We start from the raw sequence: 115,343 nt of genomic DNA on the forward strand, positions 1-115,343 counted from the left end.
ATGGGAAGTTAGCAAAAACAGGAGATAAGAGTATGTTGTCTCTACAAGGAATAGGTGCAGGATTATTAGCGTACCTATCCGGAGTATGGTTATGGGCAAGAAGAAAAAAGAAAGCGTAACGAAGTAATATAATAACAGAGAATCAGCAGGGAACTATTCAGAGATGAAGGTGGGACTTGTTGATTCTTCTGTTTATTTTTAAAGAGTAGAAAACAGATGAGAGAAAAGAATATAGTTATTAGTAGAGGAATGAATTTGTAAATATACTTAAAATATTTAAACCAGACGGCTATGTGCTAGTAAAGTCTTCTATTATCAAAGAATAGAATGAATGATCTAGATGCTCATGAATCTGGCACTTTAGTTTGCTTAAATTATACTGTAATCTTGACCTCTTGGGTTTGGAAAAGTATACAACAAATATTTATGCTAGTTCCTATTGCTCAATAGATGTAATGATAATTTGTAAATATACAGAAAAGTTTATCATTTAGGATTAAGAGAGCTAATAAAGGGAATAATAAGCTATAAAAAAGAAGTTATTAAATCGATTTAGGTTGTTAATGCAATAGAATATAATATATAGAATAGAGGAGGGTTTAGAGAATGAAAAAGTATGGATATAAAACTATACTTTGTCTGGTAAGTATCCTATTGATTTTTTTTAGCGTAAATAACAAAGTATTAGCAGATGTGAATGTGATGTCAGTGTATGTGGGGGATTCAATTGTTTGGAATGGTAGTAATACAGGTAATGTTTCCGGGATTTCTGTTAGTGGTAGTGGAGATAACCTTACTATTAATGTTCAAGGAGGGCAAAATTATGTTGGGTTAACCATTAATGGTGGAGACGGCTCTGATAACGTACATATAAATATTTTATCAGGAATCGCTGTTTTTCAAGGTAATAATAACAATATTCCTCCTGGAGTACCTACTAACGGAAGTGGTGGGAGAGCTGGTATTTATGTTAATTCTAACGCGTCTTTAACCATTTCAGGAGGGGGATTGAAAGCGATAGCGACCACGGGAAATGATGGAACCGGTCATGCTGGTATTACATCTAATGGGTCAGTTACAATTAATAACACTAATATTACAGCTACAGGCTCGAATTCCACGAATAATAGTCCTGGTGGAAATGGAATAGAGACCTTAGGTGATTTTATAGTTGCTCAAAATGGACAACCTACTATCAATGCTACAGGCGGTTCCTCTCAACAAAATGATGGTGGAAACGGTATTTTTAGCTTAGGTAAGATAAATGTAAAATTAGGGATAGTAACTGCTCGAGGTAATACAGGTGTTAATGGTGGAGCAGGAGTAGTTGCAGCAGATTATCCTTCGGGAAGTGCTTCTTCACCTCAAGATACAATCATTGTAGAAAATAGCGCACATCTAAATGGTATCGGAGGTACAGGGTTAACGGGAATAGGTGGCGCAGGAGTATTAACTTCGAAATCTATTGATATCACGAGTGGAGGGAATATAGCTGGTACAGGTGGAAATGGGGCTACAGAAGGTGGCACAGGTTTAGCTGCAGCTAGATCGCTCGGTTCAGGGTATCCAGCAAATACTAATGCTAATGATAGTATCCATTCAGATAATGGTGGTACGATTCTTGGTACAGGTGGAGACGCAACTACCTCTGGTACAGGTGGAGTAGGAATAGAAACAAATTTAATTGCGAATACTGGTGGAGCTGAGATTTTAGGAGAAGGCGGTAATGGCGCCGGCGCTGGGAGTGGGGGAGATGGAATACAAACAACATCAGGGAATTCCAACGTTATTACTGGCGCAAATCTGAGTGGTACAGGTGGAGATGGTGGGACAACTGGTTCTGGTGGAAATGGTATTCAAACCGATCAATCGTTGAGCGTATCCAATGGTGCACGAGTAACTGGTGCTGGTGGACAGGGAAATGGACCAGGAGAAGGTGGAATAGGTATTCTCGTTGGGAAAGATATTACTGCAACTGGAGGCGCAGCTGTAATAGGTTCTGGCGGAAACAATCAAGGCAGTGGAGTATCAGGGACGGGAATAAAAGTTGGTGGAATTATTCAATCTAATAATTCTCAAATAGTTGGAACAGGTGGATTGGGTAGTACTACCAATGCAGGAGATGGTCTTAGTATAGATAATACACAAGGAAATTCTACGGCATTATCTTCGCAGAATGGATCGGTTATTAAAGGGATTGGTGGGAAAGGCGGAGCTCCTTCAGGTTCTGGCGGAAATGGGATTACAATAGGGACTGGATTGATTACTAATAATGATTGCACTGTAGCAGGTACAGGTGGAGATGGAGGCACTAGTTCTAGTAATACTACTCCGAATGGAAGTGGTGGTTCGGGAATAGATGTAGGACCTATTGATAATACTGGTAATGGGACTATTACTGGTAATGGTGGGGATGCAGGAAATCCAGATAACACTAACAGTAGTGATGGTGGAGACGGCATTCATTCAAGTGGAGATATAACTAATTCGGATGGATCTACAATCACTGGTACTGGTGGTAGTGGAAAAGATGCAGGAGACGGTATTCACTCTGATGGGGATATTGAAAATGGTGGGAATTCCACGAATGATTCCAGTATTATAACAGGTCAAGGGGGAGAGTCGCCAAATGCAGGAGGGAATGGTATTGATTCTGACGGGGATATCACTTTAGGAACTGGGAATGCTTCAGGAATTGGTGGGAATGATGGTGGAACAGGTATCCATGTAGATGGTAATGGAACAATTACAGGTGGAAATAACACGGCATCAGGTTCTCCAGCGATTGATTCTGGTCAAGGCATCCATGTTATTGATGGGACAACTTCTACAAAAGGAGATACCAAAACACCTTCGTTAGTAATTGAGGGAGGAAGTTATGGAGAAGTTCCTTCTGGAAGTAATGTATTTAATTTACCCCCTAAAAATGCAGATGGGGATGGGTTAAAACAAATCACTGTTATTTTAGAAGGTAATTCAACTCCTGGGAAAAAAGTTTCAGTGACCTTTACCAAAGGAAACGGTTCGGCCTATTCGTATAATACCTCCCACTTAGTCACAGGAAAAGATGGAAGAATGCATGTTTGGTTGCCAAAAGGAGCCGTTATTAAAAATATAAGTTCTAATGGAATCAAATATCCAGGTAAATATGTTGTGACAAATAAAAATAATCAAGTAGCCTATTTTAAAATTAAGAGAGAAGAAAGTAAAGTCACCCCAAGTAAACCGTCCAAGGAAAAAGCAAACGGACATCAAGTATCTTCTATTATAAGTGGTAAAGATGGGCGTTTACCGAGCACGGGGGATAAAAATAATGTAGTTAATCCAGTGATTGGGAGCTTATTAGTTATTTTAGGAAGTTATTATATATGGCGGAAAAAGTGAGAAGAAATAGAGTGATTCTTGTTTTAAAAGAGAGAAGCTTTTGGAACAACATGTATTTTTATCCTAATTTTAGAGATTAGATATAGGAAAGCTATTTGTTATAAGTAAAGAAGTTAAAAATAAAAGAAAAACACTTTTCCAGTAGTAAACGGAAAGGTGTTTTTCTTTTATTAGACATGAGGTACGCCTATTTGACGCTCTTATTGTTATAATTCTCTTGATAATAAAAACGGAAAAACAATCTCCACATGAGCTGATACTGCCGCGAGAAAATCATTCATGTACACTTAAGATACCACCACTACATGGTGAATTTGCAAAGGGAGCCATGTTCGCGGAGGTCTTTCTTTTTTATTATACCATGTTACAAAAAGCAAACTCTTCTATTTTTTCGTGAATAAATGATAATATCTTAACAGCCTCATACCTAACGATGTACCCCAAAAAAACACATGAACCGGAGCAAGGCTATAAAATATAAACAACACATAAAAATGAGAAATCATTAACAGCATCTATCTTTTTGAGTGAAAAGCATCCTTTTTCCGGCAAGTTCTCAACACAATATAAACCGATGACTTTCTCATATAGCTGGAGCTGGCATAATCACGTAAAAGTTTTGAATTCAATGGAACTCGTTTAGTAATTTGCCAATAGACCGGCAAAATGAATACAGTTTGCGTATTTTCTTCTCTACACAGATGGAGAAGCCAGCTGAGCAATCAACTTTAAGAACAATGAAAAAAGAAGTCAAAAGGAAGGGATTTCGGCTTGTATGTTGAAATCTTTCTATATAGAAGTCAGTTTATATTTCCTCAAAGTCATCTTTGGTTGAATTTTCCATTAAGCTAGAAATGTAATTTAGTGTGCCAGTTCTTTGTAAATAAAGTTCTTCTTGCATAGAAGTCCACTCTCGTTTAGAGACAAGAATAACGTCATCATGTAACCCTTGTTTATTGTTCATAGTTATTTCTATTACTTTGTTAGAACTGGCTACTTCTTCTAGAAACTTAAACATGTCTTTTTTAAAATTTACTGATGTTACTACATTCATTTTATCACCATCCTTACTCTCATTATAACCCTCACATAGAGAATGTGTTGCAATTTAATAACAGGCTGATGACAGGTTGTGGATTTTTTATTAGAACTTTATAAATTAATCTTAGACAAGCTTTTTTACAGGACTTACATATAGTATTTATTTTTCTACAAGTCAAGTTAATGGAGCAAAGAGACTACTTACTATTAGTTATGTTGATAGTAGTTTTTATTATGAAATATATTTTGTTTTAGATAGTTTCAAAAGTCCGGAATGCTACATAAAAAGTACATTTCTAGAGGTGGAATACAAGATAATTTATAGGACATAGAAGTTTTAAGGAGGAACAGTAAATTTGAATTTAAAAAAAAGATATAAATCGAAAAACAGAAAATATATCCATAGCTTTCCGTGAATCTGCATTATTTAGTGTACTAGAAGAGAAGGGACTATCCGAATTTATGACAACATGAACAAGTGAATTGGAAATAGATTCTGCTATTGTAGAAGGGAGTAAGTAGGGATAATCAAATACTGGATAGAAATAGGATGCAATAAATTGAATGAAAATGGATTTTAATCAGATTCTTATGATGGGAGAGCACTATACTATTACAAAATATATTATACGAAAAAAGAGGAAAATTATCATTGAAAAGAGAGGTAAATTTAGATTTACTACGATGATTAAGTATTTTTATAATTACTTATCTGTTTTTGTAGCGATAAGTTCATTTTCGATCTTTATGTTCTTTTATAAAGTCAAGATACAAACTAATTGGTTAGATGTAGTGGTAGATAAGATAACACCCAATGTTTTCTTTATATATTTTATTCATAATGCTGTTTTACTTATACTAATTGATTGGTTGAGTAAGTTAATATTGATCCAAAACCATTTACTTATTATGCTACCAGGTATTGCGGTAATTACATTTTGTATATCTTTTATATTAGCAGAAATTCATCGTGCAGTTGCCTTGAAGTTAAGACGTGTATTTAATCTTAAAGGTGTTAGCTGAGTAACAAACAATTAATGTTGGAAATGTGTATGTCAAAATATCTAAAAAAATGTAGAGCTCTTAATTAAGGAGTATTTACTGTTTTTAGCGTTTATCCTAAGACGGGAAATAGATAATAATATAGACAAAGGTATATTACGGAAATCCTAAAGATGGGAGTTAAATGAGTATGAAAATAGAATTGTTTCATGTCGGGATAGCAACTTGCGTACTACGTATAAATAGTCAGTTGAAAATCGCCATTGATCCAGCGCTTTTTGAAAAGGGAACGAAATTAAAATTTAAAACATTTGAATCAGAACGGTTGAAAAGTCCGCGTTTTGATAAAGAAACTTTTGAGGATGTAGATGTATGGTTAATAAGTCATTTTCATGAGGATCATATAGATAAACTTGGAAAAGAAAAAATTGCTCAAAAGTCCGTAGTTCTTAGTAATAAAGATTCCAGCGCTTTTTTAGCAGATATTAATAGTAAAGAAATAAGTTGGAAAGAAACGTATGTTTTTGCTAAAGGGAATATAGTTGTTGAGATTCAAGCTATTCCTGCTTATCATGCAAGTTCTTTTTTTATGCGAAAATGGATTGGAAAAGTCAATGGGTATTATTTGACAGTTATCGAGGGGGCTGAGGTGAAAAAAATTTATTTTACATCAGATACAGTTTTTCATAGAAATATTATCCAAACACTTCCAGAAAAAGTGGACCTATTGATTGCGAATTTAGGGAATGTACAAGCTAATAAAAGAGGTGGTCCGTTGACAATGGATATTCCAATGCTTCATAAATTTGTGGAAATTCTTACTCCTTCTGTTGTTGTTCCTGTTCACATAAATGATTTATCTCATTACGAAACACAAGAAGAAAGTATTATAGAAGCTGGCTATACCATCGTTGAAACTGGGAAATGGCACGAGTTGTTCAACCACCAGTAATTCTAGGGATGAAAAGAGATAAACACTATGTAATACCACTATTTTAAATTATTTAGATTATACAGCAAAATTTTTTCAGCCGTTTTTAATGCAATATTAGGAAAAATATCTTGAAATGAAAGGTTTTCAAATTCAGAAGAATTTAAAAAAATCAAAGAAAAAGTGATATCTAGAATAGTAAAAGTTAATATGATATGTTAACTATTGAAGCTATGATTTTAAAGGCGAGCAGAAATACTTTTATTCAGGAGTTATAGTGCATGGTTAAATATAGTGTTAGAAACAGGCTATGATTGAGAAAAATGGATTAAACATGAGGACTCTCTTTTCTATAATAATTGAAACATTGGATTTTGTTGAATCTAAATTACGTGAGAATATTAATAGTTTAGAGCTGGATGCCCTGAAGATAAAGAAAAGTATCTTTTTAAATGTTTTTATCATCTGGATCAGAAAGAAGAAACTTGTTTTCGAATGGCGTTTAAAACAGGTTTTTTTGGAATATTATTTCAGAATGGATAGAAGCTCTCTGTTATAGCTACTCAGGCAATAGAAGATGAAATTGTTTATTTGCTTTGGATCCAGTGGAATGTCTCCCTTTTGTTAAAAGAAGGTTTATTATATGAAGGAACAAAGTTTAGAAATAACGAAATAAAAACCAGTCATGATACAATTACAGTTGTTATCAGATGATATCTGAATAAATTAATTAGGAAAGGTGAAGTTGATATGGCAACAATAATGTGGGTGTTCTTATTTCCGTCATTATTTATAATCCATGATTTTGAGGAAATTATTTATGGGCATAGTTGGTTCAATAAAAATAAAGAAATTATCGGAGCTAAGGTTCCAGAAAAACTTATGTCTAGACTGGGGGATTCTTTAGGAGGTTCTGTTTCTCAATTTGCGTTTGCTGTGTTGGAAGAATTCATTATTTTAGTTTTCCTTGCAGTTTTAACTAGTATATATCAATGGTATTCATTTTATGTATGCCTAATGTTTGGATACTGTGTCCATGCAGTTATGCATTTATTTCAATCTATTTATATCAGAAAGTATATTCCAGCTACTGGAACCGGGATAGTAACAAGTATTTTTATTATCTACGGAGCTATAATTATTGTAAGAGAACAAAATTTACAATGGGGATTTATTTTAATGGGGCTGCCACTAATGATGTTTGCTATTTTTTTGAATGTGGTATTTGCGCATTGGATATCCAAACGCTTAGTAAAATAATGTTGAAGCTAAAAAAATTTGCTAATAAGAGACTTATAACAAATTTCACTTACATCTTCTGAACTTTCTAGGAAATCATGCTCAAACTAAGCTTTAATAGATACTATGTGAAGAAATGAAATAGTCCTCTGGAAAGTCTAATGGAAGTAGTTTGGAACATTTTGTCTATCAATAAGTTGGAAGATTTTAGGGATGAATTGTTCATTGAAATCGAAACCAAGTTGATTGATAAGAATTGTGATACAAATGACTCTATTTTGATAAAGAAAACGATAAATATTAATAGGTTACAATGGTCTTATGAATCTAACGAATAGTTATTTATGAATTCACTGTTTTGTCACTGTATGTTTATATATACTAGTTTGAATTTTTTAGAATTCAAAACATTAAAATGATCTCTAGTAAAAGGTTTTTTCTGTTACTTTTTATAGCTAGAAATTAAAAAGTTATTTTAATTGGTTGGAATAGAGTCCTTCTATAATTTTGAGAGGAGTAGTGATTGTATGAATGAATTGGTTTTTGTTAAAGAGAATTATAATGTAATTCATATATCATTTCTACAAAGAGGGAATATCCAAGAAAAAGTGTATAAGTGGTACCTGCTTTATAGAGATATGGAAAGAGTACATGTTGATACGTTTACAATGATTAAAATAGATGATCAAAGAAAAAAAGTATTTGTTGTAGCTCTTTCATATGATACAAAAGCGGAACAATTATATAAGATATTTCCTTTGGTCAGCTCTCAGCCAAGTTGGCAGGTTCAGCTCATCTGTCAGCATTTAACAAATAATGGTATTAAGTTTTATCGAGAGCGCTGTTTCAAAGGCCTAAAGAATGGTTATAGTAGAGGATTACAAGTAGACGTGTCGTTTCAAAATGACAACCAATGGTGCTTTATTGAATATCACGGAACACATCATTATTATAAAAGAGGTGCATCCATTCAAAGATTTAAAAACATTCTCAAAAATATGGAACTTAAACGAATATGGTGTGAAGAACATCAAGTCCCATATCTAGAAATACCTTTTTTTAGACAAAAGGAAATCATTCATATGGTGGATGCCTTTTTATCAAAAACAATGAAAAAGTAAGAATTAATGATATGCTGTTGCTTTTTTTAGAAAAAATTTTACTCTTATATAGAGAGAAAAAAGTAATAACTTATCTTTGTTTTATCACATGAAAACATTGCTGAAAGGAGACCATAAGGAGACCATAGAGCTGCAACTTTCAGCTGTTTTTGATTACTTTATGTTGTGTGAATAAAAATAAAAACGTTGATATATAGCGATTTCTAACGTTTTTGATTCATTGTTTATTATTGGGGAAGAAAACTCTTAATCAGCGGGTCGGGGGTTCGAACCCCTCACAACCCATATTGGAAAACCGCCTAAACAAAGAGTTTAAGCGGTTTTTTATTTGTGAAATTATAGTGTGAATTCGCCTATAATTATAAATTGAGTTTAAGAAAGGCAAAAGCTATAAAAAACAATAAAGTTCGCTTTGTAGAGAACTTCAATTGTAGAAAGTAAGGAGGAATAAATTATGGGAATATTTGAGGATAGAAGTATTGTATTAGATGAAAATATTGTTAATGTAAAAGAATGGCTTACACCAGAGGAAGCCATTACCATTTTCATCTCGGCTGGTTATCAATTAGAACTTAAAGAGGAATACCAATATATAAATAATAGTATGAGTATTAGCTCAAGGGAACTTTCCAGTGATTCTGAAAATTATATAAACCATGAAGACTCTTATATCCTAACGCAACTTAATCTTAAAAATGTAGATTTTGCCAAAGCAGTACTAGAAGGTGATAAAAGTGAAGATGTGTATAAACGTAGTAAAGTAAATAAAGTTGATCTGAAAACTTTACAAGGCGCAGCATAACAGAGAGGTGAAACAATGAAACTAAAAAATAGTATTTTTCGATTTGAAAATCCTGTTTTAACTGATATGTACTTTAAAGTTAATGATGATTTTATAAAAGAAAAAATGGACACAGATATGGAATCTGCAAACGGTAGTATAATGGTAAAACGTGAAGATGACAAATTGAATGAAGCTTTAGTGCGTCTTACTATAATTATAGGTGAAAAAGGAGATTCGTTTCCATTCGAGCTTAAATTAATAATGGAAAGTAAATTTTTATGGCAGGAAGGTATTGATGAAGAAACCATAAATACTTTGTTAACAGTAAATGCTCCTGCGTTGTTACTTGCTTATATAAGACCGATGGTTTCTAGTATAACTGATTCATCGGAGTACCCAACTTATCATATTCCGTTTATTGATTTTGCAAGCACAGAAATGACACCTACTGAGTATAATGACTAAACCACCCTAACCTCGCCGTTAGGGCTTTTTTATGCAAAAAAACACCCTGAACAAAGAGTTCAAGGTTGCAGTAATATAAAACCGCTAATAGTTGAATGAAATTACTAGGTACAAAAAGCACCTATTAGATTATTATTACACAGATTTATTAAGAGTCAATAATTTTTAGACTTATTGAATAATTATACTGTTTTTATTCACTAGGATATTATGAAATATGATAAATATTTAAATAAATAAGGTGTTTTTATATAAAAACAAGCTTGTATTATAAGTGGATATGTATTTTTTGTGTCAAAAAGAAATTGAAATGCATAAATAATGAATAATAACTCATCTTGAGCAATATTTTGTGATTAGATACACAATATTACACAAATTGTGTAAGAATAAATCTAAATAAGTCTCGTTTTTAGTCGTTCATGACAAGAATCGGACATTTCATTACATTTTTGGTTATACATTGGCTTGTTATGTTATATTGTCAAAGCATAGTTTTGCGATAAATATAAAAGGGAGGAATAGCATGAAAAAAATACAATGGGTAGTTAATCGAATGTTTGTTTCTGGTATTTTATTAATTGTTATGTTATTTATAGTTCCCCCAAGATTTGGGGTAGCAGATGGCGACAAGGTAAGCTTTTATGAGTACTTTTATGGTGCCCCTTTAAGATGGCTAAATGTAACTAGTATGACAGATGAGAAAAGTAGTTTTACAGGAACGTTTTTTATGGGAAACGAAGGTATAAGTATTAATTGGTTTAATTTACTAGGAAGCTTTTTGTTAATTTTCGTAGTAGTAAGTATTGTTTTTTTTCTTATCAAAAAATATTACAGCAAAGAGAGGTAGAAAAATTGAAGAAAACTTGTTTATTCTTTTTAATATGTGTTTGTTTGAGTGTAATAGTAATTCCAGACATAAAAGTACATGCTGCAGCTAAAATTAATAGTTGGGATTTAGTTGATTCTGGGAAACATTTGGACTACGATGGTAATTCTAAATATATGTCTTATATTAAGTCTGGCGCAGCTACATGGAATAGTTACAAAAAAGGTGTCATAAGACCAGATTCTCCTAAAGTTTTGGAGGATGTATTTTGTAACGATACTTCTGCAAATAACTATGTGAATGCTACTACATATAGTAGTGGGAAAATTACTTTTAATAAGAAAAATATGGATAAAAAAAATGCTGCGGGGAAAAAGAATGTGGCAACACATGAATTAGGTCATTGTTTGCGATTGGCTCATAATACTTCATCAGACATAATGTATATGTACAGCACATCAAAAACCACGCTTTCAACAAATGATAAAAAATCTTATGATGCAGCATATAAAAAATATTAGAGGAGTACATAAATGAAAAAAACAACAGCTGGGATAATCATTTTAGTAATCAGTATTTTGGGTTTTGCTTGTTTTTTAGCATTGAACACAAAGTTAGATAACAAAGAAGCGAAGGAGAAAGAAGTTCCAGTATATGCAATTCATGCAGATTATAATCTAGATGTCGATAATCCTAATGCAGTAGTCGGTGGTTCTGATTATGTGTTTGTCGGTAAAGTAACAGAAAATACTGGAACAACATATAAAGATAAAGCACCATTAGAGCAAGAAGATGGTTCGGTTAAATATGTAGGAGAAGCATTTACAAATTATAAAATTAAGGTTCTATACAATTTGAAAAATGAATTAGTAACCAATAACGAAATTACTTTAGCAAAACAAGGTGGTATTCGAGAAGATGGTTCTGCGTATGATATTTTTGAAGATGATCTACTTCCGGAAATTGGAAAAGTATATATATTCAATGCATATACACAAGATGATGGTTCATTGCTAGTATCTGGCGCCAACTCGACTATTTCTTTTGATGAAAAAACGCAAAATATTGATACCCAAAAAGAGCTTGCTAAAACAGAAGAAGTCCAACAATATAAAAATGCGGTAGATAATCAAATTTTGACAGAAGACAATAATTTGAATTCTGATTTTGATGCGAGTCAAGAGTAATGATAATTAAATTTTCCGTGAAAAATTACGTTTGAACAGTAAGGTGGAATTTGTAAGAGTAAATGGAGCGTGAATCGGTAGGATACTATTTTAAAATGAAAAATTCATTTTTATAGAATCTATTCATTTTCTAGTAATATTCTCTGTTTTACTGGTTCAAACTACAGTAATAAATATACAAATGCATATTAGAGTACTACTTATGACATTTGTAATAAATAGTTTTATTCTATCTATACCTTGGGTTATTAAGATGATACGAGCAGGAAAACAGACTATATTTTAGTACTACTTGATTTTAAGAACGTTTGTTCGTGTAATGTTTTTAAGAGGTGAAGAACATGTATAATTTAATTGATGATATTTTAGAACACTCAATAGTGTTAGCAGATGCGTTAAAAAGAAATTGGTCAATAGAAGTACTGTTTTTAAAGAACAATCATCATGTACGCTATAAGTATGTAGTTCCTGTTTATTTGGACCACGAAAGAAATATAGTTCAACTACAGCGATTTGACGAACGAATAATTGACATTAATATAGAAAGTATTTATAAAGATTATTTGCGGGGCATAAATGGGGCAGACCAAAACAACATATAAATACTTGTAGCTTCTTGTAACAGCTTTCTAAAAGATATAAACCGCGTAACATAGCCGTTTTTATCTCATAAATGCGTGTAACTGCTTAACACAAAACCAACTCTTAATCAGCGGGTCGGGGGTTCGAAACCCTCACAACCCATATTGGAAAACCTCAACAGTTCAATAATTGTTGGGGTTTTTATTATGTCAAGATTATTCATCAGACAATAAGTCTTCGGGAGATATGTGGTATTTATTTTGCTTTGTGACATCAGCTCCATTTTCCAGTAAAATAGCTATTGATTTAGCTTCTTTAGGTAACTCCATTGCTGCACGCCATAATGCTGTATTTCCATTATTATCTTTAGCATCAATAATTGCTCCCTTTGAAATCAAGTACTCAACTATTTCCGCATGGTCATTTATTGAAGCTAAATGTAAAGCAGTCAATCCATTTTTATCATGTAAATTCAAATCGCTACCTTTTTCAATCAAATATGCGATAATACTCATTTTTCCTTCTACGACTGCTGACATTAATAACGACCGGCTGTCTCGATCCACACCATTTAGGCCATATTTATTTAGAAAATCGTCAATCTTAGAAAAGTTATTACTTAGTAGCAATGGATATAGTTCATTTTCATTAAACATGTTTTGCACCTCTTCAAATTATTTTTTCTCCGCTTTTGGTTTCCTTATATGAGGTTTTATGGCCAATTTGTATGCGGTGAAAGCGCTTAAATTCCACTGATTATTGTGTAGGTATACTATACCAATTATTTTATAATTTTAATAGGTTTTCTATTTTTTCAATCAAACGTCATTTTAGTTGTACACTTCGTCCGCATGTTATATCCTTTATTTATAAAAACATAAAAAATACAACATAGAAAAGAGAGCTTTAAATGAAGATAAAAAAATGGTTGATAGTAATATTGTCAGTAATAGTTATTTGTGCAGTGGTTTTCGGAATAAAGTGGTTGTTATATAGAGATAATCTTGTAGAAATGATGCAAGTGGACGGGATTCTATATATAGTGACGTATGAACCTGCAAAGCAAGAAGATGCTTTAGAGAAAATTGGCGAGATAGAGCATAGAATTCGCCATTACCAAATACCAGATGAAGATTTCACCTCTAATTATTTAAGTGAAGGAACAGAAATTTATAAAGCAAAAAATGGAGATGAATTCCCAATGACTATTTTGTTTAAAGAGCATGGCGAATATTTTATTGCATCGAAAACTACGGAGCAACCTAATCAGCAACAATAATTTTTTATCTATATGTATTGTAAAAAATCTAGCACCAATGACTGGTAAAGTCATTGGTGTTTTTTATGAGCAAATAAGTGATTTATTTTTGACATAATTTAAACAAATTAATAGATAATAAAAAGCTAGACATTTATATAAATGTACATAAACTGGCTATTTTTGTTTTGTATTAATAAAAATAACCTTAAAAATGCTCTTTAATGAAGCAGTGAATTTTCGTTAATTTGAAGTAGAAATTAAAAAAGTATTTTTTTGAAAACCTTATCAAATGTTCATAAATAGCTATTCATGTTTTTTTTTAGTACTAATCAAGCAGAAAATGTTACGAAAAAATGGCGAGAAATAGTATAAATCACGTAAATCAGTTGTAAATGAGTGTACGAATTAAATTACTTTTGCTAGATAATAAGAAATGTGATGGAAATTCAGAAAGGATGGTAGCAACTATGAAGTATATCGATTACCACGATTATATGCAGAGAGATGCAATCATATATGCATATCTGTTAAATAATTTTTCTTATGTTCGTAAAAAGTTAAAGGCATGGGAAAGTACCACTGTTGATAGGGAACATATTTTGTTGGTGAAAAGTGGAGTGGTATTTGAGGAAATCAATGGAAATAAAAAAGGAATAGCACGATGTTTTTTTCCAAAAAGTTTAATTTTCCCTACTAGAAATCCAGTGGTATTAAAGGCTTTCGAAGCTTCTGAAATTTGTTTTATTGATGCTGAAACTGCTTTCGGGAAATTGGAAAAAGATCAAATTTTATCAAATTTTTTCTTGCAAATTGCAGAAAAAAACGAGGAAGACATGCGAAGACAAGCATTACTTGGCACAGAAAAATCAAAAAATAAAATTATATCGACACTTAATTTTTTACTTGAAAACCATAAATCCAATAGTAAGGTTCCGGTTTTTCCCGAATGGCTACAAATAAATATTTTAGCAAAATTAGCGAATTGTTCCATCTCTACTATTTCTTCAACTGTAAATGAATTGCATATGGAAGGGATACTAGATATTAAATCCTCCCCTTGGAAACTGAAAAGCAAGGAAGGTAAGATAGAAATTTTTGATAATGAGCCACAGAAAATTAATACTAATAAAAGAAAACAAATAAGCAATGCTTTTTAATGGTACAAGGCTTGAAGAAATGACTCAAGTACTTTTCCAGGCACAAAAAATCAACTAAAAGAGGTGGAAGTAAGACTTGAAGAAGAATATTTTAGTCGTAGTTATTGTTTCGGTACTTGCAGTTAGTGCTATTGTGTCAGCCTTTTTTCTAATGAGAGACGATGCTTATGCTATTGAAACAGAAGGCTTTACTTATAGTCCTAAAGGAAAAATAGTTAATTTTTCGTCAGAGGCAAAGTATAATGACACATGGATAAATAACGAAAAAACAATTACTGACAAGAAAGAAATGAAGCCAATAAATTTGGCAAGAACATTATTTTTAAAAGATGGGCGAATCCAGTTTCTAGGTAAAAGTGTAGCTGTTAAAAGCGCTTCAGACCTGATTGAACTACCATCCAAAACTTCTGTCACAGAAAATAAAGGAACTTATAAAGCAAAAAGTGACGATGGTAAAACATTGGCACAACTTCCAAAAGGTACCGTGGTAAAACTTGCGGAAGGAAGATATATCATTTTGGACAATGCTTACCTAAAAAATAAGCAAGGCCTTAACAAAAAGTTACCTAAAAACGTACTTGTTTCTATAGATGAAAATAAAAAAGTTATGTTAATGGGAGATAAAACCATTGAAGAATTAGGTAGCGATGATGCTTATATTGAAATGGAAAATAACCATTACCGTTTTGATTTAAAAAATGAAATGTTAGTTAGCCAATCAGATAAAGAAGCAGATATTGATATTCAATCTATCAAGGTTGAAATAGATGATAATGCAGAAAAAAGAAAGTTGAAAACAACTAAAGAAACTGCAGAAGAAGCAACGAAAGACACAACAAAAGATACAACAAAAGACAATACAGAGAAAGAAACAGAAAAACAAACTACTAAAGATTCTGGGCAACAAGCAAACCAAAATGCTGGTCAAGCCGAGAATGGAAACAATGAAACGCAAGGAACTTCAGGAAACAGCGGTAATGGAGAAACAAACAATACAGCTGGTAGTAGTGGTGCTAATGGAAATAATTCTAGTAAAAATGGAACTAAATCCGGCGGCACAGATAGTAGTAAGCCAAGCGAAGGCGATGTTAGTAAAACTAATGAAATCATCAAAAGATTAAACGAAGCGGAGAGTATCAATACTTTCCAAGTGCCGATTGTGGATGTTGATTTAACAGTCAAAGGTCAAGAAGCTTCTGCAAAACTAAAACTAACAGATTCTTCGAAACGACTACAATCTTTGGAGGCAGTTCTTTACGACAGTAAAAATAATGTGGTGAAAAAAGAGAAACTTGATTCCATTCAAGCAAATCAAAATTTCATTTTCAATAACTTGAAATATGGAGAAACATATCAAGTAGTCGTTCAAGGAGCTTATAAATCAGCAAGTAATACTAATCAGGAAACAATTTTCTTCCGCCAAACAGTCGAAGCAAAACCAGTTGTGATTACACCTAAAGTGACTGAACGTGGCGAAGACTATATGAAAGCAGAATTAACTGCAACTGAACTATACGGTCATATAGATAAGTTAGTATTAAAAATCAAAGAAAATAACAGTAATGTCACTACTTCACAAAAAGTTACAGTAGATGCAAACAAACTAACTAAAAATGGTCAAGTAGAAGTAACTTTCAATTCATTAAGCAGTGATAAAGAATACATTGTCGAAATGGAAGAATTGATTGTTGATGGTAAAAATGTAACGGATGAAAGCTGGTACTTTATTTCTTCCACATTAAAAGCTAAACCAACGATGGAAGGATTAAACCTTGAATACAGTACTGAAAAAGGCGAATTTGTCGCATCACCAGTTAATCTGGTAGATAAAGACGATTCTATAACAAGTATTCGTTATGTAGCTTATTTAGAAGATGATTACAAAGCAAATGGTGAAAATGCGAAAGAATATGCATATTCAGTAGTAGATGCTAGTCAGAAGAAAACAGCTGTGAAAGTTGGACGAACTGTAGATATGAGTGATGGGAATTATATTTTCGTTGCCTATATTTCAGGTAATAACGGTCAATCAGACTTTACTTTCGCTTCTCCGGCATCAAATAGTGTAGTTGTTGGTAAAAAAACTAAACCGACAGTAGAGTTCTCCCTTAAAAAAGCTGAACAAGATAAGCTGACAATCAATTATGAAGTTTTTGATGCAGATAGTACACTTCTTTTTGATAACCTAACGCATCCAACGTTAAAAATTTATAAGTCAGATGCACAAGGAATGTATAGTGGTAATCCTATCTCGACCGTAGATTTAATGAAGAAAAGTGACATCACGAACTTACTAGAATTCGACGGTTTAGAAAGTGAATCATACTATGTGGTAGTAATGACAGGTTCATATAATTTGGACGATGGTGCGGGCATTATGGTTGACCAACTCATTGGGCAGTCTTCTGTGTTCCGAACAACTGAAATTACTAATGTTAATGCAACATTCTCACTGGAATCTGTTGATACAAATAAAGCAAAAATTAATGTTAAACTCTCAGATGCTGCTGTGAATTTAAATGAAGCTAATTTAAAAATTTATGAAAACAAAACCAATACACTTGTTAAAACAATTGCGTTGCAAGGTGATTTTGAGAAATTAATGAGTGAAGAAGGAAAGAGCTATCTCTTTGAAGATTTAAGTATCAATAAAGAGTATATCGTGAAGGTAGAAGATGGCTATGATAGTGGAATGAATAATGTTCCGATTATCGGTCAGTTTATTTTCAAAACGAAGAAAGAAACTCCAGAAGCTGACAAAGTATTACTAGATTATCAAGCGGATCAAATGAAAGTAGGCGGATTAGCTGGGATTGAAGCAACAGAAGGACCACTAGTTGATAAGTACAATGCCGTTAGTTCTATCACCTACAGTATTTATAAAGCAGATGATTTAGATACAGCTCTTGTAGAACAAGAAGTTTCAACTGCTGCAGATTTTGAAAAATATGCATACTTTGATTTAACGAATAAGCTTTTAGGTCGCGGGTATTCTTATGTAATAAAAGCAGATGTTGTTTGGAACGATAACTACGAAGATCATCATATTCAAATTAGTTCCGATACCATCCAAATCAAAAAAGAAAAACCAAATGTTGAGTACGAGATTTTAAGTCGTACAGCAAGCGACGTGAAATTAAATGTCTATGTAGAAGATGCGGAAGAATCCATTGTGTTAGGGACACTTAAAATTACTAGTTCGACTGGTGGAGAGGCGCAACTTCAAAGAGGTAAAAATACCGTGACATTACCACTTTCTAGCACTGGTGCCACAACCCTTAAAACATCAGGTGATTATATTATCACAAGTGGAAGCTCAGCAATTTCAGATGACTTTATGACGAAGAAATTGACAGCATTAAATACTAGTGCACCACAAGTTGGAGCTCAAATTGCTATGGATGCAACTGGAAGAACAATGATTCTTACACCTGAACCAGATTCCGTTGCAACAAATACAGTAATGAGAACCAGCTATGATTTAAAAGATGCTTCAAGCTCTAAACCAGATTATTCCGTAACAAAATCTGGCACTAATCAGTTTGAGCCTCAAACTTTAGAACTGCCATTAGGTAATATCTGGTTTGACAATTCCTATCAATTAACTCTTGATATGAAGATGAATTATGCTGAAAATCAAATGGATAACGAAAGTTTAAGTAATAACTATTATGTATCCATTGGAAATGGTTCTTCATTTGTTAGTTCATCAAGTGGAACAGTCTCAACAACAAAAACTGTTAACGGGGCAGATGTTTTCGAAATAACAAAAGAAGGTACTGATTCATCTGGTAACATTACTGGAGTTAAATTTAAAAACATTTGGACAGACCAGTATATAGCATATCGAAATGGTATTTTGATTAGTAATAGCGAAAGCCCGGATTCATTTAAACTAATCCGTCAAGCTGATGGTAGCTATGTGCCAGAATTAAACGGCCGCTATGTTGATTTTGCAGTAGGACTTGTACCTGATGAAGAAGCAGGTTCAAAAATTGATTTATATTCTACACAAGCAAAAACAGCACAGATTGCGAAGTCTGTTTCTATAAAAACACTGGAAGTACCAAATATTTCAGCAGAAAATATCGGCGTCTATGATAAACGCGTCAAATTAGATGTTATTGGTGAAGATAAAGACAATACAACTGTTAAAACAGATAACAGAAATGAACTGTATGTAAATGTGTACGAAGCTGATGGAGAAACACTAGTCAAATCAGTGCGAGTAGACGGTTTGCCAACACGTGACGTTTCCGTTACAGACCTTTCGCCAGATACAGATTACGTCGTTAAAGTAGAAGGTAAATATGATCTGCTAGATGGAACTGGTGAAAAAGATAAAGTCTACTATTCAGAAAATATTAAGACAGAAAAGAGCTTACCAAGCATGAAGTCAACAAGTTATCTTTGGGATCCTTCATTTGGTCAGCGTAGCATTAAGGGTAATGTTGATTTTGTCGATGAGAGTAGCGTTTTAACAAATATTGAATATCGTTTATATGATGCTTCAACTATTTCTTCTAGTTTGTCTAATTTAGTAGCCTTAGAACAAGAATTGGGAAGTAAAACGCCTGTCGTTACATTTGATAATACGACGAAAAAACCAGAATTCTCCATATATAATGGTTCTGGTGGTCAAAACTTTGTTTCTGGTAAAACGTATGTTATTGCTGCATACATGAAAACAAGTTTAGCGAAGGCACCTAGTTTCTTGAGTGATGCAAAATCTCTTTATATTGCACCACCAAGTAGCTTTGCAACTCCAATTACACTAGAAAACGTTTCGACAAGAGAAGCAACTCTTAAATTCTCTTATAATGATCCACAAAGTTATTTAGTTGGTGGACCGAATAAAAACTTCCAATATGTCTTAACAAAAACAACAGACAAATCAGAAGTTAAGAAAGGTACTTTTAATGGTGGTAATACAGCCAGCTGGATGAATACTTTTACAGATTTAGAGCCAGCGACAGGATATACGCTGACAATTTCTACACAGTATGACAATTTAGATGGTGGATTAGTACGAGGATGGAGCAGAAGTTTCAGCTTCACAACAGATGATGAATATGTCACATCGAACTCTCTAACGATTCAACTTGATGCTGGAGCAAAAGCAGTTAAATTACAAGCTAAAGAAGTAAGACCAGGATCAACTACTATCGAAAATATCAAGATGGAGTTCTATGAGTTACTTGACTATGGTGGTAATAATGAGCGTACGCAATTATTAGAAACTAAAAATATTGTGTTACCAAGTTCTTACCCAGCAACAATTAGTGCAGATTTCAGTGTGGCAGGGAAGAAACAAAATCAAAGCTTCTTAGGTAAAATGATTATCACTTATCGTACACCAACTAATGAAGTTAAAACGTATGAGAAAACATCTAACTTTATTACGCTACAAGAAGATATTGCCGCTGGATTAAAATCATTTAAGAGCGTACGTGCAACAAATAAATCCGTAGCAGTCCAATTAGACACAGAAAAAGCGGATACAACAATAAAAGGAAACTACACGTATGAGTTGAAGGATGATAACGGCAAAGTGGTAGATACCGAAGAAGTTCCAGCAAAAGATTTAACAGAAACGGTATCATTAGCCATGGACCCAACTACTAATTATACAGTAACAGTGTTAAACCCAGAGAAAGAGCCAATCGCGCTATACCAAGGGGATAACGAAGAAAATAATGTCAAAGCCGTTGTGGAAGATAATAACTTTACATTAATGAGCAATAACACTGCTGATGCAAAGACAGACTTAACTGTTACTGTAGAACCAAAAGAATTAACTGCATGGGAAACAATTCAAACATGGTTAGGTAAGGACTTCACAGAGACGTATACCGTGAAAAAAGAAGAGTTAGACAATGGTAAGCAAATAGATGCAAATTATGAAGACTCTAAAGTAACTGTGGAAGAAACAAAATCAGGGAAGACTTTTGGAATTATTGAATTGGAGGAAAGCAAATGAAACCTACATGGAAAATAGGGATAATCGTTGCAGCTGTTCCGCTAATTATTATTGCTGTAGTCTTATGGGGATCTTTTAAGGAGGCAAGATCTAATCTTGTCTCCCTCCCTGATGATGGAGTGGTTCTAAATAACGAACAAGAGACTTTGCAATTTCAAAAAGGCAATACACTTTATCGCAGTTGGAATAGTGATGAATTAATCGCAAAAAACGATAAAGAAGATACTCGAAGTGAAATTATGGAGAGTACGATTCTTTATCTAAATAAAGACTCTTTAATGTTTACAAAAAGTGTTCCGGTCATTGATACAAATGGCGTTAGCAATAAGCTGAAAGGAAGACAAGTATATCAACCGGCAAACGATTCTTATCAATATAAGAACTCGAAAATTGCTGAAAATAGTGTAGTTAAATTAGCAAATCGCCAATATTTTTTAAACGCGGATGCGACCCTTTATCTTGGAGGGGAAGAAATTAAAAAAGTTTCGAAACCCTTACTTTTAATTGATAAAACAGGTAGTGTGACAATTTACGAAAATAAAAAGAAAAGTCGCTATCTAGGTCATATGACTTTGAAAATCGATGATAAAACTGTCTTAGATGCTAGTAATGAAACGTACACCATTGATGAACGGAAAATAGATTTAGCTAGTTTCGGTGGTACAGATAATGAAAAAATCGTCGTAAAAGAAGACCAGAAAAAAGAAGACCAGAAAAAAGAAGACCAGAAAAAAGAAGACCAGAAAAAAGAAGACCAGAAAAAAGAAGACCAGGAAAAAGAAGAACAGAAAAAAATTGCTGCGGCTGAAAAAGAAGAAGCCAATAAAACGGCAAGTAATACTACGAAAGCAGAAAATGGAAATAACGAGTCATCCAAAAATGCTGGGAATCAGTTGAATGCAACTAGAAAATACGGCAATGACTTAAATGTTGGAAAAGGTAGCTCAGAATCACAATCAAGCGCTGGGAATGAAACAAAAGATAATGGTTCAAGTAATTCAGGAAATAATACGAACACCGGAACCAATCAACCAGGCTTGGATGAGATAGACGACTATGAAGCAGTTTTACGCAAAATAGAAGACTTGAATAAGAAATTAGAACGAAACATTCCGGTGCTAAGAATTGGTTATATTGCACCTGGAGTGACAAGTGCGAAGGTCAGCTATAGCTACGCCGATCCGAATAACACCTTGATTGGTGTGACTAAAATCAGTGCAGTAGATGAAAAAACCGGAAAAACTGTAAGTACAGAATATGTATCGGCAGTAGATACGGAAGCAACACTTAAAGGTCTCTCACCAAATGGGAAGTATCACCTTGAATTTACGTATCAGTATGATTTAGGGACGGATAAAGGAATTCAAGAAGTCAAAATGCAAAGTGACTCCTTTACAACACAAACAGTTGCAGCGATTTATCAAATGCAAAGTGTTACAAGTACTACGATGAAAGTAAATATTGCACTTGATGCCCAAATTGATGATGTGAAGCGAGCACGTGTGAAAGTAACAAAAGCAGATGGAGATTCTTTCTACATGAATGTTAGTGCAAATTTCTTAAATGGCAACGGTGAAACGCTTAATGTCACCGGGCTAACTCCTAAAACGGCTTACCAGTTCCAAACGATTATTGAAATGAAAAATGGTGAAACAATTGAACTAAACAGCTCCGAGAAATATTACACCATGCAAGCTACAGTCTTAAAAAATCTACGAGCTAGCCAATCTGTTAATAAAACGTTACAAGTACAGTATGACTGGAGTTCTGCGGATTACACTTTAAATCAAGCGAAAATTGAACTAGTAAACGAAGAAGATAAAACAGAGGTAGATTACCAAATTGTTAATCAAGAAAAAGGCAACATTCATCTTGTCCCAGTGACAGAGAATGACTCTGTCCACTTAAAAGCGAAACTAGTGCTTGAAACAACTAACAAAGAAACCAAAGAAAACAAAACGTTTGAATATCCAATTAAACAAGAAATTGAATACACCAAACAAGCTAAATTAACAATCGCTCTTACACCATTTCAAACAGAAGAAATGAACGCAGTGGATACAGAAGAGCAATCAAAAGAGGTCGTGGCAGAGAAAGACACTAATAAAAATGATTTAACCGCGAAAGTGGAAGATGTTTTAGCACCACAAAATGCCACATATGATATGACCTTTTCTATGCAACGCGAAGCTGGAGAAAATTACCAGTTAGCCTTAGAAAGAAAAGCTGTTGGAGTAGATAGTGATGACTGGACTACTTGGAACACGAAGCAAATTACAGCGGATGAAACTGGGCTAGTGGAATATACTGAAACTATTTCGAAGTTAGCGAAAGAAAGCTTTGATTACCGCGTGGCAGTATATGATGCAGAAGGTGCGTTACAACTTTATGTTTATCCAGAATAAAACAAATGAACCACAAAGAATACAACAAACTTATACAGAAGGTAGGAAATAAATATGGATTTAGTAGTTGCATGTAGCGTAATTGGTGCAGCACTGGCAATTGGGCTTGCGACTTTAGGAGCAGCAATTGGACAAGGAATTGCAGTTAGTAGAGCAACAGAAATTATCGGAAAAAACCCGAATGCAAAGAAAGAAGTCATGGGAGGTCTCTTCTTGGGACTTCTTATGATTGTTGCATTAATGCTATTTGCACTGGCAATCGCAGTCATCTTGCTTTGGGTTAATCCGTTTATATGATGGGTGAGAGCATGGAAAAAATGATTCAAACAATAATTCTATATAGTGTTTTCGCAGTAGGCTTCTTATATTTACTGCATTTCACCTTACGAAAATTAGAAAATATCTTGACGAGTTTCTTTTATGAAGTGAGCCAAGATCAGTCCCTTGAAAAGGAAAGCCTTTTGCGTCGTTTAAAGCGACAAAAGGTGGCTACTACCCTAGAAGAACAAAAAAATCGACAATTAGCTTTAGAATCAGAGCAAAAAGAAGTAATGTTTTTAGAAGAAATTGATCAGCTAATTGCTCAAAATAAGCAATATGAACAAAAATTGCATGAATGGGAAAATACACAACCTAAACAAATAGTGGAAGTTCCACTTGTTGAGACAACGCCACATGCGCCGTATAAATCGCTAAGTAGCTACATGAATGAAATTTTTCAACAAGTTTTTATTCAGTCAGAAGAAGATGAAGCAAAATTATTTACGGAAGCTATTCGCGAATTTGATGCGTTAGTTCGAACAGAAAAGATTCGTTGTGCGCTACCGTATAAAATAATCTTACAATTATTTGAAATGTATACCCCTGAGCAATTACATTTATTTACTCAATCATTTCAGAAATACAATGATCGTGCGAGTAAACTGCATGTAAAACAAATTTATCAAAGTAGTTACCTCTCTCCAGAACAAAAGCTAAAAGTAATGAAAGAAGAGGGTACCTTAGATGAGTTAGATGCGGAATTTATTCAATTTCTTTTTTACATGATGACGCATTACTCTTATCGCCAAACGCGAAGCCTGTATCGAAACTTTTTGGAAGTGTACAATATTCAATTTTACACAGGTCTTATTAGTATTAGAGTTGCTAGTCAAGAGTCAGCCAATCATTTTGAGAAGCTATGGCAACCAGCACACAAAACTTATAAGACAAAGTATCAGGTAGAAAAAGAATTAATTGGCGGAGTTATTGTTCAGTACGGTTCGAAAGCGATTGATATGAGCTATCAGGAACTAATTAAGCGATCAACAGAAAAAATGGAAGCGGAAGTGAAACTTTGAAAACAATTCATTTTGATATGAACAAATACGAAACCCATGTAGACTTGGAATATTTGAAAGAGAATGGCCGAGTGGAAAAAATTTCTGATGGAGTTATTTTCAGCTCAGGGTTAGAAAACGCATCACTGCATCAAGCAGTTATGATTGATAACAAACATCGAGGTGTCATTCTTGAACTAAACGAAGAATTTGTTGGTATAGGTTTAATTGATAAAACGAACGATATTTTGGAAGGGATGAGCGTTTCAGTCTCTGGTAATTTTATCGAAGTGGCTCTTTTTGAGGATATGACTGGTCGTATTATTGATACAACTGGGAAAATGCTTTATGAAGAAAGTGAAGAAAAACCAACCGCTAGCTCGCCACTTTTTTGTGTAACACCAGCGATTATGACGATTGATAGTGTGACTCGTCCGCTTAATACAGGATTAGCAGTTATTGATTCCATCACACCCATCGGTCGAGGACAACGACAATTAATCCTCGGTAACCGCCAATCAGGAAAAACCCAAATTGCAGTAGATACCATTATTAATCAACATGATCAAAACGTTCATTGTATCTACGTAGCTATTGGTTTAAAAGCAGCATATATTGCAGAAGTCATTGAAACGCTACGAAATCACGGAGCGATGGAATATACTACTGTAGTAGCCACAGCAGCTAGTGACTCACTTACAGCGCAATATCTAACCCCGTATGCAGGAATGGCAGTTGCAGAAGCATTACGTGACCAAGGAAAAGATGTTTTAATTATTCTAGATGATTTAACAAAACATGCGGATGCTTATCGAGCAATTACATTACTTTTTAACCGTCCCCCAGGAAGAGAAGCTTATCCAGGAGATAGTTTTTATATCCACTCCAGTCTTTTAGAAAGAGCTGTTCAAATGAATGAGGAACATGGTGGCGGCTCTATTACCGCTCTACCAATGATTGAAACATTATCCGATGATGTGACAGCGTATATCCCTACAAACGTTATCTCGATTACTGATGGGCAGCTGTTTTTGAAATCTGACTTATTTAATCGTGGTCAAAAGCCGGCAGTAGATGTTGGTGTATCGGTTTCAAGAATCGGTGGCGACGCGCAACATCCCGTCATCCGTAAGCTTAGTAAAAATTTAACTCTTATTCTTTCTCAATATGAGGAATTAAAAGAATTACTTGATTTTGGTAATGCACTGGATGATGGTAGTATGAAAATGGTCTCGGATGGTCGTATACTAACAGAATTATTTAAGCAACAAATTCTTAGTCCATTATCCGTTACTGAGCTAATTGTTCTTTTATATGCTTTCCAAAATGATTACCTTAGCAAAGTGGCACCTAATAAAATTGCTTCTTTCAAAGGTTTACTATTAGAAAAAGCTCATGCGCATCAAGATTTTACCGCGTTTTCTAGTGATATTAATTCCATTAGCGAGTTAAATGAAGCGCACACTAAAATGTTAGAAGAGATTATTCAGGAAGTGGGGAGGCTTTTTAGTTGAGTAGTATAGACCAAGCCCGAAAAACCATTAAAGCACTAAACTCAACATACAAAATAGTCCACGTCACAGAATTGGCAACGCTCGGTAAACTATCCACTTTACGAGAAAAAGCCGAAGCAGCAGTTAGTTATTACGAAACAATTTTAAAAAGTTTGCGATGGGTGCGAAAAACGATGCATCCTGGCAATAATAACGTAAAAGAAGAGAAAAAGATTACTGCAATTGCCATAACTTCAGAGCGTGGCCTTTGTGGTGCTTATAATAGTGAGGTTTTTGCTGAGATTGATCAGCTAATAGCTACACTTGGAGATCAAGTAACGATAAATTGGGTAGTTGTGGGGGAACAAGGCCATCGCTACTTAACGAGACTTGGTCAAAACATCACAGCATATTTACAGTTTTCCCTTGAAAATATTGATTTAGAAACAACCACTGCTGTTACCGCTGATTTTGTTGATCAGATTAACTCGGAAGAAATAGATGCATTGTATGTAATTTTTACCAAATACTTTAATGCCGTCCATTCAGAAGCAATGTGTGAAAAAATTTATCCTGAAATTCCGGAAGAGTCGGATAATCTACCAATTGAAGTAGATTATGTACTAGATTTTGAAACGGAAGAGGAACAGGTTGAGCAGTTATTATTAGAAAACTATTTATGTGGTCTGCTATATAGTATGTTCCGTTATTCGGTCGCTAGTGAGTATTGTATGCGCCGAATTGCCATGAAGCAAGCAAAAGACAATATTCAAAAACAGTTAGAAGAAGCCATTTTTAATGCCAGAAAGCGGACGCTACAACAGAAAACGGGCGAGCTACTAGACATCATCAGCGGTGCGCAGACAATCAGGAAGGAAGAAGAGTAAATGAAAAAACACACAGGGACCATTATTAGTATTAGTGGTTTTGTTTTAAAAATCGAATTTAATGAGAGTGAACTGCCTGAAATTGGCTTTGCACTTGAGTACCATACCCACCAAGGAACCTATCTTGCTGAAGTTGTTCAACACACAGGAATTAATACAATTTCTGCTATCGCTATCGGAGAAGTGAGCGGGCTGGCTAGAGGAACAGAAGTGGTTAATCTAGGTCATCCAATCGAAGTCCCCGTAGGCGAAACCGTGCAAGGTAGAATGCTAAATGTATACGGAAAAGCAATCGATGGGAAACCAGAACCAGAAGCTGAAGTGAAGTGGCCCATTTTCCGGGAACAGCCATTACTTCGTGATTTAGATACGAGTAAAGAAATTCTCTATACTGGAGTCAAAGTAATAGACCTTATTTGCCCAATTTTAAAAGGAGGCAAAACAGGACTATTTGGTGGAGCCGGGGTTGGGAAATCGGTGTTAATGCAAGAACTGATTAATAATATCAGTATGCAAGGCGGAAACTCTGTGTTTACTGGTGTTGGGGAACGTGTGCGAGAAGGTATCGGGTTATATAAAGAATTAGAAGCAAGCGGCGTTTTACCACAAACTACTGTAGTACTTGGTCAAATGAACGAATCTCCAGGTGTACGGATGCGCGTAGCATTAACGGGCCTAACGATTGCAGAATATTTACGTGACGAAGAGAAAAAAGATGTACTTTTGTTTATTGATAACGTCTTTCGTTTTATTCAAGCAGGTTCTGAAGTATCTTCCTTGCAAGGGAAAATTCCTATTACTGGTGGGTATCAATCCACGCTTTCGAAAGAGGTTGGCGATTTTCAAGACCGCATCGCGTCTACAAAAAATGGCTCTATCACTTCGATTCAATGTGTATTCTTGCCAGCAGATGATATCGATGATCCTTCAGCTGTAGCTACATTCAGTCATTTGGATTCAACGATTGTATTAGAACGTTCGATTGCCGCTTTGGGTATTTTCCCAGCAGTAAATCCACTGCAATCTTTTTCTAGAGCACTGAATCCAACTTTTGTTGGGGAACGACACTATGAATTAGCGGTACAAGTGAAATTTATTTTGCAACGCTATATGGAATTACAAGAAATTATTAATGTATTAGGAATGGCGGAGTTAAGTGAGGACGATAGGAAGCTTGTACATCGTGCTAGGAAAATCCGTAATTTCTTATCACAACCATTCTATGTTTCGGAAAAATTCACTGGAACAGAAGGCATCTTTGTAGAAATAGAAGATCTGTTAGAAAGTGTAGAACGTATTTTAAATGGTGATTATGATGAACGTTCAGAACGAGACTTCTTGTTTATCGGATCTTACAAAGACTTGAAATAGGAGGAGAAGAATATGAAACTTAAAATCGTCTCGCCTATGGGGCAGTTTTTTGAAGGAGAAGTAGAGGGTTTTGTTATCAATACAAAAGAAGGGCAGCAAACTGTATTGGAAGAACATATTGATTGCTTAAGTTTTTTCGACTATAGTGAAATCAGCATTTTGGATACTTCGGCATCCGAACCAATCTTTGTGGCACTTGGTTATTTGCACTTAGTACAAAATGAAGCAAATATAATGGCACAATTTGCCTCAGCCGATGCTACGCAAGCTGAGCGGATTTTTGAAAGGCTTCAGAAACGAAAACAAACAGAGAGCAGGCGGACTGATGACAAGCGAGTTCTTTAATACCCTTCTGTTAATTATTAGTTTTTTGATTGGATTTTTCCTGTTGGTTCTAGTGCTGTTAGGCGGAATTCGTCATTTCCTCTCACAAGAAAAAGTTCCACTAAAACGAATTAGACGGTATCAATTATGGCATACTCGTTATCAGTTGAATGCTGAGGTGACGTCATTGCTCGTGGTTATTGTGGCGAGTCTTTTAATCAGTCTTATAATCGTTCAAATACCTGCGATTCCTTTCCAATTTACTGTATTTATTTTCTGGAGTAGTTGGTTATTCCAACTGGTTGCTTATTGGAAAAAAATACGCATACCCAAAAAGCAGAAACAGGAATTGCGACAACTTCTAGGATTCTTATGTATCACGGCAATTTATTTTCTAGGCTATTTTGGACTGAAGTATATGCATCTATCTATTTTCCATATAGCCGATTTTCCTTTTGGGCTAGCGTTTGTTGCAAGAATGTATTTGGCTATTATTAGTCTATTTGTAGCAAGTGGTTTAGTAGTTATTTGGCAACGAGTGTATGTAAAATTATTAAAGTAACAAAAAAACTTTGCTAAATGAGCATTTTGATAGAATTCCTTTAACAGTTTCTCATAAAGTTGTACTATACTTTAAGTTATTAAGTAACTAACAAGTATATTGGCCGAAAGGAAGTAAATTAAAAATGACTTTTTTAGAATTCCATCAATTAGTCAAAGAAGATTCGTTGATTTATTCATGGATTGTAAAAAACTTTAGCCTTAAACGTCAAAAATTAGATGTAGGCGGGGAAATAATAATGAACCATGAACAAGTAATCATTATGGAAGAAGGTTTATTAGTTCAAGAAAGCGAAGAAGGACGATCTGACTTTAATCGTGTTTTTATTGATAAACGAATAATTTTTACTACAAAAGGTGGTTTTTCCCTCACTGCATTAGAAAATACTTCTTATAGTACCATTCCAAGAGAAGAACTTTTTGAAAAATTAGAGGACCAAAATTTGCTTCCTACTTTCTTCTTACAAATAGCTGAAGATCTCGAAAAAGGTTTAGATTGGCAAAGGAAACTAATTTCAGTCACTGCCGAAGAACGTGTAGAAATGATTTTGGCAAAAATTATTGAGCACTATCAACTAGATTCAGAAAAAAATCCTGAATTTCCAAAATGGTTAAAAATATATATATTAGCACGATTCGCAAAATGTTCTATCTCCACCGTATCAATGATTGTGAATGATTTAGTCTCTAGAGGAAACCTCGATACTAAAGGGACTCCTTGGCGATTAACACAAACATATCAATCAAATTGTGCTTAAATAATATTCCAGAAAACCCGCGAAAACTTAAATTTTCGTGGGTTTTTTACATTACTTTTAAAGAAGAATAAAATTATTATGCATTTTTTAATATACATAATATAAATTTGAATACACTTCATTTTTAAAATAAATTTTCTGTATCAATCAGTGATACACTATAAAAAGTATTTTTTAAAAACGTTGCGGCTGAGAGCTTTTTTTGCGATACAACAAATTGGCACAAAACTTGCAAATAATAGAGCGGGTAGCAAAATAAATGAAATTATATTAGGAGGGAAAAAGATGGTAGGAATTATCCTCGCAACTCACGGTGAATTTGCTGAAGGTATTTTGCAGTCCGGAACAATGATTTTCGGCGAGCAAGAAAACGTTAAAGCAATCACTTTGATGCCAAGCGAAGGTCCTGAAGATATCAAAGCTAAAATGGAAGCTGCAATAGCAACTTTCGATAGCCAAGATGAAGTTTTATTCTTAGTGGATCTTTGGGGAGGCACACCATTCAATCAAGCAAACGGTCTTTATGAATTACATAAAGATAAGTGGGCTATCGTAGCAGGACTTAATCTGCCAATGTTGATTGAAGCTTTCTCATCACGTTTTACAATGGAAAGCGCACACGAAATCGCAGCAAATATTCTTGCGCCAGCTCAAGAAGGTGTTCGTGTTAAACCGGAAGAACTACAGCCGCAAGTAATAGCTACTGAACAGCCACAAGCAGAAATCGCTGCAGTTGGTAACGGCAAAATCGAATTCGTTTTAACTCGTGTTGATTCTCGTCTATTGCATGGTCAAGTAGCCACTGCATGGACTAAAGCAACACACCCAACAAGAATTATTGTTGTTTCGGATGCAGTTGCAAAAGACGAACTTCGTAAAAAATTAATCGAACAAGCAGCACCACCAGGAGTAAAAGCTAACGTTATCCCAGTCCAAAAAATGATTGAGATTTCAAAAGATCCACGTTTCGGCAATACAAAAGCACTTTTATTATTCGAAAATCCTCAAGATGTTTTACGCGCAATTGAAGGTGGCGTAGAAATCGAACAAGTAAACGTTGGTTCCATGGCTCACTCTGTAGGTAAAGTTGTTGTTAGTAAAGTACTTTCCATGGGGAAAGATGATGTTGCAACCTTTGAAAAATTAAAAGAAAAAGGTGTTAAATTCGATGTGCGTAAAGTCCCTAATGACTCAAGCGCTAACATGGAAGAAATCATCAAAAAAGCAAAAAATGAACTAAAGACACAATAAAAAATTAAAATAGGAGGTTTATTATGTCTGTCATATCAATAATTTTAGTAGTACTTATTGCATTTTTAGCAGGTATCGAAGGAATTCTAGATGAATTTCAGTTCCATCAGCCATTAATCGCATGTACATTAATTGGTCTCGTAACAGGTAACTTAACAGCATGTATCATCCTTGGCGGAACTCTACAAATGATCGCACTTGGATGGGCAAACATCGGAGCAGCCGTAGCACCAGATGCCGCGCTTGCCTCAGTAGCTTCAGCAATTATATTAGTATTAGGTGGACAAGGAGTAGCAGGTATTCCGTCCGCAATCGCGATTGCAATTCCACTTGCAGTAGCAGGTCTTTTCTTAACAATGATCGTTCGTACATTGGCAGTTCCAATCGTTCACTTGATGGACAGAGCCGCTGAAAAAGGGAATATACGCACCGTAGAGTGGTTACATATTTCAGCAATTTGTATGCAAGGTATTCGTATCGCAATCCCTGCAGCAGCACTTTTATTCATTCCAGCAGACAGCGTTCAATCTTTCTTAGAAGCAATGCCAGCTTGGTTAACAGATGGTATGGCTATCGGCGGAGGAATGGTAGTTGCCGTTGGTTATGCGCTTGTTATTAACATGATGGCTACTAAAGAAGTATGGCCGTTCTTCGTAATCGGTTTCGTAGTTGCCGCAATTTCTCAATTAACACTTATCGCAATTGGTGCTCTAGGTGTTGCACTTGCTCTTATTTACCTTAACCTATCTAAAATGGGTGGCGGTAATTCAAATGGCGGTGGAGGCGGAAACTCACGCGATCCACTCGGCGATATATTAAACGACTATTAATAAAAAAAGGAGGAGAATAGAATGGCAGAAAAAATCGAATTATCAAAGAGAGACCGTCTACGCGTAGCATGGCGCTCTACGTTCATTCAAGGTTCATGGAACTACGAACGTATGCAAAATGGTGGCTGGGCATTCTCTATGATTCCCGCTATTAAAAAATTATATAAAACAAAAGAAGACCGTTCATCTGCGTTAAAACGTCATTTAGAATTCTTTAATACACATCCATATATTGCATCTCCAATTCTTGGGGTAACACTTGCACTTGAAGAAGAACGTGCAAATGGTGCAGAAGTTGATGATGTAGCAATTCAAGGGGTTAAAGTTGGTATGATGGGACCTCTAGCTGGTGTTGGTGACCCAGTATTCTGGTTTACAATTCGTCCAATGTTAGGAGCATTAGGTGCTTCTCTTGCCTTGAGTGGAAACATTCTTGGACCTATCTTATTCTTTGTTGCTTGGAACGTAATTCGTTGGGGCTTCATGTGGTATACACAAGAATTCGGCTATAAAGCTGGTTCTAAAATTACTGATGACCTTTCTGGTGGCTTGCTGCAAGACATTACAAAAGGTGCTTCGATACTCGGGATGTTCGTCCTCGCCGCCTTGGTGCAGAGATGGGTAAATATCCAGTTTGCGCCAATTATCTCGAAAGTTAAACTTGATGAAGGTGCGTATATTGATTGGAGTCATCTTCCACAAGGCGCTCAAGGTATTAAAACGGCTTTAGAACAGCAACAAGCAGGTTTAGCTCTTTCCGAAATTAAAGTAACAACTTTGCAAAACAACTTGGATAATTTAATCCCAGGACTTGCAGCAGTAGCTCTTACATTCTTATGTATGTGGTTACTTAAGAAAAAAATCAGCCCAATTATCATCATTCTAGGTCTATTCGTAGTCGGTATAGTTGGTCATTTAATCGGGCTTCTGTAAAAATAAGCTGATCAAAAAGAGGCTGGCGAAGCAATCACTGGCCTCTTTTGATTTTAAGTGTATGACATGAGTAAACGAATGCGTTATAATAAACAAAACAAGCGAAAAGAAATGGAGCGAAAACAGTTGGTTCAATCGATTAATACAAAGGTAGACTTAACAATAGATGCCACCGCGTATACTGGACTTACAGATTACGGTAAAATTATGATTGGCGACAAAGGTTTTGAATTTTTTAACTCACGCGATGTGCGTAAATTCGTCCAAATTCCTTGGGAAGAAGTAGATCAAGTTATTGTATCTGTTATGTTAAAAGGCAAGTGGATTCCTCGCTACGCCATTAAAACAAAGCGTAACGGCACATACACATTTGCTTCTAAAAAGCCTAAAGAAGTTTTACGTAAAATAAGAGTTTATGTCGACCCAGCCAATATGGTGAGCTCGCTAAGTTTCTTTGATGTTATGAAGCGCTCGTTTCGGTCGATATTTAGCAAGAAGAAAAACAAGCAAGCTAAATAATTAATACTATAAGCTTTAGTGGACAAATTTTTGTCTATTAAGGCTTTTTTTTTGAACAAAAATTGTATTTTGTTACAATAGGTAATGAAAGTAAAATTGAATTGGAGGAGGATACAAAATGAAAAAACCAAGAATCTACACAATGTCATTCGCTAGTGTATACCCTCTTTACATACAAAAAGTGGAGAAAAAAGATCGCACAAAAGAAGAAGTGGACGAAATTATTTTTTGGCTAACAGGATACGATCAAGCTTCTTTAAAACAAGCCATTGACCAAGAAATTGACTTTGAGACATTTTTTGAACAAGCACCAAAAATGAATCCTAATGCCTCTTTAATTACTGGTGTTATATGTGGCTACCGAGTGGAAGAAATTGAAGATAAACTTATGCAACAAATTCGTTATTTAGACAAATTGGTCGATGAACTTGCTAAAGGAAAGAAAATGGAGAAAATACTTAGAAAATAATATCTTCTAAAAGCCTGCTCTTAACATGAGCAGACTTTTTTGTTTGCTTTTTTTTTGGTAAATTCAACTAAATAAAATACTTAAAAGCAAATAAATAGCAGTTATATCCTTTTTTTAAAATGTGAAAAATGAAGTGTTAAAATTATATAAGTTAGCGAAGTATGAATCATTTTTACTATAAAATATTACAGAAGGAGTAAAGTAAATGTTTAAAAAATTATTTGGAAAAAAAGAAGTAAGAGATGTACAAGAAGATACAGTTAAGGTTTTCATCAGTCCAAAGAAAACAGGAGAAGCATTAGAAATAGAGGAACTTGGACAATTAGTGAGGAATAATACAGGAGACGAAAAGACAGAAATTCCGTATTTTAACCGTGAACAAGTAAAAGTATTTGAAAATATTTTAGAAAGACGCGTACAGGCGTACTTGAATGACCCAGAAAACGAAGGTGACATAGAAACAGAGGAAGATTTAATTTCACTAAAACAAGATTTTGGTCAACGTTTGCTGAACGAGATTTTACCAGAATTAACTAATGCAGAACGAGAATATTTTACAACAGAGTATTCGGCGAAGTTACAAGGAGTGAAAACGTATCGTACAGTAACTGAAGACAATAACTATGAAAGTATTCACGGGATTGATATGAAAGCTTTTGCAGAAGGATCCTTCCGTATGGCGTCTGGAGAAGATGGCGATAAAGTTATTAAGTCTTATGGTGTTAGTAACGAGCAGTGGGGAGAAATAACACTCGCTTGGACAGAGCGAATGAAACATGATAACAATTTGGTAATATTATACAGTCAGTATATGAAACCAACTGAAGTAGAGATAAATAATTTTTCAGAAGCAGGTCAACGATTAGTACAAGATCGTCGCTATTTCCAAGATGTATTTGCTTATTATCAAGCTGCTTATTCTTTAGGTCTTGATGGTGAAGCATTAACAAAAGAAAAATTTGGTCATGCTAGTTTTGATTTACAACAAGCAAACCAGTTTTGGGCAAAAGAAGATGCTGCGAGTTATGATCATACTGTATTTTTTGATCCTTACTTTAAGGAACGTCAAAAAGCTTATGAGCGAGAATTGACCAAAATGGAAAGTTTAGCCGACAATCCTTTAAGCGGGGTGAAGTTTGATTTACAAGATTTCGGGCAGCAGGCTAAGTTACTAGATTTGGAAGCTTGTATCACTAAACTCGGCACGAATCATCCAGCGCTTAAATTCTTAAATTCAAAAGATGAAGAGGAAATTGAAGAACTTGGAAAAGTGTTGTTTCATCAAGGAGATGTTAATATTGTAGGCGACTTTTCTTCATATCCAGATGATATTTTTGCAGGTGATGAAGAGCTTTCCGAAGAAGAAATTGGACTGATTATTATTTTAGGGAATCTTACTGTATCAAAAGATGCTCATATTAATACACATTTTTATGTAGAAGGTAACGTTATAGCAAAAAGTGTAGATATATTAAATGATGATGAAGAACAAAATATAATAATTACCGGAGATTGTACAGTAACAACAGGGTTCTTTATTAGTAATTCTATTATTAATTTGGGGATTACCGGGGAATTAAAAACGCCTTGTGTTTTAACAGCAGTTCGCGAGGGCCAATTAAAAATAAATAAAGTTAATGCAAATGCTATTGGTATAAATGGTTATGTGGATGACGAAGAGTTAGGAACGGATAAACTAATAAAAAGTTTAGGGTTAGCACAGACGATTTCCGCAGATAATTTAGCTAAAGTATCCAATTTTGATGAAGATGCAATGATGACAGAGGATATAATAAAAGACATTATTGATGGGGATATTAAGTTCAATTAGGCGGAGGTAATTAGGATGTTTAATTCTAAAGGAAGAAAGAAATTTGAAGAAGGCTTATATTATTTAAGTAACAATAGGCCGAGAAAAGCTTTAGAAGCATTTAATGAAGTTCCCAAAAAATCTAAATATTATAATGAAACACTAGCTAATATCATGTGTGCACTTAACGATGTGAATGATTATGAGGCTTCAAAAGAAATCTTCCCAAAGATTAAAGAAGTCTATCCAACGTACTATATTGCAGCAACAAATCAAATGCAAGCACTTCTCGAAACAGGATATGCGAGTCAATCAGTACGGCTTTTTCGCAGTTTGAAACAACCAGAAGTTATTGATGATAATGTATTGTTATTTTGGAATGCAGCTGTAGCTGCGAATCGCTCTGATGAAAATGAACTAGTCATTGAACTGTGTAAAATACTAGAACAATTAATGCCTGACCATGAGTTTTTGGATGTATGGCGTGGTATAGCGTATTATAATTTGGAAGACTATGATAAAGCGGAAAAATTACTACTACGATTTGCCAATTTTACTGGCACAAAGTATCGTGTCCAACTAAGCAAGGATAAATGGATGCAAAAAGCTTTATACACACTGATGCTTCTTTATAATCGAAATGGTAACAATTTACTTGCGAAAAAATTTGAAGCGGAATACGAAGCGCAAAAAGAATATGAAATCGCAGTAAGCTATTTTCAACAAGGTGATTTTTCTAAAGCAATGATTAGTTTAGAAAAAGTACCGCCGAGTGTAGCAATCTCAGAAAACGTTCTTAATGATAGTATAATGTGTTATGTTCATTTAAAAAAATATGAGAAGGCCTTAGAGTTGTTCAAACAGATAAATAAAGATTCTAATATTTATTATTTAGCTGTAATTAATTACGTAGCTGCATTAAATGGATTAGAGAGATACGAAGAAGTGTTAGCGATGGAAAGTGTCATTCCCCAAACTTTTAAACAATATAATATTTTTCTACACAATTTGGTAAATGCGGCGGAAGGTGCTAAAGATTATAATACGGCTATTAATTATTGTGAAAGAATCCTAGAAATTGAAGAAGAAGAAAAATATCGTTATAAAAAAGGACTCTTTCAGTTTTATTTAGAACAATACGATACAGCTATTGAAACATTAAACGAGATTAATAGCTGGCACTATCAAGATGATTACGTTGATGTAGTATATCTTTTCGGCTGTTGTTATGAACGACTAGAAGAACAGGAGAAGGCAGAAGAATTTTTTAATGAGGCTTATTCGTTAGAACATTCTAGTGCGACTGCTATGTTTGTTAATGATAATGGAGAAAGACAACAAATACATGTTAGCGGTCGAAAGCCATTTAAACCAGAAATTAAGTAGAGAAGACAAACTATTAATTAAGTCATGTATAAAAAACAAACAACAATCGATATTACTCATCGGTTGTTGTTTGTTTTTTTATAAAGAAATCGCCTATTTGATTGACAATTTCTTCCCTCACCGAATAAATATGTGTTGTCCCTTCTTTCCTTAAGTTAATCAGTCCCGCTTCTTTAAGTAGTTTGATGTGATGTGACATGGTGGATTTGGAAATATTGTAAGTAGTTCCAGAGAAGCGTTTCTCTTTGTTTTTAAGTAAACATAAGAAAATATCAAGTCGAATTGGGTCACTTAAGGCTTGAAAAATTAATAATAAATCTGATTTTGATAGCTCATTTAACTTTTTCATATGATTATCATATCATAACTTACATTTTAATTGCGCGTAACTTGCTGATATGTTATATTATGATAGTTCGAAAAAAATCGAACTATAAAATCCGAAAGAAGTTGTTGGCAAATGTTGCATATTGAAGCAAAAATGACGATAAAAAAAGAACAAATAGAAGCTTTTTTGCAGGCAGCCAAGGAAGTTATTGTCGCATCACAAGCAGAAACAGGAAATCATGGCTATGAATTAGTGCAATCTACGGAGAATGAGACAGTTTTTTATATGCTGGAAAAATGGGCAGATATGGATGCTATTCAACAACACAATGAAAGCGAGCATTTCAAAAAATTTCAGAGTGCCGCTGCTAATTTTGTTGCAAGACCACTTGAAGTTTCGGTGTTAACGCCACTTGCGCGCTAAGGAGGAGAAAGAGATGACTTATTTAAATAATGATTTTGAAGATTTAATGAAAAATCGTCGTTCGATTCGAGAATATGATGAAACGGTGAAAATTAGCCAAGAAGAAATGAAAGCTATTTTAGAGGATGCGGTAACGGCTCCATCATCTGTAAATATGCAGCCGTGGCGCTTTGTAGTTGTAGAAAGTGATACTGGTAAAGAAAAATTAAGTTCGTTAGTGCGCTTTAACACACGCCAAAACGAAACTTCTTCCGCGATGATCTTAATTTTCGGTGACTTACAAAACTTTGAAAATGGCGAAAAAATTTATGGAGAAGCTGTGAATCGTGGTTTAATGCCAGCCGAAGTAAAAGAACAGCAAATGGCAAAATTAAGCCAGTATTTTGAAACGATTCCTCGTTCAGAAGCAGAAAGGGTTGTATTAATTGATGGTGGTCTAGTGGCGATGCAATTAATGTTGGTTGCACGTGCGCATGGTTATGATACAAACCCAATTGGTGGTTTTGAGCGTAAAGAAGTGGCAGAAGCGTTTAACATGGATCCAGAACGCTACGTCCCAGTTATGCTCGTTTCTATCGGAAAAGCTAAAAATTCCGGCTACGAGTCTTATCGTTTACCAATTACGGATGTAACGACTTTCGCATAAAGAGGGGAACAAGGAATAGCCGATATTTCCTTGTTCCTTTTTGTTCTTCTTGGTATAATAAAAGCAACATAAAGCCAAGGAGGAGAAGCAACTATGACGATCAAAATAACTCGTAAAACAGGTATTGGCGGCGGTATTACTCCAGTAAACATTAGAATTGAAAATGAAGAAATTGTAAAACTCGATAACCACCAGTCCCATTTTTTTATGCCTAAGATGGAAAAAACAAAGGTTAGAGCGACTGATTGGTTATATGGGAGTAAGGAAGAGATCTTGGAAAATAGTAATGACGTAATTGTGCGAATTAATCGTAAAGCACTAATATTAAATTATTCCATGTTCCCGTTTCTTTTTTACGGTTTAGTTATGACTAGTTTTGCTTCTACATTAATAGGACTCGGTCTTTTCTTGGTATCCATTTTTTATTCACGAAAGCATTGGTTTGAATTTGTGAAAATCAAAAAATAATTATTCGATAGTATAAGCTATGTGCTTGTACTATTTTTTATCTGTGTAAGTTTTTATTCTATCTGTGTATTTAATAAACAACCCTAAAGCGTTGAATGATAACGCTTTCTTTTGGCATGATTATTGCATGTTATATAACTGCTCAGGATGAATCTTTAATTAAAGGAGGGAAATTAGAGAAAAGTAACATTCTGACAACCACACAAAAAGGGGTACAGAGAGACAAACTTAGAACTGCCGAAATGAGGTTTATAAATCAAAAGTCGGGGTGAAGAGATGAATAAGAAGATGAAAAAGCTTTTTAGTATTACTTCTGTTGTGTTGTTAGTTTTATCATTAGTGGTTGTATCAATTGGTGCACAGCCAAAACGGGCGAAAGCGGCTGAAAATGTACCACAGTATCGAAATGTTATGTATTACGGTGATTGGTCGATTTGGGGAGGAGAAGGGAATTTTTATCCGAAAGATATTCCAGCTGATCAATTAACACATTTAAATTTTGCTTTTCTGGATTTTAATAGTAATGGGGATTTAGTTTTCACAGATAAAGATGCTGCTGTTGGAGCACCTGTTGGACAAGAGGGAGTTCAGTGGGGCGGAGCGAATGCTGGTGTTTTGAATGCGATTCAAGATCTACGCGCTCAAAATCCAAATTTGAAAATAGGAGTTTCGGTTGGAGGCTGGTCTAAGTCGGGAGATTTTTCGACAGTGGCAGCGGATCCGACAAAACGAGCTAACTTTGTGAAAAATGTGATGAAGTTTGTGAAATATACTAATATGGATTTTGTTGATTTGGACTGGGAATATCCTGCTTCGGTACGGGATGCTGACCTTGTTGATAATAAAAACGATGAAGGTACACCAAATGCAAAACCTGCGGATAAGCAAAACTTTATTACACTTTTACAAGATTTAAGAACTGCTTTGGATAAACAAGGCGTTGATATCAATAAGAAATACGAATTATCAGTTGCTTTACCAGCTGCAAAATCTTCGTTAGAAAATGGAGTAGATGTAGCGAATTTATTTAAAGTAGTTGATTTTGCCAATGTGATGACTTATGACTTAAACGGTGCTTGGACACCGAATAGTGCGCATCATACAGCACTTTACGGTAATCCGAAAGATCCAAATTACGATAGTGGTTTTTCTGTCGACCAAACCGTTAAATACTTAAAAGAAAAGGGAGCAGTTTCAAATAAAATTGTTGTTGGGGCAGCATTTTATACTAGGGGCTGGAATAAAGTAGCTGAAGGAACGGATACAGCATTACCTGGACTTTTCCAAGCTGCTGAAAAAACGAATAAAGATGCGGATGGCTCGCTTACTTATGGGGCAAACAACGAAAACCCAATTAAAACTGGCGACGGGGGCCGGGCTGGCGGGGTTTGGGCATACAGAAGTATTGATGCACTAAAAGCCAAGACACCAACTTTGAAAGAATATTGGGATGATACTGCCAAAGCGCCGTATCTTTATAGTAAGGAAACTGGGGAGTTTTACACATACGACAATCCACGTTCGATTAGCTATAAGGCACAGTATGTAAAAGATAATAATCTTGGTGGGATGATTTCTTGGATGCAGTCACAAGATAAAACAACGACTTCAACCAAGCGCGATGAACTTACGAAGGCTATTAAAACCGGATTGTTCGGTACAAGTGCCATCCCGCAAAACGCGATCACATATGCAAATATAAATGTGGTAGCAACCGTAAAACCTTATAGTGAAAATGGCGTCGGGTACGAAATTACAATTACGAATAATGAAAAAGCGGATGAAACAAATGAGGTCCTGAAATCAACTGAGCTATCTTTTGAAACGGTAAAATTACCCAAGTTTTATATTCCAGTAAAAGCGGGCGAAACGCTAACGGCTGGAGATTATAAAGCAGGGACAGTTACTACTTCAGGTGGCAATACAGTAGTTGATTTAGCTTCTGTATATGATGCACAGCAAATTCCACAAGGCGCATCTTATACTTTCCGCTTAAAATCGAGTGTATCTAGTGTGGATGTAAATAATATTTCTAAAATTGATTTAACACAACGAATGGTAAAATCGAGTGTCGAATTTGGGAAACAAACTATTTTTGGCGGGGGAACTGTTGTACCTGATCCAAGTGATACAGAAGCGCCAACAGTGCCAAAATCACTCACATCTTCTAATGTAACAGACACAACTGCTACTCTAACGTGGACAGCTTCAACAGATAATAAAGCGGTGGCTGGATATAAAGTGTACCGGAATGGAACCGAAGTTGGCTCTGTTTCAGGAACTACTTTTACAGATAGTGGCTTAACTGCAAAAACAGCGTACAATTATACAGTAAAAGCATATGATGCGGCGGGGAACTTCTTGGCAGCAAGCTCTGCCTTAACAGTGACAACGCTTGACGCGGCAACACCACCAGCAACTCCAGCATGGGACGCTGCAAAAACTTATAATAAGGGAGATAGGGTTTCTTACAAAGGGAAAACATACGAAGCACAGTGGTGGACTCAAGGAAATGAGCCAGGAGCTGAGCAGTGGGGCCCTTGGTTGTTAATAAATTAATAGACAAAAACAGAGATTCTTTTTGGAGAATCTCTGTTTTTATTTGAATAACTAGCCAAACGTATTACAATTAATTAAAGCGAATCGGTTTATAAAATTTACTCAATGTGAAACTGCATATGATTTTACGGATAATGTCGAAGAAACGGTTTCTTGTAAAGAAATTTGGTCAACGTAGATTATATAATTGAACTGCAGTTTTCATATTGAAATAGTATATAGCATAAAATCTATTGAACATGAAATGTTAAATTTTCCACTTAAAAAGCTGGTTTAAAGCTATTTTTCAATGAATTGTTTCACAAAATGCTCACAAAAGAAACACGCTACCGGTGCTATAATGAGGGGGAGGGATTATACATAGAAAGGAAGCAAACAGATGAGAGAAATAAAAGTCAATGAAAGGACCTTCCAACAACACGCAAGCAAATTGGCAAGTAAAAGTTCGGGGAGTTATTTACCCTTAAAAAACGGGAACATGGCATACTCCAGAGCCAATTCGATAGATCAATTGCGATCGGCATTGATTGAGTTGGTGGATGTAGTGGAAGATTTTCAACGCGTGACCAAGCAAGATGCGAGTCGCTTAAAGAAAATGGGTATTGCTTACGCTAAACAAGACCAATTGATGGGACAAAAAATCAATCAGTTGGAGGTGCGATAATTGGATAGCGCCCACAGTCAGCTAGAACAACAACTCCTACAAATTAAAAAAGCGAAAATAACGGCAGAAACGAATGTCGACCAAACGAGAAGAAAACAAAACGAACAAGACTGGCTTGAAGAGGACAGTAACCGCTTAGAACAAGAAAAACTGGCTTTACTCGACCTTTTACGCAGTGGCTGGCAAGGAGAAGAAGCCAGTGGTTTTCATCGTTATTTAGAAGAGCAGCAGCAGGAAGAATCCGGGGCTTGGAGGAAGGATCTCCAAGATAAAAGAACCGATTTAGACACGGAATTACAAGAAAATAAGGCCAGGCTCCACACACTAGAAACAAAACAAGCTACTTTGCAAAAGGAGTGGAGCAAGTGAGCCGGATTGATATTGCCGAATTGAATGACTTTCTCCACGGTTTGCGAAGTAGTAATGCGGAAGCCAAAGCGATGATTAGAAAGATTAAAGAAGCAGCGATGGATTACGCCCAGGACAATAGTTTAAAAGGAGAAGCGGTTAGTACCTCTAAACGGTATTTTACGAGTACCTATACAAGTATTTGCCAGAGCATCATCGAAGCATTGGATGAAAGCGAAGAGCGACTAGCGCAATATATTCGCGAGTTCGGGAGCCAAGTGGATAGTTCGCCTTCTGCCAGAATTGATGCCGAAATCTTACAAGAAGCGATGGCCAAGGTTAGCCAGTTACAGCGAAAAGAAGAAGGTTTACACCGGCAATTGACGGCGCCGAACACCAAACCAGATATGCAACAAGTCTATGCAGTGAAAGCAAGAAGCGTTCATACCCAATTGCTGAAAGCCATCGAACAAGAGAACATCCTAGAAAGATATTTAGCTTTTGAACAAAGCCATGGTCAGTTTTTTAGTGCATTAGCCGAACTCATTCAAGCAACCGGGCGCGCGGTGCAAGAATTGCTGCATCACGTGACTTTTAACGACAAAACAGGCACTTATGCTGTGCCGAAAAGTACGGCAAACAGCTTGTTACTCATGAAAAAAGCACTGGATAACGCACGAAAAGAAAATGACAATGATCCATTTCCGGATGGTTTGGAAGGTTACACCGTGTTAGCCTTTACATATGTGAATGGCCAAGGTGAAACCGTGACGATGTGGTTACTTGAAAAAGATGGAAAACGGGTAGAGAACAAGGAATTACAAGCGTTCTTAGACAAACATGGTCAGGAATTACCGGCTATTTCTTACACAGAACTTTCCGGGGAAGAACTCGAACGGAGAGTAAATGACAGTTGGAAAGATGGTGTCAATTACTTAAGTGGTCAAAAAATATCCGGTGCCAGTGCTGGCATCTTAAAATCGTCTGCGTATGTTGCCAGCATGAAAGATGCGATGGATGATGCTGGATTAACGGACATGGCATTAAGTTTAGGATTTGGGATTGCGGCGGCTAGGAATAAAACAATAATAACAAAGAAAGTAAAAGAACCAGAAGTTGGAAAAATTTCTGAGCGCATAGCTGGAAGTTCTAAGCTAACACAAGAAAGTATTAATTCTAAATTAGATGGTTACCTTTTAAACAAAAAACACCCTATCGGCGGATCAAAAGCAAAATGGTTTGAAAAAGCACTTGGCTTCAATAAAAATAATAGTCAGCAATTAAGTAGCCAAATTATCTTTGATAAATCAAAAGCAGTTCAAACGGCAGTAACAGAATATGGGACAAAATATAGTCAGATTATTCCAATCAAAGGCGTCAATGGAAAAATTATTGATGTGGAATTTGTATGGATAAAAAATAATGACGGAATTGTTAGGTTAGTGACATCAATTCCGACTAAAAAGTAGGTGAATATGGATGTTTAAAGAATATGACATTATATGTAGTTCTGTAGACTTAAATGAAAAAGTTAGCATAGGAACCAAAGGTGTAATCTTGATGATATTAGATTCAGAAAATGAAATCTATGAAGTAGAATTTGTAAATAAAAATAATGAAACAATTGAAGTTACAGAAGTTAAAGGAACACAACTAAAAAAATAAAAAAGGCACTTTACTATCCGATTGGCATCGAATAGTAAAGCTTTGACAGTCACAATGAACCTAAAGTTAATTCATACTATCCTGGCTTTCCTGAAAAATCACAACAAAATGAAGTTTTGTATGATAGTTTTGGGGAATTTCTTTTAGATATGATAAATGAAGTTCATATCCCAATAAAGAAGGAATGAAGAATGAAAATATAAGATATTAAAGAATTACCTGAAAGAATAGCTGAAGAGAAAGTTTACAGTCTGACAGATTCAACTATTTCAGATTTTAAAAATGGGGCTATGAGTAAAAATGTTTTTTTAGAGATTATGACTGAACTTATGGAACGTCAAATTATGACATATGAAATTTTAAAAGAATCTTTGCGTGGAATTTTAGATGAACTGATAACTAGTATGGGGAATATAAATAATTATAACGATGTAGATATTATGCTATCATTAATTGTTAATTTTGGTTTGGAAAAAAGCTTTAATGAAGCAAAGGTATCTATTGAAAACAATAGTGATATTGAATTGGGGATTTTAGAAGAAATCCAAGAAGCTATTGCTGAAGTTGGAAATCATATATCCAACCCTTATTATGGGTTACAATAATATGGCTCGAAAATATAATTGTATAATCTCTCTTTACAAATGGATGCGCAAAGCAAAAGGTAACTAGAATCTCTAGTTACCTTTTTTCTATAAAGCTTGCAACATATCAAACTGAGATTGATACAAATTATAGTAATAACCATGTTGCGCCATCAGTTCTTCGTGACTGCCAGCTTCTTGAATGCGTCCATTATCAATGTAGAAGATGCGCGAACTGTTTTTGATTGTCGAAAGCCTGTGCGCGATAATGAAGGAAGTTCGGCCTTCCAGTAGTCGCTCAAGTCCTTCTTGGAGTAAGATTTCTGTTTGTGTATCAATACTTGAAGTGGCTTCATCGAGAATGAGGATTTTTGGATCAGCTAGAAGTGCTCTGGCAAAGGAAATCAGTTGCCGCTGCCCCGCAGAAAGAGTGCTTCCCCGTTCTTTTACCTCCGTATAATAGCCATCTTTTAATCCAGAAATGAAATCATGAGCGCGAACGACTTTGGCAGCCGTGATAATTTCTTCTTCGGTGGCATCTAGCTTCCCGTAACGAATATTTTCGATAATCGTTCCTGAGAATATAAAGGTATCTTGGAGCATGACGCCCATTTGTGACCTAAGCGATCTAAGCGTGACTTCTTCAACATTTTGTCCATCCACTAAAATCTCTCCAGAATTAATATTGTAAAAACGGCTGAGCAAATTAATTATAGTCGTTTTTCCAGCGCCAGTCGGACCAACGAGTGCAATTGATTCTCCTGCATCCACATGAAAATTAATTCCTTTTAAAATGTCCACGCCTTCCTCGTAACGGAAATAAACATCTTTAAAGTCAACATTTCCAACGATTGGTGGCATTTTTTTCGCATTTGGCACATCCTTGATATCGGGCTCGACATCCATTGTTTCGAAAATCCGCTCTAAATAAGTAGTAGCAGTAATAAGCGAATTGTAGAAGTTACCAATATTAATAACAGGATTCCAAAAATTCCCAACGTAACCAGTGAAAGCAATCAGTGTCCCGGTAGAAACGTCCACACCGTAGCCTTTGATCCCAACGAAGTAAATTAGGCAAGTTGTCATTACAGCAATGTTTTGTACACCCGGCCAAAGCAAGAACTGAATTTTCACGGCTTTCATCCAAGAACGACGATATTCATTACTAACTTCGGTGAAAATCTCAAAGTTCTCTTCTTCCCGCGAAAAACTTTGCGTCACTTTAATCCCAGCAATGCTCTCGTGGATATAAGCGTTCATGTTAGATTGTTTATTGCTAAGAACCTGATACGCTTTACGCTGAGCCGTTTTAATAACCATGACAATCACGAAAAGAACTGGAATTAGCGCTAAACTATACAGCGTTAAAACGGGATCAATCATCAGCATAAAACCAAGTGTCACAATTACACTTAAAATATCGGAAATCAGATTAATGAGCCCATTGGACAACAAATCACTGAGCATATTGATGTAATTAACAACCCGAATCAAGATTTTTCCATGCGGACGGCTATCAAAATAAGAAAAAGGTAACTTTTGTAAATGACCGAAAATCGCCGTTCTCATATCCTTTAAAATATCTTGTCCAATCAGCGTAATTGACCTAATGCGGTATCGCATACAAAGTCCGGTTACAACGACAGAAACTATGAAAATAATCGCAATCCAGAATAGTTGTGTCATGTTTTTATTTGGAATCGTATCATCTATGACTATTTTGGTTAAATACGGGCCAATCATTGTCGCTACATTTGCTAATAAGATGACAAAGAGCGTGATATAGATAGATTTTTGATATGGTTTTACGTAAACGAGAATACGTTTTAAATGTGCGGCGCTGAAGGCTGTTTCTAATTCTTCATCAACATCAAATTTATTTCTAGCCATTCACATTCGCCTCCGTCCCAAGTTGTTTATTGTAAATATCAAAATAGTAACCTTTGTCTGCTAGCAAACTGGTGTGTGTACCGCGTTCGATGATTTCACCATGGTTTAAAATTAAAATTTCATCCGCTTCTTTTACAGAAGAAATTCGGTGCGCGATAATAAAGGTTGTCGTATTTTCTGTGATTTTTTTAAGTTCACCTTGGATTTTCACTTCGGTTTCCATATCGACAGCGGAAGTGGTATCATCCAAAATCAAAATGGATGGATTTTTTAAAAGAGCACGAGCTAATGATATCCGCTGTTTTTGCCCGCCAGAAAGACCAACCCCGCGTTCGCCGACAATCGTGTCATAACTTTCGGGCATTGTTTCAATGAAGTGGTCGGCATCAGCAATTCGCGCCATTTTCCGGACATCTTCCATCGTTGCATCCGGAGCGCCAAATGCAATATTTCCTTCAATCGTATCGGAAAACAGGAAAATATCTTGCATCACTGTAGCAATGTGATTTCGAAGTTCACGCACATGCCATTTTCGCGCGTCAACACCATCAATTAAAATTTCACCGGCAGTCGGATCGTAAAATCGACAAATCAAGTTGACAAGCGTTGATTTCCCGGCACCAGTTTCGCCCAGAATAGCAATTGTTTGGCCAGGGGAAGCTTTTAGCGAAATATTTTTGAGCACGTCGGTGTTTGGGTCATCTTCAAAATGAAAACTTACATTTTTAAATTCAACATGACCTTGGAGTGTTGGAGCAGGCTTTTCGGCATGGATAGGAATTTTAGCATCCGTCGCCATCATATCTTGAATTTTAAACGAAGAAGCGATAAAGCGTTGAACGTCATTAATTAGCCAGCCACTCATCCGCATTGGTCCGTTTAGCATCCAAAGGAATCCATTGAAAGCAACTAAATCCCCAAGCGTCATTTGTCCTTTAATCACTAGATAACCACCGAAAATAAGCGTGATAACAACAAGCATCCCCGCGAGCGAATCGAGCACGGGTAAATAGGTTCTGGAAACATCGGCAGAATCTAAATTGCGTTTTTTGAAGTCTTCGTTATGTTCATGGAATTTCTTCATTTCAAAATCTTCTCGTGCGAAGGCCTTTACGACACGATTCCCACTAATATTTTCTTCCACCATCGAATTAAGCCTGGAAAAACTTTCTCGAATTTCATAAAAAACGGGTTGCGCTTTACTTGACATTTTCATTGTTAAAATGGCAATAAGAGGCGTTAAAATAACGAGTGCAAGCGTGAGTTTCCAGTCAATCGTAGCCATAATAATAATCGCAAAACTAAATAAAAACACATTTTCTAAAATATTGTAAGATACCCATGAAACAAAATGACGGATCGCATCGGTATCACCTGTCATTCGCGCCATAATATCTCCAACACGCGTATTATTGAAAAAATCAAAATCAAGTGACTGCAATTTTTTATACAAATCTTCCCGAATCTGAAAAAGGGAATTTTGGCCAATTCGCTCGCACATAATCTGATAAGAATAACGACAAATAGTTCGAATAATGGTCGAGACTATCATGATTAAAAGTAGTGGGATAAGCAAATTAGTTTTATTTTGATAGACAACATCATCAATCACTTTTCCGCCTAGTAAAGGATAAATAATACTAATACCAGAAGCGATAAAAATTAGAATAAATACACCAATCATAAGTAACCGATATTTTCGGACATACAACCAAATCCATTTCATACTCTCCATTTTTTCACATCCTTTAATATTCATATATCCATTTAGTTTACACTCCTAATTTCGAAAAAGAATGGTTTATATTCGCTGTAAGCATGGACAATGTTATATAATTAAAAGATGAATGTAAGCGTTATAGTTAGGAGGTGAAGTGATGCTGAAAATAAATACGACCACATTTAATCCGCAAATTTTGTATATTGCTAATTGTTATACCAATGAAGTTCGAGTGGGTGAAAATCATCATCATGATTTTTTAGAAATCTCGATTATTTATGAAGGAGAAGTTATTTATGATATTGAAGGGGAGCGAGTCACGTTAGAAAAAGGTGATATGCTGATTTTTAACCCAGGTGTAAACCACTACGATATAACCGAACCAGGTATGACAAATGCCCAGCTTCACATTGGTTTTCGAAACTTTGCACTAGAAGGATATTCTCGAAACACTTTCCCGTTTAAAAAAGCCTTTTTACGAAAAAAAGAAAATGAATCTGCCATTTTATCTATTTCTAAGCAAATTATAGAAGAAAAAGACGCTGAAAAACCCGGATATGACTTGATTTTGAAGGCTTTTGTTATGCAATTAATTATTCATGTATTGCGCGAAGCTACGCCAGAGCAACTTGAAAATAATGGCATTAAATTATCCACAGATGAGCAGCAAAAACAAATTCTTGTTAATGAAATTATTCATTACATGGAAAAACATCACACAGAAGATGTCTCGCTTTCGACGCTCTCGCAAACGATGTACATTAGCCCAGCCTATATTTCCAAAGTTTTTAAAGAAGAAACCGGCGAGTCGCCAATTAATTACCTAATCAAAATTCGCCTTACGCGTGCTGAAGAGTTGCTGAAAAATAAAGACATTACAGTGAAGCAAGCCGCTAATATGGTCGGCTATAATGATGCCTATTATTTTAGTAAACTTTTCAAAAAATATTATGGGTTCCCGCCATCGGAAAATTGGCGCCAATCGAGTTAATTTTAAAAATACTGAATGATAGAAGAAAAATTAGCAGGTATTTTCGAAATGCCTGTTTTTTTTGGATTAAATTTTGCGATTAGTACTAAAAATGTATTAGAATAGAAAAGAGAAAAGGGAAGGTGATAGGACGCAATGAAATTTCAACTTTTTATTCAACCAAAGCTAGATATTCTTCAAGGTAATATTGTAGAATACGAAATACTTTTACGCGACGATAGTGAAGTTCCTAGATTTCCTTTGTCAGAGTTAGAAGGTGTACTTGCGGACGAAGAATTATACCTTACCTTTTGTGAATGGTTTTGTGCCGCTTTTTTGGAAGTCCTAAAAAAATATCCAAGTGATCGGTTTGCAATAAATATAGCACCACAACAACTTTTTTATATGGAAACACTACATTTATTAGATAAACTAAAAAGTGAGAGTCATCGCATTACTATAGAAATGACAGAAGATATTTTTGATGTGCCTGCTCATAAGAGACATTTAAATGCTAATGATAAGGATGCTTTTATTTTAAATAAAATTAAAATAATTCATGGATTAGGGTTTCATGTTGCAATAGATGATGTTAGCTGTGGACTCAACAGTTTAGAGCGCGTACTTAGTTATCTTCCTTACATAATAGAAATTAAGTTCTCTTTGATTCATTTTAAAAAAATTGATTTAGAGGATTTACTGTTATTCATTAAAGCTTGGGCAAATTTTGCGTATAAAAATAATCTCGATTTTGTGGTCGAGGGTATTGAAACAAAAGAAACCATGGCAATCTTAGAAAGCCATGGTGTCTCCATTTTTCAAGGTTACTTAGTTAATAAACCATTCCCTGTTTGAAAAATATCTATTTGATCAAGAAGTTTTTCATGTGAGTGAATAGTAACCGGTTTTTTAGATATTAATAGTCCGTTTTTACGTAACGCTTCTAATGCTTCAGTAATTCTAGCTCGACTAGAACGGCAATAATCAGCTAAAAATGTTTGCGTGATATATGAAGGTAAAGTAATCGTTCCTTCTGTTTGATGAAGATTCAGTAGTTCAATAATTTCCACAAAAATACGAGTCACTTTGATTATTGGTGGTTGGTTAATATTTTTATAATTTTTTGCAGTGAATAAATATCTAACAATTACATCATCAAGAACAAGATGGAAGAATTGTGGGTTTGCATATAAGTAATTAAGAAAAAATTCTCGATCAATGAATAGTGTGTTTCCATCTTCTACTGCACGTACACGATATTCAATAGGTTCTGGAGCCTTTTTCGTTTCGAGTAAACTTTCCATTCCAAAGATTCCTTTTTCAGAAATAAGTGCATTTACCATCCAGCGTCCTTCTTTGGTGGGGCCCTCTAAAACAGCAGTGCCTTCCAAAATAAGACCGATTTGAGGCGGCTTTTTTTGGCTATCTTTAAATAAATGAATAATATCTCCTTTTTTGAAAGAAACCTTACTAGAAAAATCGCTTGAAAAAATATCAGAAAAATCAGTAGTGTGGAACATCATTAAAACTCCTATACAAATGAAATTTTTATCTCCTACGTAACAACTGTACTTCTATTTTTGTAAAAAAGATACTGAATCAAAAATATCGTCACAATTTAGACAAAAAAACGACACTCAATCGTTATATTTTTGTGGAATTGTATTTAAAAAAGACTCTAGCAGAAGAGTCTTTTTTTAAAATTTTTTATAAACATCAATAGAGTTGCCAAAATTGATTAGATATTCTCCGCAATCATACATCGGCCCGTATTTTTCCGCATAATGAGAAACAGTGTGTCGTAAAAATTCCTCGGTTACTTCTAAAAATTCAGCAACCTCAAAATACTCTCTTAAACCAAGATAAAAACAAGTGATAATATCTTCAAGAGGAATTAATTCTTCATAACCTTTCCGACGAGCAAACAGTTCTTGTTTTTTATCTGAAAGGCTTTCTTGTTTTGTAATATTTCCTACTGTGTACTTATAATGCATTAATTCTTCCACTAAAATGCAACCTTTTTCAATGGAGGATTTGTCTTTGCTTATAAAAATCATCCCATTCAAATATAAGCCTGGTAATTTGTAAGGCATTTTTTCTTCTCTTATGGTTACCTCATCTTGGTATTTGTTTACCAATTTTTCGTACAATAAAATCACATCCCGCGATGGAGTTTTTTCTTCATCTCTATATAAGCTAAAATATCTCGCATTTCTTCCTCTGTAACATCGTCATCAATATGGGCCGCAATCGTCATCGAGCGCTCGTCAACAGGTGGTAAATTTCTTTCAGGAAAAAAGTCATCTAATCGTTTATTGAAGATTTTTGCAAGTTCAAATAAAACATCTTGATTGGCTTTACGATCGCCATTTTCATAACGACTAATAGTTTGGCGCGTCGTATGAAGCTTTTCTGCTAATGCTTCTTGATTTAGGCCTCGCTCCTCACGATATTGTTTTATTTTATTTCCTACAAATTTATTTAACTCCATAATAATTGTCCTCCACAGGTTTATGGCTTCAGTATAGCATTTTTAGCACCAAAATGGAACTTTTTCGAACATATTTGTCGGATAAAGTTTACCTGTAACCAAATTGGTGCTATAATATGTGTAGAGCTAGAAAATAAATGCGGCTGATTTTGTACCGATGGCACCGAATTGGTGACAAAGCTACTATATTAATTTATGAGATGGAAGTGGAAATGGATGGATAGAAAACTTTTAAAAGAAAAGCAAATCCAACTGATTTTTCAACTGGAACAAGAAGAAAATCGATTTATTCGAAAGCGTTTGATAGAAGAGTTGGAGTTTTTTGAAGCACTAGGGGATAGAGAAAAAGGGCTTTTAACGGCGGAACAAAAACTACTTATTTTAACACCTAGTGAGTATCGAGAATACAAAAGGACCAAAACAGATTTACAAATTAGTAAGTTAATCGGGATATCGAGATCGTCACTTGCAGAATGGAAGCGAAAAAAAGGTTTAAATAGAAAAAAGTCGCAATCGGTTCAGCAAGAAATGATTGATGTATTAGCTTTTCATCTAGGCAAATCAAAAGATGAAATAGGCGCTTTGCCTGATGCTGTTATTGAATGTCAGTACGAAGCTTTTGTAATTAATGAAGCCCATAATTAAGGAGTGATAAAATGCAAGTTTTAGTTTTACCAGAAAATAAGGATATTAATTATATAAAAACTGTCCATGAAGTAAAACGATTTTTTGTAGATTTTGAGCGGTTTCGGATGATTACCGGGTTATCAAAAAAGCCACACGTGCTTAGAGATGGTTTTTTGGAAGAGCCGCAGTTTGAGCGAGTAGGTTTTTCTGCTAGATATAATAAAGAAATCATCTTCGAAGCACGATGGTTGGTGGAGAAATATACAGAAATGTTAAACCAGATGGATGAGCTATATCGCACTATTTTGATGGAGTGTTATGTGGAACGAAAACAGGATGTGGCGATAATGATGGATTTACCATATGAAATTGCCCAGTTTAAACGGATAAAAAAACGAGCAGTAATAGAACTTGCGACGATAATGGGAATTTTAGTAAGGAAATGATGATACTTTCGTGATATTTTGAAACGTCTTTTTCCCGTTAATATAAAAGTAAGCAAATTGTCCAGTAAGCGGATGACAATAAAAGCTGCATCAGAATGAAGGTGCACCGATTTTCTGATAATAAATGATGTTTTACAAGAAATTTGTTTTTATGATTGGATTTTTCATCCGTTGAGATAAACAAATATTCTATTTTGGAAAGTAAAGTTCGGAGGAATAAATTATCAAATGTGGTCTCGACCGAACTTTACTTTTCTTTTTAAAGGAGTGAACGCTTGGTGAAGAGTTTGAGCTTCATGAGAGTTTTGGAAGCAGTGAGAACAATGCTCCAGGAAAAAGGTGGACTAGATGTTTCTATCGTAATGCGTGACCAAGTGGAATTGCCTACAACTATGATGGAGATGATTGATCAAGAGGAAGAAGAAAGCCAAACTGCCTGGAAAGAAAAATACCGTTTTGCAATCCATCATTATACAAACGAGCAGGACTTAGCAGGAGTCGAAAAAATTGATACGCTTATCCAAACAGGCTTCACTTTGCCTGAAGGATACAAATTAATTGCAGTTCGTCATTTCGGAAAACAAAATTTAGTCAAAGAAAATACGTTAATTCACGCAAAAACCAGTTTTGAAGTAAGTATTTGTCGTGAATTAAAAGTAAAAATTTAGGGGGAAATATTAATGGCATTTGAAGAGAATTTATATTGTGATTATACACCGGGAGCTGCTAAAGCGGTCGCGGGGAAAGATGTTATTTTAGCAGTTTTTAACGCAGCGGGGGATAAACTATTGGCGGTTGCGGGCCAACAAGGTCTAACTGTAAACCGTTCTAAAGATAGCATTGAAATTACATCTAAAGATACAGTTGGCGGATGGAAATCCAAAATTGGCGGTATGAAAGAATGGTCAATTGAAAATGACGGGTTATATGTTGCTGATGCAGAGTCTCACAAAGAATTAGCGAAATATTTCGAAAGTGATAGCCCGGTTTGTGTGAAAATCATTAATCAAGCATCTAAAAAAGGTCTTTTCGGTGGTTTGGCAATCGTAGCTGACTATAGTTTTGAAGCGCCTTTTGATGAAGCGATGACTTACTCTGTAAAACTAGACGGAATGGGAGCGCTTGTTGATTTGACTATTACTGAGGGCGGCGACCAAATGCCCGGCGAAACACCTGTAGCACCAGCAGAATAAAATAGAAAGCCACTGAAATAAGTGGCTTTCCCTTAGGAGGAAAATAAATGTTTGAAGTGAATGATACAACTTATATTTTACGATTTAATAAACAAAAAGTTAAAACGGTGGAATTAACATCAGGGATTAGTTTAGTTGCAGCTTTGACTGCGAATAAAGGGATTTTGAGCTATCAAGTGATCGAAACGCTATTTGTTTCAGGACTTGTGGAAGAAAAAGGCTTAGTACCTGTAAAACAAAAAGAAGCTTTGGAGATTTTCGACAAATTAGTAGAAGAACAAGGCTTAATTTCGCTTAATGTAGCTGTTATTGAGAAATTGCAAGAGGATATGGGTTTTTTGTTCCGTTAAAACAGATTGAATTTGAGTATTTTGGTGCTGAGGACGAAGAAGTGGATAGTGAAATGAACCATGATTTTGATTTGGAAAAACAATTCGCTTTTTTTGTAGTTAATTTTCAGATGTCCAAGCATGATTTTGAAGAACTTACTGAAGTGGAGAAAAATTTCATCATGAAAGAATGGGAAAACAAGGTGATTTTTGAATCTACTATGCTTCGAAATGCAGTTTTAAATGCGGAACAAAATCTCAATCGAAAACGAAATTCACGTTTTATCGACTTGCATAAAAAACGTCAGAAGAAAGCCGATGTTAATTATACAGTAAATGCACTTCAAGCAATTTCCGAGAATGAAGCGAAGGAAGGTAAAGCGTGGATTGACCGGATTTATGGTGCAAACGGGTTGCGAAGACCTAAAAATAAAGAAGAAAGGGGGAAAGTGAATGGCGGAGTCTAAAAGTATTACATTTGAACTGAATGAGAGCGTCCTAACAGCGCAAGTTGGTAGATTAGATGAAATGGCAACTATGGTTGAACAACGATTTTCAGAGCTTAAAATGACCATTGAAGATGTTGGAAATGCCGATCCTGGATCAAAAATTTCTGAGTCTTTAAGCGGTTTACAGTCGGGCCTCGGGACTATTAGTTCAGCGTTTGGACAACTTGGTTCTAGTAGTGAAGCGATTACATCAGGATTTGGTACAGCAATTGGCTCAGTTAGTGGAATCACGGATGCGTTTAAAAATTTAGGATCAAGTGTCCAAAATGGTACATTATTTTCAAGTTTAGCGACAGGAATTGGTGGCATGAGTACTATGCTTAGTGGAGTATCTGGTGGGGTTCAAGGAATTACAAATCTAGCTAGTGGCTTTTTGGAATTGAAGACTCATTTAGGTGGGTTAATGTCTTCTATTGGTGGCGTTGGAGGGATTATGAGTAAACTGACTTCTCCAATGGGGTTAGTAATTATCGGGATTGTAGCGCTAGTTGCTGCTTTTACGTACTTGATGACGACAAATGAATCGTTCCGAAATACCGTGATGTCAGTCGTAACTCAGGTTGCGCAGTTGTTCGGTCAACTTGTAGCTAGTCTAATGCCGATTATTATGCAAATTGTCACAGCAGTCATGCAAATTGGTGGAGCATTAATGCCTATGGTTATGCAGTTTATTAGCTTTTTTGCCCAGTTGTTAGCTCAATTAATGCCTTTTATTAATATGCTGATTTCAATGCTTATGCCAGTTATTATGCAGATTGTTCAAGTTGTTATGTCGCTTGTTTCAGCGCTGTTACCAAGCATTATGACAGTAATTCAAGGTATTATGAGCGTTATTCAATTTCTAATTCCGATAATTATGCAAATCGCGACAGTGGTTGTACAAATTGTTGTAACGATTATTTCTTATATAAGTAAAATTATGCCGATTGTAATGACGATTATTGGCGTTATTGTTTCGATTATCACGACGATTATTAGCTATGTAGTTATTATTGCAACGACAATTGCAAGCGTTATTGGGAAAATTATTAGCTTTATTGCGAGTGTTATTACGGCGGTTATCGGGATTGTGCAACCAATTATTGGCTTTATTACAAATATCTTTACGATTATCGTAACAATTATTGGAGCTGCTTTCCAAATGGTATTTACTGTTGCATCCAAAATTTGGAATGCCATTATGTCGACGATTTCTGGAATTATTAATGGAATTAAATCAGTCATTACAGGTATTTCTACTACAGTTTCATCAGTGTTTAACGGAGTGAAGCGCATTATCACAGGTGTCTTTGAGGGAATTAAAAGTGCTTGGGGTGGTTTAACTGATTTTGTAGGAAATATTTTCGATGGTGTTTCAAGCGCAATTCAAACTGTAGTAGATAATGTCAAAGGTTTTGTAAATGTGGTAATTCGAGGGATTAATTCAGCGATTGGTTTAATTAATAAGATTCCAGGCGTTGAAATTGGTAAAATACCACAATTAATCTCCGGAACGACAAACTTCCAGGGTGGCTTTGCTCGAATGAATGAAGGCGGGCGTGGTGAAATGGTTGTTTTACCATCTGGTTCTCAAGTAATTCCGCACGATGCAACGATGAAATACGCAAGAGAAAGTGCGCGTGGTAATAAATCAATGCTCTTTACAAACCAAGGCACTGATTTAGCTAGAGTAGAAAACCTTCTAGAACGCTTACTACAAAAAAATCCAGTTATTAAAATGGACGATAAAGTTGTATCTGAAGTAGTTAGTCGTAACCAGGCAAACTTGTTTGATCAATACAATTATACAATGGGAGGTGCGGCTTATTCATGAGTGACTTATTTTTAGAACTAAATGGAAAAATTCATTCGCTTAGTGAAACATTTCCTGGACTTTCCGTTCAAGAAGTAGCGAGGCAAAGTCCGCAATTAAGTATGGAAACTGCTGAGATTTCTGGAACGGACGGAGTTATTCCAGGTACTATCCAATTTAAACCCTTTATTTTTTCAGCAAAATGCAATTTACAGGCACTTGATATACCGGATTACCATTTAGCAGTTAGAGAAATTTATGAGTTCTTATTTCAGCGAGATAGTTATTATATTTGGAGTGATCAAATGCCGGGAATTCGGTATGAAGTGCATCCAAAACCATTTGATTTTAGTCGTGAATCAGATCGGGTCGGGCTTCTCAATTTAGAGTTTGATGTTTTTAAGGGCTATGCAGAATCTCGTGGTACAAGCCTAGACCCAATGACTTTTGAAGTGGATTTATGGCAAATGGGCATGAATTTATCTAACCGAGATGATTTGTTTTATGTTTTTAAAGAGAATACATTTCGTGTTTATAATGCAGGAAGTGATCGGGTTAATCCGTTGATGCGACATGAGCTAGACATAGCTATGACGGCAAATGGAATCCCGACTATTAATAATTTAACAACCGGTGATTCATTTCAATATCGTAATGAACTCAAAAAGACGGATGTTTTGCTGTTAAATAATATCTATCCGCTTGTAAATAATCGTCGCGTTGGAAAAGACACAAATCACGGCATTATTACCCTTGAAAAAGGATGGAATGAATTTGAAATTAAAGGTGTAACGGATATAACTATTGCTTTTAATTTTCCGTTCATTTATCGGTAGGTGATAAGTATGGATTATTTGATTATTCAAAGTATGGATAAAGAAGTAGAAGAGATTTTAACAGATATTGATTATGGCTCTTTTTCTTATGATTATGAAAAAAACACGAGTCGTTCCATTTCATTTACAGTTAATAAAACAAAACAGAATGCTGATGTATTCAATCTGGTTGGAAATGAGGCAATTCTAACTTATCAAGGTCAACAATTTGTCATAAAAAAATGTACTCCTAAAGCCGTTGGAAAAACGATTTCTAAACAAATAACTGCCCAGCATATAAGTTATACAGTGCAAGATCATGTTCAGTATAACGTGAAAACGGGACGAAAAAAATATTCGATTCAGACGGTAATGGAATTTGTGCTAAAAGACAATGAGCTAGGATTTTCTCATGAAATACAAGGTAGTTTTCCATTAGTCGAGTTAGAGGATTTAGGAAATAAAAATGGATTAGAATTAGTGAATTTATGTTTGGAAGAATTTGGGGCAATACTATTTGCTGATAATAAAAAACTTTATTTTTATGATGAAACGAGTTGGTACTTGAAAACAGAGAAGCAATTACGCTATTTATACAATACAGAAGATGTTTCAGTGGATACAAATACTGATAATTTAAAAACAGAGATTAAATGCTATGGCAAACAAAAAGAAAATGCCGACAAGCTAACGGGAGATAATAAATATATGGCGGTTGTTACCTATACTTCGCCTAACGTTTCTATTTATGGAAAAAGAATGGCCAATTCAAAAACCGACGATAAAATTACGAATAATAACGACTTATTGGTTTTTGCCAAAAAACAGATTCTGGATGTTCCGGAAACCTCTTTAACAATTACTTATAGAGGAGAAGAAGCAGTTACAGAACGAGATATTTGGTACTTTATTCATGAATCAATGGGATTTGAAACGGAAGTGAAGGTTACGAGAATTAAATCAGCTCATCCGTGGAGTAAGAAATTTCAAGAAATTGGCTTTAGCAATTCGCGACGTGATATGGTCCGAATTCAGACTCAAATTGCAAATCAAGTGAAAAAGGCTAGCGTAGATACAAATAAGATTAATTCGTTTTCAAGCATCGCAATGAATGCATATGATTCGCGGATTTTAACGGAAGTAGTAGGTGTTGTAGATGGCGACTGAAATTAGAGTTTTGAAAAATGTGGATGAAACAGTTTTCTATCCGAAAACACATGTAACTGCTGTCGAAGGTCTTAATGAAGTTTCAACAAACGCTTCTGGATTAATGACTCCAAATGATAAAGTCAAATTAAATGGAATTGAAGCGAATGCAGAAAAAAATAATGTGACTGCAAGCGATATTTCAAATTGGAATAAAAAACAAGATTCAATTTTAGTTTCGGAAAATGGTTCTAATTTCAAAATAATAGTGACAAATACAGGTGAGCTAAAGACGACGAAATTGGAATAGAGAGGAGGTTGCGTATGAAGTTGGATTTGTGGAAATGGGAAATGCTTCTTCAAGGTCGTGAATTTAGAAATAAAACAAATGACAACTGGCAAAAATTAATGGATTGGTCTAACTTTATTTCTTCGGGAATAGATAAGATTTATACCTACGTGAACAAAGCAGATGCTACCTTAAATGCCAAAATTGAAACAGTTGATAAAGCAGTGAATGCAAGAGTTAACGAGCTGATTAGCGGAACAGAACAGCTAAGTGAAGTTGTTGATGCCAGATCTGATGCATTTGGCACTAGGTATCCGGTTTTAAGAGAACGTCTAAATCTAGAACAGCAAATTTTTAGCAAGAAAAGCACGGCACATTTTGATGTGGATAATGTTATAAGCATGGATAAACAAGATATTGGTTTATTGACCAGCAAATCAATTACTGAAGCCCAAACAGTTTGTTTTTTAAATATATCAAGCTTCAATGAGAATGCAGATATTGTTCTTGAAAAGACTAGTGAAACGAGCTTTTCAGAAAGTTTAACAAGTTTAGTTTTTGCAAAGTTAGGGACGAATGAACGTTACCAAATGGAGTCAGCTGGTGCGTAAAGGAGGAGTGAAGAATGACTGAAATTAAACGAATGCTACAAACAAAAGACGATAATTCTAAAGAACAATTTTATCCAGAGACACATGTAGCGGGAATTGTTGGACTGACAGAATATGTTTCTGGTCAGATTCCAACCGGTGTCGTTAGCGTCAATGGAAAGGCTGGCAGAGTATTACTAGAAGCAGAAGACCTACATGCTGCTAAGAAAATCCATGAACATGAAGTCGCAACATACACAACAGATGGATTTATGAGTTCTTTTGATAAACAAAAAATAGATCAATTAGTATCTCCGGAAGCAGGCGTAACAAGTGTAAACGGTAAAACAGGAATTGTCGACTTATTTGCAGTTGATGTAGAGGCGGCGGAAATAAACCATACTCATCCAGAAGCATCAACTAGTGAAAGTGGCTTTTTATCAAAAGAAGATAAAGAAAAAATAGATGCGATGCCAATAATCGCACTGGAAACTATTAAGGAGGTTATAGAATGACTAAAATTGTAAAAATGTCAGAGAAAAACGAACATGGAACGTTAGAGCAATTCTATCCAGAAACACACGCCGAGGCTGTTAAAGGGCTTGTGAGTGTTACAGATGAAGAAAAGGCGACATGGAATGATAAAGAAACTATTTCAGGTGCGGAACAAAAGGCGAATACAGCTTTGAATAGTGCCAAAAATTATGTGGATACTATTGGTGAAGGAACTGTTATTTTCAAAGGGGCTAATCTAATGGGGGCTGGACAATCATTTAAATGGGACGCCTCTAAATTGAAATTTGGAATTACATTACTATTTAGTCGATATGATCCTGTAAATAATACACCACAAGACTATTATTATCATTCTGTATTCCTATCAAAAGCTCAGTTAGCAGAGATTGCAGGGAGAGGTATTTTGATTCAGATGCCTTCAACAACATATGGTGATAGAAAGTACTTGTATGTATCAACAACAGGTGTTTCGGGACATTTTGATAACTCGAATTATGGGGCTTGGGCATTACGCCTATTAACAGTTATGTAATTAAAAAGGAGGTTTTCCATGGAAGTCATACTAAAAATTGGGATTTTAGGTTTTGGCGCGGTGTTTGGATACTTGTTTGGGGAAGTGGATTTATTGGTAAAAGTGCTGGTGTGCTTTATTGTAGCTGACTATATTTCCGGGCTACTCGCTTCAGGGTATCTTGGTGAACTTAGCAGCAAAATGGGTTTCAAAGGAATCGCGAAAAAAATCGCTATCTTGATTTTAGTGGCTATTGCGCATCAAATAGATTTGATTCTGGGAACGCATAATACGACGCGGGATGCGGTTATCTTTTTCTATTTGGCGAATGAGCTGATTTCTATATTGGAAAATTTCGTTCGAATGGGAATGAAGGTCCCGGAAGTATTGAAAAATTTAATTTTGATTTTTGATGCGAAATCTGGAAACAAGGAGGATGATCATGACAAAAATATGGATTGATGTAGATTTCTGTGATAGCACATAAAAATTTTGAAATCAAAGGAATATCAAAAGGATTATTGTGTGGGAATTGTTGCAGGAGTGAAGTGGATTTTCAAATAAAGAAATAAAATTGTAGGAGGAATATTAAATGAATGAATTAGTAAAAGAATTTGATATTAAAAAAGCGCAGGACAATTTGGCAACACTTGTAAATTGCTGGGAGCCGTTTCAGTTTATTATGATTAGTGATTCTTATGTGTACGGAGTTTCTCAAACAGCACGGGTAGAGCCAAATGATGCTACTATTTATCAAATTGATAATAATGGTGAAGTTATGGGGAAAATGTTACTAGTCGGAGGTACTCATAATTCTGCATATGGTGTAAAAACTATCAATGGAAAAGACTATATTTATGCACCGATTCATACTTCTAGTGGAGATAAAGTTGTATATAAATTTGAATTTGAGAAGGACACATCCATCACTGAAAACTCTTCTAAAGCTAAGAAATTAGGAGATTTTAAACAAAAAAAATCATTAAATATTAGTATTTCAAATGATGATGTATTTGTTTTTACCTTATTAGCAGATAATACAGCTACAGTGATGAAATTTTCACTTGCGGAATTTGAGCAAGGTGCTACAGATAGCTCGATTAAGTTTGACGTAGGAAATAAAACCTATGGCTATTTACAAGGATTTGCTGGTTTTGGTGATAAAGTTTATATTGCGATTGGTCCAGGAGGTACAGCGCTTGATCCTGTAAGTAAATGTTACTTGTACACGCATTCCCTCATTGACGGTAGTTTGTATGACAAGCAATGGATTTCGTGGGGTAGTGATGATGAGCTGGGTGAGCCCTTTAACAAATACCGCGAGCCAGAAGGTATGGACTTTTTTGTAAGCAAAACGGGGGAACCGGTTTTAGTACAAACAGTCTTTACTGGTGGAAATAGTGGTGATGGGAAGACGGTTCGAAGACGTAATAAATTATATACAATAACAAATTTAAATAATAGTGATGATTTTACAAATAAGTTTAGTCGAAAAAGACCTGCATCAGCAACTCTATTTGAAGGCCAGTTAAAAGGAAATGATACTAGTACAGTATATTTACCAAGAGATATAGCTAATTTTGAGTATATTGTAGTGTCATGGATGCACGGTGACGGTGTTCGACGTCAAGAGAGTTTTCATGTGAAAAAATTAGAAGATTATCCGCGAGTTGATCTTTCTAATATTGTCTTACAAGGAGATGGGTTTGCTACTATCTATTACTTTATTGTTGAATTTACAACTTCTAAAATGCGTGTCGCTAATGCAAGAGCACGGAGAATGAAACCTACAGGCTGGGATGCTCTAGTTGATCCTTATGCTAATTCGATTATTCTATCTGTAGAAGGTTACAATTTACGTTAATATAAAGGAAACCCACTAATAAAGGAGCTATTAGTGGGTTTTTTCTTTATTAACTTCTTTTACGCAAAGTATAAAGCGCGGTAGCTGTTAAAATAGCTCCAAACACAGTTGCAAGTCCTGCTGTATCACCAGTGGTTGGTAGGGAAGTGTTGGAAGGTGTCCCTGTGTTAGATGTATTTGGTGTAGAGGTTGTTGGGTCTTCGGTAGTTGTAGTTCCGCCAGTATTTCCGGAGCCATTACTGTTATCTGTGCCACTATTTCCATCTGTTTCGCCGTTATTTCCGTTGCCATTGTCCGTTCCACCATTACCGTTTCCATTATCTGGAGGGGTAGTTGAAGCTGCTTCTTGAACCGTTGCTTGGAAAGTGGTGCTGTAGCCGTTTGTGTCAGTGATTGTTGTTGTTACTTGGTCACCCTTTTTGAGGTTTAAAGAAGTAACATCTACGGAAAACTTACCGTTTGCGTCAGCTGTTGCGTTAGGTCCGGCAGCGAGTGCCATTTTTGCATTAGCAGTTGCTTTTTGAACGGAGACAGTTGCGCCAGGCAAAGTAGTTCCAGTTAGATTTTTATCTTTTTCAGCTAATTTATTGATTTTTGTTGCGTCTTTGATTGCTTTGATAGCTGCGTCTTCGGTTTCTTTGTCGATTTCAGCTTGGGATTTGTAGACTTTACGTCCTTCTTTTTGAGCTGTAATGACTTTTCCGGCAGCTTTTTGTTCTTTAATATAGTTGATGAATGTTTCTGTATCTGGATCGATTGCAGTTACTAGGTTTGCTTTTTTGAAGGCAGAGAATCCATCGCCACCGCCAAATAGGAAGTCATTGATTACGACTTTGTATTTTTGGTCAGCTTTTAAAGGAGTTCCATCTTCTGTTGTAACACTTGCCACTTTATACGCGTGATCTAAATCATCTGTATCAGTGAAAGTATATTTTAATCCAGAAATTTGTAGGAAATAAGTTTGGTTGCTTAAATATTGTTGGTTTAGAGCTTCCAAAATATCAGCGCCAGTCATTTCCACTACTTGCAAAATGTTACCAAATGGTTGAACAGCTTGAGCCGCACCCCATGTGATTTCGTTTTGGCCGTTTGCAAGACGAGTAGTAAGATCAGAACGGATTCCGCCATTGTTAGTCATAGCAAAATCGACATCGGCGCCGGCTTTATTTGCCATGTAACGTTGTGCATCCGTAATCATGTTACCGAGCTCGGATTCTTTATCATCAATTGCTTTGTTATCTGGATTTGTATCACGAGAAATAACGTCTTTATTTGCTAGTCCGATAGTTTCGTTGATAACACCTTCAATGCGGCTTTTCGCATCTTCGGTTACAGTGGTAATATCGGCATTTGGTGTGACGCTTCTCGTGTTGTATGTAATTTTAGCGTCAGGTGGTGTAACGAAATCGCCGGTTGTTTTATCAAGTTCGCCAGTTACATCTGAAAAAGCTTTACCATTGTTGTAACTTTGAACAATACGAGTTTTTCCAACTAATCCGTTTGTGTATTGGTGATTGTGCCCTGCAAGGACTAAATCGACCGAGTTATTTGGGTCTAATTCATTTGCTTTGGTAATCATATTAGCAGCTTCCCCGGCTACATCTTGTTTTGTTCCAGTGTTTGGGTTTCCGGTGGAAAGTGCTGGAACGTGGGATAAAACAACGATTGCGTTAACGCCTTGATTTCTTAGTTCAGCAGAGTATTTAACGATTGTTTCTGCTTCATCAAGGAAATCGTAGTCTTTAATATGATTTGCAAGAACTAAATTAGGAATTTCTGTTGTAACGATACCGATGAAGCCAACTTTGACACCATCAATTTCTTTTACATAATATGGTAAAAAGCCTTCTGCGACTGTGTTTGTTCCTTTGTTGACCACGTTAGCTGCGACGATTTTCATGTCACTTTTAACGCGTGGATAAGCTTCTACGATTGGTCCGAATTTGTTTGTAGAAACTCCGTCCAAAATTCGTTTGTATTCAGGTAATCCTTCATCAAACTCATGGTTACCTAATGTGCCGACTTCGAAATTCATTTTTTGGAGAACTTTCATCGTTGGCTCGTCTTGAAGTAAACCTGATACTGCTGGACTTGCGCCGACCATGTCGCCTGCTTGAACACGGATAGCATTGTCAGTTGTTGCCCCAGGATTTGCCTGTAAAAATGAGTTAGTGGCATTATCCAAATTGGTAGCTAAGTAATCTGCTCCGCCAATTGGTGAGCCCGATGCATCTTTAGAGGCTGTTTCAAGCGCTCCGTGGAAATCGTTTATTCCCAAAATCTGGATAGGAACAGTATCTGCTGCTGCTTGTGCTGTTGTCCCGGTGAATGGTGCTGTAAGTCCGATTGTGAGCCCTGCTACGAGTAAAACATGTGTAGTTTTCTTGAAAAATTTGTTCACTTTCACACTCTCCCTTTTTTCGCCAGTGGCAATTTGTAAGCGCTAACTCATGGGTGTCTAGCTATAATTGTAGCAAAGAGGAATCACCCTAGCAATAGGAAATATGGATTTTGTGTAAATGTAGTGATAATATTTGGCTATATTTTCATTTCGACGGAAAAAAGGGTAAACTAGAGAAAAAGGAGGGTTAAGATGGATATCTCGAGTACGGAAATATGGGATGCGATTAGGAGAAATAGTTACTTGCTGTATTATCAACCAAAAGTAGACGCGAAAACAAATAAAATTATCGGTTTTGAAGGTTTGATTCGACTAAAAACTGCGACGACTATTCTAGCTCCAATTGATTTCTTTGATGATATTGTCCTTTTAAATGCAACACGGGAAATGCAAGATTTTGTCGCTGAAACAGCGATAAAACAAATTAACCAGTTAGGTGGACGCTTTTCAATTTCGATTAATATTCCGGCGCATTATGTAGCGAGCAGTACGTATATGACTTTTTTACATGATTATGTGAAAGAAAATTTAAAGTATCCGGAATGCCTAGAAATAGAGATTATCGAACGGGGTGAAATAACGGAACTTGCTATCGCGGATAAAAACTTACGAAAAATAAAAAACCTTGGCGTCAAAGTGAGTATGGATGATTTTGGAAAAGGTTATAGTTCGCTTGCGTATTTGCGCAGCTTGCCGATTGATATTGTGAAAACAGATATGTCATTTATCGCGCTTTTAAAAACAGATCGAAAACAGCAAATTATTATTCGCGCGATTGTCAATTTGTGCCATGATTTAGGCGGAAAAGTGGTTACAGAAGGTGTGGAAGATATGGAACAAGTGGAAAAATTAAAGGAAATGAAAGTAGACTATTTTCAAGGTTATTATTTTAGTCGACCATTACCGATGGAAGATATTAAAGAAAAATATTCTTTTGTGTAGAAGAGTATATAAATAAAAAATTGGTTGGTGTGAGAATGGTAATTTACCAAATTCACACCAACCAATTTTATTTGATTAAATTGTTTGAAGCATCTTTTACAACAACGTCATGTGCGCCGCCTTCTACGATAGAAGTAGAAGATACAAGGGTGATTTTTGCTTTTTGCTGTAATTCTGGGATATTAAGCGCACCGCAATTACACATGGTAGAACGGACTTTACTAAGGCTGATTGCGACATTGTCTTTCAATGATCCAGCGTAAGGAACATAAGAATCTACGCCTTCTTCAAAAGATAATTTCTTGTCGCCGCCAAGGTCATAACGTTGCCAGTTACGCGCGCGGTTAGCCCCTTCGCCCCAATATTCTTTCATATATGTGCCGTTTAAATTCACTTTATTAGTAGGGCTTTCGTCAAAACGGGAGAAGTAACGACCAAGCATGATGAAGTCAGCTCCCATTGCGAGTGCTAGCGTCATATGGTAGTCATAAACAATTCCGCCATCAGAACAAATCGGGATGTAAACACCTGTTTCTTCAAAATATTCATCGCGGGCTTTAGCAACATCAATTAGCGCAGTTGCCTGTCCGCGGCCGATGCCTTTTTGTTCGCGCGTAATACAGATTGAACCACCACCCACACCAACTTTGACAAAATCTGCGCCAGCATCAGCAAGATAACGGAAACCATCACGATCAACGACATTTCCTGCACCAATTTTAACCGTATCCCCGTATTTACCGCGAACGTAGTCAAGTGTGCGTTTTTGCCACTCGGAGTAACCTTCAGAGGAATCAATACACAGAATATCTGCTCCTGCTTCTACTAATGCGGGAACGCGTTCTTCGTAGTCGCGCGTATTAATACCAGCCCCAACAACGTAACGTTTCGAGGAATCAAGCAGTTCTAATTTATTTTCTTTATTAGAGTCATAGTCTTTGCGAAACACCATGTGAACCAAGTGTTCGTTATCGTCTACAAGTGGCAGGGCATTTAATTTGTTGTCCCAAATAATGTTGTTAGCTTCTTTTAAAGTGGTCGATTTTTCAGCAGTAACTAATTTTTCAAAAGGAGTCATGAAATCAGCCACTTTTTCGTCTGGGCTCATGCGCGTTACGCGGTAGTCGCGACTTGTCACGATACCTAGTAATTTACCGTGCGCTGTGCCATCTTCTGTAACTGCAACTGTGGAATGACCAGTTTTTTCTTTTAAATCAAGAATATCTTGGAGGGTTTTATCTGGGCTAATATTAGAATCACTAATAACGAATCCAGCCTTATGATTTTTCACGCGGGAAACCATGGCTGCTTCACTTTCGATGGACTGGGAGCCGAAGATGAATGATACGCCACCTTCTGTAGCAAGAGCAATACCCATATTATCGTCAGAAACAGCTTGCATAATTGCGGAAACAAGCGGAATGTTCATTGTGATTGCAGATTCTTCACCCTTTTTAAACTTTACGATTGGTGTTTTTAAGCTAACATTAGTTGGAACACATTCAGCGGATGAGTAGCCTGGAACAAGTAAAAATTCACTAAATGTGCGGGACGGTTCTTCAAAATAAAATGCCATTATTTCCACTCCTTCTTCTATTTTTAAATGAATTTATAAAATATCTTTATTATTTCAATATCTGATTAGAAAGTCAATGATTGGAAGTGCTTTTTCATAACGTTTTCTTTTAATAGATGAGTGGAATATAATAATGATAGGTAAACTTTCGCGAAGGAGGTAATCAGATGGATGAAGAAACATTATTAGAACAAGGCTATCGTAAGTATCGCGGGGCGGACATAGATATTTATTTTAATACAAATGTTTGCGCGCATTCAGGTAATTGTGTAAAGGGTAATGCAGAACTTTTTAATTTAGATAGAAAGCCTTGGATTGTGCCAGATAATGTATCAAAAGAAGAGGCAAAGCGTGTGATTCATACTTGCCCTAGTGGAGCGCTTCAATATATAGAGAAATAGGAGGATATCAAATGCAATATAAAAATGGTGAAAATAGAATTTATGCGGTAAATGATGAAGGAGTAGAAGTTGGCGAAGTGACTTTTGTTCCAACTGGGGAAGATATGTTTATTATTGACCACACAGGTGTAGATGATGCTGCACGTGGCCAAGGGATAGCGCAAGAACTTGTGAAACATGCTGTTGAAAAAGCGAAAACAGAAGGAAAGAAAATTATTCCGCTTTGCCCGTTTGCTAAAGCTGAGTTTTCCAAGAAGCCAGAATATCAAGTAGTACAAGCTTCAAAATAAGAAGAGTAGACTAGGTTTTATTCCTAGTCTATTTTTATGAATTAATTTTTAAAAATCCAGTTTTCTCTTCTTGACATCTGGTTCTTTTCAGTGTATCTTTAATTCACAGTAAACTTATAGGAATAATAGTATTACGTTTTCTTATCAAGAGTGGTGGAGGGAATCGGCCCAGTGAAACCCGGCAGCGGAGCGCAAGTTCTATGCTAATTCCAATCAGAAGTAATATTCTGGCAGATAAGTAGTAGCTTTTAATGAGGCGCTTCGATTCTGACCAAAAAACAGAAGAAGCGTTATTTTTTAGCGCTTAAAGAGGGGAGTTTTTGTTAGATGAAGAAATTTTTATTAGTAGCGGTTATCTCGGTTTTTGCCTTGGTGTTAACGGCTTGCGGTGGTTCTGGCGCTAGTTCAGACAAAGCAAACGGTTCAGGCAAAGCGAAAGACGGCGGCTCTCTAATTATCGGCGTTACAGGAGATCCAGAAGTTATCAATCCTAACTATGCTTCTGACCGAGTAACATTAACGATTCAACAAGCTGTATACGCACCGCTATTTTGGGAAGTTGACGGGAAACCGGCACTTGCAAAAAGCTTAGATATTTCAGATGACAACTTAACTTACACTGTGAAACTAAAAGATGGTTTAACTTGGCATGACGGTAAGCCTTTAACTGCAGACGATGTAGTATTTACTGTAAATTCTATTTTAGACACAAAACAAAACAGCCCGAACCGCGGCAACTTTGTTTTTGATGATAAACCTGTAAAAGTAGAAGCAGTAGACGACACAACGGTGAAATTCACTTTACCAACTGTTGCTCCAGCCTTTGAAAATACAATTAAAACGTTCTTCCCAATTCCAAAACACATTTTTGAAGGGGTAGAAAATATCGAGAAAAGTGATAAAAACAAAAATCCAATCGGCTCAGGTCCGTACAAATTTGTTGAATACAAAACGGGCGAATATGTTTCCCTAGAACGATTCAACGACTACTTTGACGGTAAACCAAAATTGGATAAAGTTACTTTCCGTATCACAAAAGATCAAAACGCAGCTAATTTAGCCTTGCAAAATGGCGAAATTAACTTAAAATCCATTCAACCTTCCGATAGAAAAAAAGTAGAAAAAGCGAGCGCGGTAAACATTATCACTTACCCGGAAAATCGCTTAAGCTATGCGACATTCAACGAAAACCAACCAGCGCTTAAATCAAAAGAACTTCGCCAAGCCCTTTCTTATGCGCTTGACCGTGAAGAAATCATTGATGCAGCATACGGTTCAGATGAATACGCAAAACCAGCTTCCTCGTTCCTAACAGAAAATACGAAATACTTCACGGATAAAGTAGAAACATACGACCAAGACATTGCCAAAGCGAAAAAATTAGTAAAAGAAAGTGGTTTTGATACAAGCCAAAAACTAACTGTTTACTATTTAAACAACAGTAAATCACAAGAAAGTATCGCGCTTTACCTGCAACAACAATACAAAGAAATCGGCGTGACACTTGACTTGAAACCAACAGATCCAAATGCACTAAGCAACATCACACTTGACCGCAAAAACGCAGACTACTCTATCGCACTAAATGGCTATATCATGGGGAACGATCCTGATGCATATAAATCTCTATTTAAAAGCGATGAGCCATACAACTACGCTAACTACCACAACAAAGATCTGGATGCACTTTGGGAAAAAGGTGCTGTAACTGCGGACGATAAAGAACGTCAAGAAATCTATGAAAAAATCCAAAACACCATTGCTGATGATGCTGTAATTTATCCAATTTCTTATGATAATGCAGTGCTAGCTCTTGATAGCCGTTACGGTGGCCAAAAAGCTGCAACACCACAACCAGTTACAATGTTCCGTGATCTTTCTAAACTATATTTAACGGAATAATAATTAAAAATCATTCGTAAAAAATCTGGCCTGCCATGCTTGTTTTTGGCAGGTTCAGGTTTTTACTTGTCATTTTTAGTGTTTTAGATAGGAGATAAATTATGCTAAAAACAATCATAAAACGCGTATTGCAAATTATTCCGATGCTATTTATTATCTCGATTATTTCGTTTGCACTTATAAAATTAGCGCCCGGGGATCCCGTGAACTCTTTTGTTACGCCTGATATGAATCCTGACGATGTAGAGCGGATTAGACAGAGCTTAGGGCTGGATCAACCGATTTATGTACAATATTTTATTTGGCTTGGAAACTTGTTGCAAGGGAATCTTGGTTATTCGATTGTGAACAGCCAACCAGTTTTGCAACAAATTTTAGAGAGAATTCCGGCGACACTTGGTTTGGTGGGAACTTCGCTTGTTCTGACGCTATTATTATCGATTCCACTTGGTTTAGTTGCGGCGAATTATGAAAATACGTGGATTGATAAACTGTTAAACGGGATTTCATATATTGGGATTTCGATTCCGATTTTTTGGTTTGGGATGATTTTAATAGATGTATTTTCGATTCAATTAGGGTGGCTGCCAAGTCTAGGGATGCGAACGATTGGGGTTGACTCTTTTTGGGATATGGCGGAACATGCGATTTTGCCAGTTATAACGCTGACTTTCCAAGGGTGCGCGGCATATTATCGCTACGTCCGTTCGAATACGATTAACCAATTAAAGGAAGAATATGTTTTATTTGGTTATGCGAAAGGTCTATCCAAAGTGCAAATTATGGGGCATCATGTCTTGAAAAATTCCTTGTTGCCAGTCATAACTTTGCTTGGGATGTCACTTCCGCAAGTCATTACAGGCGCTTTTATTACCGAAAGTATTTTTTCATGGCCGGGTATGGGGTCGCTTGGGATTAATGCGATTTTCCAATTAGATTATCCGGTTATTATGGCGATTACGCTATTTTCAGCGCTGTTATTAATTATCGGAAACTTGTTGGCCGATTTAGCTTATATGATTGTCGATCCGCGGATTAGGGAAATGGGGTGAGGAGTTCATGATGCGATTAGATTTTTCGAAAAAAACAATGCAGGATTTCGAGCGGGATGCAGAAGTTGTTCACGCAACACGAGAGCGGAGTTTTTGGCGTTTTATGCTGGCTGACCGCCGCGCTGTTTTTGCGACGAGTGTGCTGATACTTATTACGGTGGCTTGTATTTTCGCGTTCCTTTCGCCTTATGACCCTAATGCTCTTTCCGTTCAGGACAAACTGATGCCGCCAAATTCGTCGCATTGGTTTGGGACGGATGACCATGGTCGGGATTACTTGACGCGCGTCTTGTACGGCGGCCGGGTCTCGCTACTTGTTGGCGTGTTTGCGATGATGATTGCCGTTGTCGTTGGAACACTCGCGGGGACCGTTAGTGGCTACTTTGGTGGCTTCATTGACAATATGGTGATGCGTTTTCTAGATATTTTCATGTCAATTCCGTCATTTTTCCTACTAATGATTTTAAATGCGTACTTAAAACCAGGAATTTCAAACATTATCATCATTATTGGATTGCTTTCTTGGATGGAAGTGGCGCGGATAGTCCGAGCAGAAACCCTGACACTAAAAGAACGTGAATTTATTTTGTACTCCAAGTCTTCGGGTGGCGGATTTTTCCACATTATGTTCAAGCATATTATTCCAAACGCGATGCCATCCATCGTCGTTGCAGCTTCATTAAACGTCGCTACAGCGATTTTAACCGAGTCGGCACTAAGTTTCCTTGGCCTCGGCGTTCAACAACCTAACGCTTCGTGGGGCAGCATGCTGAACAATGCGCAAGGCTACGTCGGCGAAGCAACTTACTTGGCGCTTTTCCCAGGATTACTAATTTTAATGACCATCCTTTCCTTCAACGTCCTTGGCGATGTGCTGAGAAAAGGGTTATCACGTAGATATTAAATGTAAAAACACTTTGATTTTTTCAGTCAAAGTGTTTTTTTGTTTTTTAAAGAAAAGGTACTTAAAATAGAAACGTAAAAAACGTGTTTTAGCCAATTTCCAAGGCATAAATTCACAAAACGCTCACAAAACGAGAATGCGTGCGGTGCTATAATTAAAGGATAAGGTTTCATTATTATAGACAGAGATGAGGCGCAGAAATGAGTGAAATAAAAGTTAAAGAAGCAACATTAAAAAAACACGCGACAAAGTTAGAATCAAAAGGTAAATCAACCGAATATTTACCAATGAAAGGTGGCAATATGGCTTACAGTCAAGCCAATTCCATCAACCATTTTCGAACAGCATTGTTTGATTTGGTAGACGCGGTGGACAATTTTCAGGGTGTGGTAGGAACGGATGCCAAAAGATTGAAAGAATTAGGCGCATCATTTACTCGCAAAGACCAAGAGCTTGAACGGAGCATGGGATTGGGGGGTAAATAAATGGATGCAAAGAGCCAGCAAATGGAGACACAACTGCAACTGCTGAAAAAAGAACAATCCGCGGCCGAAGATTTTTTGCAAGATTTACAACGACAACAAAATGAACAAGAGTGGTTAGCGGAAGATTTTGCACGTGTCCATCAAGAAGAACGGGAGTCGCTGGAGCTTCTGCGCGAAGTTTGGCAAGGCGCAGAATCAAGAAGTTTCGGCTACTATTTGGCGGATTTACAGGAAGAAGAAAAACAGAAGTGGCATAAAAAAATCCAAGCAAATGAAGAGGAATGCCAACAAAAAATCACCGCTTGCCAAAAAAACATCTACCAATTAGAAAATCAACAACAAGATTTACAAAAGGAGTTGTTACAGTGAGCCGAATTGACATCGGAGAAATACAAACCTTTGCGCACCAACTACATACAGCCAATGAAACAGCGAGAAAAAGCATTAAAGACATCAAAAACGCCGTAGAAAACTATACCGAAGACGGCAGTTTAAAAGGAAAAGCGATTGATGCATCGAAAAATTACTACCAAATGACCTATTTTCCATTATGTGATGCGATAATCGAAGCAATGAACGAAAGCGAAGAACGATTAGCGCAATATATAGCCGATTTTCACGCCCAAGTGGATGGTTCTGCTGATGCGAGAATTGATGCGGACGGCTTATACGAACTCGGGAAAATGATTGATCGTATCGAAGCGAAAAAAGAAGCACTAGCCCAGCGAATGAATACGGGAACAGAAGGGCAGATGCAGAGCTATCGTTCCCAGCTGAGTATCGCCTACAAACAAGAAAATATCTTAGAAAAATACTTGGCATTTGAACAGAGTCATGGCAGTTTTTTTGATAATTTAACCGATTTAGTCCAAGGAATTCAGCAGAATATTCGCGAACTCCAGTCGAATATCCAATTTAACAGTAAAACCGGCACCTATGATATGAGCAAACTAAATTTCACCACCGTAACCCGGATGCAAAACGCCTTAGAAAAAGCGCTAAAAAACAACGAAGCAACATTCAATTTTGACGAATATCAAAAAACATACCGTGGTCAAATGTGGGTATTAATGAAAAATGGTATAGTAGACATAGAAGCAACGAACGCGTACAATGCCGCCGTGCTTAATGGGGAACTACCGCATGAAAGCAATGAAGCGCAAGAAGAAGCCGAGTTGTTGCAGGCGGTTGTTCAATCGGTGAAAGAAGGAATTGACCCGGTTACTGGACAAAAGATAAGTAAAGCGCAAGGGTTTGGTATTATAAGTGGTCTTGTTTTCCATTATACTGTTGGAGGTTATAAAGGGAAGAAGTTCAAGATTCCAAAAGATTGGTTAAATAGAAGAAAGAAAGCCAGAGAAGGTTATATAAAATCTGATAATATAAAATTTGGAAGTTCTGTTAAATCTACAAAAAAAGTAAATAATCAGATGAAAAAACGTGGTTGGAGTGAAGAATCAGTAAAAAGTGTAGTTGACCATCCGCATACAACAAGAAAGAGTGTCAATAAAGCTACTGGAAATGATGCCACCGTATTTTATGACAAAGATGGTTCATATGTAATTATTGATGACAAAACAAAGGAAATTGTTCAAATCAGTGATAAGTTTGATAAAAACTGGGTGCCTGATGCTGGAATAGCCGATCCTTATAAACCTAAAGGAGGAGAATAATAAATTGGAAGAACAAGAGATCATTGAAAAAGTAGAAATCTTACCAAATAATTTTAGTGAAAATGACAGTATTTATATATCACAAGAAAACATTAAAAATTTGGTTTTATTTTCAAAAGAAAATCAAACAGTTTTAGAATTGTTGATTACTCCTTTTCTAATTTGTGTAAATAGTGGGTTGAAATATGAGTTACATTATTATGAAATTTCAACAGAAATTAGTAAAAATGATACAGAAATCATAGGTTTTCCTTTTGGAAATAAGCTACCAAAAGAAATTACAGATAATATTTCTCCTAAACTTTTTGTAAGAAGAGAAGATTATTCAGCTTTTGAGAATTTTTTAAGTCAGTATTTTAATGCAATGAAGAGCATGGAATTTGCAGATGATAAACAGGCTATAGGTATGATTGAACATGGTGCAACCTTATTCTACGAAGTATTATAATTTTAGATTCTAAAGAGCTAGTATTGTCATTAAATGGTCAGAGATAATGAATTCATTATCTCTGACCATTTTTGAAATATATATTTAAAACTTTTTAGCAACAGAAAGGATAATAAATTTCGTACATAAAAACAATAAACTTTCCCTCCCAAGAAAGCCAGTGGGGCTGATATAGCTAAAAGTAAAGGTGGCGTTACTTTAGAATCAACAATAGGAAATAAAAATATTGAAATGCCAGACTGGGATTTTAATAATCCTGAGTCAATGAAAGCATGGGATTTGGCTTCTGGTTCTTATGCAGAACAAGTTTCTGGTGAAGTTCGTGCAGTAGTTGGTTCGGATTTGAGAAAAGGAAATATTTGGGAAAATGTTGAGTTACCTAGATTAAAAAATAATCCTAACGTAACGAAAATAACAACGATTGATCCTAAAACAGGACTTGAAAAAATAATTTTTGAAAGGAAGTAAGTGAAATGAAAATTACAGGTAATAGTTCACATGTGAAATTTGATTTAGAGAATGGATATGTAGTGAAAGCAGATGGAGAAATGTTAGTTGGAGGTAAATTTGTTGTATTTAAAGATTCTATGAAGAATTGGGAACCTCCATATGAAAATAAAAAGCTTTCTGAATCTGAAGTGCAAGAAATTATTCAACAGGTAAAACAGAGTACAAATGAAAATACAGTACAAATTTCATTTGAATAAAAGAAATGCGAGAAGTAGAGTAGTTGTTTAATCCTAAATGTTAACAGGTGGACATTGGGAATAATAAGGAATGGCGGAAGATAAAATATGGATAATTTTTATTAAGGTTTCGAAGGATATCCAGAAATTGACTTTTATACTTATATAAATGGTGAAAAAACAGGTATAGAAATGTGGGAAGGCTACTTTGACAAAATTATGAATGAACTTAGTCCAGTTGATGATAGATGGGTTTCATTGGTATATTATTACCATCTGGATGAGGGATGGTATGATGAAAGCCCATGGGTGATTCCAGATAATAAAAAAATCTTAGAACAATTTGAAACAATCGACATAAAAGTATTGGATAATGTTACACAAGAGATTATGATGAAACTAATTAAGCTATTAAAAGATAACTTAGATAGCGAAATTTTTATAGAGTATTCTTAATAAAACAGAGGGCATCTTTAGAATATATAAAGGTGTCCTTTGTTTTATTCAATATTTTTGACATTTAAAGTTAACTCATTCCAATCATTCTCTATATAGCAGTATATATATTCTTTATTTACTTCACTTTCAAAACTTTCCTCATAGCCTCGGATGCAAAACGCCTTAGGAAAAGCGCTAAAAAACAACGAAAAAACATTCAATTTTGACGAATATCAAAAAACATACCGTGGTCAAATGTGGGTGTTAATGAAAAATGGTATAGTAGACATAGAAGCAACGAACGCGTACAATGCCGCCGTGCTTAATGGGGAATTACCATATGAAAGCAATGAAGCACAGAAAGAAGCCGAGTTGTTGCAGGCAGTTATTCAATCGGTGAAAGAAGGAATAGACCCGGTTACTGGGCACGAGATAAGTAAAGCGCAAAGGTTTGGTATTATAAGTGGTCTTGTTTTCCGTTATACTGTTGGAGGTTATAAAGGGAAGAAGATTAAGATTCCTAAAGCTTGGTTAAATAGAAGGAAGAAAAATAATGGCGTTGAAGTTGGAACGGACTTTGGGAAAATAGGTAAATTAGTTACTGCTTGGGGTAAAAAAGATTTTGATAAAGGAATGGAAAAAATAATAGAAAAATTGTATGGAAAGTAGGGTGTCATTATATATGAAAAAGTAGAAAAAATAATAAATGATTGGGATCCAATAGAGCTGTTTCCCTTAGCTCCAAAAGATGAATATAGCCAGGAAATCAACAAAATAATTAGTATTGTGATAGAAAACCCTAAAATTGATGTGAATGTACTAGCTAAAGGGATAAGAAAAATTTTCATGGATTCATTTGGAGAAAATTTATTATTTAAAAATAATGAAGATGAAATAGCTGAAAAAATTTTAGCGTTATAATTTTAATAAGAGCTAGGATTTAGCTAGTAACTGACTAAAATTTGTTAGATGAATTGACAACTAGTGGAGTTAAGCATAATCCTGAAGATGTTGTTATGATGTCCAAAAATCTTGATAGAAGGAAATCAATATTTGATTTCTAGTTCTGCCCATAAAGTCTTAATAATTGACGCAATTAGCGAAGAAAATGGAGTGGATAAAGGGCTTACTCGAATAGAATGTTTGCTTGAAGACTTTACTTTTTTACTGAGGAATATAAAAGATGTTCTGAGATATGAAGAGAAGTAGATGGTGAACAGCCTTGTTATTCGTCACTATTTTGGGATGGATGCTGAGGAAATTGATATAACTTTATACAACAAAAACCCAGCAATTTTTAAAATTGCTGGGTTTCTTCCAAACTGGCGAATTACTTCTCCACCCGAATAAACTTATAACTATAAGGCGAACCAAAAGCATGTTTCTGCACGCCCGTAATATCCGTACGTTGCAACACTGCTGTTTGATGTTGATAAAGTGGTAAGATTGCCGCATCGTCATCAAGCAGAACTTTCTCAGAAGCTACGAACGCATTCCAACGTTCTTCTGGTTTCGTCGCAAGCGTTGTGTCGGTTGATTTTACAAGTTTATCATAAGCAGGACTGTTGTAACTCATATGGTTATTAAAGTAATCGGATAAGAATAAACTGCTATACGTCCATGGATCTTTAAAGTCAGGCATCCAAGCAGCCAGTGATAAGTCGTAATTACCGTCAGAAGTTAGCTGTGTAGCGCTCTTTGCAGGCATGTTTTTCACTTTAATCGTCACACCTGGCAAATTATCTTCAAACTGCGCTTTCAAATATGCGAAAATGGTTTTCGTTGTTTCTTGGTCATCGCCGAGCAGTTCAATTGTTACTTTGTCGGTTCCAAGTTCTTTTTGTGCTTGTTTCCAATATTTTAAAGCTTCTTCTTTGTTATAAACTAAATGGTCGCCACTATCTGTGCGGAAATCAGCGCCCGTTGTTGGATTTTGAACGAAATCTTTTGGAAGCAGTCCGTTCGCTGGGAAGGAACCGTCACCGAGAATCCGGTCTGTTAATTGTTTTTTATCAACAGCTAAATTAAGCGCGTGACGTAAGGAATTGTTCGCAAGCGGAGTCGCTTTATCGTCGCGTTTTTGATTCATGCGCAAGTAACTGATGAGCGCATCTTTTTCCGTTTGGAAATCTTTCTTGTCTTTGTATTGTTTCGCAAAATCGCCTGAAAGTGGCACGCGGTCAGCCTCGTTTGTATTATAAAGGTTCACGCCGGCGTTAATATCTTTCGCAACTTGCACATCAATTTCATTTACTTTGACATTGTCTTTGTCCCAATATTGGTCGTTTTTCGCGTAAGTCCATTTATTCGTAATGTTGCCGCCCCAATCCTTCATGACAAAAGGACCATTGTACAAAGTATGCGCACTATCTGTCCCGTATTTGTCGCCTTGTTTTTTCACATAGCTTTCTTTTTGTGGGAAAAATGTTTCAAAAGAAAGAAGTGAAATGAAGTAGGGAACTGGTTTTTTAAGTGTGATTTCAAGTGTTGTTGGATTAGTTGCAACGACACCAAGATCAGTTACAGGTAGTTTGCCTTCATTGATTTCAGTAGCGTTTTTTATCGAATCTTTGAAGAGCGCGGAATATCCTGGTGCGGTTTTTGGATCAACGGCACGGCGCCACGCATAGACGAAATCATCGGCGGTTACTTGTGAACCATCGGACCATTTCGCGTTTTTCTTTAATTTAATGGTATATTTCGTTTGGTCAGCGCTGATTTCTGGCATTCCATCAGCAACCCCAGGAACAAAGTTATCTTTTTGATCAAGTGTGTATAATCCCTCGAAGACTTGGTTTTGTGCGGTGAAGCTAGCAAAGTCTTCCTCAGCTGTCGTATTTAAAGTCAGTAATTCACTGGTTTCAAGAAATTTAATTTTGTCCGGGAAAGTTTTTGTCGCAGATTTATCATTGTCATTTCCGCAAGCTGTAAGTAAAAGTACTGTCAAAATGGCAAAAATAGGCAATGTTTTTTTAAAAAAATGCATGTTTTTCTCCCCTTCTATCTGTGTATTTATCGTTATTATAAGTATTCCGATAAGATAAGTCAAGTTAATGGTTTCTTGAAAAAACTGCTTGACGCAAAAAAAATCCCATGATAAGATATTTTGTACAAATAAGAATGATTACGTTTTACGATGCGTAATCAAATATACATAGCGTGACCCTGAGTTTTAAATCGTAATCATTACGAAAAAGGAGAGATAATATGAAGAAATGGTCGTTTTTAGTTGTAACAGTCTTAGCGTTCGTTTTAGTTTTGGCAGGATGTGGCGCGAGTACTGATAAAGCAAGTGGGGATAAGCTCAAGGTAGTGACAACATTTTATCCAATGTATGATTTTACTAAAAATGTAGCAGGGGATAACGCTTCGATTGACATGTTAATTGATGCCGGAACAGAACCGCATGATTACGAGCCGAGTGCCAAAGATATTGCCAAAATTGAGGCAGCCGATGTTTTTATTTATAACAGTGAAGACATGGAAACCTGGGTACCAAGCGTACTTAAAAGTCTTGATTCGAAAAAATTAACGATAATTGATGCTAGTAAAGGAATTAAACTATTAGAAGGTAGCGAAGAAGAAGAGCACGACCATGACCACGGCGAAGAAGGTCACCATCATGAACACGATCCGCACGTATGGTTAAGTCCTGCCCTTGCTGAAAAAGAAGTGAAAAACATCCAGAGCGGTTTAAGCAAAGCAGATAAAACAAATGCAGATACATATAAAAAGAATGCAGAAAAATATACGGAAAAATTAAAAACACTCGACAATAAATTTAAAACAGCTTTTGAAGGGGCGAAACAACGCGATTTCGTAACTCAACATGCCGCATTCCAATATTTAGCAAACGAATATGATTTGCATCAAGTAGCAATCGCCGGCCTTTCACCTGACCAAGAACCAAGCCCAGCGCGCTTAGCAGAATTACAAAAATATGTAAAAGAAAACAATATCAGCACTATTTACTTTGAAGAAGTAGCATCACCAAAAGTAGCAGAAACGCTTGCAAACGAAACAGGTGCAAAATTAGAAGTACTAAGCCCAATCGAAGGTATTACCGATAAAGAACAGAAAAAGGGCATGGATTACATCGCTTATATGGAACAAAACTTACAAGCCTTGCAAAAAACAATTAAATAAGGAAGCGATAAAAATGAAATATATTGATATAGCCAATATTGGTTTTAAATACGAATCTGAGCCAGTACTTGAAAATATTTCATTTCAAGTCAGTGCAGGAGAATTTATCATACTAACAGGAGAAAACGGAGCAGCTAAATCAACACTGCTCCGTATTATTTTGGGGATTTTACAACCTGATAAAGGTTCAGTTACTTTTGCTAAAAAGAATGCAGATGGTGGGAGGCTTTTGACAGGTTATGTACCACAACAAATAGCTTCATTTAATGCTGGATTTCCTAGTACGGTCCTCGAATTAGTAAGGTCAGGTCGCTTTCCAAATGGTAAGTGGTTCAAACGGCTGACGGAAAAAGACCATGCGCATGTTGAAAAAGCATTAAAATCTGTCGAAATGTGGGATTATCGTCATAAACGTATCGGTGAGTTATCTGGAGGTCAAAAACAGCGGATTTGCCTAGCGCGAATGTTTGCAACCGATCCAGATATATTGATTTTGGATGAACCGCAAACCGCAATGGATAAACAAAGCAAAATTCGGTTTTATGATTTACTAAAGCATGAGGCGCAAATACATGGTAAAGCGATTTTGATGGTAACACATGATAGTGAAGAAATGGAAGATTATGTGGATAAACATATTCGCCTCGTTAGAAAGGAGGATGTGTCATGGAAATGTTTCTCTATGGATTTATGCAAAGAGCCTTCCAAGCTTCAATGATTATTGCTATTATTGCTTCTCTTTTAGGAGTTTTCCTAATTATACGAAGACAGTCACTTATGGCGGATACGCTTTCGCATGTGTCGCTTGCGGGAGTTGCTTTTGGGTTAGTTTTAAATGTGAATCCTAGTGTGACGACGCTTATTGTGGTGGTAATTGCAGCACTTGGGATAGAATATTTGCGCGGAGTTTATGCAACCTACTCGGAGTTATCAATTGCAATCCTTATGGCTGGAGGGCTTGCTGTGGCGTTAGTATTGATGAGTTTGGATCAAGGTGGAATTACAACGAGTGTACAGCAATATTTATTTGGTTCCATCGTGACTATCAGCAAAGCACAAGTACAATTATTAGTAATTTTAGGGATTCTTATTGTTATACTGTTTCTAGTATTTAAGCGGTTTATGTTTGTACTTACTTTTAGCGAAGATGTCGCAGTTGCAGAAGGTGTTCCTGTACGTTTGATTTCTCTTTTGTTTAGCGTTGTTACTGGTATTGCAATTGCGGTTATTATGCCTATAGCTGGAGCGTTACTCGTATCTGCACTTATTATTCTTCCAGCTGCTATTGGTATGCGAATTGCAAAAGGCTTTCTTATGTGTGTCGTTAGCGCAATCTTAATTGGGATAATAGGAATGTTTTCAGGCCTAGCATCATCTTATCAATTAGGTACCCCACCAGGAGCTACCATTACTCTCATGTTTATCATTCTCTTCATGATAGCAACTGTTGTATTAAAAATAGCGCGAAAGTGATTTATATATATGTTTGCCCATTTTGCAACATTAGATTTAGCTCTTTATTATAGATTACCCAAGATTTATCTTGTTTTTCGATTTGATTAGTTGCTTTCAAATATTGTAAATCTTTATAAAAACAGCTTTTTGATAGGTTGCTATACGAAAGTAGATGACTTGTTTTAATTTCGGGAGGTAAGGTAACTTTACCATCCTCAGTCGGAGTACCATGAAGTAGAGCAAGATTGGAAAAAGTGAGCATAAGTTTTTCAGAAGCCGGGCTACTCGCCATTAAACTTTTAAAGTAAATATGAGTAGCCTGGTTTTTCATGATGAAAAATTGAAAACCAAAATTTTCTGGGAACATAGATAGAAAGTATTCTATATCAAGTTTTGAGTATCTATATAAGAAACATTTGGAGAGCGTTTTATATTGAAAGCGATTAATGCTTTGATCTTGATCTAGTAACGTAAAATAATTTAAAAAAGCACCTTCACCTTGAATAGAATAAATTTTAGATTGTTCTTTTCCATCATTTAAAAATAAAGCCACATAACCTTCAACAACAAGATAAATATAGTTTTCTAAATCTGTTTTTTTATTTAATAAAATGGTATTTTTTTGAACTTCTATTTTTTCAAAGGATATTTTTCCTTTATGAGACAGATGAATGAATTCGTGGTAATTATACAATGACTTAGGCACGATGATTACTCCAATCTTTTTTATGTCTTTACTTGTGTATAAATAATTGTATCAGAAACAAAATATCTTATTGTATGGAGTAAAGTAGTATTTCAAGGGGAAATGTTTCTAAAATGTGAATTATTTAAGTCTTATAAAGCTAATAACTACAAAAAAGTGTTATTTAATTGATGGTATTGACTATTTTTGGACTTTTAGGAGAATAAATTTAAAATTGATGCGAACGTAGGTTCTGTGTTATAATTCTACTGGAAAATAGAGGAGGATTATTGATGAAAAAGGTACAAATCTCAGTGAGGCGCTTAGTAGAATTTGTCTTAAAAAGCGGCAGTATTGACAGCCGAATGACTGGTATGGACCGTGCCTTGGAAGGGACAAAAATTCATCAATTACTCCAAAAAGAAGCAGGGGAAGAATACGAAGCTGAGGTGCGATTAAAGCTGGAACGAGTAATAGATGATATCGCATTTACACTTGAAGGCAGAGCGGATGGCATTATTAATGGAGAAATGATAGATGAGATTAAAACTACCGAGGTAGGAATGGATGAAATTACCGAAGATTTTCGACCATTACACTGGGCTCAGCTTATTTGCTATGGATTCATGTTAGCGGAGAAGTCAGATTTAGCGGAAGTCACGCTCCAATTAACATATTATCAAGTATCCGATAAAGAAGTGAAACAATTCTCGCGAGTCATGGATCGTAAGGAAATGAGTACTTTTGTGGACGATTTGCTTTCAAAATATGCTATTTGGGCAAAAATGTCTGCAGCTTGGGAAATGAAGCGAAATAAATCTATTCAAGAATTAACTTTTCCATATGATAGCTATAGACGTGGTCAAAGAGAGCTAGCGATTGCCGTTTATCGTACAGTGATAGATGATGAAAAGCTATTTTGTGAAGCGCCTACGGGTATTGGAAAAACGATGTCAACACTATTTCCCGGCGTAAAAGCAATGGGTGAGGGAATGGCAGACAAGCTTTTTTATTTTACTGCAAAAACAATTACGAGACAGGTTGCCGAAGATGCATTAGATGAAATGCGTCGTAAAGGACTAGCGGCAAGGAGTGTTACAATTACCGCGAAAGATAAGATTTGCTTTTTAGATGAAAGAAAATGTGATCCAGAACACTGTCAATTTGCGCGTGGCTATTATGACCGCTTGAATGAAGCGTTGTTCGATATGCTACAAACACAAGAAACTATAACTCGGTCGGTCGTCGAAGAATTCGCCCGGAAATATACTTTATGCCCGTTTGAGTTGTCGCTTGATGTGGCGCTTTTTTGTGATGTGATTATTTGTGATTATAACTATTTATTTGACCCGGTCGTTTATTTGAAACGTTTTTTTGCGGATGGACCTGGTAGATATACTTTTTTAGTGGATGAAGTTCATAATTTGGTGGACCGAGCTCGTTCGATGTTCTCGGCGACATTAAATAAATCAAACATTATGCAAGTAAAACGTGAATTAGACAAAAAAACTGATAAAAAATTACTAAATTCAGTAACAGCAATGAATAAAATAATGATTTCCCTAAATAAACAACTAGCCGAAGAAAATAAAACGATCTACGTTAAAAAAGAAGCCTTGACCGATTGGAACGAAGCGGTTTTGAAGTTTAGTTATGTAGCAAAAGACTGGTTGCCAAAAAATACAGAGGCAAAAGCTCAAGCAGATGTACTGGAGCTTTATTTTGAAAGTTTAAGGTATTTAAAGATTGCTGAGCTATACGATAAGCGCTATGTCACTCAAATTACGCGAAACCGGTCCGATGTACTGATAAAACAGTTATGTTTAGACCCAGCGTTTTTACTATCTGAGAAATTGAAATTAGGTGCTAGTTCAGTACTTTTTTCGGCGACGCTTAGACCGATTGATTACTATACGAATTTACTTGGCGGAAATAATGATACAAGTCGTCTTACGTTTGCGTCTCCGTTTAAACAGAACAATATGCATTTAATGGTAGCGGATTATATTAGTACAAAGTATCAAAGGCGTGAAAACAGTTTGGAATCAGTTATTGATGCACTTTATGCGATGCTTTCCGGGAAAAAAGGCAATTATTTGTTTTTCTTTCCATCATTCCAATATTTAGAAACAGCATTTGAATTGTTTAGCGAAAAATATCCTAAAGTACGAGTGCGAAAACAACAATCTTTTATGAACGAAGCAGAGCGCGAGGAATTTCTAGCAGCTTTTGAAACGGGGCGTGAAGAGACGTTCGTTGGTTTTTGTGTATTAGGAGGAGTTTTTTCTGAAGGCGTTGATCTTCGAGGGGAACGCTTAATCGGAACGGCAATCGTAGGCGTGGGGCTTGCGCAGATGAATGTGGAATCGGATTTAATTAAAGATTATTATAATGAAACAATCGGGCGCGGATTTGATTATGCTTATCAGATTCCCGGTATGAACAAAGTCCTTCAAGCGGTAGGACGTGTTATTCGCGGCGAAAAAGATCAAGGCGTTGTCTTATTGATAGAAGAACGTTTTGCAACAGAACGGTATAAAGCCTTGTTTCCAGCTCATTGGAACCATGCCAGGGCAGTGAAAAATACGCTGCAAATCGAGCGAGAAGTAAACGAATTTTGGCGGAACAACTGATTTTCTAGTAGAATGGATGTAATGAGTCGATTTAGGAGGAAATTATGTATAAAATTATTGCGATAGACATTGACGGAACGCTATTAAACGATGCGCACGTAATTACCCCAGCTGTACGCGAGTCGATTAAAGCTGCAAAACAAAAAGGGGTCAAAGTAGTGCTTTGTACAGGACGTCCTCTTGCTGGAATCAAGAAAAGCCTAATTGAACTAGATCTTTTAGATATTGGTGATTATGCGATTACCTTTAATGGGGCAGTTATCCTAGAAACAGCGACGGAAGAATCATTAGCAGATATTACTTTAAATAAGACAGAACTAGAGGAAATTTATACATTTTGTCATGCACAAGATGTTAATGTAACGTATTTTGACGGAAAAAACATGTATGTACCAAGTCGGAAAATCACAGAAATAACTTGCCAGGATGCTTTATTGCTTCAAACGCCACTCTATCATTTGCCTGTAGAAGAAGCGCCTGAGTCGATTCATGTCTCCAAAGTGATGTTATTAGATACGCCAGAAAAAATCACGGATGTTATTAAAAACTTACCAGAGACAATTAAAGAGAACTTTTATGTAGTTCGAAGTGTTCCTTACAACCTAGAATTCTTGCAAAAAGGGGTTAATAAAGGTTCTGCACTAGAACTTCTCGTGAACAAACTTGGCATTTCTCAAGCAGAAGTAATGAGTATCGGTGATCAAGAAAACGATATTACGATGATAGAATATGCTGGGATGGGTGTAGCAATGGGAAATGCAACTGAGCATATTAAAGAAATTGCTAATTATACCACAACAACAAATAACGAAGATGGGGTCGCTAACGCAATTCAAATGCTCGTTCTCGACCGTTAAAAGAAAAACATTCCATGTGAGTTTTTCTTTAGAGGTATAAATATTGACAGCGCTTTATTTAATGAGCGAAAATAGAAGATACAAAACTAACATACTGTGAAAGCTTTTTTGGTAAGGTTGGCGGAAAACCATTAATTGATGGAAGTTTTCCTATCGAGGCTATCTTGCCAAAAAAACGTTCCTTTGTTATTGTTTTAGGAATAGTTTGACATTTAAATAAAAAGGAGTGAATGTGCTTGAAAATCACAAAAATTAAAACACACATTTTACCGATTCAGTTAAGTGCTACTTTTAAGACGGCGCTTAGGGAAGTTAGTCATGTGAACGTGGTACGAGTTTATATTCATTTTGATAACGGGATTATAGGTATTGGAGAAGCTGCTCCAACGCATGTAATAACAGGGGATACGGAAGTCAGCATTTTGAGTGCAATAAATGATATTTTCGGTCCTTTTTTAATTCATCGCGAACTAGACGAAGAACTTACGATTTTAGATGAAATGAAATCTTTATTAGTACATAACTCCAGTCCGAAAGCCGCCATTGATATTGCTTTACATGATGCACTAGCAAAAGCCCATTCAAAGCCGCTGTATGAATTCCTCGGTGGTGGATCCCCGGCGCTTGAAACAGATTATACCATTAGTATTGGGACACCAGAAAAAATGGTCCAAGATGCAGAAACCAAAGTAGCAGAAGGATTTCAGTCCCTTAAAGTTAAATTAGGTCTTGATCCAGTTGAAATAGAAGTAGCAAAAATCAGGCAAATGAATGACGCGTTAGGTGGGAAAATTCCTTTTAGAATTGATGCAAATCAAGGATGGACTTCGGATGAAGCCATTCAAATTCTAAATGAGTGGCAAGATATTCCGATTGACTTCATCGAACAACCAGTAAAAAGTTGGGATTTTACCGGTATGACAAAAGTGACTGCGAACACTAGTATTCCAATCATGGCTGATGAAAGTTTATTTGGCTTTCACGATGCTAAACGACTTTTAGATGAAAAATGTTGTAATTTGCTTAATATTAAATTGATGAAAAGTGCAGGAATCAAAGAAGCGCAAGCGATACATGATTTAGCGAGCAGTTATAATGTGGATTGTATGATTGGAACGATGATTGAAGGATATGCAAGTTTATCAGCTGCCGCCCATTTTGCCACTGCGTCTAAACAGGTGAAATTTTATGATTTGGACGTGCCATTTATGTGGGATTTACGTGGTAAAAACTTAGCTGATATAGGCCTTGAAATTGGACGCGGACAAGTGCTGTTAACAGAAGAAGATGGGATTGGCATTCCAGCTTATTAAAGAAAGTAGGGATAATATGAACAAATTAGTTAGTCAAAGTAATGCATTTCTTTGGAGGAAAAATGAAATGAACCCGGTTTTGGCCAATATTTTAGAGGCAAGAAAAGAAACTGACTTGGTTCAAATTAAGAAAGAAGATGCGATGAAATTATATGAGGATAGCCTTGTTGACTCAGATTTACTTTATAACGACTTAGTAATTGTCGACAAAATCGAGGGCAACTGGGCAAAAGTAGTAGTTCCTTCCCAACAAAGTTTTCAAGATGAGCGTGGTTATCCGGGTTGGATGCTTCTTTCTGACTTAGAAGATACAGATAAAGCGAATGATAATGGTGAGAAAATCGCAGTTGTCGTACCAAAGGCAGAAATTACATACGAAAATGGTGATAAGCGCACTGTTTCATTTGGCACACTTTTCACCAAAATCGCTGAAACTGAGGATAGTTATACGATTGAAACTCCTCATGGGCTAGCAAGCATTTTACAAACTGAAGTAGGCTTACAACATAAACAAGGCGACAACATCGGCGTCAATGTCGTGCAAATGGCGATGCAATTCCTTGATTTACCATACGTTTGGGCGGGAATTAGTAGTGCCGGTTTTGACTGTTCAGGGTTTGCGTTTACTCTTTACCGGACATGTGGGAAATATATCGGCCGCGATGCCACAGAGCAATCTTTCACAGGAGAAAAAATTGATTACGCAAACGCAGAGCCAGGTGATTTACTGTTTTTCGCCTATGAGGAAGGAAAAGGAGAAGTCCATCACGTGGGAGTTTACATCGGAAATGACGAAATGATCCATTCGCAAACACCAGGATCGAAAGTAATTTTAACTAAAATCGCAGGCAGTAAGTACGAACCAGAACTTTGTGTTACCTCAAGACATCGATAAAGGGGGTGGATGAAACTGACTAATTATCAAGAAATTAATCAAGATTTCAACATAATTGATTCAAAAGCGCTTTTTATATCAGATGGGGAAAAGGTGCTTTTTGCAGAAAATGAAAACCAGCTTTTTACAGCTGCAAGTGTCATCAAATTACCGATTTATTTATATTTTTTCGAAAAAATTGCCAAAAAAGAGTTAGACTTACAAACTGATTTCCAAATTCCAAGCGAAAAAGTAGTAGCTGGAGCGGGAATCATCCAAATTCTTCCGCAAAAAAGAATTTGGACACTGGAAGAATTATTGCATTTAATGATAGCTGTTTCGGACAATACAGCTACCAACCAATTAATCGAGCTAGCAACTATCGCCAAACTACAATCGTGGTTACGCGAAAACAACTGGGAAGATGGAATTCAGCTAGAACGGCAAATGATGGATTTCACGACCGTAAAGCAAAATAAAATCAGCGCTAAGGCAGCCGTGACCATTTTACAAAAAATAATGAAGTTTAGTGAAGCTTATCCAGACTTAAAAGAAACTATCCGGCGTCCGCTACTAAATCAACAATTTCGTTCCAACCTAGCGGGCACGTTAGAAGAAGCTGGAATTTCAGGGCTTCAAATGTTAAATAAAACGGGGGAACTAAAAAATATCCAGCATGATGTTGCCGTTTTTGAGTATAAAGGAAAGACCAGATTTGCAGCCGCACTAACGAATAACACAGGGTTAGAAGCGAATGCGACAGCTTGGATGCAGACAGTCGGTCAACAATTGTTTTCTGAGATGACATAAACCAAAATAGGGGGAACTAAAATGAAAAAAAGATTAGCATTAGTTTGTATTATGATTCTATCTATCTCAACCTTTTTAATGGCATGCGGAGGAAATAAAGACGAAGTAAGCAAATCAGAAGGTAAAAAGATACTAAAAATCATGGAAAACGCTGAAGTTTCTTCTATGGACTCGACTTTATCGCAGGACGTTCCAAGTTTCACTGAACAAGGTCAAGTCTTTGAAGGTCTTTATACATTAAATGGCAAAGATCAAGCAGTTCCGGCAATTGCAAAAGATATGCCGAAGTTAAGTGAGGACCAAAAAACATATACAATCAAACTGCGCGACGATGCCAAATGGTCAAATGGCACGAAAGTAACCGCGAATGACTTCATTTTTGCTTGGAAAAAACTAGCAAACCCGGACACAGCAGCTCAGTATTCTTTCTTACTTGATGGCACCGTTAAAAATGGAACAGATGTTATAAATGGTAAGAAAAGCGTAGATGAACTAGGTTTTAAAGCCCTTGATGACTACACCATTGAAATTCAATTAGAACAACCAGTGCCATATTTCACCTCACTCTTAGCATTCAATTCCTTTTATCCTCAAAATGAAGATTACGTAAAAGAGCAAGGCGATAAATACGCACAAAGCAGTGAAAACATGATTTACAACGGTCCTTTTACAATGAAAGGCTGGACGAATACAGAAAAAGCTTGGACTCTAGAAAAAAATCCTGAGTACTGGGATAAAAAGAATGTAAAATCCGACAAAATCGAAGTAAGCGTAGTAAAAGCTCCGAACACCGCAGTAAATCTATATGATACAGGGAAGCTTGATGTAGCAACGCTTTCTGGTGACTATGCTTCCCAAAAAAGCAATGACAAAGACTATCACTCTGAGCTAGACGCATACGTAACACACCTAAAACTAAATCAAGAACTGGATGGTAAGAAAACGCCACTAGCTAACGAAAACTTAAGAAAAGCACTTTCCCTTGCAGTAGATAAAGAATCACTTACGAAGAAAATCTTGGCTGATGGCTCAAAAGCAATTTATGGCTATGTTCCAGAAAAATTTGTCACTAATCCAGAAACTGGCGAAGATTTCCGGAAAGAAAGTGGAGACTACATGAAGCAAGATAAAGCTGAGGCGAAAAGCTATTTTGATAAAGCAAAACAAGAACTCGGTGGCGGTGAAGTTACCGTGGAACTCTTAAACTCTGATTTAGAATCAAGCAAAAAAGTCGGCGAATACTTACAAAGTCAACTAGAATCCACATTGCCAGGCTTAAAAGTAAACTTAAAAACAGTCCCTAAAAAGAACTTATTGCAATTAACACGTGAGCAAAAATACGAAATCGTTTTATCAAACTGGGGTCCCGATTTCCAAGACCCACTTACATTCCTAGGAAACTACACAACGGGAAACACATATAATGCGAGCGGATATTCAAGCGTCGACTACGATAAAATGATTAACGCAACTTCAACAACACTCACAACTAAACCAGAAGAACGCTGGGAAACCTTTATTGATGCTGAAAAATTACTAATAGAAACCGATGCAGCAATGATTCCGCTCTATCAAACCGCCGTATGTAACTTGAAAAAAGATACTGTAAAAGGAATCGTTCACCATAATTTTGGAACAAGCTTTTCCTATAAAGGTGCTTACGTAGAATAAAAGGAGAGAGCAAAATGAAACTTTGGATTTCCGTAGATATGGAAGGGATAAATGGCCTTCCTGATGATACTTTTGTTGATTCTAGTATGCGAAATTATACTAGAGGACAAAAAATAATGACAGAAGAAACAAATTGGGTAGTAGAAGAAGCATTAAAAGCTGGATATGATGATATTATTGTGAATGATAGTCATTCAAAAATGAATAATATATTGATAGAAAATTTACACGAAGAAGCAAGACTCATTACTGGTGACGTAAAACCTTTTTCGATGGTGCAAGGGTTAGATTCAAGCGCGGATGCGGCTATTTTTATCGGTTATCATTCGCGCGCTGGCCAACCAGGCGTAATGAGCCACTCGATGACCTCAGGCGTTCGTAATTTTTATATTAATGACATGGTAATTGGCGAATTTGGCTTAAATGCATATGTTGCGGGAGCTTACGGAGTCCCGGTTATTCTCGTTTCTGGCGATGATTATATTGCCCGAGAGGCGAAAGAGCTCATACCTGGAATTGAGACAGCTGTTGTAAAAGAAGCGGTATCTCGTTCGTCCGCAGTAGCTCTCTCTAAGTCAAAAGCAGAGAAAATCATCCGCGAAAAAGTGGCGCTTTCGTTAAAACATAAAGAAGCCGCTGTACTGGTACCACCAGAAAAAACAGTATTAAAAATAGAGTTCTGTAATTACGGTCAAGCGGAGTGGGCAGCGCTTGTGCCAAAAACTAAAATCATTGAAGAAACTACTGTTATATTCGAAGCAGAAAATATTTTAGAAGCGTACCAAGCAATGGTTGCAATGACGGAACTTGCTATGAAATGTGCTTTTTCATAAACTAAAGCCGAAACTTTCTCTCAGGGAGTTTCGGCTTTTTTGTTCAATTAAAGACAGCATTACAAATTGTATTCTTACATTGTCACTAAATCTCCATATAGTTGTTAATTATAGTGCGATACTTCCGGGAAGTGAGGTAGATTGGAGTTACTCTATTGTCATATGATATGTGATAATAACAAAACTTCAATTGTAAAGGATGAATTTGTAATGAGTAAAAACGGAAATCTTTTAAAAAGTATTGGGCTAGCATTCCTAAGTGTTTTAATTATAGCTAGCACGATTTTCCAGACGACCATTGTAAAAGCAGCAACGAGTTACGGCTCTGAATTTTTAAATACAGTAGAGCTTTTAGATAAAGACGGTATGCCTCAAACGGATTTTGGCTATTACGATAATATGAATGTACGCTATACTTGGTCAATTCCTAACTCAACGAATGTAAAAGCAGGCGACTCAATGGATTTCGCATTACCAAGCCAACTGTCATTAGCGACAGATCTTGCTTTTGATGTAAAAGACAGCAAAGGCCAAACGGTCGGAACCGCAACTGTAAAACGAGCAACAAATCAAGTGACTGTTGTATTTAGTGATTATGTCGAAAAACATTCAGATATTAAAGGTGAACTTGATTTTTGGACTACATTTAATCAAAAAGTAATTACTGGGAACGAAAAAATTAATTTAGAATTTCCTCTTGAGAACGGTACGATTAATGTAGATGTTAATGTTGGCGAAAAAACACCAGTTAGTCCAACTGAAACTATTTTCAAATATGGGTGGGTTGATGCTAATAATCCAAGTTTAATTCATTGGGTTGTCCGCGTAAACTATGCTCAAAGTAATATTCCAAATGCCGTTTTTACTGATATTATTGGTGCAAAGCAGACATTGAATTTTGACTCTATCAAAGCATTTCACGGAACATATTCATCAGACCGCATATTCACAGCAGGCGAGCAAATTTCAAATACCAATTTTTCTAAGACAAGTGATGGTTTTAGCGTAACACTAGGAAATTTAACGGATTCGGTACAAATTTCATATACAACAACTGCTACAGATGGCGGGAACTCTACTCAATATGATAATACTGCCAAGTTAGCAGGAACGGACTTTGTAACTAAACAAACGTCTACTTGGACTCCAGCATCCGGTGGTGGAGGTGGAGCAGACGGCACAACAGGTTCGGTTACGCTAACAAAACAAGATGCCAAAACGAAAGTAACTCTTGAAGGGGCAGAATTTAAATTAGTCGATGCAAATGGTACTATTTTACAAGAAAATATCACAACAGATGCAAGCGGCCAATTAAACGTTTCTAATCTAAAATTCGCTACTTACCAATTAATCGAAACAAAAGCCCCGACAGGCTATAAACTGGATAGTACACCAGTAGAATTCACAATCGGAGAAAATAATAAAGATATTACAGTAACAAAAGAAAATACATTGGAAGTAGGAGCGGTAGAGCTCACTAAAGTAGATGCCGCGACAAAAGCAACACTGGCAGGAGCAACATTCGAGTTACAAGATAAAGACGGGAAGACTTTGCAAACAGGCTTAACAACTGATGAGAATGGTGTGTTAAAAGTGACGGATTTAATACCAGGAACATACCAGTTAGTGGAAACGAAGGCGCCAATTGGTTACGAGCTAGATGCTAAGCCCGTTGTATTTGAAATTATCTCTGGAGAAACTGATGAGATCGTTAAAGTAATCAAAGAAAACAAGGCAGAAACTACACCCCCTCCAACACCACTAGTGCCAAATGAACCAGACGTTCCAGTTGTTCCTGAAAAACCAGAAAAACCAACATTATCAGAAAAACCAACACTACCAGAAAAAAGCCAAAATTCATCTGAAATATCTACAGCTGAAAAATTACCACAAACAGGTGATACACAAAATTCAGTGGGATTAGGAATTATTCTAATTGCCTTGTCAGCAAGTTATTATCTTATAAAACGAAGATAAAAAAAGGAGCCTAGATATTTTTATCTAGGCTCCTTTTTGAATTAATAATGATTATAAACATTCACAAAATGTTCGCAATTTAAAAAGGATTTTTCGGGAAAAATGTCAATTACGCTAAATTATACGGTATACTCACAATAAATTAGTAAGAACATTATATTAGGATTAATTTGAAAAGGATGGTTTTTATGAAAGAGCGTGTCATTTTAAAACGTAATCTAAGGAAAATAGCTTTAGCATTTCTGAGCGTTATCTTATTTGCTAATGTTTTATTTCAAACTAACTTTGTTAAAGCAGCAACTGATTATGGTTCTAATTTTTTGCAATCAGTTGAATTATTAGATGCAGATGGTAATCCGCAAACTGATTTTGGTTATTATGATAGTGTTCAAGTTCATTATACTTGGGCAATCCCTAATTCAAATAATGTGAAGGAGGGCGATACAATGCAATTTGTATTACCTCCAGAGCTAAAAATCGTAACAGATTTAGAATTTTCGTTGAAAGATCATAACGACAATGTAGTAGGCAATGTAGTCGCAACTAAAAGCACGGGCAAGGTAGTAATTACTTTTACAGACTTTGTGGAAAAAAATTCTGATGTCAGCGGTTACCTTGATTTTTGGAGTAACTGGGATAAATCATTAGTAGAAGGAAACGAAACAGTCCCATTAGAATTTCCTCTAAATGGTACTATAGAAACTATTAACGTGGAAGTCGGTGGGCAAAATCAAATTGACCCAACAGAAACCTTATACAAATATGGCTGGGCAAATGCCAAAAACCCAGAGCTTATTCAGTGGGTAGTTCGCGTTAACTATGCCAAAGAAAACATTCAAAATGCTGTTTATGAAGATTTTGTGGGACCTAAACAAGTAATTGATTTTAATTCTATCAAAGCAGTACACGGCGAGTTTGATTCTGATGATAATTTCACTCCAGGAGCTACAGTCCCGTCCTCTGACATTATTCAAACAACAGATGGTTTTAAAGTAAACCTAGGGAACTTAACAGATTCTGTAAAAATTTCTTACTATACTACCTCCACTGACAATGGAGCATCTCCTAGTTATACAAATAAAGGCCAACTAACTGGCGATAACTATGTTACCCAAGAAATCGAAGTGGCGACCCCGACATCTGGCGGTAGCGGCGGCGGAGAAGGAACAACTGGCTCTGTTGAATTAACTAAAACGGATGATACTGCGGAGAGAACCCCTCTAGCAGGCGCCGAATTTAAATTAGTCAACTCAGCAGGAACAGTACTGCAAGAAAATATTGCAACTGGTACCGATGGGAAACTAGCTATCACAAGCTTGAAGTATGACACATATCAATTAATCGAAACAAAAGCGCCAGCGGGATACGTATTAGACGCGTCACCAGTAGAATTTACAATTGATGCTACCCACCAAGCTATATTTGTTTCAAAAGAAAATAAGGCAGTTAAAGGCTCTGTTTCACTCGTAAAAGAAGATAGTGAAACAAAAGCAACTTTAGCAGGGGCGGAATTTGAATTACAAGATAAAGCTGGTAATACTTTACGCTCGAATTTAATCACGGACGGGACTGGTAAGTTAAACATCACAGACCTTGCGCTTGGAGATTATCAACTTGTGGAGACAAAAGCACCGGTTGGCTATATTCTTGATGCAACACCGGTTAGCTTTACTATTAGTGAAGTACAACTTAATTTAACTGTTACAAAAGAAAATACGAAAGAACCTGAAATACCTGTAGTTCCAGAGAAACCTATAATTCCGAATAAACCCACTGTGCCAATACCCCCTCAGGCATCAGAAAAATCGGTAGTGCCAGATAAAATAGTAAGTTCAGATGAGCAATCAACAACATTACCAAAAACAGGAGACACCTCATTTGTTAGCGGCTGGGGCTTACTCCTAGTAGCGATTTCTACAGCTGGATTAATTGCGTTTAGAAGGAAATAACAAAAAAGAAACCAAAAGCGACTACCTTAATGCTTTTGGTTTCTTTTTTATATTGTCCGAGTTTGATCTTGTAAAACAGCTTTTAATGAGTGATAAGCTGGAATAGATAAGTTTAATTCGACACGATTAATTTGTTGTGCCATTTTTGGTTGGATACCAGAGATGAACGCCTCGACACCTAAAAGCTTGAGAACAGTTACTAAATTATTTAGCATATCTCCAAGGGCATCATCAAAGTAAGTTATTCCTGACAAATCAATACAAAGTTGCTCGACGCCCAATTGAACGCATTTCTTAGAAGTGATTTCAGTTAATTTATTCGCCCTATCACGGTCAATCCCTCCCATTAAAGGAAGTATCGCTAGTTTGTCAGTTATGGAAATAACTGGGGTACTAATTTCCTCAATCAAACGATGTTGTTGTTCTAGATGTTTCACAATATCGTTATAATACATAGCAGAAAAAGCTTCATTAATTCGGTCAAACCCGTGATTAACCATCGCCAAGCTGGAAGAAAAATCACATTTAGAAACCTCATCATTATGAATGCAAAAATCGTTAACTGCCGAAACGAATTCACGACGTAGTTTATCTAAGGTAGTAATTACTTCAGGCAAAGGAACTTCATTTTCCATACGACGTGCGTACATGTTATCAAGCCATTTATCAAGTTTCAGAAAGAAAGCTTTTTTTCCAGTAAAATAAGAAATGATTAGATCTGCTGTCTGTTCGCTATCTGCGCGTAGTTCATCTTTGTAACGTGGTGAGTAAACAAAACTAGTATACGTATTTTCATTTTCATAAATTTTCGAAAGCCAGTTGTTAATTATTTCTTCTGTATGGGCTCTTAAATAAAGTTCCATACTTCCATTCGCTTCATTCATACCAGACAACCCCTTTAAGTCTAAGTATAATACTTTTCTTTTATTCTATGCCCAAAAAGGTGTACTGTCCATTTATATTTTAGAAAAAATACTAATTTATTGAAAATGTAATATTATTTAATAAATCAGTCGTTATTTTTTGTTAAAATTCCGAAGCTATTTAAGCTTTGTCATGGTATAATATTACAATATGGATAGAAAGGAAGTTTTTTGTGGGATTACAGGATGAACTTACAATGATGCAACCAGTGGTCATGAAGATTTTTTCAAAAAGTGTCCGCGAAAATCGATTATCTCACGGCTATTTATTAGAAGGGTCAAGAGGTACAGGTAAGAAACGCACAGCACTTTGGTTAGCTCAGAGTCTTTTTTGTTTGGAGCGGACTGAAACCAACCTTGCTTGTGGCGAGTGTGCCAATTGCATAAGAATAGCGAGTCATAATCATCCGGATGTTCATTTGCTAGAGCCAGATGGAGCTAGTATTAAAATAGATCAGGTTCGCACGCTAAAGCAAGAATTAAGCAAACGCGGAATGGAATCAGATCAAAAAGTAGTTATCATTTACGATGCAGAAAAAATGACTGTTCAATCAGCCAATAGTCTGCTGAAATTTATAGAAGAACCAGAAGGCGGTTTGTTATTACTATTTTTAACGACAAATCCCGGGCAAATTTTGCCAACAATTCAATCAAGACTGCAACCAGTCACATTTAAATCACTGACTTTTGATAGTCTACTCGCATCACTAACAGCGGCAGGCATTTCCGAACAAAAAGCGCGGATTTACGCTAGTATTACTGGTAGTGTGGAAGAAGCAAAGGCTTTTGAAGAGAGTGAGTGGTTTAGTGAGGCAAGAAACGTTGTCATCAAGTTATACGAAGGAATTCACCATCAAGGAACTAGCCCATTAATTATCATTCAAGAATCATGGATGCCACTTTTTAAAGAAAAAGATAAAATGGCGCTTGGACTTGAATTATTGTTACTGCTTTATCGCGATAGGCTACATCTTACGCTTGATGAGAACTATGAACCTATTTGCACTGCGCAAAAAGAAATGCTCGGACAAGATGCGCTACGCAAGTCACTGTCCGAAACCACAGGGGAAATCGAGAAGATTCTCGCTGCGAAATCAAAACTGGATTCCAATATGAACACGCAACTTCTAATGGAGCAGTTAGTTCTGGAAATCCAAGGGAGGTAATCGCTATGCTTAAAATTGTAGGCGTCCGTTTTAAAGACGTGGGTAAAATATATTATTTCTCACCTGGAGATCTGGAAATCACAGAAAACCAAGGTGTCATCGTTGAAAATGCACAAGGTATCGAATTTGGGAAAACGGTCATTGAACCGCGCTATGTGGATGAAGAAGATGTCGTTTTACCGCTAAAAAAAGTACTTCGTGTCGCAACAGAAGCAGATTATAAATGTGTCGCTGAAAATGGCGACTCTTGTCAGAAAGCCTTTTTACTGTGTGATGAAAAAATCCGCGAGCGTGAATTAGATATGAGTTTGGTGGACGTGGATTACACATTTGATCGAAACAAAATTATTTTTTACTTTACTGCAGAAGGTCGTGTTGATTTCCGGGAACTCGTGAAAGATTTAGCGTCTGTTTTCCGGACCCGTATCGAACTTCGCCAAATCGGCGTTCGTGATGAAGCGAAATTGCTTGGTGGGATTGGCCCATGTGGCCGTATGCTTTGCTGTTCCACTTTCCTAGGTGACTTCGAACCTGTTTCTATCAAAATGGCCAAAGACCAAAACTTGTCCCTTAATCCAACGAAAATCTCTGGTTTATGTGGACGTTTAATGTGCTGTCTGAAATACGAGAATGATGAATATGAGCAAGCAAAACGTGAAATGCCAGATGTTGGTGTAAAAGTAAAAACTCCAGAAGGCATAGAAGCACGTGTTTCGGGAATCAACTTGCTGTCTAGAATCCTACAAGTGAGTTTGCCCGAAGAAGAGACGGTTATAGAATACGAATTGGACGAGTTACGCCCATACAACGAATTTCTAAAACAACCGGCAAAGTCTTGAGGTGAAAAAATTGGATAAAAAAGCTATTTTTGACTCAGTCAGTAATATGGAGGAGCAAATTGGCGAATTGTATCAGCAACTTGGAGATCTAAAGACAAACTTAGGCGAAATGTTGGAAGAAAATAACCGATTAAACCTTGAAAATGAACATTTGCGACGCAGACTTTCTTTGACCGATGAAGCAACACCAGAACTTAAAGTCGAAACAGAGGCTGAACATGGTGTAATGGCGCCCAATCGGAAAGAAGCAATGCAGCAAATGATTGAACTTGGGGAAGGTTATGACAATCTTGTCCAACTTTACAAGGAAGGATTTCATGTTTGCAATGTACATTTCGGCAGCCCGCGTGGCAATGATGAAGATTGTTTATTTTGTCTGTCCTTGCTCAATAAAAAATAACATGACGAGCCTTTCTCGATTCAGGAGAAGGGCTTTTTGTTAGAAAAGGTGAATCATTTGGAAAAACTCAAATTAATAGGCGATGAAAGACTCGATTATTTATTAGCAGAAAATTTGCGGATTATTCAAAGTCCATCGGTATTTTCTTTCTCAATAGATGCGGTTCTCCTTGCAAAATTCAGTTATTTACCAATTCGTAGAGGGAAAATAATTGATTTATGTAGCGGAAATGGTATTATTCCCTTGTTACTAAGTACACGAACAAAAGCACAGATAGTTGGTGTGGAAATTCAAGAGCGCCTTGCAGACATGGCCAAAAGAAGTGTATTCTATAATCAACTGGAAGACCAAATTGAAATTATTGAATACGATTTAAATAATATTACTGATTTAATTCCAAAAGAACGTGCAGATATCGTTACGTGTAATCCACCGTATTTTGCCACTCCGTCTACAAGCTTGAAAAATGAAAACGAACATTACCGTATCGCTCGTCACGAAATTATGTGTACGCTAGAAGATACAATTCGAGTTGCCGCAAGCCTTTTAAAACAAGGTGGTAAAGCGAATTTTGTTCACAGGCCGGAGCGCTTACTAGATATTATTGATTTAATGAGAAAATACCGCTTAGAACCGAAACGTATCCAGCTTGTCCATCCGCGAATCGACCGAGAAGCAAATACAGTTCTCGTAGAAGGCATCAAGGACGGAAAGCCAGGCGTGAAGTATGTTCCACCTGTTATCGTATATGATGAGTTAGGTGAGTATACCCCGGTTATTAAGGAGATTTTATATGGCGAAAGCGAATGAACATTTCTTTTATGTACTAAAATGTAGCGATAATTCTTATTATGGCGGCTATACGACGGATGTAACGCGCCGAGAAGCCGAGCACAATGCGGGAATTAGATGCAAATACACTAAAACACGCCGCCCAGTAAAAGTCATCCATTTTGAAAAATTTGAAACGAGAAGTGAAGCCACTAAAGCTGAAGCTGCTTTCAAAAAACTATCGCGCAAAAATAAAGACAGCTACTTAAGCGAACGGGAGGAAGAGTCGAAATGATAAAAAGTCAAAAAAGTTTCAGCGGTGCTAGTCAAGGAGCATTGTATTTAGTGCCTACACCGATTGGTAATTTAGAAGATATGACATTCCGTGCAATCCGTATGCTTAAAGAAGCAGACATTATTGCAGCGGAAGACACGCGAAATACTGTGAAACTGTTAAATCATTTTGAAATTACGACCCGAATGACGAGTTATCATCAATTTACAAAAGAAAATAAAGAAGATAATATTATTCAGCGGATGATAGATGGCGAAGTGGTGGCGCTAGTTAGTGATGCTGGCATGCCGTCTATTTCTGACCCGGGATACGAACTTGTTCAGAGTGCGCTAAATGCTAATATTCCAGTCATTCCACTGCCAGGAGCTAATGCTGCTCTAACTGCACTGATTGCGTCGGGTCTAGCACCCCAGCCATTTTATTTTTACGGATTTCTTCCACGCCAAAACAAAGATCGTACCCAAGCGATTGAAAAACTAGCGGCGCGCGAAGAAACGTGGATTTTATATGAATCACCACATCGTTTAAAAGAAACTTTAAAAGCGATTATTAAAATCACTGGAAATGACCGGAAAATAGTTCTGTGTCGAGAACTTACAAAACGATTTGAAGAGTTTTTACGAGGAACAATTGAAGATGCGCTAAGCTGGGCAGTGGACGAAGAAATCCGCGGTGAATTTTGCTTAATTATTGAAGGAAATGCCAATCCACCACTTGCAGAAGAGCAACTATGGTGGCAAGAACTTGATATTAAATCACACGTAAGCACGGTAATGGAACAGGAAAATATTAGTTCTAAAGATGCTATTAAAACTGTTATGAAAGTGAGAAATCTACCCAAAAGAGAAGTTTACTCTGCTTATCATGAAATAAAATAAAATCATGCGCGAGCCCTTAAAAAAGACTTCGCGCATGATTTTTTTATAATGTATCCCCAAAGCGGCGTTTAATTTCTTCCATTAATTCCGCAGCACCTTCTTTACTGAGTGTCAATTTGCCATCTGCGAATTTTTTATTATCAACAGAAAATTCACCAGTAATGTCACAAACCAAACCAGCAGAATACTTTTTCAATATAATTGCATCTTCATCAGTAAAAATTTCTAAAGAATCTTTTACGTTTAAATTCATTGTCCGTCTGATTTCAATTGGGATAACGACACGACCTAACTCATCGATTTTTCTTACCATTCCAGTTGATTTCATTTTTTCACCTTCTTGATAATTTTAATTCATTTTAACAGATTATGAATATAATAGGAATGAATTCGAGAAGAAAAGGGTATAGACCATAAGCAGAAGAATTAGGGGGAATAAAAAATGAATATAGTTATAGCATTAATCCCGGCAGTAATGTGGGGGATTATGCCATTAGTTGTTTCGAAAATTGGTGGTAAGCCGAGGCAACAAATTATTGGTACAACATTCGGGGCACTAGCTTTCGCAATAGGTGTTTTTATTTTTACAAATCCAGAATATACAGCCACAATTATTATTGCTAGTTTTATTTCTGGGGCATTTTGGAGCTTAGGGCAAATGAATCAGTTTCGGGCCTTTACGCAAGTGGGCGTTTCTAAAACAATGCCACTTTCAACAGGAATGCAATTAGTCGGTACTTCACTGTTTGGTGTTTTTGCGTTCCACGAATGGGGAACGACATCTAAATTAATTCTAGGTTTTTCCGCATTAGCACTTATTATTATCGGGATATTTTTAACGAGTTATCAACAACATAAAGACGAAAATTCTGGACAAAATATGAAAAAAGGAATTGTTACTTTACTTATTTCATCAGTAGGTTATGTAGGATATGTTGTTATCACTCGCTGGTTTGATATTAGTGGATGGGATGCGATTTTACCTCAAGCAATCGGTATGGTAGTCGCAGGATTATTATTCTCTATTAAGTCTGAAGAAAAACGTTTTACAAAACAAACATGGTTAAATATGATTCCAGGGGTCATGTGGGCCACTGGTAACTTGGCTTTACTCTTCTCAAACAAATTGGTTGGGATTGCCACAGGTTTTTCACTTTCACAAATGGGTGTTGTAATCTCGACCATTGGAGGAATCCTTTTCCTAGGGGAGAAAAAAACCAAGAAAGAACTTATTCTGGTCATTATCGGAGTCATCTTAGTTATTATCGGTGGAACGATGATAGGAATCGCTAAAAGCTAAGACTGAGCTTCCGGTTTGATATAATGCTATACTTAAATTAATCTAAACTAAAGGTGGTTATGTTGAAAATGAATGCGAAATTAGAAGTGAATGGTGAACTTGTAAAAGAATCTTATGTTTATTTATTATCGCGGTATCTCGTTTTACGTCAAGAAAATTTTGATACAAAAGAAGATAAAATTCCATATAACACCCTTAAGCATAATTCGATCTCACCAGCAGACGCGAATTTTGTAAATCCTAACTTTGACGTGGTTTATTCAGAGGCTTGGATTGCTGTAGACGACGATAATGCTGTTGTTTTAGAAGTACCAGAAATTAAAAACCGTTACTACACAGTTCAAATTCTAGATGGTTGGGGTGAAGTGGTAACAAATATCAATGAACGTAATTATCCGGATCACCCATATGGAAAATTTGCTTTCGTTAAAAAAGGAACAAATCCTTCCATTCCAAGTGATGCTGTAAAAATCGAATTACCATCAGAAAAAGTGAAAGTGCTTCTTCGTGTAGAACAAAAAGACGATCCAGATGGTGCAGTAAAACTTCAAAAAGCATTCAAATTTGACGCGCCAGATAATATAAAAATCAAAGAACCACTTGAAATCCCACATTTCACTAATGCAGATTTCTTGTTAGAAGAAATCTATTCCAATTTAGAAGAATTACTAGCAACTTATCCTGATAAAATGCCTAAAGCACCTGAATTTCAAGATAAAGCAAGACAAGTTGCAGCTTATATTGAGCTTGGAGACGAGCAAAAAGCAGAAGTAAGAAACCTCATAATAAAAGAAGCTATTCCTTATTTTACTGATGGGGCAAAAGGTTTCGGAACGCAAAAAGGCGGATGGTCAGTTACTTATGTGGCAGGAGCATTTGAAAACGATATTTTAGCACGAGCAATTATTAATTATGGAGGCATCTGGGCAAATTCTATCCAAGAAGCTTTATATTTCATTGGTCAAAAAGGTACAGATGGTGAGCTTCTAAATGGAGATAAAGTCTACAAAATTCATTTTCCGAAAGAACAACTTCCAAATAGTTTAGCAGAAGCTTTCTGGTCCGTTACACTTTACGGGGTCCCAGACTATCATGTTATTCCGAATGATTTAAATAAATTTAGCATCAATGATTATACTGGACCTAAAACAAATGATGATGGAAGTCTAACCCTTTATATCGCAGCTGAAAAACCAGCAGATATTAACCCAGGTAACTGGTTACCAAGTAAAGCTGGCAAAAATTTCTCGTTAAACTTCCGCTTATATGTTCCAAAAAAAGAAGTATTAGAAGGAAAAGTATTTTTACCACCACTTGAAGTACAATAAATTAATCAGTTAATAAATTCTAAGCATGTAGATGCCTTTAATAAAGGTATCTACATGCTTAGTTTTTTTTGAGAAAGTGATTCTTATACATTTTATATTCTCAATATACTTTTTTAATATATATGATTTCATTTTGCGCCATTTGTTCATTAAAAAGACATAGATACAGCGGTTACTCTCTTTTATTGATACTAAAAATAGAAAAAAATCTTTGTGAAGTCTGTTATTATAAGTAGTGTTAAATAATATTAATGACAATCTGGAGGAAACGAAAATGAGGAAGTTAACTACTGCTGTCTCTCTTGCTTTGTGTTTTAGTCTAGTTAGTCCAAGTATTTATGCCAGTGCGGAGGAAACTATAACTAAGGAAGCTATTACTGAACAAGAGGTAAACAGTAACTTAGAGAATAACGATAATAAATCTAATAGCTCAACTGATAATCAAATAGAAGAGGAACAAGAGCCGATCAATGAGGAACCTATCCCAACTCCCCCTACTGAATCTAAAGTAGTTAAAAGTGATAAATTAACATCAAACTCCACAAATTCCACAAATGAAAATACGTATGCTACTTTTTTCCCTGATGCTAATTTAGCCAAAATAATTGCTAAAACAATTACTGGTAGTGAAGATATAAATGTAGGAGTAACTGAAAGCCAGTTGCAAAGTATTACAAACTTAGATGCTTCTAACAAGAATATCTCTAACCTTGCAGGAATAGAACACTTAACAAACTTACAATCAATAAACCTAAGTTCTAATAACTTAACGAATATAAACCAATTAGTAAGTATGCCTAAGCTCGAATCTATAAATGCAGCAAATAATGAAATAACCTCAACTTTGCACCTAACAAACCCTGCATCAGCAATAATTACCTTGGATTTAAGAGGTAACCACATCACAGAATTAGATATTGAAAATCAACCTAAGCTAACAAATTTATATATTAATGAGTTGGAAGTACAGAGTTTAACTTTAAAAAATCTAGAGAGCTTAGACAGTATAGGTAGAGTTGCTGCTGCTGTTACAATTGACTGGGGCGAGCTCGAAAGTATAACATTAAGCAACTTACCAAAAATTACAAGAGTTGATATTAGTGGTAATTATTTAGATAGTGACACCATAAACATAGAAAATCTTTCAGCCGTTACGAGCATGGATTTTAGCAGTAATGAGCTTACTAAATTACCACAACTTAATAATCTTCCTGTACTGACTTCACTTAATGTAAGAAATAATAAAATAGACAAACTTGAAACAGCTAAACTAGCTAATTTATCCAGCCTTAAAACGATAAATGCTGAAAAACAATCAATTACACTTCCAAAAACGATAGCAGCAAAAAACTTAACTATCTCGAATAAGATTGAAAACTTAGCGGGAAAAATAGTTACGCCAAAAACGATTTCTAACAATGGAACCTATTCAAATCAAAACATCATTTGGTCAAGAGAAAATTTAACAGATCTATCTAAAGTTTCCTATACGTTTGACGAAGTGATTAATAGCTCGACAATTACCGGAAAATACACTGGTACAGTGAACCAACCGGTGGAAGTAAAAGCTTTACCAGTTATTTCCGCTGATAAGAACATTTCTTATAATCCAGTAAACGCAGTAGACGAAGCAACATTTTTACGGGATATTCATGCATCTGCTTCTGAAAATGCGCAAATTACTAGTGACTATAAGGAAGTAGTCGACTTTACAACACCAGGTGATTATACAGTTACGCTACAAGCAACAAATAGTTATGGTTTAGAAGCGGAGGCTGTTTCTGTTGTAGTGCATATTAATGACATTCAAAAACCACAAGTAACAGTTGCTAATAGTGAACTTTCATTGGAAGTTGGCACAGAATTAACTAGTGAATTGCTTCTTGCTAAATCTGGAGCAAATGTTACTGATGCTTACGATAATGATATTAAGATGGATGTGGATATAAATGAAGTAGATACTAATAAATTAGGAACTTATGAAGCTTTCATAACTGCTAAAAGTAAAAGTGGTGCTTCGGCAGACCCTATTAAAATTACCATCAAAATTGTTGATACTGAAAAACCTGTTATTCAAGTCGATAATTCGGAAATAACCGTTGCGAAAGATAGTAAAATTACAGATGAACTAGTCATTACCGAAGCAGGAATTACAGCGACAGATAACTACGATGAAGAATTAAGTATACATGTAGATTTTTCCGAAGTTGATACTTCTAAACCGGGTAGCTATAAAGCAATGATTTTTACAGAAGATTTATCTGGAAATCGTTCAGAAACAATTGTTACTGTAAAAGTATCAGAAGCTAAAGTAGCAGAACCCACTACTGAACACAGTGATAGCAGCAATAGTGAAAGTAACAATAGTGAAAAAAGCTTAAGTAATACGATTACAGATGAATTAAACGAAACAATAGCTAAATATGTACCAAGCTATAAGCCAAAAGAAAAGTCAGCTTTAACACTTGAAAAAACTTCAACTAAAGAAATTGGAAAGGATTTAAAAGCACATTTACCAACCAATCAAAATCCTATAAAACTTCCAAAAACTGGTGATACTACCGATTTGATCTTCGTATTTATGGGAGTGCTCATGTTAGCTGGATTAACAACTTCTAAAATTAAAAAAAATAATTAATCAAAATAAAAAATCACCCAGTAAAAAATTTTACTGGGTGATTTTTTTTATTTCTTTTTAAAGAATAGAAGTGGAGTACTTATTAGAATAAGCAAACCGCCCAAAATTTTAGCGAAGATGCTTTGATTAGTATCGCCAGTTGTTGGTAGAGATGTATGGGTTGTTTTCTTTTCTGAAGAAGTAGTAGAAGTATGCGGAACACTTTCTTTTATAGGTACAGTTACCTTTTCAGTAGGCTTTGTTACAGCTGATTTTTTTACTACCGGAGTAACTGAATTTTCAACCACCGGCGTAGAGTTTACAATATCCTTTTTATAAATATAATTAACCGTCTGAGCAGTGTCAGTAAAAGTACCCATTGCATTTTCGGGTGTGCTTTCTAAAGAATAACCAGAGATTTTTTTGCTAGTTGACTGATAATCGCTATCTATAATTCCGGTTAATGTATCTGATTCTGCTAGTTTATTTCCAGCACTATCAAGGTAATTAACAGTTACTTCTGCTCCAGCTACAGGTGTAGGATTAGCGATGTGCACTTTGACATTGATTGTGTTTGATACGTTACCAGCTCTGTCTGTTGCTTGCACATTCACAGAATAATTACCAGCAACTAATAGGTCAACTGCAGAAGAAAAATTGCTTGTTAGACTGACAGTAGAATCATAATTATCAGTAACACTTGCATTAATATCGGTTAAAAATTGTTCTTCTGTAATGTTACTTCCTGGACTGTAAGAGATATCCGTTTTATCTGCTGAAACAATAGGAGCATTAATGTCTTTTGGCTTTAAAGTTCCACGAGTTGTCGTTTCGTTGTTAGCCCTGTCTTTGCTTGTAGCAGTCAATGTCGCGAGCAAGGAATCAATATTTGCTTCTCCGCCTTCACCTGAATAAGAAGTTTTCCATTCCATTTTTATTTTCGATTTTGATAAACTGTCCCAACTAGTGACTTTATCAAACTTATAGGTAATAGAATTAGTTTCCTTATCATAGTTAGTTGTACCAGTTTGATCAGTAATATCTTCCTCGCCTACAAAAATATGCAAATTCGTATAATCCATACCAGTAGGAAGTACTAATTTTATTTCAAATTGATAGTTTTCTGGAGTTTGCCCAGTTAAATCAGGCATAGTAAGAGTAGTTGTATATTTATATGGAACATTCACGTTTTCGCTTATATTTTGTAGTAAGGAAATATTATTTGTACGGTTAGTATCAGCCTGGGCAGAAATGGGTGTAATCGCTATTTGGCCAGCAAGAGAGCCTAAAATAATGAGGCTGGTGATGGTTTTTTTCTTAGTAAACATTTTTAAAATAACCTCTTTCCTAATAATGGACTTTATATATTATTATTGTAGCACTTAAATTTAGAGGGATAGTTTAATAATAGTAGTATTACCAGCTCATTATTTGTCTAAAATATGACTAATGAGAATCATAAAAAGAGGGAGAAATACTTGGTTACTTCGTTCTAGATAAGTGTTTTTTACTCTGAAACCCTCTATCATCTTCCTGTTATTTCAGATATAATAAAGTAATTGAAAACTAAATTTAACGGCAAACAAGGAGGAAAACGATTTGAACATTATGATTGCGCTGATTCCTGCGCTACTATGGGGAACAGTACCACTTATTATTACAAAATTTGGTGGTTCAACGAGACAACAAACAATAGGGATGACATTAGGAGCGCTAAGTTTTGCAATAATCGTTTTCTTCTTTACAGATCCGGTATATACACTTAAAACGGTGGGGATTAGTTTTATAACAGGGTGTCTATGGACTGTGGGTCAGATGTTCCAACTAAGAGCTTTCAAAATTATTGGTGTTTCAAAAGCTATGCCGATTTCAACAGGAATGCAATTAGTCGGAACAACTCTTTGTGGTGTAATCTTATTTCATGAGTGGGATACGGCGCTGCGAATTATTTTAGGATTTATCGCACTAGCACTGATTGTTGGTGGTATTTTCTTAACATCTTATGCTGAAAAAGAAGAAGATGGCGTTAGTACGTTAAAACAAGGTTTAATCACATTATTCATTTCTGCTTGTGGTTATGTTGGCTTAGTTGTTCTTATACAAGGTTTCAAAATTGATGGAATTAATGCGATTTTGCCGCAAGCAATTGGGATGGTTTTAAGTGCGCTAATTATGACACATAGTGGTGGTACGGAAAAACGTTTCAATAAACGAACGCTCTTACTTACTATTCCAGGAGTAATCTGGGCAGCTGGGAATGTTGCGATGGTTCACGCAAATCAACTTGTGGGGGTTGCGACGGGGTTTTCACTTTCACAATTAGGAGTGGTTATCTCTACAATTGGCGGGATTGTACTATTAAAAGAAAAGAAAACAAGAAAAGAAATGTTTTATGTGATTGTTGGGGTAATTTTAGTCGTTTTCGGAGGTATTTTAATTGGCGTCGCAAAAGGGGCTTAATTAATTATTTCGTTTAACACGAAAAATGATATAATGATACTAATTGTTTTATTTTTAAGGAGGGAATTGTGTTGCCTGAAGAGAAAAATACGTTTTATATTACCACACCAATCTATTATCCAAGCGGAAAAGCGCATATCGGTCATGCTTATACGACTGTTGCGGGGGACGCGATGGCTCGTTATAAACGCTTAAAAGGATATGATGTGTTTTACTTAACTGGAACAGATGAGCACGGTCAAAAAATCCAAGCGAAAGCGAAAGAACGCGGAATTTCTGAACAAGAATACGTGGATGAAATCGCAGAAGGTTTCCAAGAACTTTGGAAAAAACTGGAAATTTCTAATACTGATTTTATTCGTACAACACAAGACCGTCATAAAACATCCGTAGAGAAAATCTTTGAACAACTATTAGAGCAAGGCGACATTTACTTAGGTGAATACGAAGGCTGGTACTCTGTTTCTGATGAAGAATACTTTACAGAAACACAATTAGAAGAAGTATATAAAGATGAAAATGGTAAAGTAATCGGTGGAAAAGCCCCAAGTGGTAATGAAGTCGAGCTTGTTAAAGAAGAATCTTACTTTTTCCGCATGAGCAAATACGCGGACCGTCTAGTAGAATATTATAATTCTCATCCAGAATTTATCCTTCCTGAATCCAGAAAAAATGAAATGATTAATAATTTCATTAAGCCCGGTTTAGAAGATTTAGCAGTATCTAGAACTACTTTTGACTGGGGTATTAAAGTTCCTGGTAATCCAAAACATGTTGTTTATGTTTGGATTGATGCGCTTTCTAACTATATTACTGCGCTCGGATATAACACCGACAATGATACAAAATTCCAAAAATACTGGCCTGCTGATGTACAAATCGTTGGAAAAGAAATTGTTCGTTTCCACACGATTTATTGGCCAATTATGTTGATGGCACTTGATTTACCGCTTCCAAAAATGGTGTTTGGCCATGGCTGGATTCTAATGAAAGATGGTAAAATGTCGAAATCCAAAGGGAATGTAGTAGATCCTTATATGTTGATTGACCGCTACGGATTAGATGCGCTTCGTTACTATTTATTACGTGAAGTTCCATTTGGTTCAGATGGTTTATTTACACCGGAAGACTTTGTTGACCGCGTAAACTATGATCTTGCTAATGACTTAGGGAACTTACTTAATCGTACAGTTGCAATGATTAATAAATACTTTGATGGTGAAATTCCAGTTTATCAAGGTAATGTAACAGAATTCGATCAAACATTAGTAGACTTCAAAAATAATGTTGTGAAAGAATACGAAGGCAGTATGGATCATATGCAGTTTTCTGTAGCATTAAACCAACTGTGGTCATTAATTTCTCGTACAAACAAATATATCGATGAAACTGCTCCATGGGCACTAGCTAAAGATGAAGATAAGCGCACAGAATTAGCAAGCGTAATGACACATTTAGCTGAAAACTTACGTATCATCGCAGTTCTATTACAACCATTCCTAACCAGAACTCCTGGTGAAATCTTCTTACAACTAGGCTTGCAAGAAGAAAACTTGAAGAAATGGGATAGCATCTATGGCTACGGCGAAATTCCTGAAGGCACAACTGTAGTAAAAAAAGGTACGCCAATTTTCCCAAGACTCGATGCAGAAGTCGAAGTTACTTATATTCAAGATGAAATGAAAGGCTCTGCACCAGCTCCTGCTGAAGAAGTTGCAGAAGTGGAAGCACTTGAAACCCCGCAAATTGGTATTGAAGATTTCGACAAAATCGATCTTCGGGTTGCAGAAGTAAAACAAGTAGACAAAGTGAAAAAAGCAGATAAACTTCTTTGTTTCCAATTAGACTTAGGTGAAGGTAAACTACGCCAAGTTCTTTCAGGTATTGCAGAATTCTACCAACCAGAAGAGTTAATTGGCAAAAAAGTTATCGTTGTTTCTAACTTAAAACCTGTAAAACTTCGCGGACTAATGAGTGAAGGCATGATTCTCTCAGGAGAAAAAGATGGAAAACTAAGCGTAATTGAAGCAAATAGCGCACTTCCAAATGGCGCGAAAGTAAAATAATAAAAACGAACCCTAATTCGCTGGAGTTAGGGTTCATTTTTATATCGAAAAAAACTTTTAAAAAAAGATTGCATAATGCAAACGATTACAATATAATGTAACTATACTTACTTAATTCATAGAAGGAACTTTACGACCTTATGAAGCAATCGTTTATCAAATTAATTAAATAATTGTAAAAGCCACCTTTTATTTAGGTGGCTTTTTTTGTATGCACAAAAAATTATAGTATAATAGAAGGAAATGATTTTATTAGGAGGAATTCTCTTGCTATTTGATACGCATGTACACCTGAATGACGAGGCATTTGACGATGATATAGAAGAAGTAATAAAGCGCGCACAGGAAAACGATGTGATCCGTATGGCTGTTGTGGGCTTTAATAAAGAAACAATTGACCGAGCGCTTGAATTAGCCGAGAAATATGATTTTATCTCCTTAATCATCGGCTGGCACCCCACAGACGCTATTACCTTCACAGACGAAAATTTAGAATGGCTCCGTGATTTAGCACTTACCCACCCGAAAGTAGTTGCTTTAGGAGAAATGGGGTTAGATTATCACTGGGATACTTCACCAAAAGAAACGCAATTCGAGGTATTTAGAAAACAAATCCGTTTAGCCAAAGAAGTGAATTTACCGATAGTCATCCATAACCGTGAAGCAACAGAAGATGTTGTTCGTATTTTGCAAGAAGAACACGCCGAAGAAGTAGGTGGAATTATGCATTGCTTTGGTGAAACTGTTGAAGTAATGGAAGCATGTCTGGCGATGAATTTTTACATTTCATTCGGTGGAACCGTCACTTTTAAAAATGCAAAACTGCCAAAAATTGCAGCCCAAGCTATACCAATTGACCGTTTATTAATTGAAACTGACGCGCCGTATCTCGCTCCAACCCCAAATCGCGGAAAAAGAAATGAACCAGGATACGTCAAGTTGGTTGCCGAAAAAATTGCCGAACTGAAAGAAATGAAATATAGCGAAATCGCTACGCACTCAACCAATAACGCAAAAAGGCTTTTTAAAATTAAAGACTGATTGTAATATAAATGTAATATAAGGCCGAGTCTGTAACCCAATCTTAAGCTTTTAGAAGATAAAAATTACTACTTGGACAAAAACCCTTATTTCATGCCTACGACCAGAGGCGTAGAAAAATGACACATTTCTGTTACATTTGACACTTTAACAAGTTTTTATATTTACAAATGGCTTCATATCAACGTTTTTTCTTTTGGTTTGAGAAGTTGTGAACAAACCGTAGAAAAAATTGACAGTTCTTTAGTCCCCTGTATATAATCACTAGCGAAGTAGAAAGGGGAGAAATACATGACCATGGAAAACAGCAGTAACGTAGCCCAATCATCAAAATGGAAATTACCAATCATGATTGCAGGATTTGTTATTGTAGTAGCATTGGTTTTTTATTTCGTTTTCGAAGGAACTAAAAACGATATCACTATAGTAAACGCTGGTGAAAAAATTGAATCAAGAACACACGCTAAAACAGTTTCTGAAGCATTAGACGAAGCAGGAATTAAAGTTAGCGAACATGATGAAATTGCGCCAGGAAAAAATGCGGAAATTAAAGACGGTATGGAAATCAAATATCTTCCAGCTCGTCAAGTTACAATAAATGATAATGGTACAAAGAAAAACGTTTGGAGCACAAAAACAAACGTAGCAGACTTACTTAAAGATGAAAATATTACTACTCGTCCGCAAGATGTATTAAATGTTGCATTAGATACTAAATTAAAAAATGGTCTAGAGGTTAACATTAACCGTGCCATTGAACTTTCCTTACAAAACGGAACAAAAAAAGATACAGTATGGACAACTAAAACAAAAGTTAATGATTTACTTGCTGAGAAAAACATCAAACTAGATAAAGATGACCGTGTATCTCCTGCTAAAGACAGTAACTTAAAGGAAAAAATGACTGTACAAGTTACATACGTCAATTCAAAAGCAGAAAAGAAAAATGAACAAATCAAATTTGAAACAGTTTATAAAGAAGACGATAGCCTAAATAAAGGCGTTGAAAAAGTCGTTCAAGAAGGTAAAAATGGTGAAAAAGTTGTCGAGTATAATGTAACTTTTGAAAATGACAAAGAAACTAAACGTGATGTCATTAAAGAAAATGTTACTTCTAAAAAGACAGATAAAATAGTTGTACGTGGCACAAAAGAAAAAGCAAAAGTGTCACCAATTGCAAATGCTTCATCTTCAAAAGCAAGCACTACTAAAGCTTCATCTGTGTCATCCACTCCTTCAGGGGGTAAAACATATCGTATGGAATCAACAGCCTATTCAGGTGGTGGTACGACAGCTTATGGTATTAACTTAAGTGCGAACCCTGGAATGAAAGTAATTGCAGTTGATCCAAACGTTATCCCATTAGGTTCTAAAGTATGGGTTGAAGGTTACGGTGAAGCAATTGCTGGAGATACTGGCGGTGTTATCAAAGGAAATATCGTTGACGTTTATTTCCCAAATGAAAGCCAATGTTACTCATGGGGCAGAAGAATGGTAACAGTAAAAGTGTTAAACTAATTTCGTATAAAAACGAGGCTGACTCATAGGGCCTCGTTTTTTCTTTGCCCAAAATGTGGTATGATGTATTTACTTATTTTATAAAAAAGGATGTTATCAATATGAGCGTGAAGCCTGTAATACATGAGTTTATAGTTGTAGAAGGACGTGACGATACAACTGCAATCAATCGTTCAGTTATTGCAGATACTATCGAAACCAATGGCTCAGCACTTTCACAAGAAACAATTGAAAAAATTAGACACGCTCAAGAACTACGAGGAGTTATTATTTTTACAGATCCAGATTTTCCAGGTGAGAAAATTAGAAAACAAATTGATTCTGCGGTGCCCGGATGTAAGCATGCGTTTATTAATCGACAAGACGCTTTGCCAAAAGCCGGACGTGGTCTCGGGGTAGAACATGCGAGTAGTGCCCATATTAGAGAAGCTTTAGAGCACTTTCATACAAGTGGCAATCCAACAGAAAAACAATATATCTCCAAAGAAATCCTTATTAACTTAGGGCTTTTAGGTGGAGTTGGAGCAAAAGAACGTAGAGAAAAAATCGGCAATATATTAAAAATCGGTTATACGAATGGAAAACAATTGCAAACAAGGTTGGAATCATTTGCCATTAGTGAAGAACGATTAGTAGCCGCATGCCAAATGATTATGCAGGAGGAAGAAAATGAGTAAAGATATTGCAACTCCCGGAAGAACAACGGAAATTTTAAAAAAATATGGTTTTTTATTTAAAAAAAGTCTTGGTCAAAATTTTCTTATCGACAGCAATATTTTGACGCGGATTACTGATACAGCTGAAATCACGAAAGAAACGAACGTCATCGAAATCGGACCAGGAATCGGTGCGCTAACCGAGCAACTTGCCAAAACAGCGAATGAAGTCGTTGCGTTCGAAATTGACCAACGTTTGTTACCCATTCTGGATGATACACTTAGTAACTACGATAATGTTCGCGTTGTCCATAATGATGTGCTTAAAGCCGATGTTGCTGAAGTAATCACTGAACAATTTGCGAAACCTGAACTGCCTCTTAAAATTGTGGCAAATCTGCCTTATTATGTAACTACCCCTATTATTTTAAAATTACTTCATGATAATATCCCAGCAGACTCGATGACTTTTATGTTGCAAAAAGAAGTTGCTGACCGAATTAGTGCTGTTCCAAGCACGAAGAGTTACGGCAGCTTAACAATTGCTATCCAATTTTACATGGAGGCAGAATTAGCCTTTATTGTTCCGAAAACTGTCTTTATGCCGCAACCTAATGTCGATTCTGCCGTCATTCATTTAAAACGCCGCAAAGAACCATTAGCAAAAGTAAACGACGAAGAGTTTTTCTTTGAAGTTACAAGGGCTTCTTTTGCCCAAAGAAGAAAAACATTATGGAATAATTTAGCATCCAAGTTTCCGGCTTTAAAACCTCGTAAAGAAGAGTTGGTAGAAGGTTTAAATGCAATTGGTATAGACTTAATAAGACGCGGAGAAACGCTTGATATACCAGAATTTGCTAAATTAAGTAACTTTCTTGCTGATTTCCTCGCAGAAAAATAATTTTTTTCAAAAAGAGCGCTTTCATAGTTGACAGCTAACCCTTCTAACTGTTAAAATATTTGGTTATTGATTTCGAGCCTCATCTGTGCTATAATAGATATTAGTGAGGTGGAAAATAAATGCCAAAAACCATTGCAAGCATTAAGACGAATTTAGATTCTAGATTAGGTAAAGCATTGACATTGAAAGCAAACGGTGGTCGTAAGAAAACGATTGAACGTTGCGGTATCCTAGCTGAAACATATCCATCCGTTTTCATTGTGGAGCTTGATCAAGATGAAAACAACTTTGAAAGAGTATCCTATAGTTATACGGATATCTTAACAGACGCAGTAGAACTTGTATTTACAGATGATAATAAAGAGTTAGCTTTATAATAAGCTGAAGTAACCGAACCGTATAGTGTGGTTCGGTTTTTGCTTTCCATAGAAACCCTTTTGGACCGCTAGCTACATATTTTTTCTTTCATATGATAGAATAGAAAAAGAGATTTTGAACGCGGAGGCCAAGAAAAATGAAAATAAGCATAACAGCACCAGCTAAAATTAATCTTTCGCTTGATGCGCTATACAAACGTGAAGATGGCTATCATGAGGTGGAAATGGTGATGACAACGATAGATCTTGCTGATAGATTATTCTTAGAACGCTTAGACGAGGATAAGATTGTGTTGGATGTAAAAGCGCATTTTATTCCAGAAGACCGTCGTAATTTGATTTATCAAGCGGCCCTCCTTTTAAAAAATCGGTTTAACATAAATATGGGAGTGCGCATCACAATTGATAAGCACATTCCAGTTTCAGCGGGATTAGCTGGTGGGAGTTCGGATGCTGCGGCAGCGCTCAAAGGTTTAAATATCATTTGGGAGCTCGGTCTTTCGATAGAAGAAATAGCAGAAATAAGTTCCGAAATCGGCTCTGACATAGCTTTTTGCGTATATGGTGGAACTGCTCTTGCGACTGGGCGTGGAGAAAAAATCTCTGCGTTGCCTAATATGCCTGGTTGTTGGATAGTACTAGCTAAACCTAGCATTAGCGTGTCGACACCAACGATTTATAAAGAATTACAAGTAGATAATGTAGAACACCCTAACACAGAAAAAATGGTTGAATCTATCAAAA

115 protein-coding genes, 4 pseudogenes and 1 riboswitch (1 of these 120 running past the window's edge) are annotated in these 115,343 nt (G+C 36.1%); of the genes and pseudogenes, 104 read left to right on the plus strand and 15 right to left on the minus strand.

Features of this window, described 5'->3' with window-relative positions; translation table 11 throughout:
• Both HCB45_RS15460 and HCB45_RS09840 read left to right on the plus strand, forming a co-directional pair.
• On the plus strand, positions 1-119 hold a 119-nt coding region (locus tag HCB45_RS15460; RefSeq protein WP_185619726.1), incomplete at its 5' end, for an LPXTG cell wall anchor domain-containing protein.
• Positions 120-606: 487 nt separating this feature from the next.
• Positions 607-3,384, plus strand: coding sequence for an LPXTG cell wall anchor domain-containing protein (locus tag HCB45_RS09840; RefSeq protein ID WP_185619728.1), 2,778 nt, complete (start codon positions 607-609; stop codon positions 3,382-3,384).
• An 805-nt stretch (positions 3,385-4,189) separates the two neighbouring features.
• Here the strand turns inward: HCB45_RS09840 and HCB45_RS09845 are convergent.
• On the minus strand, positions 4,190-4,438 hold the full coding sequence (locus HCB45_RS09845) for a type II toxin-antitoxin system Phd/YefM family antitoxin (RefSeq protein ID WP_185619730.1): 249 nt from the start codon (positions 4,436-4,438) through the stop codon (positions 4,190-4,192).
• 1,179 nt (positions 4,439-5,617) lie between these two features.
• Between HCB45_RS09845 and HCB45_RS09850 the strand changes: the two genes are divergently transcribed.
• The 9 genes from HCB45_RS09850 to HCB45_RS09890 all read left to right on the plus strand — a co-directional run bounded on the left by HCB45_RS09850 (position 5,618) and on the right by HCB45_RS09890 (position 12,585).
• Entirely contained in the window at positions 5,618-6,379 is a 762-nt protein-coding gene (locus HCB45_RS09850) for an MBL fold metallo-hydrolase (RefSeq protein WP_185619732.1), read from the plus strand.
• Positions 6,380-7,108: 729 nt separating this feature from the next.
• Positions 7,109-7,618 carry an HXXEE domain-containing protein gene (locus HCB45_RS09855; protein WP_185619734.1) on the plus strand — a complete coding sequence of 170 codons (510 nt, stop codon included), beginning with the start codon at positions 7,109-7,111 and terminating at the stop codon, positions 7,616-7,618.
• A gap of 506 nt (positions 7,619-8,124) precedes the next feature.
• Positions 8,125-8,718 carry a hypothetical protein gene (locus HCB45_RS09860; protein WP_185619736.1) on the plus strand — a complete coding sequence of 198 codons (594 nt, stop codon included), beginning with the start codon at positions 8,125-8,127 and terminating at the stop codon, positions 8,716-8,718.
• Positions 8,719-9,172: 454 nt separating this feature from the next.
• Positions 9,173-9,520, plus strand: coding sequence for a hypothetical protein (locus HCB45_RS09865; RefSeq protein ID WP_185319565.1), 348 nt, complete (start codon positions 9,173-9,175; stop codon positions 9,518-9,520).
• Positions 9,521-9,535: 15 nt separating this feature from the next.
• Positions 9,536-9,967 carry a protein-export chaperone SecB gene (locus HCB45_RS09870; protein ID WP_185619737.1) on the plus strand — a complete coding sequence of 144 codons (432 nt, stop codon included), beginning with the start codon at positions 9,536-9,538 and terminating at the stop codon, positions 9,965-9,967.
• 526 nt (positions 9,968-10,493) lie between these two features.
• Complete coding sequence (locus HCB45_RS09875; RefSeq protein ID WP_185319563.1) at positions 10,494-10,817, plus strand: hypothetical protein; 324 nt, start codon at positions 10,494-10,496, stop codon at positions 10,815-10,817.
• Between the two features lie 5 nt (positions 10,818-10,822).
• A complete protein-coding gene (locus tag HCB45_RS09880) occupies positions 10,823-11,317 on the plus strand; it encodes a matrixin family metalloprotease (protein ID WP_185319562.1) in 495 nt (164 codons plus the stop codon).
• A gap of 12 nt (positions 11,318-11,329) precedes the next feature.
• Positions 11,330-11,983, plus strand: a complete 654-nt coding sequence (locus HCB45_RS09885) for a cell surface protein (protein WP_185319561.1) — start codon at positions 11,330-11,332, stop codon at positions 11,981-11,983.
• 341 nt (positions 11,984-12,324) lie between these two features.
• Complete coding sequence (locus HCB45_RS09890) at positions 12,325-12,585, plus strand: hypothetical protein (RefSeq protein ID WP_185607970.1); 261 nt, start codon at positions 12,325-12,327, stop codon at positions 12,583-12,585.
• Positions 12,586-12,780: 195 nt separating this feature from the next.
• On the opposite strand, the gene HCB45_RS09895 is transcribed toward HCB45_RS09890, so the two are convergent.
• A complete protein-coding gene (locus HCB45_RS09895) occupies positions 12,781-13,221 on the minus strand; it encodes an ankyrin repeat domain-containing protein (RefSeq protein ID WP_185619739.1) in 441 nt (146 codons plus the stop codon).
• A gap of 254 nt (positions 13,222-13,475) precedes the next feature.
• Here HCB45_RS09895 and HCB45_RS09900 point away from each other — a divergent pair, with 254 nt between their 5' ends.
• The 19 genes from HCB45_RS09900 (at position 13,476) to HCB45_RS09990 (ending at position 37,279) form a co-directional block, all read left to right on the plus strand.
• Positions 13,476-13,844 (plus strand): hypothetical protein, encoded by a 369-nt coding sequence (locus tag HCB45_RS09900; protein ID WP_185319558.1) that lies wholly within the window; start codon positions 13,476-13,478, stop codon positions 13,842-13,844.
• Positions 13,845-14,293: 449 nt separating this feature from the next.
• Entirely contained in the window at positions 14,294-14,983 is a 690-nt protein-coding gene (locus tag HCB45_RS09905) for a cyclic nucleotide-binding domain-containing protein (protein ID WP_185319557.1), read from the plus strand.
• A gap of 76 nt (positions 14,984-15,059) precedes the next feature.
• Positions 15,060-20,963: an ATP phosphoribosyltransferase regulatory subunit gene (locus tag HCB45_RS09910; protein WP_185619741.1), complete on the plus strand. Its 5,904-nt coding sequence runs from the start codon at positions 15,060-15,062 to the stop codon at positions 20,961-20,963.
• Positions 20,960-23,368: a cell envelope integrity TolA family protein gene (locus tag HCB45_RS09915; protein ID WP_185619743.1), complete on the plus strand. Its 2,409-nt coding sequence runs from the start codon at positions 20,960-20,962 to the stop codon at positions 23,366-23,368. The genes HCB45_RS09910 and HCB45_RS09915 overlap by 4 nt, the downstream gene beginning before the upstream one ends.
• Positions 23,369-23,422: 54 nt before the next feature.
• The gene (locus HCB45_RS09920; protein WP_003721714.1) at positions 23,423-23,665 is read left to right on the plus strand and encodes an ATP synthase subunit C-like protein; all 243 of its coding nucleotides are present in this window, start codon (positions 23,423-23,425) and stop codon (positions 23,663-23,665) included.
• A gap of 11 nt (positions 23,666-23,676) precedes the next feature.
• Positions 23,677-24,708: a F0F1 ATP synthase subunit delta gene (locus HCB45_RS09925; RefSeq protein ID WP_185319554.1), complete on the plus strand. Its 1,032-nt coding sequence runs from the start codon at positions 23,677-23,679 to the stop codon at positions 24,706-24,708.
• Entirely contained in the window at positions 24,705-26,201 is a 1,497-nt protein-coding gene (locus HCB45_RS09930) for a F0F1 ATP synthase subunit alpha (protein ID WP_185319553.1), read from the plus strand. Before HCB45_RS09925 ends, HCB45_RS09930 begins: the two co-directional genes overlap by 4 nt.
• Complete coding sequence (locus HCB45_RS09935) at positions 26,198-27,067, plus strand: F0F1 ATP synthase subunit gamma (RefSeq protein WP_185319552.1); 870 nt, start codon at positions 26,198-26,200, stop codon at positions 27,065-27,067. Before HCB45_RS09930 ends, HCB45_RS09935 begins: the two co-directional genes overlap by 4 nt.
• Positions 27,068-28,438 carry a F0F1 ATP synthase subunit beta gene (atpD, locus tag HCB45_RS09940; protein WP_185319551.1) on the plus strand — a complete coding sequence of 457 codons (1,371 nt, stop codon included), beginning with the start codon at positions 27,068-27,070 and terminating at the stop codon, positions 28,436-28,438.
• Between the two features lie 12 nt (positions 28,439-28,450).
• Positions 28,451-28,783 carry a F0F1 ATP synthase subunit epsilon gene (locus HCB45_RS09945; protein ID WP_185319550.1) on the plus strand — a complete coding sequence of 111 codons (333 nt, stop codon included), beginning with the start codon at positions 28,451-28,453 and terminating at the stop codon, positions 28,781-28,783.
• On the plus strand, positions 28,764-29,324 hold the full coding sequence (locus HCB45_RS09950; protein WP_185607974.1) for a hypothetical protein: 561 nt from the start codon (positions 28,764-28,766) through the stop codon (positions 29,322-29,324). The genes HCB45_RS09945 and HCB45_RS09950 overlap by 20 nt, the downstream gene beginning before the upstream one ends.
• Before the next feature lie 124 nt (positions 29,325-29,448).
• Positions 29,449-30,081 (plus strand): cyclic nucleotide-binding domain-containing protein, encoded by a 633-nt coding sequence (locus HCB45_RS09955; RefSeq protein ID WP_185319548.1) that lies wholly within the window; start codon positions 29,449-29,451, stop codon positions 30,079-30,081.
• 285 nt (positions 30,082-30,366) lie between these two features.
• Positions 30,367-31,332 carry a mannose/fructose/sorbose PTS transporter subunit IIA gene (locus HCB45_RS09960; protein WP_185607975.1) on the plus strand — a complete coding sequence of 322 codons (966 nt, stop codon included), beginning with the start codon at positions 30,367-30,369 and terminating at the stop codon, positions 31,330-31,332.
• 23 nt (positions 31,333-31,355) lie between these two features.
• Positions 31,356-32,162 (plus strand): PTS mannose/fructose/sorbose transporter subunit IIC, encoded by an 807-nt coding sequence (locus HCB45_RS09965; RefSeq protein ID WP_003764836.1) that lies wholly within the window; start codon positions 31,356-31,358, stop codon positions 32,160-32,162.
• A 21-nt stretch (positions 32,163-32,183) separates the two neighbouring features.
• The gene (locus tag HCB45_RS09970; protein ID WP_003728942.1) at positions 32,184-33,095 is read left to right on the plus strand and encodes a PTS system mannose/fructose/sorbose family transporter subunit IID; all 912 of its coding nucleotides are present in this window, start codon (positions 32,184-32,186) and stop codon (positions 33,093-33,095) included.
• 126 nt (positions 33,096-33,221) lie between these two features.
• Positions 33,222-33,614, plus strand: a complete 393-nt coding sequence (locus HCB45_RS09975) for a DUF956 family protein (protein WP_185319813.1) — start codon at positions 33,222-33,224, stop codon at positions 33,612-33,614.
• 118 nt (positions 33,615-33,732) lie between these two features.
• Positions 33,733-34,083, plus strand: a complete 351-nt coding sequence (locus HCB45_RS09980; protein WP_185619746.1) for a DUF2200 domain-containing protein — start codon at positions 33,733-33,735, stop codon at positions 34,081-34,083.
• 205 nt (positions 34,084-34,288) lie between these two features.
• Positions 34,289-35,914 (plus strand): DUF6620 family protein, encoded by a 1,626-nt coding sequence (locus tag HCB45_RS09985; protein WP_185619748.1) that lies wholly within the window; start codon positions 34,289-34,291, stop codon positions 35,912-35,914.
• A 15-nt stretch (positions 35,915-35,929) separates the two neighbouring features.
• On the plus strand, positions 35,930-37,279 hold the full coding sequence (locus HCB45_RS09990; protein WP_185319544.1) for a tetratricopeptide repeat protein: 1,350 nt from the start codon (positions 35,930-35,932) through the stop codon (positions 37,277-37,279).
• A gap of 52 nt (positions 37,280-37,331) precedes the next feature.
• Here HCB45_RS09990 and HCB45_RS09995 read toward each other — a convergent pair whose 3' ends face one another.
• The gene (locus HCB45_RS09995) at positions 37,332-37,628 is read right to left on the minus strand and encodes an ArsR/SmtB family transcription factor (protein ID WP_185319543.1); all 297 of its coding nucleotides are present in this window, start codon (positions 37,626-37,628) and stop codon (positions 37,332-37,334) included.
• 111 nt (positions 37,629-37,739) lie between these two features.
• On the opposite strand from HCB45_RS09995, the gene HCB45_RS10000 reads away from it, so the two are divergent.
• The 10 genes and pseudogenes from HCB45_RS10000 (at position 37,740) to HCB45_RS10040 (ending at position 44,985) form a co-directional block, all read left to right on the plus strand.
• Positions 37,740-38,030, plus strand: a complete 291-nt coding sequence (locus HCB45_RS10000) for a putative quinol monooxygenase (protein WP_185319542.1) — start codon at positions 37,740-37,742, stop codon at positions 38,028-38,030.
• Between the two features lie 13 nt (positions 38,031-38,043).
• Positions 38,044-38,676 carry a nitroreductase family protein gene (locus HCB45_RS10005; RefSeq protein WP_185319541.1) on the plus strand — a complete coding sequence of 211 codons (633 nt, stop codon included), beginning with the start codon at positions 38,044-38,046 and terminating at the stop codon, positions 38,674-38,676.
• A 93-nt stretch (positions 38,677-38,769) separates the two neighbouring features.
• Positions 38,770-39,144, plus strand: coding sequence for a hypothetical protein (locus tag HCB45_RS10010; RefSeq protein WP_185319540.1), 375 nt, complete (start codon positions 38,770-38,772; stop codon positions 39,142-39,144).
• A 288-nt stretch (positions 39,145-39,432) separates the two neighbouring features.
• Positions 39,433-41,703, plus strand: a complete 2,271-nt coding sequence (chiB, locus tag HCB45_RS10015; protein WP_185619824.1) for a chitinase ChiB — start codon at positions 39,433-39,435, stop codon at positions 41,701-41,703.
• 379 nt (positions 41,704-42,082) lie between these two features.
• Positions 42,083-42,367, plus strand: a complete 285-nt coding sequence (locus HCB45_RS10020; protein ID WP_185619750.1) for a DUF3130 domain-containing protein — start codon at positions 42,083-42,085, stop codon at positions 42,365-42,367.
• Positions 42,368-42,736, plus strand: a complete 369-nt coding sequence (locus HCB45_RS10025) for a ribonuclease P (RefSeq protein ID WP_185619752.1) — start codon at positions 42,368-42,370, stop codon at positions 42,734-42,736. It abuts the gene before it with no gap.
• A pseudogene (locus tag HCB45_RS10030) lies at positions 42,733-43,830 on the plus strand (LXG domain-containing protein); the annotation flags it as partial. The gene HCB45_RS10025 and the pseudogene HCB45_RS10030, both read left to right, overlap by 4 nt.
• Before the next feature lie 54 nt (positions 43,831-43,884).
• Positions 43,885-44,184, plus strand: coding sequence for a DUF6883 domain-containing protein (locus HCB45_RS15465; protein WP_376740639.1), 300 nt, complete (start codon positions 43,885-43,887; stop codon positions 44,182-44,184).
• Positions 44,185-44,194: 10 nt separating this feature from the next.
• Positions 44,195-44,380, plus strand: a complete 186-nt coding sequence (locus tag HCB45_RS10035) for a DUF4926 domain-containing protein (RefSeq protein ID WP_185458418.1) — start codon at positions 44,195-44,197, stop codon at positions 44,378-44,380.
• A gap of 290 nt (positions 44,381-44,670) precedes the next feature.
• Positions 44,671-44,985 (plus strand): hypothetical protein, encoded by a 315-nt coding sequence (locus HCB45_RS10040; RefSeq protein WP_260508440.1) that lies wholly within the window; start codon positions 44,671-44,673, stop codon positions 44,983-44,985.
• A gap of 87 nt (positions 44,986-45,072) precedes the next feature.
• On the opposite strand, the gene HCB45_RS10045 is transcribed toward HCB45_RS10040, so the two are convergent.
• Both HCB45_RS10045 and HCB45_RS10050 read right to left on the minus strand, forming a co-directional pair.
• Complete coding sequence (locus tag HCB45_RS10045; RefSeq protein WP_185619754.1) at positions 45,073-46,854, minus strand: ABC transporter ATP-binding protein; 1,782 nt, start codon at positions 46,852-46,854, stop codon at positions 45,073-45,075.
• Positions 46,847-48,589, minus strand: a complete 1,743-nt coding sequence (locus HCB45_RS10050) for an ABC transporter ATP-binding protein (RefSeq protein ID WP_185619756.1) — start codon at positions 48,587-48,589, stop codon at positions 46,847-46,849. Before HCB45_RS10050 ends, HCB45_RS10045 begins: the two co-directional genes overlap by 8 nt.
• A 142-nt stretch (positions 48,590-48,731) precedes the next feature.
• Between HCB45_RS10050 and HCB45_RS10055 the strand changes: the two genes are divergently transcribed.
• Positions 48,732-49,565, plus strand: coding sequence for an AraC family transcriptional regulator (locus HCB45_RS10055; protein WP_185619758.1), 834 nt, complete (start codon positions 48,732-48,734; stop codon positions 49,563-49,565).
• Between the two features lie 135 nt (positions 49,566-49,700).
• Positions 49,701-50,399: an EAL domain-containing protein gene (locus HCB45_RS10060; protein WP_185319535.1), complete on the plus strand. Its 699-nt coding sequence runs from the start codon at positions 49,701-49,703 to the stop codon at positions 50,397-50,399.
• On the opposite strand, the gene HCB45_RS10065 is transcribed toward HCB45_RS10060, so the two are convergent.
• From HCB45_RS10065 to HCB45_RS10075, 3 genes are all read right to left on the minus strand, one after another.
• Positions 50,369-51,064, minus strand: a complete 696-nt coding sequence (locus HCB45_RS10065; RefSeq protein ID WP_185319534.1) for a Crp/Fnr family transcriptional regulator — start codon at positions 51,062-51,064, stop codon at positions 50,369-50,371. The two genes, HCB45_RS10060 and HCB45_RS10065, sit on opposite strands and share 31 nt — an antisense overlap.
• A 177-nt stretch (positions 51,065-51,241) precedes the next feature.
• Complete coding sequence (locus HCB45_RS10070; RefSeq protein ID WP_185319533.1) at positions 51,242-51,694, minus strand: ImmA/IrrE family metallo-endopeptidase; 453 nt, start codon at positions 51,692-51,694, stop codon at positions 51,242-51,244.
• Between the two features lie 5 nt (positions 51,695-51,699).
• A complete protein-coding gene (locus tag HCB45_RS10075) occupies positions 51,700-52,035 on the minus strand; it encodes a helix-turn-helix transcriptional regulator (RefSeq protein ID WP_185319532.1) in 336 nt (111 codons plus the stop codon).
• A gap of 216 nt (positions 52,036-52,251) precedes the next feature.
• Here HCB45_RS10075 and lmaD point away from each other — a divergent pair, with 216 nt between their 5' ends.
• The 15 genes from lmaD to HCB45_RS10150 all read left to right on the plus strand — a co-directional run bounded on the left by lmaD (position 52,252) and on the right by HCB45_RS10150 (position 62,662).
• A complete protein-coding gene (gene lmaD, locus HCB45_RS10080; RefSeq protein ID WP_185319531.1) occupies positions 52,252-52,680 on the plus strand; it encodes a protein LmaD in 429 nt (142 codons plus the stop codon).
• 11 nt (positions 52,681-52,691) lie between these two features.
• Entirely contained in the window at positions 52,692-53,108 is a 417-nt protein-coding gene (gene lmaC, locus HCB45_RS10085; RefSeq protein WP_185319530.1) for a protein LmaC, read from the plus strand.
• A gap of 278 nt (positions 53,109-53,386) precedes the next feature.
• The gene (lmaB, locus tag HCB45_RS10090; protein ID WP_185319529.1) at positions 53,387-53,776 is read left to right on the plus strand and encodes a protein LmaB; all 390 of its coding nucleotides are present in this window, start codon (positions 53,387-53,389) and stop codon (positions 53,774-53,776) included.
• Between the two features lie 12 nt (positions 53,777-53,788).
• Entirely contained in the window at positions 53,789-54,301 is a 513-nt protein-coding gene (gene lmaA / locus HCB45_RS10095; RefSeq protein ID WP_003721744.1) for a protein LmaA, read from the plus strand.
• Positions 54,302-54,348: 47 nt separating this feature from the next.
• Entirely contained in the window at positions 54,349-54,651 is a 303-nt protein-coding gene (locus HCB45_RS10100; protein ID WP_003721745.1) for a hypothetical protein, read from the plus strand.
• Between the two features lie 41 nt (positions 54,652-54,692).
• Positions 54,693-55,097 (plus strand): phenylalanine racemase, encoded by a 405-nt coding sequence (locus HCB45_RS10105; protein ID WP_185607979.1) that lies wholly within the window; start codon positions 54,693-54,695, stop codon positions 55,095-55,097.
• On the plus strand, positions 55,084-56,952 hold the full coding sequence (locus HCB45_RS10110; RefSeq protein WP_185619760.1) for a phage tail protein: 1,869 nt from the start codon (positions 55,084-55,086) through the stop codon (positions 56,950-56,952). Before HCB45_RS10105 ends, HCB45_RS10110 begins: the two co-directional genes overlap by 14 nt.
• Entirely contained in the window at positions 56,949-57,767 is an 819-nt protein-coding gene (locus HCB45_RS10115) for a phage tail family protein (protein ID WP_003759840.1), read from the plus strand. The genes HCB45_RS10110 and HCB45_RS10115 overlap by 4 nt, the downstream gene beginning before the upstream one ends.
• Positions 57,768-57,776: 9 nt before the next feature.
• Positions 57,777-58,913 (plus strand): phage tail protein, encoded by a 1,137-nt coding sequence (locus HCB45_RS10120; RefSeq protein WP_185319526.1) that lies wholly within the window; start codon positions 57,777-57,779, stop codon positions 58,911-58,913.
• Positions 58,903-59,202: a CCA-adding enzyme gene (locus tag HCB45_RS10125; RefSeq protein ID WP_185319525.1), complete on the plus strand. Its 300-nt coding sequence runs from the start codon at positions 58,903-58,905 to the stop codon at positions 59,200-59,202. Before HCB45_RS10120 ends, HCB45_RS10125 begins: the two co-directional genes overlap by 11 nt.
• A gap of 14 nt (positions 59,203-59,216) precedes the next feature.
• Positions 59,217-59,792: an alpha-amylase gene (locus HCB45_RS10130; protein WP_185319524.1), complete on the plus strand. Its 576-nt coding sequence runs from the start codon at positions 59,217-59,219 to the stop codon at positions 59,790-59,792.
• Positions 59,793-59,806: 14 nt separating this feature from the next.
• Positions 59,807-60,286 (plus strand): hypothetical protein, encoded by a 480-nt coding sequence (locus HCB45_RS10135; protein WP_185319523.1) that lies wholly within the window; start codon positions 59,807-59,809, stop codon positions 60,284-60,286.
• On the plus strand, positions 60,283-60,819 hold the full coding sequence (locus tag HCB45_RS10140) for a hypothetical protein (RefSeq protein WP_185319522.1): 537 nt from the start codon (positions 60,283-60,285) through the stop codon (positions 60,817-60,819). The genes HCB45_RS10135 and HCB45_RS10140 overlap by 4 nt, the downstream gene beginning before the upstream one ends.
• Before the next feature lie 18 nt (positions 60,820-60,837).
• Positions 60,838-61,260, plus strand: coding sequence for a phage holin family protein (locus tag HCB45_RS10145; RefSeq protein WP_185619762.1), 423 nt, complete (start codon positions 60,838-60,840; stop codon positions 61,258-61,260).
• A 130-nt stretch (positions 61,261-61,390) separates the two neighbouring features.
• Positions 61,391-62,662, plus strand: a complete 1,272-nt coding sequence (locus tag HCB45_RS10150; RefSeq protein WP_185619764.1) for a phage baseplate protein — start codon at positions 61,391-61,393, stop codon at positions 62,660-62,662.
• Between the two features lie 49 nt (positions 62,663-62,711).
• On the opposite strand, the gene HCB45_RS10155 is transcribed toward HCB45_RS10150, so the two are convergent.
• Positions 62,712-65,069, minus strand: a complete 2,358-nt coding sequence (locus tag HCB45_RS10155) for a bifunctional metallophosphatase/5'-nucleotidase (protein ID WP_185619766.1) — start codon at positions 65,067-65,069, stop codon at positions 62,712-62,714.
• Positions 65,070-65,255: 186 nt separating this feature from the next.
• Here HCB45_RS10155 and HCB45_RS10160 point away from each other — a divergent pair, with 186 nt between their 5' ends.
• On the plus strand, positions 65,256-66,005 hold the full coding sequence (locus HCB45_RS10160; protein WP_185319518.1) for an EAL domain-containing protein: 750 nt from the start codon (positions 65,256-65,258) through the stop codon (positions 66,003-66,005).
• Between the two features lie 67 nt (positions 66,006-66,072).
• Here the strand turns inward: HCB45_RS10160 and HCB45_RS10165 are convergent, their stop codons facing one another.
• Positions 66,073-67,581, minus strand: coding sequence for an IMP dehydrogenase (locus HCB45_RS10165; protein WP_185619768.1), 1,509 nt, complete (start codon positions 67,579-67,581; stop codon positions 66,073-66,075).
• A 167-nt stretch (positions 67,582-67,748) separates the two neighbouring features.
• Here HCB45_RS10165 and HCB45_RS10170 point away from each other — a divergent pair, with 167 nt between their 5' ends.
• The 16 genes and pseudogenes from HCB45_RS10170 (at position 67,749) to HCB45_RS10240 (ending at position 77,210) form a co-directional block, all read left to right on the plus strand.
• On the plus strand, positions 67,749-67,982 hold the full coding sequence (locus HCB45_RS10170) for a (4Fe-4S)-binding protein (RefSeq protein WP_185319516.1): 234 nt from the start codon (positions 67,749-67,751) through the stop codon (positions 67,980-67,982).
• A gap of 11 nt (positions 67,983-67,993) precedes the next feature.
• Positions 67,994-68,272 (plus strand): GNAT family N-acetyltransferase, encoded by a 279-nt coding sequence (locus HCB45_RS10175; protein ID WP_185619770.1) that lies wholly within the window; start codon positions 67,994-67,996, stop codon positions 68,270-68,272.
• Between the two features lie 138 nt (positions 68,273-68,410).
• A riboswitch (SAM riboswitch) is annotated at positions 68,411-68,513 on the plus strand.
• An 86-nt stretch (positions 68,514-68,599) separates the two neighbouring features.
• On the plus strand, positions 68,600-70,174 hold the full coding sequence (locus HCB45_RS10180) for an ABC transporter substrate-binding protein (RefSeq protein ID WP_003772562.1): 1,575 nt from the start codon (positions 68,600-68,602) through the stop codon (positions 70,172-70,174).
• A gap of 101 nt (positions 70,175-70,275) precedes the next feature.
• A complete protein-coding gene (locus HCB45_RS10185; protein ID WP_185319514.1) occupies positions 70,276-71,226 on the plus strand; it encodes an ABC transporter permease in 951 nt (316 codons plus the stop codon).
• 10 nt (positions 71,227-71,236) lie between these two features.
• Positions 71,237-72,130 carry an ABC transporter permease gene (locus HCB45_RS10190; RefSeq protein WP_003724035.1) on the plus strand — a complete coding sequence of 298 codons (894 nt, stop codon included), beginning with the start codon at positions 71,237-71,239 and terminating at the stop codon, positions 72,128-72,130.
• A gap of 200 nt (positions 72,131-72,330) precedes the next feature.
• Positions 72,331-72,615 (plus strand): DUF3130 domain-containing protein, encoded by a 285-nt coding sequence (locus HCB45_RS10195; RefSeq protein WP_070299529.1) that lies wholly within the window; start codon positions 72,331-72,333, stop codon positions 72,613-72,615.
• Positions 72,616-72,984 carry a hypothetical protein gene (locus HCB45_RS10200; RefSeq protein ID WP_003740150.1) on the plus strand — a complete coding sequence of 123 codons (369 nt, stop codon included), beginning with the start codon at positions 72,616-72,618 and terminating at the stop codon, positions 72,982-72,984. It abuts the gene before it with no gap.
• Positions 72,981-74,288, plus strand: coding sequence for a T7SS effector LXG polymorphic toxin (locus HCB45_RS10205; RefSeq protein ID WP_185619772.1), 1,308 nt, complete (start codon positions 72,981-72,983; stop codon positions 74,286-74,288). Before HCB45_RS10200 ends, HCB45_RS10205 begins: the two co-directional genes overlap by 4 nt.
• Before the next feature lie 4 nt (positions 74,289-74,292).
• Positions 74,293-74,736, plus strand: coding sequence for a hypothetical protein (locus HCB45_RS10210; protein ID WP_085643416.1), 444 nt, complete (start codon positions 74,293-74,295; stop codon positions 74,734-74,736).
• Positions 74,737-74,967: 231 nt separating this feature from the next.
• Complete coding sequence (locus tag HCB45_RS10215) at positions 74,968-75,204, plus strand: hypothetical protein (protein ID WP_003726469.1); 237 nt, start codon at positions 74,968-74,970, stop codon at positions 75,202-75,204.
• A 5-nt stretch (positions 75,205-75,209) separates the two neighbouring features.
• A complete protein-coding gene (locus HCB45_RS10220; RefSeq protein WP_003732237.1) occupies positions 75,210-75,443 on the plus strand; it encodes an Imm74 family immunity protein in 234 nt (77 codons plus the stop codon).
• A gap of 126 nt (positions 75,444-75,569) precedes the next feature.
• Entirely contained in the window at positions 75,570-75,878 is a 309-nt protein-coding gene (locus tag HCB45_RS15260; RefSeq protein ID WP_312026326.1) for a dihydroorotate dehydrogenase (quinone), read from the plus strand.
• A 150-nt stretch (positions 75,879-76,028) separates the two neighbouring features.
• A pseudogene (locus tag HCB45_RS10230) lies at positions 76,029-76,529 on the plus strand (hypothetical protein); the annotation flags it as partial.
• Positions 76,530-76,538: 9 nt separating this feature from the next.
• Positions 76,539-76,781 carry a DUF1871 family protein gene (locus tag HCB45_RS10235; protein WP_070285306.1) on the plus strand — a complete coding sequence of 81 codons (243 nt, stop codon included), beginning with the start codon at positions 76,539-76,541 and terminating at the stop codon, positions 76,779-76,781.
• A gap of 108 nt (positions 76,782-76,889) precedes the next feature.
• Positions 76,890-77,069 (plus strand): annotated as a pseudogene (locus HCB45_RS15265) (hypothetical protein); the annotation flags it as partial.
• Positions 77,070-77,210, plus strand: a complete 141-nt coding sequence (locus HCB45_RS10240; protein WP_185319511.1) for a hypothetical protein — start codon at positions 77,070-77,072, stop codon at positions 77,208-77,210. It abuts the pseudogene before it with no gap.
• Here the strand turns inward: HCB45_RS10240 and HCB45_RS10245 are convergent.
• On the minus strand, positions 77,191-78,846 hold the full coding sequence (locus HCB45_RS10245) for a peptide ABC transporter substrate-binding protein (protein WP_185619774.1): 1,656 nt from the start codon (positions 78,844-78,846) through the stop codon (positions 77,191-77,193). The genes HCB45_RS10240 and HCB45_RS10245 overlap by 20 nt on opposite strands.
• A 221-nt stretch (positions 78,847-79,067) precedes the next feature.
• Between HCB45_RS10245 and HCB45_RS10250 the strand changes: the two genes are divergently transcribed.
• The 3 genes from HCB45_RS10250 to HCB45_RS10260 are packed head-to-tail and all read left to right on the plus strand — an operon-like array spanning position 79,068 to position 81,479.
• Positions 79,068-80,006 (plus strand): metal ABC transporter substrate-binding protein, encoded by a 939-nt coding sequence (locus tag HCB45_RS10250; RefSeq protein WP_185539080.1) that lies wholly within the window; start codon positions 79,068-79,070, stop codon positions 80,004-80,006.
• A gap of 13 nt (positions 80,007-80,019) precedes the next feature.
• The gene (locus HCB45_RS10255; RefSeq protein ID WP_185319508.1) at positions 80,020-80,724 is read left to right on the plus strand and encodes a metal ABC transporter ATP-binding protein; all 705 of its coding nucleotides are present in this window, start codon (positions 80,020-80,022) and stop codon (positions 80,722-80,724) included.
• Positions 80,673-81,479, plus strand: a complete 807-nt coding sequence (locus HCB45_RS10260; protein WP_185619776.1) for a metal ABC transporter permease — start codon at positions 80,673-80,675, stop codon at positions 81,477-81,479. The genes HCB45_RS10255 and HCB45_RS10260 overlap by 52 nt, the downstream gene beginning before the upstream one ends.
• Before the next feature lies 1 nt (position 81,480).
• Here the strand turns inward: HCB45_RS10260 and HCB45_RS10265 are convergent, their stop codons facing one another.
• Positions 81,481-82,167: a Crp/Fnr family transcriptional regulator gene (locus HCB45_RS10265; RefSeq protein WP_185319506.1), complete on the minus strand. Its 687-nt coding sequence runs from the start codon at positions 82,165-82,167 to the stop codon at positions 81,481-81,483.
• A 272-nt stretch (positions 82,168-82,439) separates the two neighbouring features.
• Between HCB45_RS10265 and HCB45_RS10270 the strand changes: the two genes are divergently transcribed.
• The 10 genes and pseudogenes from HCB45_RS10270 (at position 82,440) to HCB45_RS10310 (ending at position 95,063) form a co-directional block, all read left to right on the plus strand.
• Positions 82,440-84,779, plus strand: coding sequence for an ATP-dependent DNA helicase (locus tag HCB45_RS10270; protein ID WP_185607987.1), 2,340 nt, complete (start codon positions 82,440-82,442; stop codon positions 84,777-84,779).
• 44 nt (positions 84,780-84,823) lie between these two features.
• Entirely contained in the window at positions 84,824-85,636 is an 813-nt protein-coding gene (gene yidA, locus HCB45_RS10275) for a sugar-phosphatase (protein ID WP_185619778.1), read from the plus strand.
• Positions 85,637-85,866: 230 nt separating this feature from the next.
• Positions 85,867-86,949, plus strand: coding sequence for a dipeptide epimerase (locus HCB45_RS10280; protein WP_260508441.1), 1,083 nt, complete (start codon positions 85,867-85,869; stop codon positions 86,947-86,949).
• Positions 86,950-86,965: 16 nt separating this feature from the next.
• Positions 86,966-87,844: a C40 family peptidase gene (locus tag HCB45_RS10285; protein ID WP_185607990.1), complete on the plus strand. Its 879-nt coding sequence runs from the start codon at positions 86,966-86,968 to the stop codon at positions 87,842-87,844.
• 9 nt (positions 87,845-87,853) lie between these two features.
• The gene (locus HCB45_RS10290; protein WP_185607991.1) at positions 87,854-88,633 is read left to right on the plus strand and encodes a serine hydrolase; all 780 of its coding nucleotides are present in this window, start codon (positions 87,854-87,856) and stop codon (positions 88,631-88,633) included.
• 21 nt (positions 88,634-88,654) lie between these two features.
• Complete coding sequence (locus HCB45_RS10295) at positions 88,655-90,304, plus strand: peptide ABC transporter substrate-binding protein (RefSeq protein ID WP_185319500.1); 1,650 nt, start codon at positions 88,655-88,657, stop codon at positions 90,302-90,304.
• 14 nt (positions 90,305-90,318) lie between these two features.
• Positions 90,319-91,137, plus strand: a complete 819-nt coding sequence (dppA, locus tag HCB45_RS10300) for a D-aminopeptidase DppA (RefSeq protein ID WP_185319499.1) — start codon at positions 90,319-90,321, stop codon at positions 91,135-91,137.
• A 210-nt stretch (positions 91,138-91,347) separates the two neighbouring features.
• Positions 91,348-92,877 (plus strand): annotated as a pseudogene (locus HCB45_RS10305) (SpaA isopeptide-forming pilin-related protein); the annotation flags it as partial.
• A gap of 24 nt (positions 92,878-92,901) precedes the next feature.
• The gene (locus HCB45_RS15550; RefSeq protein ID WP_425488849.1) at positions 92,902-93,114 is read left to right on the plus strand and encodes an LPXTG cell wall anchor domain-containing protein; all 213 of its coding nucleotides are present in this window, start codon (positions 92,902-92,904) and stop codon (positions 93,112-93,114) included.
• A gap of 188 nt (positions 93,115-93,302) precedes the next feature.
• On the plus strand, positions 93,303-95,063 hold the full coding sequence (locus HCB45_RS10310) for a SpaA isopeptide-forming pilin-related protein (protein WP_185619784.1): 1,761 nt from the start codon (positions 93,303-93,305) through the stop codon (positions 95,061-95,063).
• A gap of 47 nt (positions 95,064-95,110) precedes the next feature.
• Here the strand turns inward: HCB45_RS10310 and HCB45_RS10315 are convergent, their stop codons facing one another.
• Positions 95,111-95,947, minus strand: coding sequence for an STAS domain-containing protein (locus HCB45_RS10315; RefSeq protein ID WP_185319496.1), 837 nt, complete (start codon positions 95,945-95,947; stop codon positions 95,111-95,113).
• A gap of 212 nt (positions 95,948-96,159) precedes the next feature.
• On the opposite strand from HCB45_RS10315, the gene holB reads away from it, so the two are divergent.
• From holB to rsmI, 6 genes are read left to right on the plus strand one after another with little or no spacing between them, the layout of a single operon-like run.
• Positions 96,160-97,152: a DNA polymerase III subunit delta' gene (gene holB, locus HCB45_RS10320; protein WP_185319495.1), complete on the plus strand. Its 993-nt coding sequence runs from the start codon at positions 96,160-96,162 to the stop codon at positions 97,150-97,152.
• Positions 97,153-97,157: 5 nt separating this feature from the next.
• Positions 97,158-97,991, plus strand: a complete 834-nt coding sequence (locus HCB45_RS10325; protein ID WP_070024341.1) for a PSP1 domain-containing protein — start codon at positions 97,158-97,160, stop codon at positions 97,989-97,991.
• 10 nt (positions 97,992-98,001) lie between these two features.
• Entirely contained in the window at positions 98,002-98,391 is a 390-nt protein-coding gene (yabA, locus tag HCB45_RS10330) for a DNA replication initiation control protein YabA (protein WP_185319494.1), read from the plus strand.
• Between the two features lie 57 nt (positions 98,392-98,448).
• Complete coding sequence (locus HCB45_RS10335) at positions 98,449-99,201, plus strand: tRNA1(Val) (adenine(37)-N6)-methyltransferase (protein ID WP_185319811.1); 753 nt, start codon at positions 98,449-98,451, stop codon at positions 99,199-99,201.
• Positions 99,185-99,457, plus strand: a complete 273-nt coding sequence (locus tag HCB45_RS10340) for a GIY-YIG nuclease family protein (protein ID WP_003759922.1) — start codon at positions 99,185-99,187, stop codon at positions 99,455-99,457. Before HCB45_RS10335 ends, HCB45_RS10340 begins: the two co-directional genes overlap by 17 nt.
• Complete coding sequence (gene rsmI / locus HCB45_RS10345; protein WP_185607994.1) at positions 99,454-100,335, plus strand: 16S rRNA (cytidine(1402)-2'-O)-methyltransferase; 882 nt, start codon at positions 99,454-99,456, stop codon at positions 100,333-100,335. Before HCB45_RS10340 ends, rsmI begins: the two co-directional genes overlap by 4 nt.
• 43 nt (positions 100,336-100,378) lie before the next feature.
• On the opposite strand, the gene HCB45_RS10350 is transcribed toward rsmI, so the two are convergent.
• Positions 100,379-100,663 (minus strand): transcriptional regulator AbrB family protein, encoded by a 285-nt coding sequence (locus tag HCB45_RS10350; protein WP_185319492.1) that lies wholly within the window; start codon positions 100,661-100,663, stop codon positions 100,379-100,381.
• Between the two features lie 114 nt (positions 100,664-100,777).
• Here HCB45_RS10350 and HCB45_RS10355 point away from each other — a divergent pair, with 114 nt between their 5' ends.
• The 3 genes from HCB45_RS10355 (at position 100,778) to HCB45_RS10365 (ending at position 105,601) form a co-directional block, all read left to right on the plus strand.
• Positions 100,778-101,635 (plus strand): GRP family sugar transporter, encoded by an 858-nt coding sequence (locus HCB45_RS10355; RefSeq protein ID WP_003759931.1) that lies wholly within the window; start codon positions 100,778-100,780, stop codon positions 101,633-101,635.
• Between the two features lie 68 nt (positions 101,636-101,703).
• Positions 101,704-102,963 carry a DUF1214 domain-containing protein gene (locus tag HCB45_RS10360; protein ID WP_376740638.1) on the plus strand — a complete coding sequence of 420 codons (1,260 nt, stop codon included), beginning with the start codon at positions 101,704-101,706 and terminating at the stop codon, positions 102,961-102,963.
• 274 nt (positions 102,964-103,237) lie between these two features.
• On the plus strand, positions 103,238-105,601 hold the full coding sequence (locus HCB45_RS10365) for a LapB repeat-containing protein (protein ID WP_185619786.1): 2,364 nt from the start codon (positions 103,238-103,240) through the stop codon (positions 105,599-105,601).
• Positions 105,602-105,648: 47 nt separating this feature from the next.
• Here the strand turns inward: HCB45_RS10365 and HCB45_RS10370 are convergent, their stop codons facing one another.
• Complete coding sequence (locus HCB45_RS10370) at positions 105,649-106,908, minus strand: MucBP domain-containing protein (protein WP_185619788.1); 1,260 nt, start codon at positions 106,906-106,908, stop codon at positions 105,649-105,651.
• A gap of 271 nt (positions 106,909-107,179) precedes the next feature.
• On the opposite strand from HCB45_RS10370, the gene HCB45_RS10375 reads away from it, so the two are divergent.
• The 8 genes from HCB45_RS10375 to ispE all read left to right on the plus strand — a co-directional run.
• A complete protein-coding gene (locus HCB45_RS10375; protein ID WP_185319489.1) occupies positions 107,180-108,040 on the plus strand; it encodes a GRP family sugar transporter in 861 nt (286 codons plus the stop codon).
• Positions 108,041-108,105: 65 nt separating this feature from the next.
• On the plus strand, positions 108,106-110,106 hold the full coding sequence (metG, locus tag HCB45_RS10380) for a methionine--tRNA ligase (RefSeq protein WP_311769038.1): 2,001 nt from the start codon (positions 108,106-108,108) through the stop codon (positions 110,104-110,106).
• A 267-nt stretch (positions 110,107-110,373) separates the two neighbouring features.
• Positions 110,374-111,147 (plus strand): TatD family hydrolase, encoded by a 774-nt coding sequence (locus tag HCB45_RS10385; protein WP_185619790.1) that lies wholly within the window; start codon positions 110,374-110,376, stop codon positions 111,145-111,147.
• Between the two features lie 291 nt (positions 111,148-111,438).
• The gene (locus tag HCB45_RS10390) at positions 111,439-112,665 is read left to right on the plus strand and encodes a resuscitation-promoting factor (protein WP_185607997.1); all 1,227 of its coding nucleotides are present in this window, start codon (positions 111,439-111,441) and stop codon (positions 112,663-112,665) included.
• A 101-nt stretch (positions 112,666-112,766) separates the two neighbouring features.
• Entirely contained in the window at positions 112,767-113,342 is a 576-nt protein-coding gene (gene rnmV / locus HCB45_RS10395) for a ribonuclease M5 (protein WP_185319485.1), read from the plus strand.
• Entirely contained in the window at positions 113,335-114,222 is an 888-nt protein-coding gene (gene rsmA / locus HCB45_RS10400; RefSeq protein WP_003772508.1) for a 16S rRNA (adenine(1518)-N(6)/adenine(1519)-N(6))-dimethyltransferase RsmA, read from the plus strand. Before rnmV ends, rsmA begins: the two co-directional genes overlap by 8 nt.
• Positions 114,223-114,341: 119 nt before the next feature.
• Positions 114,342-114,599 carry a biofilm formation stimulator Veg gene (veg, locus tag HCB45_RS10405; protein WP_003718261.1) on the plus strand — a complete coding sequence of 86 codons (258 nt, stop codon included), beginning with the start codon at positions 114,342-114,344 and terminating at the stop codon, positions 114,597-114,599.
• Between the two features lie 137 nt (positions 114,600-114,736).
• A protein-coding gene (ispE, locus tag HCB45_RS10410) for a 4-(cytidine 5'-diphospho)-2-C-methyl-D-erythritol kinase (RefSeq protein ID WP_185319483.1) crosses the window boundary here: on the plus strand, positions 114,737-115,343 show its 5' portion. 269 nt of this gene lie beyond the right edge of the window; only the first 607 of its 876 coding nucleotides appear in the window; it begins with the start codon at positions 114,737-114,739; its stop codon lies beyond the right edge, outside the window.

The sequence above is a fragment of the Listeria farberi genome, assembly GCF_014229245.1.
GTDB lineage: Bacteria > Bacillota > Bacilli > Lactobacillales > Listeriaceae > Listeria > Listeria farberi.

What these genes read in the sequence shown, in the direction of transcription:
- HCB45_RS09840 (WP_185619728.1), top strand. Translation starts at nt 607, where the DNA reads ATGAAAAAGTATGGATATAAAACTATACTTTGTCTGGTAAGTATCCTA.
- HCB45_RS09845 (WP_185619730.1), bottom strand. Translation starts at nt 4,438, where the DNA reads ATGAATGTAGTAACATCAGTAAATTTTAAAAAAGACATGTTTAAGTTT.
- HCB45_RS09850 (WP_185619732.1), top strand. Translation starts at nt 5,618, where the DNA reads ATGAAAATAGAATTGTTTCATGTCGGGATAGCAACTTGCGTACTACGT.
- HCB45_RS09855 (WP_185619734.1), top strand. Translation starts at nt 7,109, where the DNA reads ATGGCAACAATAATGTGGGTGTTCTTATTTCCGTCATTATTTATAATC.
- HCB45_RS09860 (WP_185619736.1), top strand. Translation starts at nt 8,125, where the DNA reads ATGAATGAATTGGTTTTTGTTAAAGAGAATTATAATGTAATTCATATA.
- HCB45_RS09865 (WP_185319565.1), top strand. Translation starts at nt 9,173, where the DNA reads ATGGGAATATTTGAGGATAGAAGTATTGTATTAGATGAAAATATTGTT.
- HCB45_RS09870 (WP_185619737.1), top strand. Translation starts at nt 9,536, where the DNA reads ATGAAACTAAAAAATAGTATTTTTCGATTTGAAAATCCTGTTTTAACT.
- HCB45_RS09875 (WP_185319563.1), top strand. Translation starts at nt 10,494, where the DNA reads ATGAAAAAAATACAATGGGTAGTTAATCGAATGTTTGTTTCTGGTATT.
- HCB45_RS09885 (WP_185319561.1), top strand. Translation starts at nt 11,330, where the DNA reads ATGAAAAAAACAACAGCTGGGATAATCATTTTAGTAATCAGTATTTTG.
- HCB45_RS09890 (WP_185607970.1), top strand. Translation starts at nt 12,325, where the DNA reads ATGTATAATTTAATTGATGATATTTTAGAACACTCAATAGTGTTAGCA.
- HCB45_RS09895 (WP_185619739.1), bottom strand. Translation starts at nt 13,221, where the DNA reads ATGTTTAATGAAAATGAACTATATCCATTGCTACTAAGTAATAACTTT.
- HCB45_RS09900 (WP_185319558.1), top strand. Translation starts at nt 13,476, where the DNA reads ATGAAGATAAAAAAATGGTTGATAGTAATATTGTCAGTAATAGTTATT.
- HCB45_RS09905 (WP_185319557.1), top strand. Translation starts at nt 14,294, where the DNA reads ATGAAGTATATCGATTACCACGATTATATGCAGAGAGATGCAATCATA.
- HCB45_RS09915 (WP_185619743.1), top strand. Translation starts at nt 20,960, where the DNA reads ATGAAACCTACATGGAAAATAGGGATAATCGTTGCAGCTGTTCCGCTA.
- HCB45_RS09920 (WP_003721714.1), top strand. Translation starts at nt 23,423, where the DNA reads ATGGATTTAGTAGTTGCATGTAGCGTAATTGGTGCAGCACTGGCAATT.
- HCB45_RS09925 (WP_185319554.1), top strand. Translation starts at nt 23,677, where the DNA reads ATGGAAAAAATGATTCAAACAATAATTCTATATAGTGTTTTCGCAGTA.
- atpD (WP_185319551.1), top strand. Translation starts at nt 27,068, where the DNA reads ATGAAAAAACACACAGGGACCATTATTAGTATTAGTGGTTTTGTTTTA.
- HCB45_RS09945 (WP_185319550.1), top strand. Translation starts at nt 28,451, where the DNA reads ATGAAACTTAAAATCGTCTCGCCTATGGGGCAGTTTTTTGAAGGAGAA.
- HCB45_RS09950 (WP_185607974.1), top strand. Translation starts at nt 28,764, where the DNA reads ATGACAAGCGAGTTCTTTAATACCCTTCTGTTAATTATTAGTTTTTTG.
- HCB45_RS09955 (WP_185319548.1), top strand. Translation starts at nt 29,449, where the DNA reads ATGACTTTTTTAGAATTCCATCAATTAGTCAAAGAAGATTCGTTGATT.
- HCB45_RS09960 (WP_185607975.1), top strand. Translation starts at nt 30,367, where the DNA reads ATGGTAGGAATTATCCTCGCAACTCACGGTGAATTTGCTGAAGGTATT.
- HCB45_RS09965 (WP_003764836.1), top strand. Translation starts at nt 31,356, where the DNA reads ATGTCTGTCATATCAATAATTTTAGTAGTACTTATTGCATTTTTAGCA.
- HCB45_RS09970 (WP_003728942.1), top strand. Translation starts at nt 32,184, where the DNA reads ATGGCAGAAAAAATCGAATTATCAAAGAGAGACCGTCTACGCGTAGCA.
- HCB45_RS09980 (WP_185619746.1), top strand. Translation starts at nt 33,733, where the DNA reads ATGAAAAAACCAAGAATCTACACAATGTCATTCGCTAGTGTATACCCT.
- HCB45_RS09985 (WP_185619748.1), top strand. Translation starts at nt 34,289, where the DNA reads ATGTTTAAAAAATTATTTGGAAAAAAAGAAGTAAGAGATGTACAAGAA.
- HCB45_RS09990 (WP_185319544.1), top strand. Translation starts at nt 35,930, where the DNA reads ATGTTTAATTCTAAAGGAAGAAAGAAATTTGAAGAAGGCTTATATTAT.
- HCB45_RS09995 (WP_185319543.1), bottom strand. Translation starts at nt 37,628, where the DNA reads ATGAAAAAGTTAAATGAGCTATCAAAATCAGATTTATTATTAATTTTT.
- HCB45_RS10000 (WP_185319542.1), top strand. Translation starts at nt 37,740, where the DNA reads ATGTTGCATATTGAAGCAAAAATGACGATAAAAAAAGAACAAATAGAA.
- HCB45_RS10005 (WP_185319541.1), top strand. Translation starts at nt 38,044, where the DNA reads ATGACTTATTTAAATAATGATTTTGAAGATTTAATGAAAAATCGTCGT.
- HCB45_RS10010 (WP_185319540.1), top strand. Translation starts at nt 38,770, where the DNA reads ATGACGATCAAAATAACTCGTAAAACAGGTATTGGCGGCGGTATTACT.
- chiB (WP_185619824.1), top strand. Translation starts at nt 39,433, where the DNA reads ATGAAAAAGCTTTTTAGTATTACTTCTGTTGTGTTGTTAGTTTTATCA.
- HCB45_RS10020 (WP_185619750.1), top strand. Translation starts at nt 42,083, where the DNA reads ATGAGAGAAATAAAAGTCAATGAAAGGACCTTCCAACAACACGCAAGC.
- HCB45_RS10035 (WP_185458418.1), top strand. Translation starts at nt 44,195, where the DNA reads ATGTTTAAAGAATATGACATTATATGTAGTTCTGTAGACTTAAATGAA.
- HCB45_RS10040 (WP_260508440.1), top strand. Translation starts at nt 44,671, where the DNA reads ATGAGTAAAAATGTTTTTTTAGAGATTATGACTGAACTTATGGAACGT.
- HCB45_RS10045 (WP_185619754.1), bottom strand. Translation starts at nt 46,854, where the DNA reads ATGGCTAGAAATAAATTTGATGTTGATGAAGAATTAGAAACAGCCTTC.
- HCB45_RS10050 (WP_185619756.1), bottom strand. Translation starts at nt 48,589, where the DNA reads ATGGAGAGTATGAAATGGATTTGGTTGTATGTCCGAAAATATCGGTTA.
- HCB45_RS10055 (WP_185619758.1), top strand. Translation starts at nt 48,732, where the DNA reads ATGCTGAAAATAAATACGACCACATTTAATCCGCAAATTTTGTATATT.
- HCB45_RS10060 (WP_185319535.1), top strand. Translation starts at nt 49,701, where the DNA reads ATGAAATTTCAACTTTTTATTCAACCAAAGCTAGATATTCTTCAAGGT.
- HCB45_RS10065 (WP_185319534.1), bottom strand. Translation starts at nt 51,064, where the DNA reads ATGTTCCACACTACTGATTTTTCTGATATTTTTTCAAGCGATTTTTCT.
- HCB45_RS10075 (WP_185319532.1), bottom strand. Translation starts at nt 52,035, where the DNA reads ATGGAGTTAAATAAATTTGTAGGAAATAAAATAAAACAATATCGTGAG.
- lmaD (WP_185319531.1), top strand. Translation starts at nt 52,252, where the DNA reads ATGGATAGAAAACTTTTAAAAGAAAAGCAAATCCAACTGATTTTTCAA.
- lmaC (WP_185319530.1), top strand. Translation starts at nt 52,692, where the DNA reads ATGCAAGTTTTAGTTTTACCAGAAAATAAGGATATTAATTATATAAAA.
- lmaA (WP_003721744.1), top strand. Translation starts at nt 53,789, where the DNA reads ATGGCATTTGAAGAGAATTTATATTGTGATTATACACCGGGAGCTGCT.
- HCB45_RS10100 (WP_003721745.1), top strand. Translation starts at nt 54,349, where the DNA reads ATGTTTGAAGTGAATGATACAACTTATATTTTACGATTTAATAAACAA.
- HCB45_RS10110 (WP_185619760.1), top strand. Translation starts at nt 55,084, where the DNA reads ATGGCGGAGTCTAAAAGTATTACATTTGAACTGAATGAGAGCGTCCTA.
- HCB45_RS10115 (WP_003759840.1), top strand. Translation starts at nt 56,949, where the DNA reads ATGAGTGACTTATTTTTAGAACTAAATGGAAAAATTCATTCGCTTAGT.
- HCB45_RS10120 (WP_185319526.1), top strand. Translation starts at nt 57,777, where the DNA reads ATGGATTATTTGATTATTCAAAGTATGGATAAAGAAGTAGAAGAGATT.
- HCB45_RS10125 (WP_185319525.1), top strand. Translation starts at nt 58,903, where the DNA reads ATGGCGACTGAAATTAGAGTTTTGAAAAATGTGGATGAAACAGTTTTC.
- HCB45_RS10130 (WP_185319524.1), top strand. Translation starts at nt 59,217, where the DNA reads ATGAAGTTGGATTTGTGGAAATGGGAAATGCTTCTTCAAGGTCGTGAA.
- HCB45_RS10135 (WP_185319523.1), top strand. Translation starts at nt 59,807, where the DNA reads ATGACTGAAATTAAACGAATGCTACAAACAAAAGACGATAATTCTAAA.
- HCB45_RS10140 (WP_185319522.1), top strand. Translation starts at nt 60,283, where the DNA reads ATGACTAAAATTGTAAAAATGTCAGAGAAAAACGAACATGGAACGTTA.
- HCB45_RS10145 (WP_185619762.1), top strand. Translation starts at nt 60,838, where the DNA reads ATGGAAGTCATACTAAAAATTGGGATTTTAGGTTTTGGCGCGGTGTTT.
- HCB45_RS10150 (WP_185619764.1), top strand. Translation starts at nt 61,391, where the DNA reads ATGAATGAATTAGTAAAAGAATTTGATATTAAAAAAGCGCAGGACAAT.
- HCB45_RS10160 (WP_185319518.1), top strand. Translation starts at nt 65,256, where the DNA reads ATGGATATCTCGAGTACGGAAATATGGGATGCGATTAGGAGAAATAGT.
- HCB45_RS10165 (WP_185619768.1), bottom strand. Translation starts at nt 67,581, where the DNA reads ATGGCATTTTATTTTGAAGAACCGTCCCGCACATTTAGTGAATTTTTA.
- HCB45_RS10170 (WP_185319516.1), top strand. Translation starts at nt 67,749, where the DNA reads ATGGATGAAGAAACATTATTAGAACAAGGCTATCGTAAGTATCGCGGG.
- HCB45_RS10175 (WP_185619770.1), top strand. Translation starts at nt 67,994, where the DNA reads ATGCAATATAAAAATGGTGAAAATAGAATTTATGCGGTAAATGATGAA.
- HCB45_RS10180 (WP_003772562.1), top strand. Translation starts at nt 68,600, where the DNA reads ATGAAGAAATTTTTATTAGTAGCGGTTATCTCGGTTTTTGCCTTGGTG.
- HCB45_RS10185 (WP_185319514.1), top strand. Translation starts at nt 70,276, where the DNA reads ATGCTAAAAACAATCATAAAACGCGTATTGCAAATTATTCCGATGCTA.
- HCB45_RS10190 (WP_003724035.1), top strand. Translation starts at nt 71,237, where the DNA reads ATGCGATTAGATTTTTCGAAAAAAACAATGCAGGATTTCGAGCGGGAT.
- HCB45_RS10195 (WP_070299529.1), top strand. Translation starts at nt 72,331, where the DNA reads ATGAGTGAAATAAAAGTTAAAGAAGCAACATTAAAAAAACACGCGACA.
- HCB45_RS10200 (WP_003740150.1), top strand. Translation starts at nt 72,616, where the DNA reads ATGGATGCAAAGAGCCAGCAAATGGAGACACAACTGCAACTGCTGAAA.
- HCB45_RS10215 (WP_003726469.1), top strand. Translation starts at nt 74,968, where the DNA reads ATGCCAGACTGGGATTTTAATAATCCTGAGTCAATGAAAGCATGGGAT.
- HCB45_RS10220 (WP_003732237.1), top strand. Translation starts at nt 75,210, where the DNA reads ATGAAAATTACAGGTAATAGTTCACATGTGAAATTTGATTTAGAGAAT.
- HCB45_RS10240 (WP_185319511.1), top strand. Translation starts at nt 77,070, where the DNA reads ATGGTGAACAGCCTTGTTATTCGTCACTATTTTGGGATGGATGCTGAG.
- HCB45_RS10245 (WP_185619774.1), bottom strand. Translation starts at nt 78,846, where the DNA reads ATGCATTTTTTTAAAAAAACATTGCCTATTTTTGCCATTTTGACAGTA.
- HCB45_RS10250 (WP_185539080.1), top strand. Translation starts at nt 79,068, where the DNA reads ATGAAGAAATGGTCGTTTTTAGTTGTAACAGTCTTAGCGTTCGTTTTA.
- HCB45_RS10255 (WP_185319508.1), top strand. Translation starts at nt 80,020, where the DNA reads ATGAAATATATTGATATAGCCAATATTGGTTTTAAATACGAATCTGAG.
- HCB45_RS10260 (WP_185619776.1), top strand. Translation starts at nt 80,673, where the DNA reads ATGGAAATGTTTCTCTATGGATTTATGCAAAGAGCCTTCCAAGCTTCA.
- HCB45_RS10270 (WP_185607987.1), top strand. Translation starts at nt 82,440, where the DNA reads ATGAAAAAGGTACAAATCTCAGTGAGGCGCTTAGTAGAATTTGTCTTA.
- yidA (WP_185619778.1), top strand. Translation starts at nt 84,824, where the DNA reads ATGTATAAAATTATTGCGATAGACATTGACGGAACGCTATTAAACGAT.
- HCB45_RS10280 (WP_260508441.1), top strand. Translation starts at nt 85,867, where the DNA reads ATGTGCTTGAAAATCACAAAAATTAAAACACACATTTTACCGATTCAG.
- HCB45_RS10285 (WP_185607990.1), top strand. Translation starts at nt 86,966, where the DNA reads ATGAACAAATTAGTTAGTCAAAGTAATGCATTTCTTTGGAGGAAAAAT.
- HCB45_RS10290 (WP_185607991.1), top strand. Translation starts at nt 87,854, where the DNA reads ATGAAACTGACTAATTATCAAGAAATTAATCAAGATTTCAACATAATT.
- HCB45_RS10295 (WP_185319500.1), top strand. Translation starts at nt 88,655, where the DNA reads ATGAAAAAAAGATTAGCATTAGTTTGTATTATGATTCTATCTATCTCA.
- dppA (WP_185319499.1), top strand. Translation starts at nt 90,319, where the DNA reads ATGAAACTTTGGATTTCCGTAGATATGGAAGGGATAAATGGCCTTCCT.
- HCB45_RS10310 (WP_185619784.1), top strand. Translation starts at nt 93,303, where the DNA reads ATGAAAGAGCGTGTCATTTTAAAACGTAATCTAAGGAAAATAGCTTTA.
- HCB45_RS10315 (WP_185319496.1), bottom strand. Translation starts at nt 95,947, where the DNA reads ATGAATGAAGCGAATGGAAGTATGGAACTTTATTTAAGAGCCCATACA.
- HCB45_RS10325 (WP_070024341.1), top strand. Translation starts at nt 97,158, where the DNA reads ATGCTTAAAATTGTAGGCGTCCGTTTTAAAGACGTGGGTAAAATATAT.
- HCB45_RS10340 (WP_003759922.1), top strand. Translation starts at nt 99,185, where the DNA reads ATGGCGAAAGCGAATGAACATTTCTTTTATGTACTAAAATGTAGCGAT.
- rsmI (WP_185607994.1), top strand. Translation starts at nt 99,454, where the DNA reads ATGATAAAAAGTCAAAAAAGTTTCAGCGGTGCTAGTCAAGGAGCATTG.
- HCB45_RS10350 (WP_185319492.1), bottom strand. Translation starts at nt 100,663, where the DNA reads ATGAAATCAACTGGAATGGTAAGAAAAATCGATGAGTTAGGTCGTGTC.
- HCB45_RS10355 (WP_003759931.1), top strand. Translation starts at nt 100,778, where the DNA reads ATGAATATAGTTATAGCATTAATCCCGGCAGTAATGTGGGGGATTATG.
- HCB45_RS10360 (WP_376740638.1), top strand. Translation starts at nt 101,704, where the DNA reads ATGAATGCGAAATTAGAAGTGAATGGTGAACTTGTAAAAGAATCTTAT.
- HCB45_RS10365 (WP_185619786.1), top strand. Translation starts at nt 103,238, where the DNA reads ATGAGGAAGTTAACTACTGCTGTCTCTCTTGCTTTGTGTTTTAGTCTA.
- HCB45_RS10370 (WP_185619788.1), bottom strand. Translation starts at nt 106,908, where the DNA reads ATGTTTACTAAGAAAAAAACCATCACCAGCCTCATTATTTTAGGCTCT.
- HCB45_RS10390 (WP_185607997.1), top strand. Translation starts at nt 111,439, where the DNA reads ATGACCATGGAAAACAGCAGTAACGTAGCCCAATCATCAAAATGGAAA.
- rnmV (WP_185319485.1), top strand. Translation starts at nt 112,767, where the DNA reads ATGAGCGTGAAGCCTGTAATACATGAGTTTATAGTTGTAGAAGGACGT.
- rsmA (WP_003772508.1), top strand. Translation starts at nt 113,335, where the DNA reads ATGAGTAAAGATATTGCAACTCCCGGAAGAACAACGGAAATTTTAAAA.
- veg (WP_003718261.1), top strand. Translation starts at nt 114,342, where the DNA reads ATGCCAAAAACCATTGCAAGCATTAAGACGAATTTAGATTCTAGATTA.